Origin of the sequence: Altererythrobacter sp. CAU 1644 (assembly GCF_029623755.1) — a bacterium.
GTDB classification, from domain to species: Bacteria; Pseudomonadota; Alphaproteobacteria; order Sphingomonadales; family Sphingomonadaceae; genus Erythrobacter; species Erythrobacter arenosus.
Genome location: NZ_CP121106.1, coordinates 392,919 through 505,150, shown reverse-complemented (window position 1 = coordinate 505,150; position 112,232 = coordinate 392,919). Strand labels below are relative to the sequence as shown.

113 protein-coding genes, 3 tRNA genes and 1 riboswitch (2 of these 117 cut by a window edge) are annotated in these 112,232 nt (G+C 63.5%); of the genes, 58 read left to right on the top strand and 58 right to left on the bottom strand.

Features of this window, described 5'->3' with window-relative positions; translation table 11 throughout:
* From P7228_RS02625 to P7228_RS02595, 7 genes are all read left to right on the top strand, one after another.
* Positions 1-661 carry the 3' portion of a hypothetical protein gene (locus P7228_RS02625; RefSeq protein WP_278016670.1) on the top strand. The gene continues 344 nt to the left of window position 1, outside the view, so the window shows 661 of its 1,005 coding nt (coding positions 345-1,005); its start codon lies beyond the left edge, outside the window; the stop codon is at positions 659-661.
* 88 nt (positions 662-749) lie between these two features.
* Positions 750-825, top strand: a tRNA-Ala gene (locus P7228_RS02620).
* Between the two features lie 24 nt (positions 826-849).
* A riboswitch (cobalamin riboswitch) is annotated at positions 850-1,078 on the top strand.
* A 162-nt stretch (positions 1,079-1,240) separates the two neighbouring features.
* Complete coding sequence (locus tag P7228_RS02615) at positions 1,241-3,148, top strand: TonB-dependent receptor plug domain-containing protein (RefSeq protein ID WP_278016669.1); 1,908 nt, start codon at positions 1,241-1,243, stop codon at positions 3,146-3,148.
* Between the two features lie 40 nt (positions 3,149-3,188).
* A complete protein-coding gene (cgtA, locus tag P7228_RS02610; protein ID WP_278016668.1) occupies positions 3,189-4,262 on the top strand; it encodes an Obg family GTPase CgtA in 1,074 nt (357 codons plus the stop codon).
* 65 nt (positions 4,263-4,327) lie between these two features.
* The gene (gene proB / locus P7228_RS02605) at positions 4,328-5,443 is read left to right on the top strand and encodes a glutamate 5-kinase (protein WP_278016667.1); all 1,116 of its coding nucleotides are present in this window, start codon (positions 4,328-4,330) and stop codon (positions 5,441-5,443) included.
* A complete protein-coding gene (locus P7228_RS02600; RefSeq protein WP_278016666.1) occupies positions 5,440-6,378 on the top strand; it encodes an NAD-dependent epimerase/dehydratase family protein in 939 nt (312 codons plus the stop codon). The genes proB and P7228_RS02600 overlap by 4 nt, the downstream gene beginning before the upstream one ends.
* Positions 6,379-6,481: 103 nt before the next feature.
* The gene (locus P7228_RS02595) at positions 6,482-6,886 is read left to right on the top strand and encodes a hypothetical protein (protein WP_278016665.1); all 405 of its coding nucleotides are present in this window, start codon (positions 6,482-6,484) and stop codon (positions 6,884-6,886) included.
* A gap of 71 nt (positions 6,887-6,957) precedes the next feature.
* Here the strand turns inward: P7228_RS02595 and P7228_RS02590 are convergent, their stop codons facing one another.
* The 10 genes from P7228_RS02590 to P7228_RS02545 all read right to left on the bottom strand — a co-directional run bounded on the left by P7228_RS02590 (position 6,958) and on the right by P7228_RS02545 (position 16,426).
* Positions 6,958-7,737: a HupA family protein gene (locus tag P7228_RS02590; protein WP_278016664.1), complete on the bottom strand. Its 780-nt coding sequence runs from the start codon at positions 7,735-7,737 to the stop codon at positions 6,958-6,960.
* Positions 7,738-8,044: 307 nt separating this feature from the next.
* A complete protein-coding gene (locus P7228_RS02585) occupies positions 8,045-8,842 on the bottom strand; it encodes a phosphoadenylyl-sulfate reductase (RefSeq protein WP_278016663.1) in 798 nt (265 codons plus the stop codon).
* Complete coding sequence (locus P7228_RS02580; protein ID WP_278016662.1) at positions 8,823-9,302, bottom strand: DUF934 domain-containing protein; 480 nt, start codon at positions 9,300-9,302, stop codon at positions 8,823-8,825. Before P7228_RS02580 ends, P7228_RS02585 begins: the two co-directional genes overlap by 20 nt.
* A 38-nt stretch (positions 9,303-9,340) precedes the next feature.
* Positions 9,341-10,972 (bottom strand): nitrite/sulfite reductase, encoded by a 1,632-nt coding sequence (locus tag P7228_RS02575; protein WP_278016661.1) that lies wholly within the window; start codon positions 10,970-10,972, stop codon positions 9,341-9,343.
* Positions 10,972-11,268: a DUF2849 domain-containing protein gene (locus P7228_RS02570; protein WP_278016660.1), complete on the bottom strand. Its 297-nt coding sequence runs from the start codon at positions 11,266-11,268 to the stop codon at positions 10,972-10,974. The genes P7228_RS02575 and P7228_RS02570 overlap by 1 nt, the downstream gene beginning before the upstream one ends.
* Positions 11,265-12,044, bottom strand: a complete 780-nt coding sequence (gene cobA / locus P7228_RS02565) for a uroporphyrinogen-III C-methyltransferase (RefSeq protein WP_278016659.1) — start codon at positions 12,042-12,044, stop codon at positions 11,265-11,267. The genes P7228_RS02570 and cobA overlap by 4 nt, the downstream gene beginning before the upstream one ends.
* 97 nt (positions 12,045-12,141) lie before the next feature.
* Positions 12,142-13,209 (bottom strand): mechanosensitive ion channel family protein, encoded by a 1,068-nt coding sequence (locus P7228_RS02560; RefSeq protein WP_278016658.1) that lies wholly within the window; start codon positions 13,207-13,209, stop codon positions 12,142-12,144.
* Positions 13,206-14,423: a cystathionine beta-lyase gene (metC, locus tag P7228_RS02555; protein WP_278016657.1), complete on the bottom strand. Its 1,218-nt coding sequence runs from the start codon at positions 14,421-14,423 to the stop codon at positions 13,206-13,208. Before metC ends, P7228_RS02560 begins: the two co-directional genes overlap by 4 nt.
* A complete protein-coding gene (locus tag P7228_RS02550; RefSeq protein ID WP_278016656.1) occupies positions 14,420-15,265 on the bottom strand; it encodes a sulfurtransferase in 846 nt (281 codons plus the stop codon). The genes metC and P7228_RS02550 overlap by 4 nt, the downstream gene beginning before the upstream one ends.
* 66 nt (positions 15,266-15,331) lie before the next feature.
* A complete protein-coding gene (locus P7228_RS02545; RefSeq protein WP_278016655.1) occupies positions 15,332-16,426 on the bottom strand; it encodes a hypothetical protein in 1,095 nt (364 codons plus the stop codon).
* Between the two features lie 109 nt (positions 16,427-16,535).
* Between P7228_RS02545 and queF the strand changes: the two genes are divergently transcribed.
* Together queF and putP are read left to right on the top strand one after the other, a co-directional pair.
* Positions 16,536-16,994, top strand: coding sequence for a preQ(1) synthase (queF, locus tag P7228_RS02540; protein ID WP_278016654.1), 459 nt, complete (start codon positions 16,536-16,538; stop codon positions 16,992-16,994).
* A 72-nt stretch (positions 16,995-17,066) separates the two neighbouring features.
* Complete coding sequence (gene putP / locus P7228_RS02535) at positions 17,067-18,566, top strand: sodium/proline symporter PutP (protein WP_278016653.1); 1,500 nt, start codon at positions 17,067-17,069, stop codon at positions 18,564-18,566.
* On the opposite strand, the gene P7228_RS02530 is transcribed toward putP, so the two are convergent.
* Entirely contained in the window at positions 18,563-19,036 is a 474-nt protein-coding gene (locus P7228_RS02530) for an Lrp/AsnC family transcriptional regulator (protein ID WP_278016652.1), read from the bottom strand. The genes putP and P7228_RS02530 overlap by 4 nt on opposite strands.
* 118 nt (positions 19,037-19,154) lie before the next feature.
* Between P7228_RS02530 and putA the strand changes: the two genes are divergently transcribed.
* The gene (putA, locus tag P7228_RS02525; protein WP_278016651.1) at positions 19,155-22,691 is read left to right on the top strand and encodes a bifunctional proline dehydrogenase/L-glutamate gamma-semialdehyde dehydrogenase PutA; all 3,537 of its coding nucleotides are present in this window, start codon (positions 19,155-19,157) and stop codon (positions 22,689-22,691) included.
* 22 nt (positions 22,692-22,713) lie between these two features.
* Here the strand turns inward: putA and P7228_RS02520 are convergent.
* The 3 genes from P7228_RS02520 to P7228_RS02510 all read right to left on the bottom strand — a co-directional run bounded on the left by P7228_RS02520 (position 22,714) and on the right by P7228_RS02510 (position 25,097).
* A tRNA-Thr gene (locus P7228_RS02520) sits at positions 22,714-22,789 on the bottom strand.
* Positions 22,790-22,893: 104 nt separating this feature from the next.
* Positions 22,894-23,781: a hypothetical protein gene (locus P7228_RS02515; RefSeq protein WP_278016650.1), complete on the bottom strand. Its 888-nt coding sequence runs from the start codon at positions 23,779-23,781 to the stop codon at positions 22,894-22,896.
* Positions 23,778-25,097, bottom strand: coding sequence for a replication-associated recombination protein A (locus P7228_RS02510; protein WP_278016649.1), 1,320 nt, complete (start codon positions 25,095-25,097; stop codon positions 23,778-23,780). Before P7228_RS02510 ends, P7228_RS02515 begins: the two co-directional genes overlap by 4 nt.
* Positions 25,098-25,201: 104 nt before the next feature.
* Between P7228_RS02510 and P7228_RS02505 the strand changes: the two genes are divergently transcribed.
* The 3 genes from P7228_RS02505 to P7228_RS02495 all read left to right on the top strand — a co-directional run bounded on the left by P7228_RS02505 (position 25,202) and on the right by P7228_RS02495 (position 26,788).
* Positions 25,202-25,816 carry a PadR family transcriptional regulator gene (locus P7228_RS02505; protein WP_278016648.1) on the top strand — a complete coding sequence of 205 codons (615 nt, stop codon included), beginning with the start codon at positions 25,202-25,204 and terminating at the stop codon, positions 25,814-25,816.
* Between the two features lie 106 nt (positions 25,817-25,922).
* Positions 25,923-26,375, top strand: a complete 453-nt coding sequence (locus P7228_RS02500; protein ID WP_278016647.1) for a hypothetical protein — start codon at positions 25,923-25,925, stop codon at positions 26,373-26,375.
* Positions 26,372-26,788 carry a hypothetical protein gene (locus tag P7228_RS02495; protein WP_278016646.1) on the top strand — a complete coding sequence of 139 codons (417 nt, stop codon included), beginning with the start codon at positions 26,372-26,374 and terminating at the stop codon, positions 26,786-26,788. The genes P7228_RS02500 and P7228_RS02495 overlap by 4 nt, the downstream gene beginning before the upstream one ends.
* A gap of 6 nt (positions 26,789-26,794) precedes the next feature.
* On the opposite strand, the gene P7228_RS02490 is transcribed toward P7228_RS02495, so the two are convergent.
* Positions 26,795-27,994 carry a glycosyltransferase family 4 protein gene (locus tag P7228_RS02490; RefSeq protein ID WP_278016645.1) on the bottom strand — a complete coding sequence of 400 codons (1,200 nt, stop codon included), beginning with the start codon at positions 27,992-27,994 and terminating at the stop codon, positions 26,795-26,797.
* 186 nt (positions 27,995-28,180) lie between these two features.
* Between P7228_RS02490 and P7228_RS02485 the strand changes: the two genes are divergently transcribed.
* The 4 genes from P7228_RS02485 to P7228_RS02470 all read left to right on the top strand — a co-directional run bounded on the left by P7228_RS02485 (position 28,181) and on the right by P7228_RS02470 (position 32,569).
* Positions 28,181-29,338, top strand: a complete 1,158-nt coding sequence (locus P7228_RS02485) for a phosphoserine transaminase (RefSeq protein WP_278016644.1) — start codon at positions 28,181-28,183, stop codon at positions 29,336-29,338.
* A 90-nt stretch (positions 29,339-29,428) separates the two neighbouring features.
* Positions 29,429-31,015: a phosphoglycerate dehydrogenase gene (serA, locus tag P7228_RS02480; protein ID WP_278016643.1), complete on the top strand. Its 1,587-nt coding sequence runs from the start codon at positions 29,429-29,431 to the stop codon at positions 31,013-31,015.
* Positions 31,016-31,043: 28 nt separating this feature from the next.
* The gene (locus P7228_RS02475) at positions 31,044-32,162 is read left to right on the top strand and encodes an ATP phosphoribosyltransferase regulatory subunit (RefSeq protein ID WP_278016642.1); all 1,119 of its coding nucleotides are present in this window, start codon (positions 31,044-31,046) and stop codon (positions 32,160-32,162) included.
* Between the two features lie 17 nt (positions 32,163-32,179).
* Positions 32,180-32,569, top strand: coding sequence for a RidA family protein (locus P7228_RS02470; protein ID WP_278016641.1), 390 nt, complete (start codon positions 32,180-32,182; stop codon positions 32,567-32,569).
* 8 nt (positions 32,570-32,577) lie between these two features.
* On the opposite strand, the gene P7228_RS02465 is transcribed toward P7228_RS02470, so the two are convergent.
* Positions 32,578-33,075, bottom strand: a complete 498-nt coding sequence (locus tag P7228_RS02465; protein WP_278016640.1) for an RrF2 family transcriptional regulator — start codon at positions 33,073-33,075, stop codon at positions 32,578-32,580.
* A gap of 81 nt (positions 33,076-33,156) precedes the next feature.
* Between P7228_RS02465 and P7228_RS02460 the strand changes: the two genes are divergently transcribed.
* Entirely contained in the window at positions 33,157-34,083 is a 927-nt protein-coding gene (locus P7228_RS02460) for a hypothetical protein (protein WP_278016639.1), read from the top strand.
* A 905-nt stretch (positions 34,084-34,988) separates the two neighbouring features.
* Here P7228_RS02460 and P7228_RS02455 read toward each other — a convergent pair.
* Positions 34,989-35,243 (bottom strand): cold-shock protein, encoded by a 255-nt coding sequence (locus tag P7228_RS02455; protein ID WP_278016638.1) that lies wholly within the window; start codon positions 35,241-35,243, stop codon positions 34,989-34,991.
* 1,421 nt (positions 35,244-36,664) lie between these two features.
* On the opposite strand from P7228_RS02455, the gene P7228_RS02450 reads away from it, so the two are divergent.
* Positions 36,665-37,954: an adenylosuccinate synthase gene (locus P7228_RS02450; RefSeq protein ID WP_278016637.1), complete on the top strand. Its 1,290-nt coding sequence runs from the start codon at positions 36,665-36,667 to the stop codon at positions 37,952-37,954.
* Between the two features lie 83 nt (positions 37,955-38,037).
* Positions 38,038-38,607: a L,D-transpeptidase family protein gene (locus P7228_RS02445; protein WP_430732494.1), complete on the top strand. Its 570-nt coding sequence runs from the start codon at positions 38,038-38,040 to the stop codon at positions 38,605-38,607.
* Here P7228_RS02445 and P7228_RS02440 read toward each other — a convergent pair.
* Positions 38,604-38,978: a DUF6768 family protein gene (locus P7228_RS02440; protein ID WP_278016636.1), complete on the bottom strand. Its 375-nt coding sequence runs from the start codon at positions 38,976-38,978 to the stop codon at positions 38,604-38,606. The two genes, P7228_RS02445 and P7228_RS02440, sit on opposite strands and share 4 nt — an antisense overlap.
* A complete protein-coding gene (locus P7228_RS02435) occupies positions 38,975-39,535 on the bottom strand; it encodes an RNA polymerase sigma factor (protein ID WP_278016635.1) in 561 nt (186 codons plus the stop codon). Before P7228_RS02435 ends, P7228_RS02440 begins: the two co-directional genes overlap by 4 nt.
* 118 nt (positions 39,536-39,653) lie before the next feature.
* Here P7228_RS02435 and P7228_RS02430 point away from each other — a divergent pair, with 118 nt between their 5' ends.
* Positions 39,654-40,559, top strand: coding sequence for a hypothetical protein (locus P7228_RS02430; protein WP_278016634.1), 906 nt, complete (start codon positions 39,654-39,656; stop codon positions 40,557-40,559).
* Between the two features lie 47 nt (positions 40,560-40,606).
* Here P7228_RS02430 and P7228_RS02425 read toward each other — a convergent pair whose 3' ends face one another.
* Positions 40,607-41,500: an IS1595 family transposase gene (locus tag P7228_RS02425; RefSeq protein ID WP_278016633.1), complete on the bottom strand. Its 894-nt coding sequence runs from the start codon at positions 41,498-41,500 to the stop codon at positions 40,607-40,609.
* A gap of 111 nt (positions 41,501-41,611) precedes the next feature.
* On the opposite strand from P7228_RS02425, the gene P7228_RS02420 reads away from it, so the two are divergent.
* A complete protein-coding gene (locus P7228_RS02420; RefSeq protein WP_278016632.1) occupies positions 41,612-42,562 on the top strand; it encodes a helix-turn-helix domain-containing protein in 951 nt (316 codons plus the stop codon).
* On the opposite strand, the gene P7228_RS02415 is transcribed toward P7228_RS02420, so the two are convergent.
* From P7228_RS02415 to argH, 4 genes are read right to left on the bottom strand one after another with little or no spacing between them, the layout of a single operon-like run.
* On the bottom strand, positions 42,559-43,353 hold the full coding sequence (locus P7228_RS02415) for a precorrin-2 dehydrogenase/sirohydrochlorin ferrochelatase family protein (protein WP_278016631.1): 795 nt from the start codon (positions 43,351-43,353) through the stop codon (positions 42,559-42,561). The two genes, P7228_RS02420 and P7228_RS02415, sit on opposite strands and share 4 nt — an antisense overlap.
* Positions 43,350-44,612 (bottom strand): diaminopimelate decarboxylase, encoded by a 1,263-nt coding sequence (gene lysA, locus P7228_RS02410; RefSeq protein WP_278016630.1) that lies wholly within the window; start codon positions 44,610-44,612, stop codon positions 43,350-43,352. Before lysA ends, P7228_RS02415 begins: the two co-directional genes overlap by 4 nt.
* Positions 44,613-44,627: 15 nt before the next feature.
* Positions 44,628-44,864 (bottom strand): lipoprotein, encoded by a 237-nt coding sequence (locus P7228_RS02405; protein ID WP_278016629.1) that lies wholly within the window; start codon positions 44,862-44,864, stop codon positions 44,628-44,630.
* The gene (gene argH, locus P7228_RS02400) at positions 44,864-46,240 is read right to left on the bottom strand and encodes an argininosuccinate lyase (RefSeq protein WP_278017692.1); all 1,377 of its coding nucleotides are present in this window, start codon (positions 46,238-46,240) and stop codon (positions 44,864-44,866) included. Before argH ends, P7228_RS02405 begins: the two co-directional genes overlap by 1 nt.
* Positions 46,241-46,256: 16 nt before the next feature.
* On the opposite strand from argH, the gene P7228_RS02395 reads away from it, so the two are divergent.
* Positions 46,257-46,847 (top strand): TlpA family protein disulfide reductase, encoded by a 591-nt coding sequence (locus tag P7228_RS02395; protein WP_278016628.1) that lies wholly within the window; start codon positions 46,257-46,259, stop codon positions 46,845-46,847.
* Here the strand turns inward: P7228_RS02395 and P7228_RS02390 are convergent.
* Positions 46,769-48,007, bottom strand: a complete 1,239-nt coding sequence (locus tag P7228_RS02390) for an FAD-dependent oxidoreductase (RefSeq protein ID WP_347402862.1) — start codon at positions 48,005-48,007, stop codon at positions 46,769-46,771. The genes P7228_RS02395 and P7228_RS02390 overlap by 79 nt on opposite strands.
* Before the next feature lie 74 nt (positions 48,008-48,081).
* A tRNA-Val gene (locus P7228_RS02385) sits at positions 48,082-48,157 on the bottom strand.
* A 97-nt stretch (positions 48,158-48,254) separates the two neighbouring features.
* On the opposite strand from P7228_RS02385, the gene P7228_RS02380 reads away from it, so the two are divergent.
* Positions 48,255-49,241 carry an asparaginase gene (locus P7228_RS02380; protein ID WP_278016627.1) on the top strand — a complete coding sequence of 329 codons (987 nt, stop codon included), beginning with the start codon at positions 48,255-48,257 and terminating at the stop codon, positions 49,239-49,241.
* A gap of 4 nt (positions 49,242-49,245) precedes the next feature.
* On the opposite strand, the gene P7228_RS02375 is transcribed toward P7228_RS02380, so the two are convergent.
* From P7228_RS02375 to fmt, 3 genes are all read right to left on the bottom strand, one after another.
* Positions 49,246-50,358, bottom strand: coding sequence for a zinc-binding dehydrogenase (locus P7228_RS02375; protein ID WP_278016626.1), 1,113 nt, complete (start codon positions 50,356-50,358; stop codon positions 49,246-49,248).
* 77 nt (positions 50,359-50,435) lie between these two features.
* Positions 50,436-51,185 carry a tRNA pseudouridine(38-40) synthase TruA gene (truA, locus tag P7228_RS02370; RefSeq protein WP_278016625.1) on the bottom strand — a complete coding sequence of 250 codons (750 nt, stop codon included), beginning with the start codon at positions 51,183-51,185 and terminating at the stop codon, positions 50,436-50,438.
* Positions 51,182-52,087, bottom strand: coding sequence for a methionyl-tRNA formyltransferase (gene fmt / locus P7228_RS02365; protein WP_278016624.1), 906 nt, complete (start codon positions 52,085-52,087; stop codon positions 51,182-51,184). The genes truA and fmt overlap by 4 nt, the downstream gene beginning before the upstream one ends.
* Before the next feature lie 52 nt (positions 52,088-52,139).
* Here fmt and recR point away from each other — a divergent pair, with 52 nt between their 5' ends.
* Both recR and def read left to right on the top strand, forming a co-directional pair.
* Entirely contained in the window at positions 52,140-52,736 is a 597-nt protein-coding gene (recR, locus tag P7228_RS02360) for a recombination mediator RecR (RefSeq protein ID WP_278016623.1), read from the top strand.
* A gap of 32 nt (positions 52,737-52,768) precedes the next feature.
* Positions 52,769-53,335, top strand: coding sequence for a peptide deformylase (gene def / locus P7228_RS02355; protein WP_278016622.1), 567 nt, complete (start codon positions 52,769-52,771; stop codon positions 53,333-53,335).
* Positions 53,336-53,399: 64 nt separating this feature from the next.
* On the opposite strand, the gene P7228_RS02350 is transcribed toward def, so the two are convergent.
* A complete protein-coding gene (locus P7228_RS02350; protein ID WP_278016621.1) occupies positions 53,400-53,798 on the bottom strand; it encodes a four-helix bundle copper-binding protein in 399 nt (132 codons plus the stop codon).
* 106 nt (positions 53,799-53,904) lie between these two features.
* On the opposite strand from P7228_RS02350, the gene P7228_RS02345 reads away from it, so the two are divergent.
* Together P7228_RS02345 and P7228_RS02340 are read left to right on the top strand one after the other, a co-directional pair.
* Positions 53,905-55,266, top strand: coding sequence for a DNA recombination protein RmuC (locus P7228_RS02345; protein ID WP_278016620.1), 1,362 nt, complete (start codon positions 53,905-53,907; stop codon positions 55,264-55,266).
* 16 nt (positions 55,267-55,282) lie between these two features.
* Positions 55,283-55,999, top strand: coding sequence for a hypothetical protein (locus P7228_RS02340; protein ID WP_278016619.1), 717 nt, complete (start codon positions 55,283-55,285; stop codon positions 55,997-55,999).
* A gap of 32 nt (positions 56,000-56,031) precedes the next feature.
* Here the strand turns inward: P7228_RS02340 and P7228_RS02335 are convergent, their stop codons facing one another.
* The 8 genes from P7228_RS02335 to P7228_RS02300 all read right to left on the bottom strand — a co-directional run bounded on the left by P7228_RS02335 (position 56,032) and on the right by P7228_RS02300 (position 63,096).
* Positions 56,032-57,780 carry an amidohydrolase gene (locus P7228_RS02335; protein ID WP_278016618.1) on the bottom strand — a complete coding sequence of 583 codons (1,749 nt, stop codon included), beginning with the start codon at positions 57,778-57,780 and terminating at the stop codon, positions 56,032-56,034.
* A 36-nt stretch (positions 57,781-57,816) separates the two neighbouring features.
* Positions 57,817-58,641, bottom strand: coding sequence for a TrmH family RNA methyltransferase (locus P7228_RS02330; RefSeq protein WP_278016617.1), 825 nt, complete (start codon positions 58,639-58,641; stop codon positions 57,817-57,819).
* Positions 58,638-58,916 (bottom strand): HPr family phosphocarrier protein, encoded by a 279-nt coding sequence (locus P7228_RS02325; RefSeq protein WP_278016616.1) that lies wholly within the window; start codon positions 58,914-58,916, stop codon positions 58,638-58,640. The genes P7228_RS02330 and P7228_RS02325 overlap by 4 nt, the downstream gene beginning before the upstream one ends.
* Positions 58,913-59,332 carry a PTS sugar transporter subunit IIA gene (locus P7228_RS02320; protein ID WP_278016615.1) on the bottom strand — a complete coding sequence of 140 codons (420 nt, stop codon included), beginning with the start codon at positions 59,330-59,332 and terminating at the stop codon, positions 58,913-58,915. The genes P7228_RS02325 and P7228_RS02320 overlap by 4 nt, the downstream gene beginning before the upstream one ends.
* Positions 59,333-59,393: 61 nt before the next feature.
* Complete coding sequence (gene rapZ, locus P7228_RS02315; RefSeq protein WP_278016614.1) at positions 59,394-60,314, bottom strand: RNase adapter RapZ; 921 nt, start codon at positions 60,312-60,314, stop codon at positions 59,394-59,396.
* Positions 60,315-60,363: 49 nt separating this feature from the next.
* On the bottom strand, positions 60,364-60,789 hold the full coding sequence (locus tag P7228_RS02310) for an HPr kinase/phosphorylase (RefSeq protein ID WP_278016613.1): 426 nt from the start codon (positions 60,787-60,789) through the stop codon (positions 60,364-60,366).
* Positions 60,786-62,354 carry a sensor histidine kinase gene (locus P7228_RS02305; RefSeq protein ID WP_278016612.1) on the bottom strand — a complete coding sequence of 523 codons (1,569 nt, stop codon included), beginning with the start codon at positions 62,352-62,354 and terminating at the stop codon, positions 60,786-60,788. Before P7228_RS02305 ends, P7228_RS02310 begins: the two co-directional genes overlap by 4 nt.
* On the bottom strand, positions 62,347-63,096 hold the full coding sequence (locus P7228_RS02300) for a response regulator transcription factor (RefSeq protein ID WP_278016611.1): 750 nt from the start codon (positions 63,094-63,096) through the stop codon (positions 62,347-62,349). The genes P7228_RS02305 and P7228_RS02300 overlap by 8 nt, the downstream gene beginning before the upstream one ends.
* 232 nt (positions 63,097-63,328) lie before the next feature.
* On the opposite strand from P7228_RS02300, the gene P7228_RS02295 reads away from it, so the two are divergent.
* Both P7228_RS02295 and P7228_RS02290 read left to right on the top strand, forming a co-directional pair.
* Positions 63,329-64,948, top strand: a complete 1,620-nt coding sequence (locus P7228_RS02295) for a phosphoenolpyruvate carboxykinase (protein ID WP_278016610.1) — start codon at positions 63,329-63,331, stop codon at positions 64,946-64,948.
* Positions 64,949-65,058: 110 nt separating this feature from the next.
* A complete protein-coding gene (locus P7228_RS02290) occupies positions 65,059-65,592 on the top strand; it encodes a DUF937 domain-containing protein (protein ID WP_278016609.1) in 534 nt (177 codons plus the stop codon).
* A 15-nt stretch (positions 65,593-65,607) separates the two neighbouring features.
* Here P7228_RS02290 and P7228_RS02285 read toward each other — a convergent pair whose 3' ends face one another.
* From P7228_RS02285 to P7228_RS02275, 3 genes are all read right to left on the bottom strand, one after another.
* Entirely contained in the window at positions 65,608-67,119 is a 1,512-nt protein-coding gene (locus P7228_RS02285) for a CHAT domain-containing protein (RefSeq protein WP_278016608.1), read from the bottom strand.
* A 91-nt stretch (positions 67,120-67,210) separates the two neighbouring features.
* On the bottom strand, positions 67,211-69,070 hold the full coding sequence (locus tag P7228_RS02280; protein WP_278016607.1) for a DUF885 domain-containing protein: 1,860 nt from the start codon (positions 69,068-69,070) through the stop codon (positions 67,211-67,213).
* A 35-nt stretch (positions 69,071-69,105) separates the two neighbouring features.
* Positions 69,106-69,486 carry a DUF3597 domain-containing protein gene (locus P7228_RS02275; RefSeq protein WP_278016606.1) on the bottom strand — a complete coding sequence of 127 codons (381 nt, stop codon included), beginning with the start codon at positions 69,484-69,486 and terminating at the stop codon, positions 69,106-69,108.
* Positions 69,487-69,598: 112 nt separating this feature from the next.
* Here P7228_RS02275 and P7228_RS02270 point away from each other — a divergent pair, with 112 nt between their 5' ends.
* A complete protein-coding gene (locus P7228_RS02270; protein ID WP_278016605.1) occupies positions 69,599-69,799 on the top strand; it encodes a hypothetical protein in 201 nt (66 codons plus the stop codon).
* Here P7228_RS02270 and P7228_RS02265 read toward each other — a convergent pair.
* Positions 69,796-70,461, bottom strand: a complete 666-nt coding sequence (locus tag P7228_RS02265) for an energy transducer TonB (protein ID WP_278016604.1) — start codon at positions 70,459-70,461, stop codon at positions 69,796-69,798. The genes P7228_RS02270 and P7228_RS02265 overlap by 4 nt on opposite strands.
* Before the next feature lie 152 nt (positions 70,462-70,613).
* On the bottom strand, positions 70,614-71,270 hold the full coding sequence (locus tag P7228_RS02260; RefSeq protein WP_278016603.1) for an alpha/beta hydrolase: 657 nt from the start codon (positions 71,268-71,270) through the stop codon (positions 70,614-70,616).
* Positions 71,271-71,415: 145 nt separating this feature from the next.
* Here P7228_RS02260 and P7228_RS02255 point away from each other — a divergent pair, with 145 nt between their 5' ends.
* The 3 genes from P7228_RS02255 to P7228_RS02245 are packed head-to-tail and all read left to right on the top strand — an operon-like array spanning position 71,416 to position 73,867.
* Complete coding sequence (locus P7228_RS02255) at positions 71,416-72,462, top strand: cysteine desulfurase family protein (protein WP_278017690.1); 1,047 nt, start codon at positions 71,416-71,418, stop codon at positions 72,460-72,462.
* Positions 72,459-73,535, top strand: coding sequence for a cysteine desulfurase family protein (locus tag P7228_RS02250; protein ID WP_278016602.1), 1,077 nt, complete (start codon positions 72,459-72,461; stop codon positions 73,533-73,535). Before P7228_RS02255 ends, P7228_RS02250 begins: the two co-directional genes overlap by 4 nt.
* Positions 73,532-73,867: a 2Fe-2S iron-sulfur cluster-binding protein gene (locus P7228_RS02245; protein WP_430732493.1), complete on the top strand. Its 336-nt coding sequence runs from the start codon at positions 73,532-73,534 to the stop codon at positions 73,865-73,867. Before P7228_RS02250 ends, P7228_RS02245 begins: the two co-directional genes overlap by 4 nt.
* A 7-nt stretch (positions 73,868-73,874) precedes the next feature.
* On the opposite strand, the gene P7228_RS02240 is transcribed toward P7228_RS02245, so the two are convergent.
* The gene (locus P7228_RS02240) at positions 73,875-74,888 is read right to left on the bottom strand and encodes a DUF4349 domain-containing protein (protein ID WP_278016601.1); all 1,014 of its coding nucleotides are present in this window, start codon (positions 74,886-74,888) and stop codon (positions 73,875-73,877) included.
* Between the two features lie 190 nt (positions 74,889-75,078).
* On the opposite strand from P7228_RS02240, the gene P7228_RS02235 reads away from it, so the two are divergent.
* Both P7228_RS02235 and P7228_RS02230 read left to right on the top strand, forming a co-directional pair.
* A complete protein-coding gene (locus P7228_RS02235) occupies positions 75,079-77,148 on the top strand; it encodes an amidohydrolase family protein (RefSeq protein ID WP_278016600.1) in 2,070 nt (689 codons plus the stop codon).
* Between the two features lie 77 nt (positions 77,149-77,225).
* The gene (locus P7228_RS02230; protein WP_278016599.1) at positions 77,226-78,470 is read left to right on the top strand and encodes a lipase family protein; all 1,245 of its coding nucleotides are present in this window, start codon (positions 77,226-77,228) and stop codon (positions 78,468-78,470) included.
* 86 nt (positions 78,471-78,556) lie between these two features.
* Here P7228_RS02230 and P7228_RS02225 read toward each other — a convergent pair whose 3' ends face one another.
* A complete protein-coding gene (locus P7228_RS02225; protein ID WP_278016598.1) occupies positions 78,557-79,099 on the bottom strand; it encodes a type 1 glutamine amidotransferase domain-containing protein in 543 nt (180 codons plus the stop codon).
* 144 nt (positions 79,100-79,243) lie between these two features.
* On the opposite strand from P7228_RS02225, the gene P7228_RS02220 reads away from it, so the two are divergent.
* Both P7228_RS02220 and parC read left to right on the top strand, forming a co-directional pair.
* Positions 79,244-80,038 (top strand): ion transporter, encoded by a 795-nt coding sequence (locus tag P7228_RS02220; protein WP_278016597.1) that lies wholly within the window; start codon positions 79,244-79,246, stop codon positions 80,036-80,038.
* A 63-nt stretch (positions 80,039-80,101) separates the two neighbouring features.
* A complete protein-coding gene (parC, locus tag P7228_RS02215) occupies positions 80,102-82,402 on the top strand; it encodes a DNA topoisomerase IV subunit A (RefSeq protein WP_278016596.1) in 2,301 nt (766 codons plus the stop codon).
* Between the two features lie 72 nt (positions 82,403-82,474).
* Here the strand turns inward: parC and P7228_RS02210 are convergent, their stop codons facing one another.
* From P7228_RS02210 to P7228_RS02185, 6 genes are all read right to left on the bottom strand, one after another.
* A complete protein-coding gene (locus P7228_RS02210) occupies positions 82,475-82,999 on the bottom strand; it encodes a hypothetical protein (protein ID WP_278016595.1) in 525 nt (174 codons plus the stop codon).
* A gap of 222 nt (positions 83,000-83,221) precedes the next feature.
* A complete protein-coding gene (locus tag P7228_RS02205) occupies positions 83,222-84,415 on the bottom strand; it encodes a CCA tRNA nucleotidyltransferase (protein ID WP_278016594.1) in 1,194 nt (397 codons plus the stop codon).
* Positions 84,405-85,013 (bottom strand): CoA pyrophosphatase, encoded by a 609-nt coding sequence (locus tag P7228_RS02200; RefSeq protein WP_278016593.1) that lies wholly within the window; start codon positions 85,011-85,013, stop codon positions 84,405-84,407. The genes P7228_RS02205 and P7228_RS02200 overlap by 11 nt, the downstream gene beginning before the upstream one ends.
* Entirely contained in the window at positions 85,010-85,558 is a 549-nt protein-coding gene (locus P7228_RS02195) for a DUF1285 domain-containing protein (RefSeq protein WP_278016592.1), read from the bottom strand. Before P7228_RS02195 ends, P7228_RS02200 begins: the two co-directional genes overlap by 4 nt.
* 28 nt (positions 85,559-85,586) lie before the next feature.
* Positions 85,587-86,132 (bottom strand): GNAT family N-acetyltransferase, encoded by a 546-nt coding sequence (locus P7228_RS02190; protein WP_278016591.1) that lies wholly within the window; start codon positions 86,130-86,132, stop codon positions 85,587-85,589.
* A gap of 67 nt (positions 86,133-86,199) precedes the next feature.
* Positions 86,200-87,363: a PQQ-dependent sugar dehydrogenase gene (locus P7228_RS02185; RefSeq protein WP_347402850.1), complete on the bottom strand. Its 1,164-nt coding sequence runs from the start codon at positions 87,361-87,363 to the stop codon at positions 86,200-86,202.
* Here P7228_RS02185 and rnhB point away from each other — a divergent pair.
* The 3 genes from rnhB (at position 87,362) to P7228_RS02170 (ending at position 90,285) form a co-directional block, all read left to right on the top strand.
* Positions 87,362-87,985: a ribonuclease HII gene (gene rnhB, locus P7228_RS02180; RefSeq protein WP_278017687.1), complete on the top strand. Its 624-nt coding sequence runs from the start codon at positions 87,362-87,364 to the stop codon at positions 87,983-87,985. The genes P7228_RS02185 and rnhB overlap by 2 nt on opposite strands.
* Before the next feature lie 27 nt (positions 87,986-88,012).
* Positions 88,013-88,936, top strand: a complete 924-nt coding sequence (locus tag P7228_RS02175) for a calcium/sodium antiporter (RefSeq protein ID WP_278016590.1) — start codon at positions 88,013-88,015, stop codon at positions 88,934-88,936.
* Between the two features lie 224 nt (positions 88,937-89,160).
* Positions 89,161-90,285, top strand: a complete 1,125-nt coding sequence (locus P7228_RS02170; protein ID WP_278016589.1) for a site-specific DNA-methyltransferase — start codon at positions 89,161-89,163, stop codon at positions 90,283-90,285.
* 10 nt (positions 90,286-90,295) lie between these two features.
* Here the strand turns inward: P7228_RS02170 and P7228_RS02165 are convergent, their stop codons facing one another.
* On the bottom strand, positions 90,296-91,177 hold the full coding sequence (locus P7228_RS02165; protein WP_278016588.1) for a hypothetical protein: 882 nt from the start codon (positions 91,175-91,177) through the stop codon (positions 90,296-90,298).
* Between the two features lie 398 nt (positions 91,178-91,575).
* Between P7228_RS02165 and folP the strand changes: the two genes are divergently transcribed.
* The gene (gene folP / locus P7228_RS02160) at positions 91,576-92,691 is read left to right on the top strand and encodes a dihydropteroate synthase (RefSeq protein ID WP_278016587.1); all 1,116 of its coding nucleotides are present in this window, start codon (positions 91,576-91,578) and stop codon (positions 92,689-92,691) included.
* Here folP and P7228_RS02155 read toward each other — a convergent pair.
* Complete coding sequence (locus P7228_RS02155; RefSeq protein ID WP_278016586.1) at positions 92,688-93,095, bottom strand: hypothetical protein; 408 nt, start codon at positions 93,093-93,095, stop codon at positions 92,688-92,690. The two genes, folP and P7228_RS02155, sit on opposite strands and share 4 nt — an antisense overlap.
* Positions 93,096-93,111: 16 nt before the next feature.
* Positions 93,112-94,530, bottom strand: coding sequence for a sigma-54-dependent transcriptional regulator (locus P7228_RS02150; RefSeq protein ID WP_278016585.1), 1,419 nt, complete (start codon positions 94,528-94,530; stop codon positions 93,112-93,114).
* Between the two features lie 174 nt (positions 94,531-94,704).
* Between P7228_RS02150 and P7228_RS02145 the strand changes: the two genes are divergently transcribed.
* From P7228_RS02145 to P7228_RS02075, 15 genes are all read left to right on the top strand, one after another.
* Complete coding sequence (locus tag P7228_RS02145) at positions 94,705-94,827, top strand: aa3-type cytochrome c oxidase subunit IV (protein WP_278016584.1); 123 nt, start codon at positions 94,705-94,707, stop codon at positions 94,825-94,827.
* 13 nt (positions 94,828-94,840) lie between these two features.
* Positions 94,841-95,962, top strand: a complete 1,122-nt coding sequence (locus tag P7228_RS02140; RefSeq protein ID WP_278016583.1) for an NAD(P) transhydrogenase subunit alpha — start codon at positions 94,841-94,843, stop codon at positions 95,960-95,962.
* A 17-nt stretch (positions 95,963-95,979) separates the two neighbouring features.
* Positions 95,980-96,348: a hypothetical protein gene (locus P7228_RS02135; protein ID WP_278016582.1), complete on the top strand. Its 369-nt coding sequence runs from the start codon at positions 95,980-95,982 to the stop codon at positions 96,346-96,348.
* A gap of 19 nt (positions 96,349-96,367) precedes the next feature.
* Complete coding sequence (locus tag P7228_RS02130) at positions 96,368-96,652, top strand: NAD(P) transhydrogenase subunit alpha part 2 (protein WP_160607774.1); 285 nt, start codon at positions 96,368-96,370, stop codon at positions 96,650-96,652.
* Complete coding sequence (locus P7228_RS02125; RefSeq protein ID WP_278016581.1) at positions 96,652-98,127, top strand: NAD(P)(+) transhydrogenase (Re/Si-specific) subunit beta; 1,476 nt, start codon at positions 96,652-96,654, stop codon at positions 98,125-98,127. The genes P7228_RS02130 and P7228_RS02125 overlap by 1 nt, the downstream gene beginning before the upstream one ends.
* A gap of 62 nt (positions 98,128-98,189) precedes the next feature.
* Positions 98,190-99,389, top strand: coding sequence for a parallel beta-helix domain-containing protein (locus P7228_RS02120; protein WP_278016580.1), 1,200 nt, complete (start codon positions 98,190-98,192; stop codon positions 99,387-99,389).
* 2 nt (positions 99,390-99,391) lie between these two features.
* A complete protein-coding gene (locus tag P7228_RS02115) occupies positions 99,392-100,402 on the top strand; it encodes an SO2930 family diheme c-type cytochrome (protein WP_278016579.1) in 1,011 nt (336 codons plus the stop codon).
* Positions 100,399-101,361, top strand: coding sequence for an alpha/beta fold hydrolase (locus P7228_RS02110; RefSeq protein WP_278016578.1), 963 nt, complete (start codon positions 100,399-100,401; stop codon positions 101,359-101,361). The genes P7228_RS02115 and P7228_RS02110 overlap by 4 nt, the downstream gene beginning before the upstream one ends.
* 89 nt (positions 101,362-101,450) lie before the next feature.
* Positions 101,451-102,146 (top strand): aspartate/glutamate racemase family protein, encoded by a 696-nt coding sequence (locus P7228_RS02105; protein ID WP_278016577.1) that lies wholly within the window; start codon positions 101,451-101,453, stop codon positions 102,144-102,146.
* Positions 102,147-102,446: 300 nt separating this feature from the next.
* Positions 102,447-103,616: a deoxyguanosinetriphosphate triphosphohydrolase gene (locus tag P7228_RS02100; protein ID WP_278016576.1), complete on the top strand. Its 1,170-nt coding sequence runs from the start codon at positions 102,447-102,449 to the stop codon at positions 103,614-103,616.
* Positions 103,609-104,301, top strand: a complete 693-nt coding sequence (locus P7228_RS02095) for an NAD(P)H-binding protein (protein WP_278016575.1) — start codon at positions 103,609-103,611, stop codon at positions 104,299-104,301. Before P7228_RS02100 ends, P7228_RS02095 begins: the two co-directional genes overlap by 8 nt.
* A 48-nt stretch (positions 104,302-104,349) precedes the next feature.
* On the top strand, positions 104,350-105,339 hold the full coding sequence (locus P7228_RS02090; RefSeq protein WP_278016574.1) for a bile acid:sodium symporter family protein: 990 nt from the start codon (positions 104,350-104,352) through the stop codon (positions 105,337-105,339).
* Positions 105,336-105,788 (top strand): ABA4-like family protein, encoded by a 453-nt coding sequence (locus tag P7228_RS02085; RefSeq protein ID WP_278016573.1) that lies wholly within the window; start codon positions 105,336-105,338, stop codon positions 105,786-105,788. The genes P7228_RS02090 and P7228_RS02085 overlap by 4 nt, the downstream gene beginning before the upstream one ends.
* Before the next feature lie 86 nt (positions 105,789-105,874).
* Complete coding sequence (locus P7228_RS02080) at positions 105,875-107,431, top strand: long-chain-fatty-acid--CoA ligase (RefSeq protein WP_278016572.1); 1,557 nt, start codon at positions 105,875-105,877, stop codon at positions 107,429-107,431.
* A gap of 4 nt (positions 107,432-107,435) precedes the next feature.
* On the top strand, positions 107,436-108,041 hold the full coding sequence (locus P7228_RS02075) for a DUF938 domain-containing protein (protein ID WP_278016571.1): 606 nt from the start codon (positions 107,436-107,438) through the stop codon (positions 108,039-108,041).
* Positions 108,042-108,135: 94 nt separating this feature from the next.
* Here the strand turns inward: P7228_RS02075 and P7228_RS02070 are convergent, their stop codons facing one another.
* Together P7228_RS02070 and P7228_RS02065 are read right to left on the bottom strand one after the other, a co-directional pair.
* Entirely contained in the window at positions 108,136-108,267 is a 132-nt protein-coding gene (locus P7228_RS02070) for a hypothetical protein (protein WP_278016570.1), read from the bottom strand.
* Positions 108,268-108,333: 66 nt separating this feature from the next.
* Positions 108,334-109,209 carry a DMT family transporter gene (locus P7228_RS02065; RefSeq protein WP_278016569.1) on the bottom strand — a complete coding sequence of 292 codons (876 nt, stop codon included), beginning with the start codon at positions 109,207-109,209 and terminating at the stop codon, positions 108,334-108,336.
* Positions 109,210-109,327: 118 nt separating this feature from the next.
* On the opposite strand from P7228_RS02065, the gene P7228_RS02060 reads away from it, so the two are divergent.
* Positions 109,328-109,561, top strand: coding sequence for a hypothetical protein (locus P7228_RS02060; RefSeq protein WP_278016568.1), 234 nt, complete (start codon positions 109,328-109,330; stop codon positions 109,559-109,561).
* Between the two features lie 14 nt (positions 109,562-109,575).
* Here the strand turns inward: P7228_RS02060 and P7228_RS02055 are convergent, their stop codons facing one another.
* Positions 109,576-111,117, bottom strand: coding sequence for a TadA family conjugal transfer-associated ATPase (locus P7228_RS02055; RefSeq protein ID WP_278016567.1), 1,542 nt, complete (start codon positions 111,115-111,117; stop codon positions 109,576-109,578).
* A gap of 105 nt (positions 111,118-111,222) precedes the next feature.
* Positions 111,223-112,232: the 3' portion of a phosphatase PAP2 family protein gene (locus P7228_RS02050; RefSeq protein WP_278016566.1), read on the bottom strand. 40 nt of this gene lie beyond the right edge of the window; 1,010 of the gene's 1,050 nt are visible here — the last part of the coding sequence; the start codon falls outside the window, past its right edge; it ends in the stop codon at positions 111,223-111,225.

The following is a 112,232-nucleotide window of genomic DNA, read 5'->3' as shown; positions in this document are numbered from 1 at the left end:
TACGGCGTTGCAGAAGGAATTCCGCTCCAAGCATGGATCGGGCTACCGCGACGTGCAGGACGCCTACATGACGCAGGTCTACAACTACTTCGCGTTACCGCCCGCACTGGGCAATTTCTGCGATGTTGCCCTGGCGGTGAGCCACGACGCGGTACAGGTGGCCCCGGGCCAGCTTGGCACGTTCGCCGCGTCCGCACTCCCGCGGATGGAAGCGGTGTTCGAGAACTTCTTCCGTTCCTATGAGCAGTACCGGGTCAACCTGGCGGCATGGAATGCGCAATATGGCCCGCCGCAGACGGTCAGTACGGTTGCGACATATGGCGCCATGACAACACCCAGCTCGTCGACGATGGATGCCGGCTACGGCTCGACGGCGACTGCCCCGGCGATCCAGTCCTATTCCCCGCCGGCCAGCACCGCCACCGGGACGACCTATGGCCCGACTGCCAGCGCGCCGAGCAGCTCGACGACCGTCGTGACGCCGATCGATCTCGGGACCCAGCCGGCGATCAGGTACCAGTCCGGAACAGGCGCCGAAGGCGCGGCCGTTGCAGCCATTGACAATGCCGCCCCCGACGCGACCACCGGCTCCCAGCCGCAGTTCGTCTCCCAGCCGGTCGTCCAGGCACCAGCCAAACCAGACGGTGGCGGGCAGGACTGAGCCTGCAGTTTTGACTTGGCAGCGCGCCGGGCTTTTCGCTAAACGGCGCGCTCGCCGCGTCTCGACTGCGGCGTCGTGAAACCTGAACGGGGCCGTAGCTCAGATGGGAGAGCGCGTCGTTCGCAATGACGAGGTCAGGGGTTCGATCCCCCTCGGCTCCACCAGGTTAGCCATCAATATTGGTAATCTTCTTGTAAGCGGGATTCAGCCCCGCTAATCCCCCGCTCGCGAGCCGGTAACGGGAATGCGGTGCGGGTGAGGTTTCACCCAATTCCGCAGCTGTCCCTGCAACTGTAAGCGGCGAGCGCACGGATCACGCGACCATCTCGATGGCGCAGCCACTGGTTCGAACCGGGAAGGCGATCCGCGGCGCGACTACCCGCGAGCCAGGAGACCGACCGGAGCGCGTCGCTCTTGCCCGGCTCAGGGATTGGCCAGGCGCGGAACCTTTCGTCTGAGCGACGACCAGCGGTTGGACCGCTCTTGGGGAGGGGGGATGCGCGCGCCCGCAACCGGTTCTCCTCAAGGCCGCTCGGCGGCAGGTCCAGCCTTCGCTCCGGCGCGAAGGGTTTGAATATAATGCGAAAAATTACAACCGTGGCGAGTGCGCTTGCGCTCGTTCTACCATCTGTCGTCCTCGCGGAAGAGGCGCCGGACGACCGTATCATCGTCAGCAGCAGCCGCGCCGACGAGGGCATCGCGATCGAGGATTATACAGGTTCGGTCAGCGTCCTTTCCGCCGAAACGCTCGAGCAGCGGCAGGTGCGTGACCTGACCGATGTGTTGCGCGATGTTCCGGGGGTTGCCGTCGCAGGATCGCCCGGCCTGTCGCAATTGCGCCTGCGCGGTAGCGAGGCAAACCACGTCCTCCTGCTGGTCGATGGGATCGAAGCCGCCAGCCCCTTCTACGGTGAGGCCGATGCCGGGACCCTGCAGGCCGAGATCGCCTCGAGCGTCGAGATCCTGCGGGGGGCCCAAAGCGCGCTTTACGGGTCGGACGCCGTCGGCGGCGTGATCGCGTACCGCACTGCCAGCGGTTGCGAGGCACCGGGCGTTGCGGCCTATCTCGAAGGTGGGACCCGCTCGACGTTCAATGCCGCGGGACGCGCGGCGCTGTGCGGCGACGGAGGCGAGCTGGCGCTTCACGTCACGCTCGTGACCACCGATGGCGAGCCCAATGCACGCGGCGGCGTACGCGATATCGGGCGCGATGGGCTGACGCTGTCGGCCAAGGGTTCGACCGAGCTGGTACCCGGTCTCGAACTGCGGGCAGTGGGCCGCTACGTCAGTACCGAGGGTGACTTCAACAACCAGGATTTCGACCCGACCAGCGCGAGCTTTGGCCTGGTGATCGACAGCCCTGGCGTGACTTACGAGAACGAGTCCATCTATGCGCTCGTCGGCGCGCGGGCAGCGGTGCTGGACGGGCGCTGGACTCACGATATCTCGGGCCAGATCGCCGATGTGTCGCGGGATACATTTGCCGGAAATGCGCGCGATTCAGGCAATAAGGGCCAGCGGCTCAAGGCGTCCTATGTTTCCTCGCTCGGCTTCGGTGGGCCCGCCTTCGCGCATCGGCTGACATTCGCCGCCGATTGGGAGCGCGAGGAGTTTCGCAACACCGATCCATTCGGCTTTGCCTTCACCGGCGAACGCAACGCGCGCAACATCGGCCTGGTGGGCGAATACCAGGCAACCAGCGATCGCTTCGATTTTTCCGCCGCTATTCGGCGCGATCTCAACAACCGCTTTGCCGATGCGACGACGTTTCGCATCTCCGGCGGGGTCGAAGTAGTGCCAGGAACACGGCTGCGAGCGGCGGGCGGCTCCGGAATCAAGAACCCGGGCTTCTACGAACTCTACGGCTTCGTCGACGGGCGCTTTATCGGCAACCCGGACCTCAAGCCCGAAAAGTCGACCGGCTGGGAAGTGGGGATCGACCAGGCGTTCGGAGGGGACACGGCAAGATTGTCGGCGACCTATTTCGAAAGCGAACTCGAAGACGAGATCTTCACCTCGTTCCCCGCCCCGACTTTCGTCGCGACCCCGTCCAATCGAGACACGGTGTCGAAGCGGAAGGGGCTGGAACTTGCCGCACAAGCCCGGTTGGGACCGCAGGTCACGCTCGATGCGGCCTATACCTGGCTCGATGCCGAGGAGAACGGGGTCGAGGAAGTCCGTCGGCCGGGAAATATCGCATCGGCGTCGCTCAACTGGACGGCTCCCGGCGATGTGGCCAGCGCGACGCTGATAGTCCGGCACAATGGCGAGACCGACGATGTCGCCTTCACCGACCCGAGCTTCATCCCGGTGACCGAGCGGCTCGACGACTTCACTTTGGTGAACTTCGCGGCGGAAGCCAAATTGAGTGGCAATCTCCGTGTCTTCGGCCGGGTCGAGAACCTGTTCGACGAGACTTATGAGCAGGTCTTCAGCTTCGTATCGCCCGGGCGCACCGCCACGGTCGGCATTCGCGCGCAGTTCTAATCCTCTCGCCAAACGGTCAGGAAATGCATAGGGGGCACCCATGCATTTCCTCGACCAGGCCAAAATCTATCTGAAATCGGGCGCAGGCGGCCCGGGCGCGGTGAGTTTTCGCCGCGAGAAATACATCGAATATGGCGGGCCCGACGGCGGAAACGGCGGCAAGGGCGGCGATATCGTGTTCGAAGCGGTGGCTGGCCTCAACACGCTGATCGACTTCCGCTACACCCAACATTTCAAGGCCAAGCGCGGCGAACACGGACAGGGCAAGGACCGCACCGGCGCCAGCGCGCCCGATCTCGTGATCAAGGTCCCGGTCGGCACGCAGATCCTGTCGGAAGACAAGGAGGAAGTGCTCGCCGATTTCACCGAGGTCGGCCAGCGCGAAGTCTTCCTCGAAGGCGGATTGGGCGGCCGCGGCAATGCCAGCTACAAGAGTGCGACCAATCGCGCGCCGCGCCAGCACCAGCCGGGCATTCCGGGCGAGGAGATGTGGGTGTGGCTGCGGCTCAAGCTGCTCGCCGACGTCGGTCTCGTCGGCCTGCCCAATGCAGGCAAGTCGACCTTCATCAACCAGGTCTCGAACGCCAAGGCCAAGGTCGGCGCCTATGCCTTCACCACGCTCATTCCCAAGCTGGGCGTGGTTCGCCACAAGGGCCGTGAATTCGTGCTGGCCGACATCCCCGGACTGATCGAAGGGGCGGCAGAGGGTGCAGGGATCGGTGATCGCTTCCTGGGCCACATCGAGCGGTGCCGGGTGCTGATCCATCTGATCGATATATCGGGAACCGGCGAGCAGGACCCGGCCGAAGCCATGCGCGTGGTCGAAGAGGAGCTTGCCGCATACGGGGCGGGCCTCGAAGACAAGCCGCGGCTCGTCGCGCTCAACAAGCTCGATCTTGCCGACAAGGAACTGGCCGAGGGCTTTACCCAGGAACTCAAGGCAGCGGGTGCCCAAGAAGTCTTCCCGATTTCGGGTGCGACCGGCGAAGGGGTCGAAGCGCTGATGGATGCCGTGCTGCAATATCTGCCCGACCGGACCAATACCGAAACCAAGGGCAATGAGGTCGAGGATATCCATGGTGATGACGTCGACGATTGGTCGCCGCTCGACTGAGGCTTAGCCGCCGATAGAATTTCGTCATTCACGCCGGGCTGCGAATTTCGCTAAGGGAGGCAGCGATGCAGAGCCTTGCCGATCTCGTGAAATGTCGCCGCCTGGTGGTGAAGGTCGGCAGCGCCTTGCTGGTCGAGCGTGGGGAACCGCGCGAATATTGGCTCAGCATGCTGGCGCAGGATCTGTGGGCGCTGCGCCAGGAAGGGCCGGAGATCGTCGTGGTCAGCTCAGGCGCAATTGCGCTGGGCGCGGCCAAGCTGGGCCTGCCCGATGGCGGGCGCCGGAACCTTGCGGATGCGCAGGCGGCGGCGGCGGTCGGACAGATCGAGCTGGCGCGGCTGTGGTCGGGCGCCTTGGCCGAGTTCGACATGACCGCGGCACAGATGCTCGTGACGCTGGAGGATCTCGAGGATCGGCGGCGCTATCTCAACGCTTCGGCCACCTTGGCCCGGCTGATCGAGGCCGGTGCAATCCCCGTGGTGAACGAAAACGACAGCGTTGCGACCGAAGAGATCCGCTTCGGCGACAACGACCGGCTGGCGGCGCGCGTGGCGCAGGCCGCGGGCGCCGATGCGGTTTTGCTACTGTCCGATGTCGACGGGCTCTACGACCGCGATCCGCGCGAGCAGGACGCGGAGCTGGTCGAACGCGTCGATGGCATCACGCCCGAAGTGCTGGCGATGGCGAGCGGTGCCTCTTCCTCAGGTCTCGGTTCGGGCGGAATGCGCTCGAAACTGCATGCCGCGCAGATCGCCGAGCGGGCGGGAATAACGCTCGCGATCATCAACGGCACGCAGGAATCGCCGATCGCGAACGCGGTCGCCGCGGATCTGGGTACGGTGTTCCTGCCGCAACGCGCCGACGGCGCGCGCAAGGCCTGGCTCGGCGGGCGGATCGCGCCCAAAGGGACCGTCCGTGTCGACAAGGGTTGCGCCGAGGCGCTGAAGGGCGGGGCGAGCCTCCTCGCTGCGGGCGTGGTCGGCGTATCGGGAGCGTTTCAGCGCGGCGACCTCGTCAGCGTGATCGCCCTGTCGGGTGAGAAGCTGGCGCAAGGCCTCGCCGAATATGGCGCGGACGAGGTGCAGGCGATCGCCGGAAAACGCGCCGACGAGCAGGCCGAGCGGCTGGGCTATGCGCCGCGCTCGGCAGTGATCCACCGCGATCACATGGTGCTGCTGTGACCCTCGAGCAGCCGATCGCGATTACCGGCGGGACGGGCTTCGTCGGTCAGGCCGTGCTCGACGTTGCGGGCGAGAATGGCGTGATGATCGAAGCCTTGGCGCGGAAGCACAGCGATCGCCAGCACTCGCGGGTCGAATGGGTGCTGGGCGATCTTCACGACCAGAAAGCGCTCGACCGGCTGGCCGCGGGCGCAAGGGCAGTGATCCATATCGCCGGGCTGACCAACACACCCGACCCGGCGCAGTTCGCACGAGTCAATGTCGAGGGCACAGCCAATGTCATTGCCGCGGCGAAACGCGACGGGGTAAAGCGCTTTGTCTTCGTATCCTCGCTGTCGGCGCGCGAACCTCAGCTGTCACGCTATGGTGCATCGAAAGCCGAGGCCGAGGAACTGGTCAAGGCGAGCGGGCTCGACTGGACGATCGTGCGCCCGCCAGCGGTCTATGGCCCGCGCGATGTAGACATGTTCGAACTGTTCAGGACCGCAAAGTGGGGCGTGGTCCCGCTGCCCCCGCGAGGCGCGACATCGATCATACATGTCCACGATCTTGCCCGCCTCCTGTTGTCGCTCGTCGGGTCCTCGAACGGCGCCGCGACAGGACCGATGAGCAAGCAAACCTACGAGCCAGACGACGGGCGCGAGGGCGGCTGGAGCCACAAGGAACTGGCGCGTGCCATCGGCCAGGCGATGGGAAGTCGCGTTCTAGCACCCCATCTGCCCAAACCCGTCCTCGAAGGTGCGGCGCGGCTCGACCGCTTGTTCCGCCGTGGGGGCGCCAAGCTGACGGCGGACCGGGTCGGATACATGTGTCACCCCAATTGGGTCGCGCGGTCCGACAAGGCGGTGCCAACGTCGATCTGGGCGCCCCGGATCGAGGGCGAGGTCGGGTTGCGGCAGACCGCAGCGTGGTACCGCAAGGAAGGCTGGCTCTAGCCGCGCCGTTTACCTTTTGGTGGACTCTCCATAGTGTTGCCCCGGGATTGCGAATCGCGATGACGGCAATTGTCGGATCGGCGAATCACGAGAAGGGGAAATCATGAAGAAAATCATTGCAGTAGCTATTCTGGCAACTGTCGCAGCGTGTTCACAAGGCGAGCAAGCTGCGGAACCGGAAGCTACCGAGGCCGCGGCCGAACCTGCTGCCGAAGTCATGGCTGCCGACGGCGGAACGCCCTATGGCAATTTCAAGGTCACGCTCGCAGACGGGACGGTGCTGACGGAAGAAGTCCGCGCGGACGGGACTTACACCTCGATGTCGGGCGACGGCGAGACCCGCACCGGCACCTGGGTCCAGAAGCCCGGCGAATATTGCACGACTTCGAGCGAGGAAGGTGCGACCGAGCGCTGCCACAAGGAATCGGTCGATGCCAACGGCGTTTGGACTTCGGTCGATCCAGATGGAGAGACCGCGACCGTCGAACGGATTGCAACCATCGAGTGACCAGGCGAAGGGGGCGTTCTGTGGAGCGCCCTCTCCGGCTCGAATGCAGGTCCGTCGCCTGATTTCAGGTCCTAGGGCTTGGATGGATCCGGCCTGGCGAGCCAGACGCCCCAGGCATTATGCAGCGCGCCATCGCTTGGCCGCTCGAATGGGAAGGCCCATCTGCCGATCGTTTCCTGCGCATTCGGCCCGGTGAACAAGCCGGTGAAATAATTCGGACCTTCCAGCGTGGTATCGAATTTCCCCGCGTAGGATTGCGATCCGACCGAGAACACCGTTTCGGTAAAGAACAATGTTGCGAGCGGGAAATCTTCCCACTCGATGAGTTCGGGAGTGATCGAGCCTGAGAGCTTACCCGCCCCGAAGTCGAAATCGAGGCTGACTGACCCCGAGATTGCCGATGGAACAGTCCCGCCGATCAGCCCATCCTCGAGCCTGATGTCGCTGGTGCCGTAAATCGCGCCCGAATAAGTAGCTTTGCCCGCGGTCGGGACAGCACCATTGGGCGTAACCTGACCGAAAGCGGTGTAGCTGGCATCGTCCCAATAAGCTCCAGTTCCCTTTCCCCACAGCGCTACGTTGGAGTAGCTGTATTTCCTTTCGCCCTCGGCGTCAGGCACTGAAACAACGTGAAAGAAGCTATCGTCGTTCGCCGGTCCGAAGTTGAAGTATTTGGGCCCCCATTTGCTTGCCGGGTAGGAATCGCTCTCACGCAGCTGCTGGTTGGAAAGTTCGGATGTCGAAACGCTGTAGGTCTTTGACGAGGGGTCATAGGCGATCGAGAATTGCTGTTCCGCGTCACCGGCCGTCAGTGCGGTGATACTGGCCGATGTCGGATCGGCCAGTATCACCGACTGGTCCCCCAATGGTGGCGGGGGAGGTGGCGGTGGAGGCGGTGGCGGTGGAGGAGGAGGGGGCGCGACTACGTTTCCGCCAGAAGCAGAATTCACCGAGCCACTCGAGCCTCCGCAAGCCGCGAGGCCGACCGCAAGAATTACCAGGCCAATGGGATTGGCGATTTTCGAGACACGCATACTTTCCTCCTCGAATCTGGAGCAGGAAAGAATCCTCTGCCGTCCCGCGGCACTTGTCGCCGAAGGAACGCTGATCTTTTTGTGATGGTCACACGATCTTTATCGAATGACCGCGCTGGCGTTCCTAGAGGAAGGGCTCGTAGCCGGGCGGCAAGTCGCCGTCTTCGGTTAGCGGCGTGTGGATGCCGCATTCGGTCTTGTCCCAGCCTTTCCAGCGGCCCGAGCGCGGGTCTTCGCCGGGCGCGACCTTGTGGGTGCAGGGGCTGCAACCGATCGACGGAAAGCCCTTCTCCACCAGTGGGTGGCGCGGCAGGTCGTGCTGGATGAAATAGGCCTCGATCTGGCTGGCATCCCAGTCGATCAGCGGGTTGATCTTGAGGCGACCCTGTTCGTCCGACGTGTCGATCTCGAACCGCGGCAAGTTCGCGCGCGTCGATGACTGGAACGACTTGCGACCGGTAAAGCTGGCGTCGAAATCCGCCATCGCCTTGGCCAGCGGTCTGACCTTGCGCAGATCGCAGCAGCCGTCAGGATCGTAAGACCAGCGCAGGCCGGTTTCGTCCTGCGTGGCGAGATCGTTCGGCTCGGGCGTCAGGTCGCGCACATCGGTGAGGCCGAGGCGCTCGGCGATCAGGCGCCGGTACTCGAGCGTTTCGGGGAAATGCTTGCCGGTCTCGAGGAACAGGACCGGGATCGAGCGATCGACTTCGGCAAGGAGGTGCAGCAGAACCGCGCTCTCCGCCCCGAAGCTCGACACGGCCGCAATGTCACCCGCCAATCCGTCGCGGATCACCGCCTCGAGCATTTCCTGCGTCGAGGACCCGCGAAACATGCGGTTCAGCCGAACGGCATCGTGCTCGGAAAAGCGTGGACCGGTATCGATCCGGTCGATCGCCCTGAATTCAGTCACGAGCTTGTTCATGGCCTCCTCCTTGGTGGCGCAGCGCCCAGATCGGCGTGCCCGCGTCGGTGGTTGCCTGGTAGACATGCGGCCAGGTGTCGAATGCGGCCCTGGCATCGGCCTCGTTGAGCGGCTTGTCGGGCGCGAAGGCATCGAACCCGCAGCGACGCAGATTGTTGAGCTGATCGACCAGCACATCGCCCACCGCGCGCAATTCGCCAGCGTAGCCCGCTTCGCGCAAAATACGGGCGGCCGAATAGCCGCGTCCGTCGCCGAAATTGGGGAAATTCACCTCGACCAGCGCCAGCCGGTCAAGATGCGGCAAGAGGTCGCGGGCATCGTCACCCGGTTCGATGCGAACGGCATTGGCGTTCGACTGGTCGAGAAAGGAGTCGACCGTCACCGTGCCGTGGTCGGCCGGCTCGTCGTCACGAAAGCGGAACTGCACCTCGTCGGGGCTGCGGCCGAGATCGTCAGCCATGCGCGCCTCCCCTGGCGACCGGTGGCTTGGCCCAATCGTCACCCATAAAGCGCCTCCTTGAAGCTATCCATGCCGACCCGGCGATAGGTATCGAGGAAGCGTTCGCCGTCCTCGCGCTGCGCCAGATAGACCTCGGTCACTTTTTCGACCGCATCGACGATGCCGTCCTCGTCGAAGCCGGGGCCGGTGATCTTGGCGAGCGAAGTGTCCTGCGCCTCGCTGCCACCAAGCAGCAGCTGGTAGTTCTCGACGCCCTTCTTATCGACGCCGAGGATGCCGATGTGGCCCGCGTGGTGATGCCCGCAGGCATTGATGCAGCCCGAGATCTTGAGCTTGAGTTCGCCCAGCTCCTCGGTCCGGCCCTTCGCAGCGAACCGCTCCGCGATTTTTTGCGCAACCGGGATCGAACGCGCATTGGCGAGGCTGCAATAGTCGAGCCCCGGGCAGGCGATGATATCCTCGATCGTGTCGAGATTGGGCGCACCCAGGCCGGCCGCGTCGAGGCGGCTCCACAGCGCCTGCAGATCGGCGATCCTCAGATGCGGCAGGACGACATTCTGCGTGTGCATGACGCGCAATTCGTCGAAGCTGTATTCCCGGGCGAGTTCCGCCATCAGGTGCATCTGTTCGGCGCTGGCATCGCCTGGAATGCCGCCAACCGGCTTGAGGCTGATCACCGCGCTGACATAGGCGTCATGCTTGTGGCAGACGGTGTTGCGATCGACCCACAGCGCGAAGTCGGGGTCCGAACGGTCGACGGTCTTGGGGCCATCCTCGAACGCAGGATCGGTGAAGAAGGTCTTGATCCGTTCGAGCTCGGCCAGCGGCGGTTCGATGCCCTGGTCCAGCAGGTGCGCGAATTCCTTCTCGACCTGACGAGTGTATTCCTCCGCGCCCAGTTCGTGGACGAGGATCTTGATCCGCGCCTTGTACTTGTTGTCGCGCCGACCATAGCGGTTGTAGACGCGCAGGCACGCCTCGGCGTAGGTGATCAGCTGGTCGAGCGGCACGAACTCGCGAATGCAGGGCGCAATCATCGGGGTGCGGCCCATGCCGCCACCGACATAGAAGGCCGCGCCCAGTTCGCCCGCATCATTCTTGACGATCTGGACGCCGATATCGTGCAGTTTCATGGCCGCGCGATCGGTATCCGAGGCGATCACCGCGATCTTGAACTTGCGCGGCAAGTACATGAATTCCGGGTGGAAACTCGACCATTGGCGCAACAGTTCTGCATAGGGCCGCGGATCGAGCAGCTCGTCCGCGGTCGCACCTGCGAAATGGTCCGAACTGATGTTGCGGATGCAATTGCCGCTGGTCTGGATCGCGTGCATCTCGACCGAGGCGAGATCGGCCAGGATATCGCCAGCGTCCTCCAGCTTGATCCAGTTGTACTGGATATTCTGGCGCGTGGTGAAATGGCCGTAACCGCGATCGTACTTGTCGGCGATGTCGGCCAGCATATGCATCTGGCGCGAATTGAGCGTGCCATAGGGGATCGCGACGCGCAGCATGTAAGCGTGCAGCTGGAGGTAGAGGCCGTTCATCAGCCTCAGCGGCTTGAACTGGTCTTCCGACAGCTTGCCTTCGAGGCGGCGGCGTGCCTGGTCGCGAAACTCGGCGACGCGCGCATCGACCATTTCCTGGTCGTATTGGTCGTAAAGGTACATCAGATCACCCAGTCGCCGATGGTCGGATCGGCAGGCTTGAGGGTAAGGTCAGGGCGGACGGTTGGACCGAGCGCGCGCACGCGGTCCTTGATATGCGCGGGGCGAACGCCGTTGTCGTCGCGGGTGGCGTCGATCGCATAGGGGACGTTGACGCGGCGCGACGCCTCCTCGCGCTGGGCGATTTCCTCGGCGCGGTCGCCGACATCGACGGCGTTGTCGACGTGGAGCGACCAGCCTGCGCCATCCCACCAGACGACAGCGCCGGTCTTGAGGTCGTTGCCTGTCAGGATCCTCACAGGTCCGCCTCCAGCGCCAGACCGGCAAGGGCGAGGTCGCCGCCACTCAGGGGGTCATGGGATCGCGCAGCGACCTCGCCGATCATGATCAGGGCGGGACTGGTCACCCGTTCACGTGATACCAAGTCGGGGAGGCCCGCCAGCGGTGCGCGCAACACGCGCATCTCGGGGCGGGCGGCATTTTCGATCACGGCGACGGGCATGTCGGGGGCCAGCCCGTCTTCCATCAGCTTCTCGGCTATTTGCGGGGCGGTCTTCACGCCCATGTAGATCACGAGCGTGCGGCCCTTGCCGGCGAGGCCGGTCCAGTCCTGTTCGGACAGGCCCTTGCACTGGCCGGCGACGAAGCTGACGATGCTGGAGGCCTCGCGGTGGGTGAGCGCGATCTGCGCGGCGGCAGCAGCGCCGTTGGCGGCGGAAATGCCGGGGACGATCTCGACCGGCACACCGGCGGCGATGGCAGCTTCCGCTTCCTCGCCTCCGCGTCCGAAGATCAGCGGGTCGCCGCCCTTCAATCGCACGACGTCGCGCCCGGCCTTGGCCTCGCGCACGAGCAATGCGTTGATGTCCTGCTGCGGCAGCGTGTGTTTGGAGCGGCGCTTGGCGACCGAGATCAGCTCGGCATCGGTTCGGGCGAGCGCAAGGATCGCTGGATCGACCAAGCCGTCGTGCACGATGATCTGGGCCCGTTCGATCAGGCGGGCCGCTTTCAATGTCAGCAGGTCCGGGTCGCCCGGGCCCGCGCCGACGAGGTAGATGGTTCCGACATTTGCCATGCGGCGAATATCGGCTGCCGCCCTTCAACCCTCCAGCGAGAATGGATTGCAGATCGGGTAGTGATGCTTTTGAAAGAGCGCGTTCTAGACCTAGAAGCTATTTTTTAGAGCGTGCTTCTTCCCTCGCAGCGAGCGCTTCGATCAGCCGTTCGAACTGCTTGTTGTTGCGCAGATTGATATCGCGCTGAGGGAAGGGGATCTCGATATCATTCTCGGCGAATAGCCGCCACAGGTTCTTCAGGACTGCCGAGCGAATATTGCCGACGCCTTCTTCGGGATCATTGATCCAGACCTGCAGGATGAAGTTGACCGAGCTGTCGCCATATTCATGGAGCCAGGCAGTGGGCGGCGGCGACTTGAGCACCCGATTGCTCATCTTAGCTGCCTCCAGCATCAGGTCCTCAGCGACTTCGATATCGCAGGAATAGCTGACGCCGACCGGAATCTGCATCCGCACGTTCTTGGACGAATAGGACCAGTTCTCGACCTGGTTGACCATCAGGTTTTCGTTCGGAATCAGATACTCGCGCTGGTCGCGCGTGGTCACCGAAACCGCCCGGATGCCGATCTTGCGGATCTGGCCGAAGGTCTCGTTCCCCGACATGTCGGTCACCGCGATGACGTCGCCCGGCTTGATCGACTTGTCCATCAGCAGGATTATCCCGGCGATCAGGTTGCCGAAGGTCTTCTGCAGGCCGAAACCGATGGCAAGACCGAAGGCCCCGGAGAAGACGGCCAGCGCGGTAAGGTCGATTCCCAGCAAGTCGATGCCGACGAAGAAGGCCGCGCCCCAGATCGCGATCGTCAGCAGCTTTTCCGCGAGCAGCTGCTGCGTGCTGTCGAGCTTGGTCATGCGCCGCAGCGCCGACCGGCTTGCCCGCGTTACCAGCCAGGCAAAGCCGATGACGAGCAGGAAGATGGCGAAGACGATAAGCGCATCCCACAAGGAGACGCGCATGTCCCCCACGCTCAGCGCCATCGCATCGAGCGTGTCGACGACGCCTGCGGCAGTTTCGCTTTTCGACGCGACCGCTTCCTTGATCCCCTCGGACGCCGCGATTTCCTCTTTCTGCGGCGCCTCGGCTCCAAGACTCCAGGCCTGGCCGGGCTGCGGCGGCTCCGCAGTCGGTGTTGCTGCGCCTTCTGGGGTGGTCGGGACGGTCATGCTTCTCCCATCGCGGCAAATCCGCGGGCAAGGTCTTCGATCAGGTCTGCTGGATCTTCTAGCCCGATCGAAAGCCGGATGCCTAGGGCGTCTTCGGGATCGCAGCCATCCGGCGGCCATCGCATGGCGTCGCGGATGTGTGCCGGATCGAAGGGTATGGCGAGGCTTTCGAAACCGCCCCAGCTATAGCCAATCCCGAACAGCTCCAGCTTGTCGACGAAGCGCGCGCGCGCGGCATTGTCGGCACCCTTGAGAATGAAACTGAAGAGGCCGCAGCCCCCGGTGAAATCGCGTTGCCACAGGTCGTGACCCGGTGCGCCGGGGAGGAGCGGGCAGAGGACCTGCGCGACCTCCGGCCGGGCCGCGAGCCATTCGGCAATTGCCAGCGCGCTCCGAGTGGATTGCTCAAGGCGAACGCCCATGGTCCTGAGGCCGCGCAAGGCGAGGGAGGCATCGTCGGGCGAAACCACCTGCCCAAGTTGCTGGCTGGTCTGCCGCAGCCGGCGATAGAATTTATCGCCTGCACTGGCCGAACCCATCATCAGGTCGGAATGCCCGCCGACATGCTTGGTCAGGCTCATCACGCTGATGTCGCAGCCTTTTTCAAGTCCTGCAAAACCGAGCGAGGATGCCCAGGTGTTGTCGAGCAGGCTGACCGCGCCCTTGTCGCGCGCGATCCGGGCGAGCGCCGGAATGTCGCACACTTCCATCGTCAGGCTGCCCGGGCTTTCGAGCCATACCGCCTTGGTGCGTTCGCAGAACGCGGCTTCGTAGGCGTCGAGATCGAGCGGGTCGAAGAAACGGTGCTCGACCTCCCAGCGCTTGAGCAGGCCCTGCGCCATCATCCGCGACGGCTCGTAGGAATTGTCGCTAATGAGCAGCACGTCGCCCGGGCGCAGTACAGCCATCAGCGCGCCTGCGATCGCAGCGACCCCGCTGGGATATAGCGTGGTGCCGAATGCGCCGGGTTCAAGCTCGGTGATGGCCTCGGCGAGCGCCCATTGCGTCGGGGCGCCGCGGCGGCCGTAGTAGAAGCGGCCGTCCTCGTTCCGCGGCCCTTCCGCCTTGCGCGATGCCTCGTCGGGATAGAGATGGGTGCTGGCGCGATAGACGGGCGGGTTGACTACGCGTCCGCCGGTCCATTCCGGCTTGCGGCCCACTTCGACCAGCCGGGTCGCTGGCCTGTGCTGCTTGTCCCCATCTCCGCCGCTCACTGCGCTGCTCCCGTCGCCTTGGGCGTCGCAGGATCGCTGCCCCAGTCGCTCCAGCTGCCGTCATAGAGCGCGGTTTCGCTATGACCAAGCAGGTGGATCGCAAGCAGCAACACACAGGCAGTCACGCCGCTGCCGCAAGTGGCCGTGACCGGCCGCGCGGGATCGATACCGGCGGCGTCGAACAGCTCGCGCAATTGGTCGCGCGATCGGAAGGTGCCGTCCGCGTTGTAGAGCTGGGTGAACGGGAGGTTGCGCGACCCCGGGATGTGCCCGGTGGGGAGATTGTGGATCGTGTCCACGGTCTCGCCGCTGAAGCGACCGCCATCACGCGCATCGACCACCTGTTCGGCGCCGCTCTCGACATTGCCGAGCATATCGGATTTGAAGCGTATGCACGCGGGCGGCTGGAGCTCGAAGGGCGGGGCAGGCGCAATCGCCGGCTCGCCGCTCTCCAGTGCCCGCTCCTCCGCCTTCCATTTGGCCAGCCCGCCATCGAGCACTGCGACCTGCTGCATTCCGTGAACGTGCGCGAGATACCACGCGCGCGCCGCGGTTTTTACCGCGCTGTCATCGTAGAACACCACGCGGGTCGAGGGCGAAACGCCAAGAGAGGCGAGCCGCTCGGCCAATTGGTCGGGCCGCGGCAGGGCGGACGGAACCGGTGAAGTCGCATCGACCAGGCTGCCGATATCGAGGAAGCGTGCGCCGGGGATATGGCCGGCAAGATATTCGGCCCGTTCATCGCGACCCGCACCGGGCAGATGCTTGGTTGCATCCACGACGACCAGATCGGGCGCGCCCAGCGCCTCGGCAAGCCACTGCGTACTGACCAAAGTGTCCATCTGCTGCGGCGTAGACTGACCTCGCCTGCGCGTCGAGAGGCAACGGAAACTCCGGGGAAAATCCGGTCAGGCGAGCGCCTTGGCACGGACCCCGTCATAGCTCCCGGGCGGACCATCGAGCGAAAGCGGCTGGAAGCGGCTGCCCATGGGATCGCTTGGCACTCCGACGACGAAGGTGCGGGCGACCGGTTCGATCGCATCGCTTCCGACCCGGACGCGCACGAGCGGAACCACCGCCGGCAGCTTGCCATGCGCGAAGATCGACAATTCGCGCAGCGGAACCTGCAGCGTGCCGGTTATCGTGCGGCTCTGGTGCGGGCCGATGCGCTCGATCGTCTCAAGCAATTCGATCTGGCTGTCGGGCCCTGCCAACTGAGCGGTCTCCGACGCCTCGCGATTGGCGCTGGTGATGTCGGCATGCACGGCGAGGTCGCGCAACGCGCGGTCGCCGCGATTGGCGATATTGAGGTGATATTTCACCGACAGCATCATCATGCTGCGGCTCACCCGTTCGACCTCGAAGATCAGTTCGAAACGAGGCTTTTCCGTAGATGCTTGGAGCGAACCGGCGACAGGTTCGCCCACGATCGGCCGTTCGATCTGCGGTGGCGGTGCATCCGCACGGCGCCGCAGCAGGAAAATGCCGCTGCCTACGGCGACCAACAGAACCAGCGCCCCCAGCAGCCAGGGCCAGATCGGGCCGCCGTCGGCCTGGTCGGCGACTTCGGTGAGCGGCGCTGCAGGCTCCGCAGCGGTCGTCGGAATTGCGGCGGGGTTCTCACCCGTCGGCGGCAACGGCTGCGGCGCAGGAGGCTCGACCGGTGGGGGAATCTCGCGCAGGACCTCGCCTTGCGCCGGCTGTGTGGCGCGCGGGGTGGGAGTCGCGATCGGTTGAACGCGGGGCTGAGCGGCAGCCGCCGGTCGCGGCGTCGGGGTGGTCGTTGGTGCCGGTGTCGGCGCTGAGCTCGTGGCTCGAGGTGCCGGAGTCGGTCGGTCGGTCGGTATTGCGCGGGGACGCACGGGCACGACGCCGCTATCGTCGACCGGCCCCTCTACGTCGGGCGTCGGTGTCGATCCCGGCGGCAAATCGAAACTTTGCGCGGAGAGCGGCGTGGCGGCGAGCGAAATCGCAGCGAGGAAAAAGGCGAAGTGGGTACGCATGAAACAGGCTGAAACGGGTCTAAAACGATGTCGGCGCTGAATAGGCTCTGAATTCGGCGCGTCCAGCCGCTCTCTTGCGCTACGCGACGGATCGAGGCAACAGCGCGGCATGAGTGACACACCCCAAACCCTGCACCTGGGCCAGACCAGCGCGCCTCCCGCGTCTCCCGAGGAGGCGAAGCTGGATTACGTGCCCAATCCGCGCACGGGTACGCTGTATCTCGTGCGCTTTGCCGCGCCCGAGTTCACGTCTCTTTGCCCGGTGACAGGACAGCCCGATTTCGCGCATTTGGTGATCGACTATGCGCCGGGTGAGACGATCGTCGAGTCGAAGAGCCTCAAGCTGTTCCTCGGCGCGTTTCGCAATCACAGCGGTTTTCATGAGGATGTGACCGTCGGGATCGGCCAACGGTTGGCCGACGAGATGAAGCCCAGATGGCTGCGTATCGGCGGTTACTGGTACCCCCGAGGGGGGATTCCGATCGACGTCTTCTGGCAGACCGGTGCTGCCCCCGAAGGACTATGGGTACCCGATCAGGGTGTCGCACCCTATCGCGGGCGCGGTTAGGCACAGTCACACCGGGGGATTCAGACCCTGGGATACCTGTGACAAGCAGTCGCAACCGATTATGCATGCTGGATGGCAACCGGCACGCTGATTTCGCTCACGCTCTATTTTATCCTGATGCTCGCCATCGGGCTCTACGCCTGGCGAAAGTCGACGGCCGATAGCGAGGGATACTTGCTCGGCGGCAGGCAACTTTCTCCTGCTGTAGCGGCGCTGTCGGCGGGCGCATCGGACATGTCGGGCTGGCTGCTGCTCGGCTTGCCCGGAGCGCTCTATGCAGCGGGGCTGGTCGAAGCGTGGATCGGTATCGGCCTGTTCGTCGGCGCTCTGGTCAACTGGATCGTTGTCGCGCCGCGCCTGCGCGAACAAACCGTCAGCTATGGCAATGCGCTGACCATCCCCGAATTCCTTGCCAACCGCTTCCCTGACAAGGCGGTCACGCTGCGCCTCGCAAGCGCGGTGATCATCGTCACCTTCTTCGCGGTATATACGGCTGCCGGCCTGGTCGGCGGCGGCAAGTTGTTCGAAACCGCGTTCCCCGCGCTACTCGACAATCTCGGCGTCGGGATGAGCGACTACATGCTCGGCGTATGGATCACAGCAGGCGTGGTCCTGGCCTATACGATGGTGGGTGGGTTCCTGGCAGTGAGTCTGACCGACTTTGTCCAGGGCTGCATCATGGTCGTGGCGCTGGTACTGATGCCGCTGGTGGTGATGTTCGGTCCGGGCGGGGCCTCGGGTGCATCGATAGCGGCGGTGCCGCAGGCGGGTTTCCTCAGCCTGACCGAAGGACTGACCTTCATCGGGTTTCTTTCCGCGGTGACCTGGGGGCTTGGCTATTTCGGGCAGCCGCACATCATCGTGCGCTTCATGGCGATCCGCAGCGTCGCTGACGTGCCGACCGCGCGCAACATCGGCATGACCTGGATGGGCGTCGCCCTGCTCGGCGCGATCGGGGTGGGGATTGCGGGCCGCGCCTATGTCGAGCGCAATGGGCTGGTGGTCGAAGATCCGGAAACGATTTTCATCGTGCTGGCCGGCCTGCTGTTCCACCCGCTGGTGACCGGCTTCCTGCTGGCGGCGCTGCTAGCCGCGATCATGAGCACGATTTCATCGCAACTGCTGGTTGCTTCCAGTTCGCTGACCGAGGACTTCTATCGCCTGTTCTTCCGCAAGCAGGCGAGCGAGCGCGAGATGGTCAATGTCGGGCGGCTGTGCGTGCTGCTGGTGGCGCTGGGCGCGATTGCCATCGCTGCCGATCCTGACAGCGAGGTGCTGGGCTTGGTATCCAATGCCTGGGCCGGGTTTGGCGCGGCTTTCGGTCCCCTGATCATTCTCTCGCTCACCTGGAAGCGAATGACAGGAGCGGGGGCGGTTGCAGGGCTGGTGACCGGCGCGGCGGTGGTGATTCTCTGGATATCGCCCGGCCCTGACGGCAAGCCTCTGGGCGATCCCCGGATTTACGAGATCATTCCGGGCTTCGTCGCGGCATGGCTGGCGATCGTTCTCGTCAGTCGAGCGACGCAGGCTGCGGCGGGCGTGCAGCCCGATCAGGCCGAGGGCACAAGCTAACCGGTATCGTCGACCACTGTTTCCATGACCACGAAGCTTGATGTGCTGGCGACGTGCGGCAGGCTGGAGATCTTCTCGCCCAAGACTTCACGGTAGGCGGCGATATCCGAAGTCCTGACCTTGAGCAGGTAATCGAAATTTCCCGCGATCATGTGGCATTCCTCGACTTCCCGGATCCGGCTGACCCCCTGCCGAAATTCCGCCAGCGCCTTCTCGCGCGTGTCGCTGAGCTTTACCTCGGCAAAGGCGACATGCGCCTCGCCCAGCATGCGGAAATCGACAACTGCGCGGAAGCCGCGAATGCAGCCGCTCTGGATCAGCCGTTTCAATCGCAACTGGCACGGCGTCTTGGATAGCCCGACCCGCTGGGCAAGTTCGGTGACGGTAATCCGGCCGTCAACGCGCAATTCCTCGACGATACGCCGATCGATACGGTCGAAACGACTATCCAGTGCAAAATTGATAGACATATAGCACGCTCACGTGATCGATTTTGGCGCCAGGCGATCGAACCTTATGCATATTTAGCCGAAATGCCTAGAACGATCGCAGTAATATCGCGCATTGCCCCCTTCAAGGATTGCGCCGTTGACCGAGTCCGCTTCGCGCTTGCCGTTTGCTCGTTTCGCCCCACCGATCAGCGCGGCCACGCCGCTGCGTCGCGCCATCACCATCGCATACCGATTGCCCGAGCCCGAAGCGGTCCTGCCACTGATCGAGGCGGCGCGCCTGCCGCAGGATCTGCGCGAGGAGATTGCGCAGACCGCCCGGCGACTGGTGGAGCGCCTCCGCAAGAAGGGCCAGCGCGGCGGGGTCGAAGGCCTGGTCAAGGAGTACTCGCTGTCGAGCGAAGAAGGCGTCGCGCTGATGTGCCTCGCCGAAGCTTTGCTGCGCGTGCCCGACAATGCGACCCGCGATGCCCTGATTCGCGACAAGATCGCACGCGGCGACTGGCGTTCGCACCTTGGCGACGGCCGGTCGATCTTCGTCAACGCCGCGACCTGGGGCCTCGTCGTCTCGGGCAAGCTGGTGACCCCGGTGCAGGAGCAAGGGCTCGGCGCATCGCTCAATGCCTTGATCAAGCGGGCGGGCGAACCGGTGATCCGCAGCGGCGTGAACATGGCGATGGAGATGATGGGCGAGCAGTTCGTCACCGGTGAGACCATCGCCGAGGCGCTGAGGCGCGCCCGCAAGCAGGAAGAGCTGGGCTTCAGCTACAGCTACGACATGCTCGGCGAAGCGGCGATGACGATGCACGATGCAGAGCGGTACTATGCCGACTACGAACGCGCGATCCACGCCATCGGCAAGGCTGCGGCCGGGCGCGGCGTCTATGAAGGGCCAGGCATCTCGATCAAGCTCTCGGCACTCCACCCGCGCTACCAGCGGGCGCAGGCCGACCGCGTCATGGGCGAGCTGCTGCCCAAGGTGCGCGCGCTCGCGCTGATGTCGAAGGGCTATGACATCGGGTTCAACATTGATGCGGAAGAGGCAGACCGGCTCGAACTGTCGCTCGACATTCTCGAGGCCCTGGCGTTCGATCCCGAGCTTGCCGGTTGGCAGGGGCTGGGCTTCGTCGTGCAGGCCTATGGCAAGCGTTGCCCCTTCGTGATCGACTGGATCGTCGACCTTGCTCAGCGCTCGGGCCACCGGATCATGGTACGGCTGGTCAAGGGCGCCTATTGGGACAGCGAGGTCAAGCGCGCCCAGGTTGAGGGGCTGGCCGACTTTCCGGTTTACACGCGCAAGGTCCACACCGATGTCAGCTACATCGCCTGCGCCCGCAAGCTGCTCGCTGCACGGAGCCACGTGTTCCCGCAGTTCGCGACACACAATGCGCAGACGCTGGCGACCATCTATCACCTGGCAGGCGATGCTTTCGTCACCGGAGATTACGAATTCCAGTGCCTCCACGGCATGGGCGAAGCGCTCTATGAAGAGGTGGTCGGCGAGGACAAGCTCGACCGGCCGTGCCGTATTTATGCCCCGGTCGGGACGCATGAGACCTTGCTCGCCTATCTCGTGCGGCGCCTGCTCGAGAACGGCGCCAATTCTTCCTTCGTCAATCGCATCTGGGACGAGGACGTCTCGGTCGCGGATCTGGCGGTCGATCCGGTCGACGAAGCCGCGGCGATCGATCCGCCCGGGTCGACCCATCCTCTGATCAGGCTCCCGCGCAAGCTCTATCCGGGGCGCGAGAACTCGCGGGGGCTCGATCTGTCGAACGAAGCCGTGCTCGAAGACCTTTCGGCCAGCCTGCGCGAGAGCGCGGGCGTCGATTGGCGTGCGGGACCGACGTTCGGGGCCGGGGATGCAACTGAACCCGTGACCAATCCTGCCGATAATCGCGATGTGGTCGGCCATGTCACCTGGGCGACCGAGCAGCAGGCGCTGCAGGCAACGGAAACCGCACAGCAAGCCTTTGCCGACTGGGCTGCGACCCCGGTCGCCGACCGGGCAGCCTGCCTCGATCGCGCCGCCGACGCGCTCGAAGCGAAGATGGAGCTGCTGCTCGGCCTGATCATGCGCGAGGCGGGCAAGTCTGCCGCCAATGCCATTGCCGAGGTACGCGAGGCAGTCGATTTCCTGCGCTACTATGCCCAGCAGGCGCGCGAGGGGCTGTCGGGCGCCCAAGCAGTCGGCCCGATGGTCTGTATCAGCCCGTGGAACTTCCCGCTGGCGATCTTCACCGGCCAGGTTGCCGCTGCACTGGTGGCAGGCAACACGGTGCTGGCCAAGCCGGCGGAGGAGACGCCGCTGATCGCCGCGCAGGCAGTCGATATCCTCCACCAGGCGGGCGTGCCGCAGGAAGTGTTGCAGCTGGTCCCGGGCGCGGGCGCGATCGGCGCTGCGCTGGTCGGCGCGCCGCAGACCTGCGGGGTCATCTTCACCGGATCGACCGAGGTCGCCAAGCTGATCCAGGCGCAACTTGCCGAGCGCGTGCTGCCCGACGGGGCACCGATTCCGCTGATCGCCGAGACCGGCGGCCAGAACGCCATGGTGGTCGACAGTTCGGCCCTACCGGAACAGGTGGTGCGCGATGTCATTGCCAGCGCCTTCGACAGCGCGGGTCAGCGCTGTTCGGCACTGCGCATTCTGTGCGTCCAGCAGGATATTGCCGACGAGCTGATGGAGATGCTGCACGGGGCGCTCGCCGAATTGCGCGTCGGGCCGACGGACGAGCTGCGCATTGATGTCGGTCCGGTGATCACCGCCGAGGCACGCGATACGATCTGCGATCATGTCGAGCGCATGCGCGCGGCCGGGCACAAGGTCGAACAGCTCGAACTCGGCGACAATACAGCGCATGGCACCTTCGTCGCGCCGACGATTATCGAGATCAGCGATATCGGGCAACTTGGCCGGGAAGTGTTCGGACCGGTGCTGCATGTGCTGCGCTATCGCCGCCGCGACCTCGACGAGGTGCTGCGCCAGATCAACGCCACCGGCTATGGCCTCACATTCGGACTGCACAGCCGGATCGACGAGACAATCGCTGCGGTCACAGCCGCGGCCGAGGTCGGCAATATCTACGTCAACCGCAACGTCATCGGCGCGATCGTCGGCGTCCAGCCCTTCGGCGGGCGCGGGCTATCGGGCACCGGGCCCAAGGCCGGCGGGCCGCTCTATCTCGGGCGGCTGGTCAATGGCGCCGCGAGCCAGGCCCCGGCGCTGGGGCAGGCGGTGGAGCTGCCGGGGCCGGTCGGCGAACGGAACATCTACTCTGTCCACCCGCGTGGGCGAGTGCTGCTGCTGGCCGCGACGCGGCCCGGGCTCGAGGCGCAACTGGAGGCTGTCCGGGCGACCGGGAACACCCCGGTCCTGCCGGATGACGAGCTGACCCGGCGCATTGCCGAGGGACTTCTTGACGGAAATTGCGTCCAGGTCGAGTGGGTGTCCGACTGGACTACCGTAGCGCCCTTCGCGCAGGTGCTGGTCGAAGACGCTGGCACGGATATACGCGATCACCTGCGCCAGATCGCAGCAAAGGCGGGGCCGATCCCCATCGTGCAATTGGGCGGTGCGGAAAGGCCCTATCGGACCGACTGGCTGCTCGAAGAAGTCTCGGTCTCGATCGACACTACTGCGGCAGGCGGCAATGCCAGCCTGATGGCTGTCGCCTAGACTGTGCGGAGATCGAGGGAGATGGTGCCGGCTGCAGGAGTCGAACCCGCGACCTGATGATTACAAATCAACTGCTCTACCAACTGAGCTAAGCCGGCGTTGTTTTCTCGTCCTATCACTGCGTTATTTGAGGACGGGAATCAGGAAGCGGTCCCCTAGTGCAAAGTTTTCTCGCCCTCAAGTAGCGAAGCGGTAGGGCAAACTAATATGCGCCGAATGTCCAGCCCTCTGTGCGCGCAATCTCGCGGGTAAGCCCAGCCGGTCGCCAGCGCGCAGGATCGTGAGCGACGCGGCGTAGCCAGGCGGCAGTGATCAGTGCGTCGGAGGAATGATCGTCGAGCGGGCCTTCGCCGCGCACCGGCGGCACCTCCCAGGTGGCGAGCGCGATGTTCAGGTCCTCGAACGTCCTGATCTTGCTGCGATTGGCGCCGACTCCCGCCTCTTTCGCCGCGAGCGAAGTGTAGATTTCGACGATGGCCGAACCGGAATCGGGGAGCGGGTCGACCGGCCATACCGGCACTTGCCCGGCCAGACGGTGCAGCAATCGCATCCCGGTGAGCGAGCTCTTGCCGACCTGCGCCGCGCCGACGAGGTTGAAATTGCTCACGGGGCGGCACCCTTGCTGGCGCTGCGCTGCCTCGGCACGGCGAAAGCGCCCCTCGCGGGTCGCGGCACCGGCCAGGTGGAAATACTTGCCCTCATCATCCCTGCCATGGCGGAAGTGGCGTCGCGCTTCTGGATGGGTAACGAAACTCGACGCCTCGAGATGCGGATCGCAGGCACAGATATCGTCGATCAATCGCCACAGCGAGCGTGCATCCCGTGGGCTGTCGTCCCAACCCGGAAAGAAGGCGCCCGCATCGGCGAAGGGTAACGAAATGCCAAGGTCCATCCCGACCAGCGTGTCTTGAGGGAGGTCGAGCAGGATGGCGAGAACCTCCTCGCGTGCCCATCCGCGTGGCGGCGGTTCGACCAGCACCGGCGGGCCGCCATCGGCATGCGCCAGCCCCAGCGCGATCCCCTTGTGCCGCTCGCCCTTCGCGCCCGACCAGTCGATGGCGAGGAAATGGGTGAAGCGCGGCGATCTCACTGGCCGCGTTCGCGCCGCAGCTTGTCCCAATATTCGATGCGCTCTTTCACCTTGCGCTCAAACCCGCGTTCGACCGGGGTGTAATAGGTCTGCGGTTCCATGCCTTCAGGCCAGTAATTCGCGCCCGAGAAGCCTTCGTCGGCGTCGTGGTCGTAGGCGTAACCCTGGCCATAGCCGATCTCCTTCATCAGCTTGGTCGGTGCATTGAGGATGCTCTGCGGCGGCATCAGGCTGCCGGTTTCGCGGGCGGACTTGAACGCGGCCTTCTGCGCGGCATAGGCGGCGTTCGATTTGGGCGCGGTGGCGCAATAGAGGCAGGCCTGGACCACCGCCAGCTCGCCCTCGGGCGAACCGAGGAAATCGTAGGCGTCCTTCGCCGCGAGGCATTGCACCAGCGCATTGGGATCGGCGAGGCCGATATCCTCGCTCGCAAAGCGGACGAGGCGACGCAGCACGTAGAGCGGCTCTTCGCCGGCTGTCAGCATGCGCGCGAGGTAGTAGAGCGCGGCCTGCGGGTCGCTGCCGCGCAGGCTCTTATGGAGCGCGCTGATGAGGTTGTAGTGCCCTTCGCGGTCCTTGTCGTAGACCGCTACCCGGCGCTGGAGGAACTTGCCGAGCGCTGCGGGGTCGAGGGGTTCCGCGATCTGCGCGTTGTAGAGTGTTTCGGCCTGGTTGAGCAGGAAACGTCCGTCGCCATCGGCGCTGGCGACGAGGGCCGCGCGCGCTTCGCCGGTGAGGGGTAGGGCGCCTTCGAGAGCCTCGGCGCGGTCGAGCAGCTTGCCCAGCGCCTCGCTGTCGAGCCGTTCGAGGATCAGCACCTGCGCGCGGCTCAGCAGCGCGGCGTTGAGTTCGAAGCTGGGGTTCTCGGTGGTCGCACCGACCAGCGTCACCGTGCCGCGCTCGACAAACGGGAGAAATCCGTCCTGTTGCGCGCGGTTGAAGCGGTGGATCTCGTCCACGAACAGCAGGGTCTTTTGCCCCGCCTGGGCGGCGCGGTCGGCCTCGGCAAAGGCTTTCTTGAGATCGGCGACGCCCGAAAACACCGCGCTCACCGCGACGAAGCGCATTCCCACGGCATCGGCGAGCAGCCGCGCGATGGAGGTCTTGCCGGTGCCGGGCGGGCCCCACAGGATCATCGAAGAGAGGCGACCGGCGGCGACCATGCGCCCGATCGCACCTTCGGGGCCGGTCAGGTGCTCCTGCCCGATAATCTCGACCAGCGAACGCGGCCGCAGGCGATCGGCCAGCGGCGCATCCTCGCGCGGCTCGTCGTTCCGCGCGGGCGGGGGAGCGTCATCGGCAAACAGGTCGGCCATTGGTGGATCGATGTAAGGCGTTCGTCGGATAAATCCACACGGCACTTGCCAAGTTGCATCTAAGATATATCGTAGAGCTATCGAAGAATATCGGAGAATCGGCCATGCACTGGCACAAATATCGCAAGTTTCGCGGCAAGGACACGCTTCCCTTCATCGCCATGATGGCCGCCTCGAAAGGAGCCTGGGGCTCCGGATTCGGCAGCTCGTTCGACTGGGATAGCGACGATCGGGGCGGGCGTGGTCGGCGGCGGCGCAGGAGCCGCATGTTCGGCCAGGGCGAACTGCGCCTGGCCCTGCTCGCACTGATCCACGAGCAACCGCGGCACGGCTACGAGCTGATCAAGGCGATCGAAGAGCTGACGGGCGGCGAATATGCGCCCAGCCCGGGCGCGGTCTATCCCACGCTGCAATTGCTGCAGGACGAAGGGATGATCGCCGAGGCAGAGGCCGAAGGCCCGCGCAAACCATTCCAAGCGACCGTCGACGGCATCGCCGAACTGGAAGGCCGTGCCGACGAGGTCGAAGCGCTCTTGGAACGGCTCGCCGAACATGGCGAGCGGCAAGAGAATGTCCGCTCGCACGACCTCTTCCGCGCGATGGGCAATCTCGCCATGGTGCTCAAGCACCGGGCGCGGGCAGGGAAGCTCGACAAGGGCACGGTTGAAGAAATCGTCGATCTGGTGGACGAACTGGCGCGCAAGATCGAGCGGCTCTGACCGGCGCTAGGTCCTGAAAATATTAACGCGTTTGCTACGGCAGTCGCGTGGGGTGTATTCTCCCCACATCAAGCCCGGCCTTGACCGGGCGGTGGGGAGAGACACCATGAACCTGACACCGAATACCCCGTGGCACCTGTGGGTGGTGGGCGTCCTGTCGCTCATCTGGAATGGTTTCGGCGGCTGGGATTACACCCAGACCCAATTACAGAACCGCGAATACATCGCCTCGATGACCGAACCGATGGGAATCTCAGTCGATGAGGCGATCGCCTATTACACCGCGTTTCCGGCCTGGGCCGACGCGCTTTGGGCGCTCGGCGTCTGGGGTTCGGTGGCAGGATCGCTGCTGCTGCTCCTGCGCAATCGTTTCGCCTTTCACGCCTTTGTGCTGTCGCTGGTGGGGCTGATCGGCGGAATGTACTACCAGTTCGCCAACCCGATGCCGGGCCTGACCGATACCACGATACCGATGGTCTTCTCGCTCGTGATCTTCGCGATCATCGCCGCGTTGATCTATTACTCGAAGCGTATGACCGCTCGCGGAGTCTTGCGGTGAACGAACCGCACGTCCAGGTGCCGTGGCACCTGTGGGCGGTCGCGATCGTCGGCACGCTGTGGAACGGATTCGGCAGCTATATCTACACCATGGCGATGATCCGCGATCCGGCGACGCTGGCCACGGCGCCGCCTGAAATGGTGGCTGCGCTAGAGGCAGCGCCAGCCTGGTCCAACGGGGCCTGGGCACTAGGGGTCTGGGGTGGACTGGCCGGTTCGCTGCTGCTGCTCGTGCGTAGCAAGTGGGCGGTGACGGCTCTGGCCGTCTCGCTGGCAGGGCTGGTCGGCTCGACGATCTACGAGTTCGCGTGGGACGTGCCGGTCGACCGTGTCCAGCAGCTTTCGATCTGGGGCATCGCGCTGTTCCTGCTGTGGTACGCCTGGACCATGCGCAAGCGCGGGGTCCTGCGCTGATCCATATCAGGCGCGCTGGGCGGCGAGTTCCTCCTGGCGCTCCTGTTCCTGGAGCGCGCGGCGGTCTTCGACCAGCCGGGCATAGGTTTCCGCGACAACGCTGTTGATCGCGTCCCAGCTGTATTCACGCGACTTGGCTTCGCCCGCAGCGCCGTGGCGCGCACGCAGATCGTGATTGGTGCAATAGGGCTTGATCGCCTCGGCAAACTCAGCCGGCTTGCCAGGCGGGACAAGCCGCCCGGTCTCCCAGTCATCGACCAGGCTCGAGGCCCCGGTCGCCCCCGCAGCTACTACGGGGAGGCCGCTGGCCATCGCTTCAAGCGTGACATTGCCGAAGGTCTCGGTGATCGACGGGTTGAAGAAGATATCGCCGCTGGCGAGTGCCCGGCCGAGGTCGTGGCCCGTCTGGAAACCCGCGAAAATCCCGCCCGGCAGCGCCTTTTCGAACCAGCCGCGTGCGGGTCCGTCCCCGATCACCAGCACCTTGTGCGGTACCTGCAGTTTGCGCATCTCGACGATCGTGTCGGCGAAGACGTCGAGCCCCTTTTCCATCACCAGGCGACCGAGGAAGACGACGGCCACGTCATCATCGGCGAGGCCGAGCGAACGACGCCATTCCATGTCGCGCTTGGAAGGATGGAACATGGTCCGGTCGACCCCGCGCGACCACAGCGCGATATCGTCATGCATGTCCTGCGCGATCAGTTCGTCGATCATGCTCTGCGAGGGCGCGACGAGAGCATCGCAGCGATTGTAGAACCGCCGTAGGATCCACACCACGATCGGCTCGAGAAACGCCGCCTTGTAGTAACGCGGATAGGTCTCGAAGCGGGTGTGGACCGAGGCGAGGACGGGAATGTCATGGTCCTGCGCCCAGCGCAGCGCACGATGCGCGGTCGGATCGGGCGAGGAGAGGTGGACGATATTGGGTTTGAATTTCTCAAGGTCGCGTAGCGCCTTGGCATCGAGCCCGGTCGGCAGGCGGTACTCGCCGCGATTCTTCACCGGCATGCGAATATTGGGCACATTCACCAGGTCGCCGGTCGGCTCGAAATCGGGGTTCTCGACCTTGGGGGCATAGACCCGCAGCGCCGCGCCCTGCCGCAACAGGTACTCGGCCAGGCGGTTGAGTGCCTGGTTGGCCCCGTCGCGGGTGTAATTGTAGTTCCCGCTGAACAGGGCGATACGAAGATCTGCGACGTCCATAAGAGGCAGCGCATAAAGAAGCCTGTCACGAAAGGCGAGTGGTTGCGTGCATGGGAACTGTCTTTGCGCAGCACCCGTTGGTCGATGAATTCATATTCCCGATTGACTCTCGCACGCGCAACTTTAGTGCGGCCGACGGGCCACGCGGTCCCAACGCCGCGCGTGCTCTCTGCAAGGAGAGAATACATGACTGCTGAACCGACGCTCAAGCCTGAGCGCCCTTTCTTTTCGTCGGGGCCGACCGCCAAACACAAGGGCTGGTCTGCATCTAATCTCAAAACCGAATCGCTCGGACGCTCGCATCGTAGCGCCCTTGGCAAGTCGCGGCTGAAATACGCCATCGACCTGTCGAAGGAGATGCTCGGCGTGCCCGAGGATTACCTCGTCGGCATAATGCCTGCGTCGGACACGGGCGCGCTCGAATGCGCGATGTGGACGATGCTGCGCCCCGACCGCCCGGCAACCGTCGCGGCGTGGGAAAGCTTCGGCAATGTCTGGATCCAGGACGCGGTCAAGCAGCTCAAGCTGCCCAAGCTGACTACGCTCGACGCCGACTACGGCGAAATCCCCGATCTCGCGTCGATCCCGCAGGAAAACGATGTCGTCTTCACCTGGAACGGCACGACTTCGGGCGCGAAGATCCCGAACACGGACTGGCTTGCGCCGGGCCGCGAGGGCGTGACGATCAACGATGCCACCAGCGCCGTCTTCGCGATGGAGATGGACTGGGCCAAGCTCGATGCCACGACCTACAGCTGGCAGAAGGTGATGGGCTCGGAAGCCCAGCACGGCATGCTGATCCTCAGCCCCAAGGCTGTCGCCCGGATCGAGGATTACGATCCCGAATGGCCGCTGCCCAAGCTGTTCCGCCTCAAGAAAGGCGGCAAGATCAACCGTTCGATCTTCGAAGGCGCGACCATCAACACGCCTTCCATGCTGGCGACCGAGGACTATATCGATGCGCTCGAATGGGCGCAGGCGCTGGGCGGCCGCAAGGCCATGTTCGAACGCGCCAATGCCAACGCGGCTATCGTCAAGGACTGGATCGAGGCAACGCCGTGGCTGCGGAACATGGTCTCCGACCCGGCCAAGCGTACGAACACCGGTGTCTGCTTCGTGTTCCAGGGCGACTGGTACGACAGCCTGTCCGACGAGGATAAGGCGGGCGTGCCGAAGAAGATCGTCAAGCTCCTCGAAGACCGCGGGGTCGGCTACGACTTCAACGGCTATCGCGATGCCCCGCCGAGCTTGCGCATCTGGTGCGGCGGTACGGTCGAGCAGGAGGACCTCAAGCGTCTGCTGCCGTGGATCGAGTGGGCCTACGAGACCGTCAAGAACGGCTGATCCGGCTGGCGGCCTGCACCTGCGGGCCGCTGCCTTTCCCCCAATTACTCCCTGGCATTGATCCGGGAAAAACGACAGGACAATTCCGTCATGAGCAAACCCAAAGTCCTCATCTCCGACAAGATGGACCCCAATGCCGCGCGCATCTTCGAAGAGCGCGGCTGCGATGTCGACGTCATCACCGGCGAAACACCCGAAGAACTGGCCACGCGTATCGGCGAATACGATGGCCTCGCCATCCGCAGCTCGACCAAGGTCACGCCCGCCATCCTCGACGCGGCGACCAATCTCAAGGTGATCGGCCGTGCCGGGATCGGCGTCGATAACGTCGACATCCCCTATGCGTCGAGCAAGGGCGTGGTGGTGATGAACACGCCGTTCGGCAATTCGATCACCACTGCCGAGCACGCCATCGCGATGATCATGGCGCTCGCTCGCCAGATCCCCGAAGCCAATGCGCGCACGCAGGCGGGCGAATGGCCCAAGAGCGCCTTCATGGGGGTCGAAGTGACCGGCAAGACGCTGGGACTGATCGGCGCGGGCAACATCGGCTCGATCGTCGCCAGCCGTGCGCTTGGCCTGAAGATGAAGGTCGTGGCCTATGATCCCTTCCTCACGGAAGAGCGCGCGATCGAACTGGGCGTCGAGAAGGTGGATCTCGACACGCTGCTGAGCCGGGCCGACTTCGTCAGCCTGCACACGCCGCTGACCGATCAGACCCGCAATATCCTCAGCCGCGAGAGGCTCGAGAATGCCAAGCCGGGGATCCGCATCGTCAATTGCGCGCGCGGCGGACTGATCGACGAGGCGGCGCTCAAGGACCTGCTCGAAAGCGGCCAGGTCGCCGCCGCCGCGCTTGACGTGTTCGAGCAGGAACCGCCCGCATCCGACCACCCGCTGTTCAGTGCGCCCAATTTCATCTGCACGCCGCACCTGGGGGCAAGCACCACCGAGGCGCAGGTCAATGTCGCGCTGCAGGTGGCCGAGCAGATGGCGGATTACCTCGTCAACGGCGGCGTCACCAATGCGCTCAACATGCCTTCGCTGAGCGCCGAGGAAGCGCCCAAGCTCAAGCCCTACATGGGCCTGGCGGAGAAGCTCGGTTCGCTCGTCGGCCAGCTGGCGCATGGCAATCTCGAGAAGATCAGCATCGAGCGTGAAGGCCATGCGGCCGAGCTCAACGGCAAGCCGATCACTGGCGCCGTTCTGGCGGGCCTGATGAAGTGCTATTCGGACACGGTAAACATGGTCAACGCGCCCTATCTCGCGAAGGAGCGCGGCATGGAAGTGCGCGAAGTGCGCAACAGCCACGAGGGCGTCTACCACACGCTGGTGCGCGTGACGGTCGATACCAGCCAGGGGCCGCGTTCGGTCGCAGGTACGCTGTTCGGGAACTCCGCGCCGCGTCTGGTCGAGATCTTCGGCATCGGGATCGAAGCCGATCTCGACGGCCACATGCTCTACATCGTCAACGAGGACGCGCCGGGCTTCATCGGCCGGATCGGCTCGCTGCTGGGCGAGAACGGCATCAACATCGGCAACTTCAACCTCGGCCGTCGCGATGCCGGGGGCGAGGCGATCCTGCTGTTGAGCGTCGACCAGCCGATCAGCGCCGACGTGATCAAGCAGGCCTGCGCGCTCGAGGGCGTGAAGGTGGTCAAGGCGCTGGAGTTTTGAGGCCCGATCGGGCAAGCGCTCGTCTGACATGACCAAGCCCGACGATCTCTTGCCCGAAGGTCTCGAAGACCGCCTCCCTGCGCAGGCGGAGGCGATCGCGCGTGCGATGCACGCCTGCCTCGATGTGCTGGGATCGCATGGCTACGACCGGGTCCAGCCGCCGCTGGTCGAATTCGAACGCTCGCTGGCCGGGCGCATGGCCAGTGGCCCCGAGGGCGCCAAGCCGCGCCGGATGTTCCGCTTCGTCGACCCGGTCAGCCTGCGCACTCTGGCGCTGCGGAGCGACATCACGCCGCAGATCGGGCGCATTGCTGCGACCAGCATGGCCTCGGCGCCGCGTCCGTTACGCCTCGCCTATTGCGGCGAAACCGCGCTGATCCGCGCCGACCAGCTCGAGCCGGAGCGGGAACGCACCCAGCTCGGCGCCGAACTGATCGGGTCGGACTCGGTTGAGGCGGCGAGCGAGGTGGTGACGCTGGCAGTCGAGGCGCTGCATGCGGTGGGGCTCAAGGGGATTTCGGTCGATTTCACGCTGCCGGACCTGGTCGACGCATTGTCGGACAAGGCAATGCCGCTCGCCGACGACGCACGGGAGGCGGTGCGTCGCGAACTCGACATGAAGGACGCCGGCGGACTCAAGGCCGCCGGGGGCGAGGCCTATCTGCCGCTCCTCTATGCCGCCGGGCCGTTCGGGGAGGCGATTGCCAAGCTGACCGAGATCGACGCGGGCGGCGCGCTCTCGAGCCGCATCGCCGGCCTCAAGGCGGTGGCAGAGCGGATCGGCGACAAGGCGCGGATCACGCTCGACCCGACCGAGCGCCACGGTTTCGAATATCAGAGCTGGATCGGTTTCACCTTCTACGCCGAGGGTGCGCGCGGAGCGATCGGGCGCGGCGGTACCTACCGGATCAAGGGCAGCGAGGAGGCGGCGACCGGCTTCTCGCTGTTCGTCGACGCGCTGGCGGCGGCGGGAAGCGCAGCGCAGGCGCGCGACATGCTCTACCTGCCGCTCGACCACGACCGCGATGCCGCCGCTCGCCTGCGCGCCATCGGCTGGCGCACCCTGGCGCAGATCGGCGAGGGCGAGGACGCCCAGGCTCTGGGCTGCACGCACCGGCTCGAGGGCAGGGAGCCAGTCAAACTCTAACGAGGAAGGACCGTCGCATGGGTGAAAAGGTAGTACCGATCGCAATCGATCCCGACCCGCTGGCGCCCTATGCGATTTGTCCCGGGTGGAAGGTCGGCGACCTCGTCTTCCTTAGCGGACAGGCGGCGATCGCGGAGGACGGCACGATTGTCGGAGGGGACGATTTCGACCTTCAGCTGGGCCAGACAATGGCCAATATCGAACGGGTGCTGCAGGCAGCTGAGAGCGACATGTCGAAGGTCGTGAAGGTCACGATCTATCTGAAAGACATGGCGAATTTTCCCAAGATCGTCGACGCGCGCAAGAAGTACTTCACGCCGCCCTATCCGGCCGACACGATTGTCGAGGTGAGTTCCCTGGCGCTGCCCGAACTGCTGGTCGAGATCGACGTCATCGCGACGACCTAGGCCGAAACCTAACCCCGCGACCGCACATTCGCACCGATCCATTCGCCTGCCTTGGCGATCTTCTCCGGGCCAAGCTGCGCCGCCACGGCACCCGCCAGCGCAGCGAGGTTCACCTGCGCCAGGCTCGCACGATAGGCTTCCTCGGCGCGCCAGAAGCCGGCGGCGATATTGCACGGCACCTTGCATTCGGCAGGCTTGCTGCCGCACGGCCCGTTCTGGCGGATCTCGCTACAGCGGAACATCGGCTCGTCGCCGTCGACCGCCAGCAATATATCGAGCAGCGTGATCTCGGCAGGCGACCGGGCGAGGGCATAGAAGCCGCTCCGCCCGCGCCCGCCGCTGACGATCCCGGCGCGCGCCAACGCCTGCATCTGCTTGGCCATATAGGGCTCGGGCAAGTCGTGAAACTCGGCCAGCGCCGAGAGCGACAGCCCCTTGTCCGGCCACAGCGGCACCAGCAGCGCGCAGGCGTGGCCAGCCCATTCGACACCCTTATTAATCCGCATGACCGATCCGCATCGCCGATAATCCTCTTGCCCGATCTCCAATAAATGGATATTCGATATCCAGATATAGGAGATCATCTTATGTATGGCAAACCTGACGCGCTCGACCGGCTGGTGCAAGGGCTTCTGGCGCTGGTCGCCTTGTTCGCGGCCTATAACGGCGCCTTCATGCTCGTCGATCCGTTCGGCTGGTACGAGGCTGTCGGTACGGTCAAGGCGACGGGGCCCGCCAACGCGCATTTCATCAAGGATATTGGGCTGGCCTACCTCGGCTCCGCGCTGCTGATCGGATTTGCCGCCGCCAATCCCGGCCTGCGCTGGGGGAGCGCACTGGTCGGCACCCTGTGGCTCGGCGCGCATGGCGTGCTGCACATCTACGAAGTGCTCGCGGGGATCTGTGCACCCGACATCTTCTGGCGCGACGCCCCCGGTGTGCTCGGCCCTCCGCTGCTTGCACTCCTGGCCGTCGGCATCCAGCTCAAGCGGCAGCGGGTCTCTCCCGTCCCGCTGCCCAAGCGTACCTTCGTCAAGCTGATGAAGCGGATCGCGGGAGAGGGCGAACCCTATTACCAGGATCTCTCGGATGCGGGCGGCTTTGCGATCGAGAAGTTCCAGCACTTCATGGTGCTCTCGGGCCATTACTACCATGCACCCAAGGAGCTGGTGCATATGGCACGGCTCGGTTCGACCCGGGCCGAGGATTGCGGGCCCTGCGTCGAGATCGTGCGCGCATTCGCGCTGGCCGACCGGATGAGCGCGGACCGCTTACAGAACGCGCTTATGGGCCAGCCCGAAAGTTCCGAGGATGCGCTCGCCTACCACTTCGGCGAAGCCATTGCGGCAGGCGACATCGTCGGCGCGGCCGGGCTGGGCGAGGAGATCGAGGCGCAATATGGCCGGGCGGTGCGCACCGAACTGGCACTCGCCGCCGCCAGTGGACGGTTGTTCCCGGCGATCAAGCGCGGGCTGGGCTATGCCTCGGCCTGCACGATCCCGCGGGCCGACTAGGGAGGGTCGCCCGGGCGGCTGCTATTGGGTGGGAAGCGGACGTTCTTTGGTGGCTAGATGGTGCCCTCAAGAAGGGTCATCACCTCATCGAAATCCTCATGGACATTGACTTGTGCTCCCCCGGAGAAGTTGAGGACCGCGCCCCTTTCGCCTCTCCCGACAAACAGCACTTGCGCAATTCGGCACCACCCCCGAGCCATCGGTTCGGTGAAGCATTACAAACTTGGAATCTCGATTCATCGCAGTGCCTTCTGTTCGCATGGAAAAAAGCCCCCGCCGACGAGCGGCGAGGGCTGAAGTCGGAGACAAGAGGACATGTCGCCCCTTAATCTCTCGGGTCGCATTGTGGCAGATGCAGCCTGCATTCTTTTGTTGGTTGAAGAGAAAGGCTCAAGAACTACGCCCAAGTGGTTGATCACACGCGCTTGTATGACCTGACTGGCGACGATGCTCCGCCAAGGCGTCTGCAAGCTTGGAGTATGAATAGGGTCCGACACGATAATATATCGACGTTACGGCGATGATCCCATCCGGTAGCGAGGCTGGAGAACTTGGGCGGAGGGATCCGCCTTCACTTTCCCAGTTGCCGGTCCCGGGTTGATCGGGGGTTGCTGCGTATGGCGCGGCGCTCATGTCACTCTCCCATGCGAGCGGTGGGACGCTCGTCTCGGGGCCAGCCAACGTTGGAGAGACCGTTCGACTTGCGCCAATCGGAGATCCGCTTCGCGCGGCCTCCCAATATTGCGGTATTCTCCTTGCGCTCTTGGATTGATCCGGAGCTATCGACCTTCATGGCCGCGAGCTGGTGATCGAAGAGAAATTGATTCATCGGCATGACAACAGTTCCTGACCTGAGAATGTTAGCGTGAGCCGGGAGTGGTTAGCTCCCGGCCCTGTTGTCGGCGTTAGCCCTGCTGATTGCTGGCCTGCGCCTTCTGGCCCTGACCTTCACCCTGCTGATGCTGCAAGTTCACGGCAGACTTCTTGCCACCGTCGATTTCGCTGGTTTCATAACTGAAACGCTGATCGACCTTCGGCACCTGACCTTCCTGCTGGAGGTCCGACTTCTTGAACTTGAGTGCGTCGCCGCCCTTCTCAGGGGTGATCGAGCCAGTGCCCATGCTGCTGTCGTAGCTCTTGATCTTGCCGTAATGTGTCATTTGTCATTCCTTCGAGGGAGTGTGCAGCGCGCCAGAATTGGCCCGGCTGCGACTAAGAGGCGGAACTGAAGGAAAGGGCTTCCAATTGTGGGAGCGGTGACCGTCGATTGCGACTGGTAGCTGTACTAGAGATAGGTGTTACCGATGCCAATTACAATTGCTGCGTACTCAGTCACTGTGTCAGGTCTGGCAATGACGCTGAAAGTCATGCTCGTGTAAAAAAGCGCCAAAGCAAGAACAGCAATGCGTTGTTGGATGATCATATTGTTGCTTTCATGCGAGTGCAGCGCGCCAGTATTGGCACGGCTGCAACTAAGAGGCGGAACTGAGGGGAGAGGTGACTTGCAGGCTGCCTGAAGTCAAAAGCCGTCGATTGCGACTGGTAGCTGGTTTGGAAGTGGTTACGCCTGATCGTAGATACAAGTGAGCGAGGCCAATAAAGTGACCATCCCGTCGCAGTTTGCTTGCGGGATCATTGCCGCCCGATCTCTTTGAATTTCCGCACAATCTGACTGCTGTGGCGAGAACCACCGATTTACCGCGACGGCAGTGTCGCTCGATAGAAACCGTCGCGCTCAATAGTGGCGATAATCTCTGTTGGCTCGACCCCAAACCTTGGCCGACCACCGGCGATCACGACGGTGAGACCATCGGCCTTCCAGTATGAGCTCGGTTTCGGGAGTCTTGCACCGGTAATATCGTCGGTGATTACCGCTGCAGAGCCATCCGCTTCGTGGAATCGATAATATGACAAATTTCCGCCTCGCTTTCGACGACCTGTGGCGCCGCCTGCACCCTAACGACAACGGTTGAGCAAACGGGCTGCCAGAGATCGGAGATAGGCCGCTCAGCGCAGGATGGCCCTACATGGAAGCTAAACGGTTCGTGGCAGCGCTTGTTCCGCCAGGCCGAACGTCAGCAATTGGATCGCTAGCAGACCTCGGAACTTTCCTACACTCAGGAAGCCATGCCATCTTGAACTTCGCAGCGCGCTTCCGTGCGGCGCAGCACCGGCTCTTTCATCGCGTGAACGATGTCCTCAGCAAACCTCGCCGAATGGCGTGGTCCTGCTCGCCCCTGGGTCACACTCTGATCGTTTAACCTGACACATTGGGCGCCGCAGGGTCACAGTCTTGCGCGCAAGGTCACACTTTGCACCGCTACAGTCACACAAAGGGCTTTCTCCCATTGGACCGTGTTCCATGTGTTCCATCGGTTCAGGCTGGATGCGGTGAAACTGAACGCCGCGCGAAATCGGCGGCGAAACGGCATCGCTGCCAACGCTCGCTTGACTCAGCCACCCGCGCCGCACTAACCCGCGCGGCGCATTCGGAGCGAAAGACGCTCCTTCAGCTCAATCCCTTGGTCGAGTCCTGTCGAAGGACCATGAGGATCCCCCGGGCAGGGGGTAAGGTGTAAGCATGGCCAACGTAACCGTTATCGGCGCCCAGTGGGGCGATGAGGGCAAGGGCAAGATCGTCGACTGGCTCGCCAGCCGCGCCGATGCCGTCGTCCGCTTCCAGGGTGGCCACAATGCCGGCCACACGCTGGTGGTTGAGGGGACGACCTATAAGCTCTCGCTGCTGCCTTCAGGGATCGTCACCGGCACGCTGTCGATCATCGGAAATGGCGTGGTGCTCGACCCGTGGCACCTCAAGTCCGAAATCGAGAAGCTCGAAGGGCAGGGCGTCACCATCAATGACGACAATTTCGCGATTGCCGACAATTGCCCGCTGATCCTGCCGATCCACCGCGACCTCGACGGGCTGCGCGAAACGGCGGCAGGCTCGGGCAAGATCGGCACCACCGGGCGCGGCATCGGCCCGGCCTATGAAGACAAGGTCGGCCGCCGCGCAATCCGGGTGTGCGACCTCGCCCATCTCGACGCGCTCGAGCCGCAACTCGACCGGCTGTGCGCGCATCACGATGCGCTGCGCGCCGGTTTCAACGAACCGCCGGTCGACCGCGAGCGGCTGCTCAACGACCTGCGCGAGATTGCGCCTTTCGTGCTCCAGTTCGCGCAGCCGGTGTGGAAGCGGCTGAAAAAAGTGCGCAAGGCCGGGGCCAAGATCCTGTTCGAGGGCGCGCAGGGCGTGCTGCTCGATATCGATCACGGCACCTATCCCTTCGTCACCAGCTCGAACACGGTCAGCGGCACGGCGGCAAGCGGATCGGGGCTCGGCCCCAATGCGACCGGTTTCGTGCTGGGCATCGTCAAGGCCTACACCACCCGCGTGGGCAGCGGCCCGTTCCCGACCGAGCTCGACGATGATGTCGGCCAACGGCTGGGCGAGCGCGGCCATGAATTCGGCACCGTCACCGGGCGCCAGCGGCGCTGCGGCTGGTTCGATGCGGTGCTGGTGCGGCAAAGCTGCGCGATCAGCGGCGTGACCGGCATCGCGCTGACCAAGGTCGACGTGCTCGACGGGCTGGAGAAAGTGAAGATCTGCACCGGCTATCGCCTGAACGGCAAGATTCTCGACTACTTTCCCGCTCACGCCGCCGACCAAGCCGCGGTCGAGCCGATCTACGAGGAAATGGAAGGCTGGAGCGAGAGCACTGGCGGCGCGCGCAGCTGGGCCGACCTGCCGGCCAATGCGATCAAGTATATCCAGCGCGTGCAGGAATTGATCGAGACACCGGTGGCGCTGGTTTCGACCAGTCCCGAGCGCGACGACACCATCCTGGTCCGCGATCCCTTCATGGATTGATGCCGAGACGGCGCGGTCCCGCTTCGGGACTAGGCAATCGGCCGGAATTGCGATGTTGGAGATGCCGCGTTAGCTTGTCCGGCATGCGGAAGGTTTGGGGCTTCGGATGGATGGTCGTGGGCGCGCTGGGTCTCGCCGCCTGCGCCGTGCCCGAGCCTGAGCCAGTTCGCACTACGGCGACCGTCCCGGCCTATGTGCCTGACATGCGCCGCGCCGACCGGGTCATGCCGAGCGTTGCCGATTTCGTGCTGGTCGACAAGTCGGACCGGCTCCTGGTGCTCTACAGCGGCGGTCATGCCTTCAAGGCTTATCGCGACCTGCAGTTCGGCGATGCGCCGCTCGGTCACAAGCGCTTCGAGGGCGACGAGCGCACGCCGGAAGGGCGCTACACGATCGATACCCGCAATCCGCAGAGCGCCTATCACCTGTCCTTGCGGGTTTCCTATCCCAACGCGGCGGACCGCGCCTATGCGGCGCGCTATGGCCGCTCGCCGGGCGGGGACATTTTCATCCACGGCCAGCCCAACGGCCTGGCGAGCGACCTTAGAATGCGCGGCGATTGGACCGACGGCTGTATCGCGCTGAGCAATGCCGAGATCGAGGAGCTGTGGCGCCTCATTCCCGACGGCACGCCGATCGAGATCCGGCCCTAGGCCTTGTCCTCGGCCGCCAGCGCGACCTGCACCTGCAGCCGCTTGAGCTCACGCAGGATCGAGATCATGTTCATCCGGTTGTAGAACCACTCCTTGATGAAGCCCTGCATCATCAGGATTGCGAGCGTCACGAGACCCCACCAGATGTAATCATCGGTCGCAGAGGCGGTGAAGAACCGCCAGCCCGCATAGATCAGCACGAAACCCAGCACGAAAGCGACCGCGAAGATCAGTTTCGACCAGCCGCCCAGGGGGCCTGTCAGGACGTCGCCGATCTGGGTGAACATGCCGCGCCCTTCGTCGAGCGAGGCGAGGAAGGCGCGGTCGTCTTCGCTCAGCGCGTCCGAGATGCGTTCATCGATAGTGTTCATGGTTCTTCTCCTTCAATCTTGTCAGACAGCGCCGCCTTCAATTTGCGGCGCGCGTGAAACAGTCGCGTCTTGGCGGTACCTTCCGCCACCTCCTGCACCTCGGCGATCTCGCGCAGGGTCAGCCCCTCGACGAAGTGGAGGTGCGCGGCGAGCCGCTGTTCGGGCGGCAAGGTGGCAAAAGCCTCGCGCAACGCGAGCGCATCCTCCTGGCGCGGTGCGATCGACGGCACCTCCTCAAGAGCAGTGCCGCGTTCGCGCTGGCGGAGCCTAATCTGGTCGGCTCCCTTGCGCTGCAGGATGCCGAACACCCAAGGGGCGAACTTCGCCGGGTCTTTGAGCCGGGCAATTCCCTGCCACACCGCCACCCAGCAATCCTGCGCGAGTTGTTCGGCAAGCCCCGCATCGCCCGAATAGCGCCAGGCCGTACGCGCGAGGCGAGGGTGCCACCGCTTGTAAAGCCGCTCTGCCGCCGCCCGATCACCATTGCGTACCAGCAGCACGAGCAACTCGTCATAGAGCGGCCCACTGCCGGGCAAGGAGGGTCGCTTCTGCGTCATTGCCCCTTAGTCTGCCCGAAAGGGCAAATGGTTCAATTGCGCCGCGAACTTATTCGCAATCGGCATCGAATTCTTGGGGGATTATCCCTTTCCGACAAGTAAATCTAGGAGTTGAGTTTTGACGCGCCTGAAATACAGTGACGCAATGGAAAGCGGGGGAGCGCAAGTCCGGCTTCGGCTTGGGACGGATGAGCCGGTTGCGCTGTCCGATTTCGTTGGCAATTTTGTTGGCATAGGCAACCAGTTCGAGAAGTTCCTTGCGGCGGAACATCCCGATCTTAGGGCCGATACCGAGTTCTTCGTCCAAAAGGTCAGGGGCGGAAGCATAGAGGCGGATTTAGTGGCGTGGATTGTCGGTCCGCCCGCCGCCGGGGCAACGCTAGCCGCCGCCAAATGGGCTATCGAGCGCATAGACCAGGGGCAAATCTTAGCGGATTTCGTGCGGGGACTTGGTAAGCGGATAAACCCCTATTTCAAGAAAGGTGGCCGCTTCCCAAACGCGAGCAAAGCCGACCTATCGGACTTTCTAAAGACGACCAAGGCGATCAATCGCGATCCGAAGGGCAATGCAACGATTGAAGCCGCTGTATTTGAGGACGGCGAGCGAAAGGTTCGTGCGGAGTTCAAGTTTACGAGCGAAGATGCAAGGCGCGCAGAAACCGAAATCAAAGATCACATGCACGAACTCGACCAGAAATCGGACGAGAATCAGGAGCGCGTCCTGCTGCGGTTCGTGAGGCCAAGTGTCGAAGCGGGAAAACCGGGCAAGAAGGGCGGCGAACGAGGCATCATCGCAAGTATTGCCAAGCGTGCGCTGCCGATCCTTTATGCGTCTACACTTGCAGAAGAGCGCATGAAGTATGAGCTTATGCAGCTAGACGGCAACATATTCCGCGCTCATTTCGACGTTAGCGTCAACATTGAGATGAACGCCAAGGGAAGGCCCGTCGCCTATCGTGTTACGCACGTCCACAATGTGATAGAGGATGGTGACGACGACCTACTGGGACAAGATGATGACTGACAAATTCGACCGCCTCTTGAAGGCAATGGTAGAGGGTGAACCTCCCGCTACCGCACAAACGAAGTCATCAACTCCGCAAGCATCGTCTCAGGACGGTTCCGGCGATTGTGACGAAACTCAAACTCGCCCAGATACTTCGAAAGATGCTGGCGACTGACGTGGATATGCGTTCCGTTGATCGAACGCTTTAGCTGCGCCCAGAAGCCCTCGATACCGTTGACGGTCGCGCCCATGTTCTCGGGGCGGTAGCTGACATACTCACCCGCATCGTGATCGACCTGCTTGTGCCAATAGCCGTTGATCGCATCCATATCGTCATAGGCGCGGTGCTTGTCGGTGTGCAGTTCGGTGTGGGGCTTCACGTTCTTGACGATGTGCGGGAGTAGCGCGCTCTTGCGGCGGCTAGGAACGACGCGAGTAATGACCTCGCCGCCCTTCTGCCACATGCCGAACACGATGGTCTTGTTGCCCTTGTAGCCACGGCCCTTGCCGCGCACTGCGCCGCCAATGAACGTCTCATCGACCTGAACCGTCTTGAAGGGACCGCCAAGCGGCTCGTCACCGTCCACGATAGCCATATACTTGCGGATTTCGTGGCACATGCGCCAAGCTGTCTTGTAGGTCACGCCGATCTGACGCTCGACTTCCTTGGCGGCGACCCCGTTCCGCTTCGAGCAGAACAGGAACATCACGTAGAACCAGTCGCGCAGGCTTGTGCGGGTGCGATGGAAGGGCGTTCCGGCAGTCGGGTAGATCTGATGGCCGCAATGCTCGCAACCATACGAGCGGCGGTTCTTGATGCGGTAGAACTTCGCGTCCTTGCCACACTTTTCGCATTCGTGGCGCTCGCCAAAACGAACAAGCTTGAGGTGTTCCAAGCAGCTTTCTTCGGTCGGGAAACGGTCCTGAAACTGGCGGAGAGTGGGGGCTTTCGTGCTCATGAACAGTATATACACGAATGTTCTACGTGTCGCAAGGGGATAATAACGAATTCTTGACTTGAACCCTTTTTGTTCTAGCTTCGTTCGAAGAAAGTTTTCGGAGCCGATTCGATGCCCCAAGCCGATTTCTCCTATGATGCGCCGGGCGACGCCGCGGGCTTGCCAGTCAGCGTATCGGTGTTCGCCGACCGTCCTTATTTGCGCGACCAGGTCTGTGACGATCTGCGCAGCGCTGGTTTTCGCATTGGCAGGAACGGTTCGATTGCAGCGCTGCTCAAGGGCGATCCGGTGGCGCTCGGCGATGCCGTACTGCTCGATTGCCCGGACATCGATGCCGAGGGCATGGCGGCGCTGAGCCGGCTCGACATGCGGGTGGCACAGGCAGGATCGCAATTGATCGTTTCGACCTCGCTCGTCGCGCTCGACGACGTGTTTGCGTGTCTCGATCAGTCGCGCGCGCAGATCCTGGTGGATGCATCGCGCGCCGAGAGAATCGTCGCCGTGGGGCGGATTCTTGGCGCAGTCGGGGGCCATCGTTTGCGCGAAATGAGCAAGGAGGATCGCGTCGCCCTGCTCCACCTCTCGCAGCAGGTCGATGCGATCGCGCGCCAGCTCGACAATCTCTCGGACGGCGGCCCGGCCTTTGCCCTGTCCGATAACGATAGCGAATATCGCGGACCAGAGCACCATCGGCAGGGGGCAGGGCGCCCTCCGTTGCCCGATCCTTCGTTGGTGCGGCAGATGATCCGCCAGCGGCAGACCCGGGCCCAGTACTTCGATGCAGAGCTGTTCGCCGATCCGGCGTGGGACATGCTGCTCGACCTCACTGCGGCGCATGGCGAGCACAAGCGGGTCTCGGTGTCCTCACTGTGTATCGCGGCTGGCGTACCGCCAACCACGGCACTGCGCTGGATCAGGCAGATGGTCGAAACAGGCCTGTTTGATCGGGTCGAGGATGCGCGCGACCGGCGCCGCGCCTACATCTCGCTGAGCGAGCGCGCGGTCGATGCGATGGCGCGTTACTTCGCTGTTATTGCCGGTCCGGTGGCTGTTGCCGCCTAGCTCTCGTCGCGAAAACGAAGCACGACCGTCAGCCCGGCGGCTGTCATGCCGCCAGCTTCTGCCGGGGAGATCCGCGCGGCATCGGCGCGGGTACGCGCGAGGATAGCCTCCGGTATCTCGCCATCAAGCACGACGAAGTCCGCCTCGCCCAGCAACCGTGCCTGCCTGAGTGTCAGTTCCTCCGGGTCGGGGCTGCTTAGTTCTATCGTTTCCGCACGGCCCGGGGCCGTGGTGGATGCGCCGGAGAGCCACTCGTCGACGCGCCGGTGGGATTCGGCAGCGAATGGATCGAGCGCTCCGCCTTCGCGCAGCGCCTCATCCAAAGCTCGCCGCCGGTCGGCACCATCGGGAAAACGTGCGCGCAGCTTCTCGCGCCCGCCGAACAATGCCTTGGCCAGGTCGCCCAGCGACTGCGGCAGAACACGCTCGAGCCGCAACCGCAGATGCTTGGCCAGCCCGGCCGAGGCTCCGCCCGTGCCCACCGCGATCAGCACCGGCTCGCGATCGAGGATGCTGGGGGTGGTGAAATCGCAGAGCTCCGGCATGTCGACGACATTCACCAGCATCCCGGCGCAGCGCAAGTTGATCGCGGCGTTCTCGCACGCGCGCGAATCCTCGAAGGCGACGAATGCGATCCGCACGCCCTCGTCGATGGCGCGCTGCATATCGTCCTCAATCACGCCGCCGGCTCGCTCGACCAGCCGTCTCTTCGGTTCGGCAGCCTCGCCATTCCCCAGCACCAGGACCTTCTGTCCCTTGATCCGGTGGAACAGCGGCAGCGAATTGATCATGCCAGCCAGTCGGGGACGCGCTCTGCATCCATGATCGCGCCCGCGTCGATCCGGTCGGCAACGACGGCGTAGCGATCGCCATCCACCAGCGTCTCGGCCACAAAGCCGCGCGAGTTGTAGCTCGAAGCCATGGTCGCGCCATAGGCGCCCGCCGTCCGGAACACCGCAAGTTCGCCCGATTGCAACGCGTCGCATTCACGATCTTGCGCGAAGGTGTCGCCGGTTTCGCAGATCGGCCCGACAATATTGGCCGTCATGCGCTCGCCGCTGGGCGCGACCGCGTCGAAATCGTGCCACGCACCGTAGAGTGCCGGGCGGGCGAGGTCGTTCATCGCCGCATCGACGATGACGAAGGGCGGGCCGTTGCCGCCGCGCTTGACCCGCACCACGCGGGTCAGCAGCACGCCGGCATTACCTGCGATCACGCGGCCCGGTTCGAAGGTCAGATGCACGCCCCAGTCCCGGGTCACCCGGGCGACCATCGCGCCATATTCGGCCGGTGAAGGAAACTGCTCGCCCGCCTTGTAAGGCACGCCGAGCCCACCGCCGAGATCGACATGCGTCACCTCGTGTCCGGCCGCGCGCAAGTCGTCGACGAGTGCGCCGACCTTGGCGAATGCCGTCTCGAGCGGCTCGAGATCGCCCAACTGGCTACCGATGTGGACCGCCACGCCGCGCAGGTCGAGGCCATCCAGGGCGGCCAGTTCGTCATAGGCTTCGCGCGCGTGGACCAGCGGGATGCCGAACTTGTTCTCGGCCTTCCCGGTCGAGATCTTCTCGTGGGTCTTGGCATCGACGTCGGGATTGATTCGCAAGCAGGCGCGCGCGCGCTGGCCCAGCGACGCCGCAAGCTCTGCCAGCTCGCGACCTTCCTCGCGCGACTCGATGTTGAACTGGCCGATCCCTTCCGCCAGCCCGAGCTCGAGCTCGGCACGGGTCTTGCCGACGCCTGAGAACACGATCTTTTCGGGCGGCATCCCGGCGGCCAGCGCGCGGCGCAGCTCGCCGCCCGAGACCACGTCGGCGCCGAAGCCGGCGCGTTGCAGCACTTTGAGGACGGCCAGGTTGGGGTTGGACTTGACCGCGAAGGCGATCAGCTTGCTCGGGATATCTGCCAGCGCTTCCGTGAAGACCCGCGCGTGCCGCTCCAGCGTGGCGCGGGAATAGACATAGACCGGCGTTCCGACCTCCTCAGCGATCCGCGGGAGCGGCACATCTTCTGCATGCAGCACACCGTCACGAAGCGTGAAATGATCCATTGCTGTCTGCGCTTCCTATTCGGGCGGAAGGTCGAACGGGTCGTCGGCGCGTTCTTCCGAGCGGCGACGCAGTTCCACGCTGCGCTCGGGCGCGGCCAGGGCTTCGAGCTTCAGGAGTTCCTCGGCGTCAGGCGGCGTCTCCGCGCCATAGGGGGCGGGCGGCAGGCTCTGGCCGGCCTTCGGTTCGAGGTCGGTGCGTTGGCCGCAGGCGGCAATCGCCAGCGCAATCAACAATATGGCCGCTTTCCGCATCACTCGTCCTCGCTCAACTGGGCTTTTGCACGCGCCACCTGCATCCTTACCTGATCGGGCGCGGTGCCGCCATACGAAGCGCGTGAGGCTACCGAAGCATCGACCGACAGCGCCCGATAGACATGCTCGTCGATCCGGGCATCGATCTCCTGCAGTACCTCGAGTGGTAGCTGGTCGAGCGCCACGCCATCGGCCTCGGCCCGTTTTACAGCGGCGCCGGTGATGTGATGCGCCTCGCGAAACGGGATATCGGCCTCGCGCACCAGCCAGTCGGCCAGATCGGTGGCGGTGGCATAGCCAAGCTCGGCCGCCTGACGCATGCGCTCAGTGCGGAATTCGCTGTCGGCCACCATCCCGGTCATCGCGGCAATGCTGAGCGCGAGCAGGCCCGTCGCTTCGAATACCGGTGGCTTGTCGTCCTGCATATCCTTCGAATAGGCGAGCGGCAGGCCCTTCATGGTGATCATCAGCGCGGTCGCGCAGCCGATCACCCGCCCTGCGTGTCCGCGCACCAGTTCGGCGGCATCGGGGTTCTTCTTCTGCGGCATGATGCTGCTGCCGGTCGAAAGGCTGTCGGGCAGGCGGACGAAACCGAACGGCTGGCTCGCCCAGATGATGAATTCCTCTGCCAGCCGCGAGAGATGCAGCGCGCACTGGCTCGCTGCCATCAGGTAATCGAGCGCGAAATCGCGGTCGGACACGGCATCGAGGCTGTTGGCGGCCGGTCGGTCGAATCCGAGGGCGGTGGCGGTCGCTTCGCGGTCGATATCGAAGCCCGTGCCGGCCAGCGCGGCGGAGCCCAGCGGGCTCTCGTTCAGCCGCTTGCGCGCATCGGCAAAGCGCGAACGATCACGCCGGATCATCTCGTAATAGGCCATCAAGTGGTGGCCCAGTGTAACGGGCTGCGCCGTCTGCAAGTGGGTAAAGCCGGGCATGATGCTGGCGGCATGTTCGTCGGCGCGCGCGACCAGGGCTCGCTGCAACGCCACCAGCCCCGCATCGACCTCGTCGATCGCATTGCGCACCCACAGGCGGAAATCGGTCGCCACCTGGTCGTTGCGGCTGCGCGCGGTATGCAGGCGACCCGCCACAGGGCCAATCAATTCGGCGAGGCGGCTCTCGGTAGTCATGTGGATGTCTTCGAGGTCCCAGTCCTCAGGCACGCCGTCGCGGGCATACTCTTCGGCAACACGATCGAGCCCGTTGCCGATGGCCTCTGCATCTTCGTCCGAGACGATCCCTTGCGCACCGAGCATGGCGACATGCGCCTTCGATGCCGCGATATCCTGCCGCCACAAGGCCTTGTCGAAGGGAATCGAAGCATTGATTTCGCGCATGATCGCGCTAGGTCCCTCTGCGAACCTGCCCCCCCACATCTGGTTGGAGACGCCCGTGTCCTTACGGTTATCGCTCACAATACTCGCCTCGGCGCTGCTTCTGGCTGGCTGCGATAGAGAGCCGGACGATGCAGCGCAACAACAGGGCGAGTTGGCGAGCGACAAGCAGGGCTTGAGCGGGGAAATTGACCGCAGCTACGTTGGCGAGCTGATGCCGGCGGTCGAGGTGGTCGATCCGGCGGGCAAGACGCTCAATCTCGGCGCGCTTCAGGGCAAGCCGGTCCTGCTCAACCTGTGGGCGACCTGGTGCGCGCCCTGCGTGGTCGAGATGCCCATGCTCGACACGCTGGCGGATGAGATGGGCGACGAACTGCGGGTCATCACGGTCAGCCAGGACATGAAGGGTGCTGAACTGGTCGAACCCTTCTTCGCCGAACGGAATTTCCGCAATCTCGAACCTTGGTTGGATACCGAGAACAAGCTCGGCTTCGCGTTCGATGGGGTCTTGCCGGTCACCGTGCTCTACGATGCGGCCGGGCAGGAAGTGTTTCGCGTCGCGGGCGGTTATCACTGGGACAGCGAGGAAGCGCGCGTGGCGATCGAGGAGGCCATCTCAGAATATTCGGGCAGCTCAAGTCCCAGCTGAGCGAGGGGCCAGCCGAACAAACCTGACATCAATCGCGCCTGTAGCGCGGCGATTGGGCCAGTTCTTGAAAGGGGTGCCAGCACCCGATCGCGCAACAGCGGCCAAAGAGACGCTTCCGACTGGAACATCGGTGTGAAGGCAGCGGTCACGAACCGGTAGATTGCGACATGATCGCCCCGCCACGCTGACGCCAGCCTCAACCCCTCGTCAAGTGTGCGACCCTCCCGGAGTCCTAGTGCGAGACCCCAGGCATCGAGCAATGCCATGTTGGCCCCCTGTCCAAGTTGCGGACTGGCGGAGTGCCACGCATCGCCGATGCGGATCAGCCGCTTGCCTTGCACTCGCTTGGCTGTCCGATGGGCGTAGCGAGCAAAGGTGAGATCGTCGTGGCTGTCGATGCGGTCGAGCAGGAACTCCACTTGAGGCCACAGCGAAAGCACTTCCTCCTTCCATTGGTCCAAGGCGCTGGCGCGCCACTTCTCGTGATCAGCTCGGCGTAGGGACCAGAAGAATGCAACCTCGTCGGGATCATTAGCGCCCCTCGAACCGATCGGAAGCACACCGACCATCTGCGAAGCGCGGCGATAGCGTTGTTCAAGCAGGTTTCGGGCAAAGCTATCGTTCTCACCCACCGGGAGCGATGCCCAAAGGGCGCCGAATGGCAATAGCCCATGGTTCTTACCTGCCTCGATCTGCGTGCCCCAACCGCTCGCATCGACGACAAGGTCAAACGGGCGCGAGCGCGATCCGTCGGCAAATTCCAGGACCCGTCCAACAGTCGTGGAGTGACTGGATTTGACCTCATGTCCGGTAAGGATCGGCAACGCGACGATCTGGACTGCATCAAACAAGACTGAAAAAAGGCTCGCGCGATGGATACCCAATCCGAATGCATCCTTGATCCCAAGGCTTGAGTAGGGCGCATCGAGCGCGATGCGGCCATGCTCGTTGAGGCCGAACAGGGCGTCTATTCGTGCCCCGCGCTTTGCAACTTCATGGGCAACGCCGAGGCGGTGCAATACCGCCATGCCGGATGGTTGCAGCATCAACCCCGAACCAAGCGGTCGCGGTTCCGCAAAGCGCTCGAACAATGTTATTCGGTGTCCATCGCGGTGCAATGCGAGCGCGGCCGCGAGTCCAGCCGGACCGCAGCCCACTATTGCGATGTCGTAGGGAGCTTCGTGGATAGCTTCCTCCCGCTATTCGAAGCTCTTGCAACTACAGCGAACGGCGGTGGTGGGCGATGACAGGCTCGAACTGCCGACCCTCTCGGTGTAAACGAGATGCTCTACCAACTGAGCTAATCGCCCCGCGGCTCGCTTTGCAAGTGGGGGCTATCTAGCGTCGATTCGTTCAAAATCAATTGCTGATTGGCTTTGTGCCGATTGCAGCGCTATCGGCGCGTTGATGAATACCAGCAGGATCAGGGTTCTCGCCACGGGTGGCACGATTGCGGGCAGCGGAGGCTCGGCCTTTGGCAGCGGCTACAGCCCCGGACAGATCGCAGCGGAGGACATGCTGCGCGAGGTGAAGTCGCTCGGTATCGATGCTGAACTCGATGCCGTCGAGATCGCCAGTATCGGCTCGCAGGATATCGACTGGCCGGTGTGGGACCGGTTGCATGCCGAAGTCGTGCGGGCCCAGGCAGATGACGCGATTTGCGGGATCATCATCACCCACGGCACCGATACGGCGGAGGAAACCGCGCTGCTGCTGGACCAGACGCTCGAACCCGGCAAGCCGGTGATCCTGGTCGGCGCGATGCGACCGGCTGACGCGGTGGGCAGCGATGGCATGCGCAATTTCGCCAATGCGGTGCGTGTCGCGAGCGATCCGGCTTCGCGCGATCGCGGCGTGCTGGTGGTGATGGGCGATACGATCTTCGCCGCACGGGACGTGCGCAAGGCGGCGACGAGCAATATCGACGCGTTCAAGGGATTTCCGCGCGGGCCGCTGGGACGGGTGACGCCGAGCACGCTCGATTGGTTCGGTCCGGCGGCCAGAACAGGCGAAAAGGCCCGGTTTGCGTGGCCCGAAAAGCTGCCACGCGTAGCAATCCTGATCGCCGGAGCGGGGATGGACGCTCAGCCGGTCGAGGCGCTGCTCGGAATTGGCTGCCAGGGCATCGTGCTCGCCGGGATGGGGCAGGGCAATGCGCCGCGCTGTGTCCTCGATGCGCTGCAGCAGGCGGCGGCTGCGGGCGTGCCCGTGGTGCGCTCGAGCCGGGTCGACGAAGGCCTGGTCGACCGCAATGTCGAGGTCGATGACGATGCGCGCGGTTTCATCGCCGCGCGTTCGCTTGGCCCGGCCAAGTCGCGGATCCTGCTGATGCTGCTGCTGGCCAGCGGAATCACCGATCCCGCCGCGATCCAGCAGGCGTTCGACAAGCCCTAGGCGATCAGCTCCAGGGCGTGACGAGGTACTTTTCGCCGGTCTTCATCGCGCGATAATCGGTCACCGCGTCCTTTGTCAGCATCTCTTCGAGATTGACCCGCTTCTTGTAGCTGCTGGCGAAAGTGGTCGTGAGGTTTTCAAGCACGCGCTGGCGCATCCGCATCACCGTTTCCATCCCCGCCGACTGCAGGAAGGGGAAGAGCAGCCAACCCGACAGCGTCCACCCGAAACCATAGCTTGGCGTCAGGATCGTCGGGCCGAAATCGAGCCGGCCATAGATGAACATGCGCTTCTGCTGGTTCGAACCATACCGCGAATATTCGGTCATCTTGCTGACCGCGACCTGCTCCATCGCCTTGAACACATTGTCGACCGCCTGTCCGCCGCCGATCGGGTCAAACCCATAGAATGCGTCGGTCGCGTCTATCGCGTCGCGGAGTTGCGCCATGAAATCATCGTCGGACGAGTTGACGACATGTTTCGCGCCGAGCCCCTTGAGCAGTTCCACATGCTCGGCCTTGCGGACGATATTGACCAATTCGAAACCGTCCTCCTGGCAGATCTTGACCAGCATCTGGCCGAGGTTTGAGGCCCCTGCGGTGTGGACGATCGCTTTGGCGCCATCCATCCTGGCATTCTCGACAAAGCCAAGCGCGGTCATCGGGTTGACGAAGGAGCTTGCCCCGTCCTCGGCGCTGTGATCGCCCAGCGGCAGGCACATGGCAGCATCGGCGATGGCGTATTGGCTGAAAGCGTTGCCCGGTACGCAGGCAACGCGCTGGCCCATCAGCGATTTGGCGTAGTCACTGTCACCGGTCGCGACGACGGTGCCCGCGCCCTCGTTTCCGGCTGGCAGTTTCTGCCCATGGCGCGCCTTCGAGCCGGTGTTGAATGGCTCGGGCATGTTGGCGACATATTTGCCGGGCGAATATTCGGCGTTCTCGAGATCGGCCGCACCAGTCAGGATCGCGAGATCGGACGGGTTGATTGGCGCCGCTTCCATCTTGACCAGCACCTGGTTTCCGGTGGGGTCGGGGAAGGTGACTTCCTCGATTTCAACTGTGAGCGTCCCGTTGCTTTCGAGCGTGGTGAATAGCTGCTTGCCGGTGGTGCTCATGTCGATTCCTCCAAAGAACTCAGTTTCAGTCAGCAACGTTACGCGCGGTGCGATGCGATGGCTAGGGTGACGTTAGGTCAGGCATCGGCGGGATAGATGGCCTCGACGAAATAGAGACCGTGCGGTGGTGCATTGAGCCCGAGCGCCTGCCGGTCCTTTGCCTCCAGCGCCTTGGCTAACTGATCCTCGCGCCACCGGCCCATGCCGACGAGCGCAAGGCAGCCGACCATGCTGCGGACCTGGTGGTGGAGAAAGCTGCGAGCTGCCGCGTGGATGCGGACCTCCTCGCCGTCCCGTTCGACGTCGAGCCGGTCGAGCGTCTTCACAGGGTCCTTTGCCTGGCACTGGACCGAACGAAAAGTGGTGAAGTCGTGCAGCCCGACCAGCGCCTGCGCCGCGCGGTGCATCGCCTTCTCGTCAAGTTCGGGAGCAACCTGCCAGGCGCGATGGAGATCTAGCGTTAGCGGCGCGCGGCGATTGGCGATGCGATAGACATAGCTGCGCCCGATGCAGGAAAAGCGCGCGTGCCAGTCATCGGCTACGGTTTCGCAATGGGTGATGGCGATCAGATCGGGCCGCAAGTGCGCATTGAGCGCTTCCATTAGGCGGAACGGCGTAATGTCTTTCTCAAGATCGAAATGGCTGCGCATCGCGAGCGCATGGACCCCGGTGTCGGTGCGCCCTGCGCTGTGCAGCGTGACAGTCTCGCCGGTGACGCGCTCGGCGGCTTCCTCGATCGCCTGCTGCACACTCGGGCCGGTCGTCTGGCGCTGCAGGCCGACGAAAGGCGTCCCGTCGAATTCAATCGTGAGCGCGAAACGGGTCATGGCAGGATGGTGCCCTTTGCAACCGGACGACCGCGCAGGAAATCGGCCCGATCCATCGCCGGCTTGCCCGCGCGCTGGAGGCGCAGCGGCCGGATCGCGCCCGATCCGCAAGCCACGGCAAGATCGTCGTCAAGTACTTCGCCCGGCACGCCCGAACCCTCGAACATCTCCGCACGGAGCAGCTTCACGCGCTCCCCGTCGATCTCGCACCACGCGCCAGGGAAGGGGGCGAGGCCATGCATCTGCCGCACCAGTTCCTCGGCCGGCCGTGACCAGTCGATCCGCGCCTCGGCCTTGTCGATCTTTGGAGCATAGGTGGCCTCCGCATCGTCCTGCGCGACCGGGTGGAGCATCGCGAGGTCGATCAGCGTGCCGACCATCAGTTGCGCGCCCAGCTCGGCCAGTTCCTCGGTCAGTTCGCCCGTGGTCTTGTCCTCGATCGGGGTCCGCACCGTCGCCAGCATCGGCCCGGTGTCGAGCCCCGCCTCCATCTGCATGATGGTGACGCCGGTGGTTGGGTCGCCCGCCATCACCGCACGATGGATCGGCGCGGCCCCGCGCCAGCGCGGCAGGATCGAGGCATGGATGTTGAGGCAGCCGTGTTTGGGCGCGTCGAGAATGGCGTGGGGCAGAATCAGGCCGTAGGCCGCGACCACCGCCACATCGGCGTCGAGCGCGGCAAAGCGTTGCTGCTCCTCGGCAGACTTGAGCGAGGTCGGGTTGCGGACCTCGATTCCAAGTCGCTCGGCCGTCTTGTGGACCGGCGAGGGCTGAAGCTTCTTGCCCCGACCCGCCGGCCGCGGCGGCTGGGTATAGACGCAGACGATCTCATGCGCCGCGTCATGCAGCGCTTCGAGCGCCGGCACCGCAAATTCGGGCGTTCCCATGAAGATTATGCGCATGACGTTGCCTGTGGCCTTTCTTGGTCGCGCTCAGGCCCCTATCTGTCACCCCATGGCATCGCAAGAGATCGAAGCATTGGCGAGCGCTTTGGCGCGGTTGCCCGGGTTGGGGCCACGCTCGGCGCGGCGCGCGGTGCTGTGGCTGGTCAAGAACCGCGAGCAGGCGCTTCCCGCGCTGTTGACTGCACTCGGTGCCGTTCGCGATACGCTGGTGGAATGCGACACTTGCGGCAATGTCGACACGAAGAACCCGTGCGGCATTTGCGCCGACCCGCGCCGCGACAGGAAATCGCTCTGTGTGGTCGAGGATGTCGCCGATTTGTGGGCGCTCGACCGCTCGCGCTTGTTCTCGGGCCGTTACCATGTGCTTGGCGGCAAGCTGTCGGCGCTCGATGGGGTGGGGCCGGAAGACCTCAACATCGCCAGCCTGCTCGGCCGGGTGGAAGAAGGCGGGATCGACGAGGTCGTCCTCGCGATGAACGCCACGCTCGAGGGGCAGACCACCGCGCATTACCTCGCCGAACGGCTCGAGGCCTTCCCGCTGCGCATTACCCAGCTGGCCCACGGCCTGCCGGTCGGCGGCGAACTCGATTACCTCGACGAAGGCACGCTGGCGCAGGCCTTGCGCGCGCGGCGACCGGTGGATTGAAAAGACCGCACGACGCGACTATCTGCGTCTCCATGGCTATTCGTGAAATCCTGGAAGTGCCGGATCCCCGGCTCAAGGTCGTGTCCGAACCCGTGACCGTGTTCGATGACGAGTTGAAAACCCTCGTCGAGGACATGTTCGAAACGATGTATGACGCGCCCGGCATCGGCCTGGCGGCGATCCAGGTGGGCGTGCCCAAGCGCGTGCTGGTGATCGACCTGCAGCCCGAGGATCCGGATGCCGAGCCCGAAGTGTGCAATCATGGCGGGCATGAACACACCCACCAGCCGCTCAAGAAGGAACCGCGCGTATTCGTGAACCCCGTGATCGTCGATCCGGCGGAGGAACTCGCGACCTATCAGGAAGGCTGCCTCTCGGTCCCCGAAATCTTTGCCGATGTCGATCGCCCCGCGACCTGCACGGTGCGCTACCAGGATCTCGATGGGAAAGAACACGAGGAGCAGATGGAAGGCCTGATGGCCACCTGCATCCAGCACGAGATGGACCACCTTGAAGGCATCCTGTTCATCGACCATCTCTCACGCCTGAAGCGCCAGATGGCGTTGAAAAAGCTCGAGAAGCTACGCAAGGCAGCCTGACCGCCCATCCGACGAAAAAGCCCCGCCACTGGCGGGGCTTTTCATTCCGGGCAGGATGGCAGGATCAAGCGGCCTGCATCATGCCGTTAAGTGCCTTGAGACAGTCGTCGGCACACTCGCGGCACATGCGTGCGCAACGACGGCAATGATCGTTGTCATGCTTCGCGCACTCGTCAATGCAGGCCTCGCAAGCTGCGATACAGGCGCGCAGTTGCGCCTCGATCACTGCGACATTCCCGGCGGTGCGGCGCGTGGCGATGCGATAGGTGGCCGTGCAGACGTCGGCGCAATCCGAACAGGCGCGAATGCAATCGCTCATGTCGCCTTCTTCGGCGCTGCAGGCATCGGCGCAAGAATTGCAGATGGCGGCGCAATACATCGCGTGCCTCACAGCCTCGCCTAGCTGCTCGTTGTAGTCGGCCCCAACTTGCGGGTGCTCCTTGATCATCTCTTTGATAGACATGGAAAAAATCTCCTTTCGTCAAATAGAGCGAACGGCGCGGGGGATAGTTCCGAAACGGCGCCAATGCCCACTTGGCGGACCTCATTGTTCCAGCTATGTTCTGCAGATGGACCCGATGTTGATGGCATTATTGGCGCTTGCTCTAGGGCTCGCGATTGGTGGAGTGTTCGGCTGGTTTATCGGCTCGCGCCCCGTGGCCGAGCTCAGGTCGCGGCTGAAGGAATCGGAAGGGGAGGCCGAGGAGCGCGAAGCCGAGTTCAAGACTGCGATCAAGGAACTGGGCGAGGCGCAGATTGAACTCGCCACGCTTAAGGCGAATGCCTCAAACTTCGACAAGCAGATGGCCTTGATGCGCGAGGCGCGCGAAGAGATGCTCGCGCAGTTCAAGGCGGTTGGCGGCGAGGTGCTTTCGCGTAGCCAGGAGGAATTCCTCAAGCGCGCCGATGAACGCTTCAAGCAGTCGGAGGAAGTGGGCGAGGCCAAGATCAAGGCGCTGCTCAATCCCGTCGGCGAACGACTGAAGAAGTACGAAGAACAGGTCGAATCGCTCGAAAAACAGCGGGTCGATGCTTTCGGCCAGCTTCACGGGCTTATCCAGTCGATGCGCGAGGGGCAGGAAGAGGTGCGGCGCGAGGCGCAACGGCTCGGCAATTCGCTGACCAATGCGCCCAAGGCGCGCGGGCGCTGGGGCGAGCGCGCTCTACAGAACCTGCTCGAACAGTGCGGGCTGGCCGAACACACCGATTTTCACCTCGAACATTCGATCGATACCGAAGATGGGCGCTTGCGCCCCGATGCGATCGTCAATGTGCCGGGCCAGAAGAAGCTGGTGATCGACTCCAAGGTCTCGCTCAACGCCTATCAGGCCGCGTTCGAGGCCGATGACGAGAGCGAGCGCAAGCGGCATCTCGACCTCCATGCCAAGTCGATGCGCAACCATGTCCAGACGCTCGGTGCCAAGAGCTACCAGAGCCAGTTCGACGATGCGCCCGACTATGTCGTGATGTTCGTACCCGGCGAGCATTTCGTGGCTGCGGCACTCGAACACGATCCCGAACTGTGGGACTTCGCATTCGAGAAGAAAGTGCTGCTGGCGACCCCGACCAACCTCGTCGCGATCGCGCGCACCGTTGCGCAGGTGTGGCGGCAGGACGGCCTTGCTCGCGAAGCGCAAGAGATCGGCCGGATGGGCGCGGAGCTGTACGACAGGCTGCGCGTATCGGCGGAGCATTTGAAGCGCGTCGGGGGCGGGCTCGAGAGTGCGGTCAACAATTACAACAAGTTCGTCGGCAGCTTCGAGCGCAACGTGCTGTCATCGGGCAAGCGCCTCGCCGAGAAAGGCATCGAGATCGGCAAGCGCGAGATCGAGGAAGTGCCGCTGGTCGAATCCGCGCCACGCTACACCTCGGGCGATGCCGATATGACGGAACAACTGATCGAACCCCCTGTTGAAGCCGAGAACGAATGAGTTTTCGGGAGCTCTGATGAGAATTTCGCTGGTAGTTTCGATCATCGCCTGTCTCGGGCTGGCCGCCTGCGAGCGGGGCAAGCCCCCGTCCGAGCAACTGCGCGACTCGGTCGAGCAGACGATTGAGGGTGTTGCCAAGACGACCGTTTCGGACGGGCTTGAGGCGGGCCCGTTTGCTCCGCGCGACGAATGTTCGAAGCTGTCCGGCGCGAATGAATTTCGTAATGCGCTCGGTCTGATCATCGCCAAGCGCGATGCCGACGGGTTGATGGCGCTGACCGATCCGCAGGTGAAGCTCGATTTCGGCGGGGGCTTCGGTCACGCGACCTTGCGCGAGCGGCTGGACGATCCCCAGTACCGGCTCTGGGAAGAGCTTGGTGCCCTGCTCGATCTGGGCTGCGCAACCAATGCCGAGGGCGACCTGATCCTGCCGTGGTATTTCGCGCAGGACATGAAGGTCGACGATGCCTTTGGCGCGATGCTCGCCCTGGGGAACAAGGTTCCGGTGAGAAGGGTAGCGGCTGACGATGGCGAGGTGGTCGAACATGTCGCGTGGGACACGGTCGACCTTGTCGAAGGCTACTCCGACGAGCCGTTCCTCAAGGTGCGCACACGCGTAGGGCGCGAAGGCTTTGTCGCGCGCGAGCAGCTTCGCTCGTTGGTCGATTACCGCCTGATCGCGCGCAAGGGTGAAGGCGGCTGGATGATCGAGGTCTTCATCGCCGGCGATTGACCATTGCCGAGGGGGCCTGCGACTGGGTGTCGCTATCGCTCGAAGGCGACCTTGCCTGCGACCACGGTCATCACAATGCGTCCCTGGAGGATGGCGCCGGGATCCGACGCGGCGAGCACAAAGGGATCGATATCCATCACGGTAAGGTCGGCCCAGCGTCCCTGCGCGATAATGCCCGTCTCCCGCTCCCTGAACGCGGCATAGGCCGACCACGAGGTATAGGCCCGGATCGCCTCTTCGATGGTTAGGTTTTCATCGGGATACCACCCGCCCTGCGGCTGCAGATTCTTGTCGCGGCGTGTGACCGCGGCGTGGAGCCCGTAGAAGATGCTGTGGTCGGAGCCCGGATTATCCGCGTTGAATGTCAGCTGCGCACCGTTCTCGCGCAGCGTGCGCCAGGCATAGGCCCCGCGAATACGGTCCGGCCCAAGCCGGTCCTCGGCCCAGGTCTTGTCCTCAACCGCATGCGGCGGCTCCATCGATGCGATCACGCCCAGTTGCGCAAAGCGGGGCATGTCGGCGGGCGACACGACTTGCGCATGCTCGATGCGGTGGCGATTGGCGCGCGTAGCGGGATCCTGCTCGAACACGGTCTGGAGAATGTCGAGCGCCTCGCGATTGCCCGCATCGCCGATCGCATGGATCCCGACCTGGAAACCGGCGCGCATTGCGGCCGCATTGAGATCGCGATCGAAGCCGTAGCCGTCGCCGCTCACGCCGCGGTGGCCGGGCGTGTCCGAATAGTCGTCAAGCAGGCGTGCGCCGCGTGAGCCGAGCGCGCCGTCGTAATAGGCCTTGACCGACCGCGTCACCAGCATGCTGTCGGCGTCCGCATCCGGCCCGCGAGCGATCCAGCGCTGCATCAGGTCTTCGTCACGCAGCGACAGCATGGCGTAGACCCTGATCGGGAGATCTCCGCTGGCTTCGAGCTGTTCGAAGGCGCGCATCGCCCTCGCATCGGCCCCGGCCTCGTGCACGGTTACATAGCCGTCCTCTGCCATGCGCTGCAGGCCGATCGCTGCGTGGCGGCGCATCGTTGCCTCCGATGGCGCCGGCATGATCTCGTCGATCAGCGTGGTGGCGCGATTGAGGAACAACCCGTTGGGTTGGCCGTCAGCCCCGAGCCGCATCTCGCCGCCAGTCGGGACTTCGCTCAAGGCTGTAATGGCACCCACATCGAGTGCCGCCTGGTTGGTCCAAACGGCGAATCCATGCAGGCTGCGGAGCGCGACAGGATGGTCTGGTACCGCAGCGCTCAGCAGCTGTTTGTCGGGATAATTGTTGGCCCAGGCACCTTCATCCCAGCCTGCGCCAAGGATCCATTGACCCTTGGGTACGGACTTCGCGCGCTCTGAGACCAGCGCGACCGCCTCTGCCTCGGTCGCGACATCGGTCAGGTCGACCGCGTCGAGCTTCGCCCCCAGTTCGACGACATGCGAATGCGAATCGACCAGGCCGGGGAGCACCGTCGCTCCGGCCAGATCGACCACCCGCGTCTCGTCGCTCCGCAGCGCCAGCGCCTCTCTCGAGGTGCCGACGAAGGCGATCGCGCCATCGTCGATCGCGACGGCCTCGGCATCCGGATACCAGCCTGCTTCATTGCGAGGAGCATTGGGCGCCGGCGTCCCGTCACGACCCGGCTCGGCCCAGTCGAGGGTATAGACGCGGGCGTTGACCAGGATGAGATCGGCGGTCGGGGCTTTCGCGTTCTCGAGGGAAGTTGACGCGCAGCCTGCCAAGAGCAAGGACCCGATTGCACCCAACATCGACCTGTACATCATGATCTTCCCTCCGCCCTGCGCTGCGGGTCGCGGCGCTCACTCCTCGCTTGTGTCTAGCCTTTCCAGCACTTCGTAGGCCAGCACTGCGCCTGCCACGGCTGCATTCAGCGAATCCGCGCGCCCTTTCATCGGCATGGTGACGCGCAGGTCGCATTCGGCCTCATACGGTTCGGGCAAGCCTTGCGATTCATTTCCGACCAGAATGAAACACGGCGCCGCGTAAGGTGCATCGCGATAGGGTACGGATTCGCGGAGGCTCGCTGCGACCAGTTGACCTGCCCCGCTGCGCAGCCAGGGCAGAAATTCCTCCCACCGCGCCCGGGCCACACGCTGAGTGAATATCGCGCCCATGCTTGCCCGGACGGCCTCGACACTGAAAGGGTCGGCGCAATCTTCAATCAGGATAAGGCCGCCCGCGCCCACTGCATCGCCGGTGCGCAGCATGGTTCCCAGATTGCCGGGATCTCGCAGTTCCTGCGCGACCAACCAGATCGGGCTCGAGCTGCGGTCGAGACCGGCCAGCGATGTGTCGAGTTCCGCAAACGCGCCTGCCACCGCCTGCGGGTTTGACTTGCCGGTGATCTTGGCAAGAATGTCGGGACTGGTCTCGATAATGTCGCCGCCCCTCGCGGCAACTTCGCGCTCAAGCTCATCGAGCAGCGGGTGAGCATCGCGGCCCTTGGCCATCACCAGAGTCTCCGGCACGTGGCCGCTTTCGCGCGCATCGGTCAGCAGGCGCAGTCCTTCGGCAAGGAACTTGCCTGCCGCCTTACGGTGCTTCTTCTCGCGCAGCGAGCGCAGGAATTTCACGGTCGGATTGGAAAAACCGGTGATCTCGCGCCGGTGCGAGGGCGGGGTCACTCTTCGCCGAACCCGTCGTCGATCAGCGCGACGAGTTCTCCCAGAACGCTTTCGGCATTGTCGCCCGAAACGATCACCTCGATATCGTCGCCCTTGGCCGCGCCGAGCATCATCAGGCCGAGGATCGATCCGCCAGCCGCTTCATTGCTGCCCTTGGCAACGCGCACCTGGGTGGATTCTGGCAGGGCGCTGACCGCGCCGACGAACTTGGCGCTTGCCCGAGCATGGAGACCGCGCTGGTTGACGATGGTTACCGAACGACGCAGCTCGCTCAAGCCTTCGCCCTCCGTTCATCATCGCCAAGGAACTCGCTGGCGACCGTGATGTAATTGCGACCGGCATGCTGCGCTGCCTCGACCGCGTCGAGCACGCCCATGGTTTTGCGCGCCCCGGCCAAGCGGATCAGCATCGGCAGATTGATCCCGGCAATGACCTCGACCTTGCCGGTATCGAGCAATGAGATTGCGAGGTTGGACGGAGTGCCACCGAACAGGTCGGTCAGGATGACGACGCCGTTGCCGCTGTCGACCTCCGTAATCGCCTTGGCGATTTCGTTGCGGCGCCGTTCCATGTCGTCATGGGGGCCGATACATACCGTCGCAACCGCTTCCTGCGGGCCAACGACATGCTCCATCGCGTGGACGAATTCTTCGGCGAGACGGCCGTGGGTGACCAGGATCATTCCGATCATGTGATATGCCAGGTCCGTTACTTGCTGCCTTGCGACGCCATGAATTTACACCTGGGTTGTATCAACGCTTCTTCCCTTCGATCTCGTCGGTCGCGCGCGATCCCAAATTGCGGTGGCGGACAGTGGGCGAAAATCCTGCGTCGCGCAAGCCTTGCGCCATGCGTTCGGCAGTAAAGACAGAACGATGTCTGCCTCCTGTACAGCCGAAGGCGATATGGACATAGCTCTTGCCCTGCGCATCGTAGAGCGGAAGCAATGTCAGCAGCAGCTTGCGAATCTGTTCGAAGCTCGTGGCGAAGCCCGGATCCTTCTCGATATGCTGGCCGACCGGCTCGTCGAGGCCGGTCAGTTCGCGCAGTTCCTCGACCCAGTGCGGATTGTCGAGAAAGCGCATGTCGAAGACCAGGTCGGCGAGCGGTGGCATGCCGCGCGCGAAGCCGAAACTCGAGACGGTCACGGTCATGGGGCGGTCGTCGCGGTCCTCGAACAACTCGCGGATGTGCTGCTGTAGCTGGTTGGTCGAAAACTGGCTGGTATCGATCACCATGTCTGCCCAGCGGCGCATTGGTTCGAGCAATTCGCGCTCTGCCCGGATACCTTCCTCGAGCGGGCGATCCTCTGCCATCGGATGCGGGCGGCGGGTTTCGTTGTAGCGCCGCTCGAGCTCCCCTCCGGCGCAGTCGATGAACAAGGTGGATACCGAGAGGTCGTTCCGCTCGGCCAGTTCCTTCACAAGGTCGATAATCTTGGCCGGGACGAAGCCGCGCGTACGCGAATCGAAGCCAATCGCCAGTGTCCCGTGCTGTCCGTCGGGACGCGAGAGCAGGCGCTTCAACAGCCGCACGGGGAAGTTGTCGATCGTCTCCCAGCCCAGATCCTCGATCACTTGCAACGCGGTCGACTTCCCGGCGCCGGACAGGCCGGTAACAAGCAGGATTCGCTGTTGTGCGTTATCGGTGGCTGACGGGTCGCTTTCGGTCATTGCCTGCCTTCTTGCGCCCTTTTCGGGCTATGGGAAGGGCCATTCGTGGCTATATCCCGTAGCGAGACAGCGCCCACTCCGCCCGCAACGCGGCTGCCCGCGAGGTGCCGTCGAACGGCAGTACCGGCAAGCTGATGCCCAGTAGTTCGCGCAAAGCGAGGTCATCCGGCAGCCGCTCGGGCGGAAAGTCGAGATTCAGGATCAAAGAGGCGGGCGCCGAAGTCGTCTCGAATTCGAATATCCCCACTCCGCGGATCTCGAACTTGTTGGAGATCCGGGGTGGCGGGTGCACGACCAGCACGCCATCCTCTAGCTGGAGCGAGACGCCGTCATCTCCGATCAGGGCGGCACCGCGGTCGATCAATTCGAGAGCAAGCGTCGATTTGCCGCTGCCGGGGCGTCCTTCGATAAGGAGCGCCCTCCCGCCGATCGCGACTGCGGTCGCCTGGAGCAGTCGTGACTCTGCCTCGCTCATCGAGCCGCCGGCAGCTCGAGCCGCAAGCAAGCCCCGGTTCCCCCATCGGCGCGGCTGTGCGCGGTGAGCGTACCGTCATGCGCCTCGGCAATGGCGCGGGCGATGGCGAGACCGAGGCCGGAGTGATTGCCGAAATCTTCGGCTTCCGGCCTGATCGAGTGAAACCTCTGGAAGACCTTTTCGCGCGAATCCTCGGGAATGCCCGGTCCATGATCGCAGACGGTCAGCGTTACGCGGTCGCCCTCGGTACGAACCTCGATTTCGACCGAGGCATCGAGGGGAGAGAAAGAGATCGCATTGTCGAGCAGGTTCTCGATCACGCGCTCGAGCCGGGCGGGTACGCCGGTCACCATCGCGCTGCGACCGTAGGTGTGCAGGATTACGCGGTGGTCCTGGTTCTCCGCGCGCGCCTCGCGTGAGCCGATGATGTGCTCGACAAGCCTGGCTAGGTCGAGCCGTTCGCGCACCGCGCGCGACATTTCCGCGTCGATCCTGCTCGCGTCCGAAATTTCGCTGACGAGCCGGTCGATCCGGCGCACGTCGTGGGTAGCGATGTCGGTCAGCTGTCGCCGCACATCCGGGTCCTCGACTCGCGGCAAAGACTCGATCGCGCTGCGGAGCGAGGCAAGCGGGTTCTTGATCTCATGTGCGACATCTGCGGCGAAACTGTCGACCGCGTCGATCCGCTGGCGCAAGGCGTCGGTCATATCTGAAACGGCGCGAGCCAATAGTCCGATCTCGTCGCGGCGTTGCGGCAGCCGAGGAACCTCGACCGAGCGCTCGCGCCCCTGCCGCACCCGTAGCGCGGCCCCGGCGAGCAACCTGAGCGGAGCGACGATCGTGCGGGCCAGGAAAAGTGAGAGCAGGATCGAGGCACCCAGCGCGAGCAGTACCGCAATGCCCAGCGTCGAGCGCGCTTCGCGCACATTCTCGGTAATGTCGACAGCGTTGCGCGTCGTGAGCAATGTCGCACCATTGAGCCCGACTGGTGCGGCCGCATTGATGACCGGCGTGCCGTCGGGCGCATCGCGCAACTGGATCTGCGAGAGGCCCTCTTCGCGCGCACGTTTCAGTTCGGGCCAGGCGTCGGCCGAGGGATCTTCCGGCTCGACATAATCCTGGATCGGATCGGCGCCGACGATGGTATCGACCGCACGGTCGAGCATCTGCGCGAAATCTTCCGAGAAATCGTCATCCTTGACGTCGTTGAACTGGAACGATGGTTCGGCGAGGGCGAAGCTGTCGGCCCACAGCCGCCCTTCGGCATCGTACATTCGCACGCGCATGCGCTGTTCGCGACCGATCTGCACGACCAGCGCTTCCTGCCGTTCGCGGGTCGCCCCGGCGAGTGCTTCGGCGGTGATCTGCGCCTCAATGCGGGCAAGCGAATAGCGCTCTGCGAGGAGCTGCTTGCGGTAGGAATCGAGGTAGAAGATGCCGCCGCCAAGCAAGGCCAGCGGCAGGATGTTGACGACCAGGATGCGCGAGGTCAGCGACAGCCGCCCGGCCCAGCCGAGCGAGTCGAGCCCGCGGTCCAGCCTCGTGCGCGCCAGCGTATCAGCCATCCGAGAAGCTGTAGCCTGCCCCGTAGAGCGTTTCGATTGCGGAGAAGGTCGGATCGACCTGCCGGAATTTCCGCCGCATGCGCTTGATATGGCTGTCGACCGTCCGGTCGTCGACGAAGATGTCGTCGGGATAGGCTGCATCCATCAGCTGGTTGCGGCTCTTGATGACTCCGGGGCGCGTCGCCAGCGCCTCAAGGATCAGGAATTCGGTTACGGTCAGCGAAACCTGGGCATCGTCCCAGGTCACCTGATGCCGCGCAGGGTCCATGAACAGACGACCACGGGTCAGCGCGGGGTTGGCTGGTTCGACGTCGGCACTGTCGCCGACGAGCGCGCGGGTCGGGTCCGACCGGCGTAGGATCGCCTTGATGCGCGCCAGCAGCAGCCGCAGGCTGAACGGCTTGGCAATGTAATCGTCGGCCCCCAGCTCCAGGCCAGCTTCCTCATCCTGTTCATCGTCCTTGCTGGTCAGGAATATGACGGGGAGGGCGGAATGCTCTCGCAAGCGGCGCAACAATTCCATGCCGTCCATCTTCGGCATCTTGATGTCGAACACCGCAAGATCGGGCGGGTTGTCGAGCAGCGCCTTGAGGGCGGTTTCCCCGTCCGAATAGACGCGCGTCACGAATCCTTCGGCCTGCAATGCGATCGAAACGGTGGTGAGGATATTGCGGTCATCATCGACCAGCGCGATGACCATATCGTCGCGCGGCTTAGATTCCGAAATGTCCATCTCGCTCATCCACGCAGCCTTTTTGCAGTTTGAGAGCAGGGGATTAGCGGCATCGGCGCAGGGAAACAACGCACCGCCTCAATCGGGGCAAATGTTCCGGCTTGAGACGCTGACTCGGTTTGACCTTGCGGCGTCGTCGCTCTAGAGGAAAACCGAAGATTGCGCATTCGTATGCAGTCGTGCTCGCGAATCGCATGACAGGGTCAATCCAGGCCGTTCCTGAAAATCGCAGGAGAATTGCGTGTCCACTCCGCTTGCCCGCCCCCTTTCCAGCCAGGGCATTGAAACAAAAGCCAATATCAAGCCAAACCTAGGCACCGCGGCGCTCGTCGAAGAAGCGCTGAAGCGAGGCGAAGGCCAGCTAACCAAAGACGGGGCCTTGTTAGTCGACACTGGCAAGTTCACCGGCCGCAGCGTGAAAGACAAGTATGTCGTCCGCGACGCAACGACCGAAGAGACGATCAACTGGGGCGCAATCAATCAGCCGATGGACCAGGCCCACTGGGATGTCCTCAAAGCCGATTTCCTCGCCCATTTGAATGGGCAGGACGAGCTTTTCGTCGCCGACCTGTTCGGCGGCAGCCAGCCCGAGTACCGGGTCAACGTCCGCGTCATAAACCAGCTCGCGTGGCACAATCTTTTCATCCGCACTCTGCTCGTGCGCCCCTCGGCTGACGAACTGGCGGACTTCACCCCCGAATATACCATTATCAACCTGCCCAGCTTCAAGGCTGACCCAGAACGCCACGGCTGCCGCAGCGACACGGTGATCGCGGTCAACTTCACCGAGAAGCTCATCCTGATCGGCAACACCGAATATTCAGGCGAGATGAAAAAGGGCGTATTCGGCCTGCTCAATTTCCTGCTTCCCGCGCAGGGCGTGATGCCGATGCACTGCTCTGCCAATATCGGCGCCGACGGCAAGAGTGCGATCTTCTTCGGCCTCTCGGGTACGGGCAAGACCACACTCAGCGCCGATGCCAGCCGCACGCTGATCGGCGATGACGAGCACGGTTGGTCCGACCAGGCGGTGTTCAATTTTGAAGGCGGTTGCTACGCCAAGATGATCAACCTTTCGGCCGAAGGCGAGCCGGAAATCTACGCCACCACCAAGATGTTCGGCACGATCCTCGAAAACGTGACGATGGATCCGGCGACGCGCGAACTCGACTTCACCGACGGCAGCAAGACGGAGAACACCCGCGGCGCCTATCCGATCGAGTATATTCCCAACACTTCGGAAAAGAACCTCGGCCCCGCGCCGTCCAACGTGATCATGCTGACCGCCGACGCTTTCGGTGTTCTGCCCCCGATTGCGCGCCTCACGCCAGACCAGGCAATGTATTACTTCCTCAGCGGCTATACCGCCAAGGTAGCCGGCACCGAGATCGGTGTGACCGAGCCCGAGGCGACCTTCAGCACCTGTTTCGGCGCCGCATTCATGCCGCGCCACCCGTCGGTTTATGGCAATCTGCTGAAGGAGCGGATCGCGAAGGGCGATGTGCAGTGTTGGCTGTTCAATACCGGTTGGACCGGCGGCAAGTATGGGGTTGGCAGTCGCATGCCGATCAAGGCGACGCGCGGCCTGCTCAACGCCGTGCTCGACGGCAAGATCGATGACGTGGAATTCCGCGAGGATCCGAATTTCGGTTTCGATGTGCCGGTCAGTGTTCCGGCGCTCGCCGAAGCGGGGATCGACCAGAAACTTCTCGACCCGCGTTCGACCTGGGATGACAAGGACGAATACGACCGCACGGCGAACAAGCTGGTGCGGTTGTTCATCGACAACTTCGCCCAGTTCGAAAGCCATGTCGACCAGGGCGTGCGCGATGCTGCTCCGACCGCGCCGGTCGCCGCATGACAAGAGTTTACACCAACTAGGAGAGGGGGCCTCGTTCCTTGGTGGAACGGGGCCTTTTTCTTTTCTAGGCTGCTGCCACTGCAAGATCAGACCCCCAGAAGGAGATACCCATGAGCCTGGCCCAAATGCTGCAACAATCCGGCGCGATCGAAGCGATGGCGCGCGAACTCAATATCGACGAGCAGACCGCGCGCATGGGGGCGGGTGCCCTGCTGCCGGCGATCGTTGCAGGCATGGGGCGCAGCGCGACCGGAGGGGCTGGCAGTTCCGATCCGCTCGGCGGGCTGGGCGGCCTGGCCGGGGCAGTGCTCGGCGGAGCAGGCGGGGGCGGTCTTGGCGGCGGATTGCTCGATGCCGTGCTTGGTCAATCGCCGACGCCGGTCAATCAGGGCAACGACATTCTCGGCAATATCTTCGGCAGCAAGGACGTCAGCCGATCGGTTGCGGGCGAGGTTGCTGCAATGACCGGGATCGACGAGGGTCTGCTCAAGAAGATGCTGCCGATCCTGGCGATGGCCGCTGCCGGCTACATGGCCAAGCAGGCGACCGGCGGCGGCGGAGGTGCGCAAGCCGGTGGCAACCCGATGGGCGGGGCGCTCGGCGGAATTCTCGGTTCGATCGTTTCCGGAATGGCGCGACGCTGATCGGCTAATTTCTCGTCAGGTCTGTGGTGAATTGCGGCGGATCTGACGGCTCGGCTTTCCGAAGATGGTGAAGCTGGCCCACATCTTGGGATCGTTCATGAAGGGTTGCCTGCCCCTGTCATCGACATGGCGCAGCGTCTGGAGCTGTGCCTTCTGCATGGCGAATTCAGGAGCGTAGCCAGCCTTCATCTGACGCATGAAGTTGGTCATCAGCACCTTGGTGGCGGAATCGCTGACATTCCAGAGGCTGCCCGCGACCTGGCCGGCTCCCGCTCTAGTCCAGGTGCGCGCGATCCCGAAACCGCCCCCTTCAAGCGTGCGGCCCAGCGCGGTCTGGCAGGCGCTCAGCACCACCAGCGGATGGTTGTCGTCCCAGCCGGGGAAGTTCTCCTGGCGAATATGGCCAGCGTAGTAATGTCCGCCCGACATTGCGACATAGCCGCGAGTGAGCGGGTTACGCGGATGCGATACGGCATGTGACGCAATGTAGACCAGGCCGGTGTCGCGGCGCGATTCTATCGCTCGGACGAGGTTCCTGCGAGTGGCCTCCTCGCCGATCATCAACCTGTTGCCAGGCGCGTCGAGCATTTGCGCTACCGCTTGGGCTTCAGCGCGGGCACCGGGTAGCTTTGCCCAGTTCCACGAAGTGTCGCCGCTAAGGTCGGGATCGCCGACAATCACTGCCTTGTCGATCTCGACCTGCCCGAAATCATAGGTCGGCTCCTCGTTCGACAGAGCCGGGATATCGGGCAGCAGGACGAACGACCAATTCTCTGCGGCGTAACCATTGGCGAGCGGTAGCGCAGCGTAGGGTGCTGTGCCCGTGTCGAGCGCCGGAATGATCAGCAGGCGCCCAGAGCGCGATCCGAGTGCGTCGCGGACCACGCCGGGCAAAAGAAGTTCAGCTGTTTCCGCCAGCGTCCTGCGTCGCTCCTCGACGGCTTCAGGAGAGCGATCCGCCGCTTCAGCTGCGCGGATTTCCTGCTCGGTCGGCAGCGGTTCTCCACGAGGCGCGCGGCTGCGGCTCATGGCGAGGCGCCTGACACCGAGCCCCTTTGTCATGGCGGTAAGGCCGTCATAAGGCATATCGGATACGCCGCTGACCGTCCCGCCATCAGGCCCGATCAGCCAGGCCCGCAAATGTCCGGCCGCATCAAGGTTGTGGATCAGTACGTAAGTCGGGATCGAGCCCCGAGACATGGCGGCGAGATTCGCCTTTGCGTTTTCGAGCGCGCTCTCGGCGCTCTCGCGCGGCAGTTCGGCTTCGACCTCGAGGACCTCGCCTGTCACTTCCTTGCTGGCCAGCACTTGCTGCAGCACGACGATCCGCGAGATCGCGCTGACGAGCTGGTCTTGCATCGCGGGATCGATCTCGGTCGGCATCGCGACCGGCGGCGGCGCCTCCGGAAGCTCCGCGAAGTGAACAATCGGAGCTTCGGGCGCGGTATCAGACACCGGTGCGGTCGCGGTGTCCCCGCAGCCAGCCAACAGCAGCGCTGCCGGTATCGCGATGGCAAGCTTGATCATCTCGGTCCCCTTCGTCACGAACCGGCCTGCAACCCGCATCGGGCGTCAGGATGCGTCACGAAGGGGAGCAGGTCAAACCTGCTCGGCTTTTTCAGCCAGATGCCTGGGCAATATAGCGATCGACGTTCTTGGCGAGGACATCCATCGGCACGTTGCCGCCCAGGATTACCGCGTCGTTGAAGGCCTTGAAATCGTAGGCGCTGCCGAGTTCCGTTTCGGCCCGTGAACGTTGGCGCACGATTTCGCTGTGGCCGAGCTTGTAGCCGGTCGCCTGACCGGGCCAGCTGCAATAGCGATCGACTTCGCTGAACACTTCGACGGGCTTAGAGCCATTGCGCTCGATGAAGAAGTTGCGCGCCTGTTCGCGGCTCCAGCCCTTGGTGTGGAGCCCTGTATCGACCACCATTCGGCACGCGCGGAAGGCGAGGCTCTGCAGATATCCCAAGCGGCCGACCTTGAACTCGTCATAAGCCCCAAGCTCGTCCGCGAGCTGTTCGCCATAGAGCGCCCAGCCTTCGCTGAACGGGTTGAAGGCAAGGATCGATCGGATTAGCGGGAGCCGGTTGGAGAATTCGCCCTCCCACACGTGGCCGGGGATCGTCTCGTGATAGGTTAGGTCGGCAAGGTCGTATTTGCGATGGCGATCGGTGGTGTGCAGGTTGATCCAGAAGCGACCGGGGATCGTGCCATCCTTGCTGCCGGAGCCGCCATAGGCGCCGGGCGCGCCCTGTTCCTCGGCCGGAGGAATGCGCTTAACCTCCAAATTGGGATCAACCAGCGTGTTGAAGGCGCGCGGCATCTGTGCCTTGATCCAGGCAATGCGGTCCTGGATGAAATCCATGATCTGGGCGCGGCCCTCGTCATTGTCGGGCCATTTGTAGCGCGGATCATCGCCGAGGGCCTGCATCCGGTCGCCCACGGTCCCCTTGGTGTATCCGATCTCGTTGAGGATGGGGTCCATCCTCGCATGCAACGCTTCGAGTTCCTCCAGGCCTTGCCTGTGAACTTCATCTGGGCTCATCGTGGTGGTGGTGCTTGATCGCAGCGCCCAGGCATAGAATTCTTCGCCATTGGGGCGAGCGTAAATGCCTGGATCTGAGCTGGCGACGGCGCGCTCCGCCTCGAGCTCAGCAAGCTGCCGCGAGAACGCTTCGGCGATTGGCCCGCTTTCCAGTGAAGCTGCGCGGTTGGCATGGCTTTCGGGCATGCCCGCTTCAGACAGCTTTGCCCGCAGAGGAGCCGCGAACAGCTCGCCCTTGCCTGCGCTGGCGATAGTCTGCTTCATCTGCTTGATCGCCATGTCGATCAGGAAATCGGGCGGCGTTACGCCCATTCCCCGCGCCGACTGCATGCGCCCCAGCTCTCCTGCAAGGGCGGCGGGAATCTGTTCCATCCGTTCGATGTAGGCGTCGGCGTCGTCACCATCGCCAACCGGCTGCGTCGAGGACATGAACCGGGGCAGGTCGATATAGCTGCCGACGTTCTGGATCACGACATAGGGTGCCGTCCGCCAGCTCCCCACCGGCACATCGCCATAGGGCAAGGCCAGCCCCTGCAGCGCGATGTCGTAGGCACTTTCGACGACTTCGAGATTGGTGATGGTCTCGGCGTTCAGGCCTTCGCGCGGATAGCGCCGAACCAGTTCGAGATCGGCGCGCAACTGCGTGGCCAGGGCGTCCTGCCCGGCTTGCGACTGGTCCGACATCTTGCCGCGCAGCTTGGCATATTGGCCTACATCCACGCCGAGGCCGGTGGCGCGCTCGGGTTGGTGTTCGAGGAGATTGTAGGCCACCACCTCGAGCAATCGATCGGCGCCGATCCGGTTTGCTTCGGCCAGGGCGCCTGGCCGAACGCGATCGACCGCGCTGCAGCCGGACAGGGTGAGCGCGGTCGTAGCGCCGAGTCCGGCAAGGACGCGGCGACGGGTTGTTTCGAAGCTGTTTGAAGTCATGCGCAGGGGTGTAGCCGCCCGCGCATGACAGTCAATCAGTCAAGGAATTCGGCCGGAACTTTGCCCCCATTCTTGGCGAGTTCCTGCATGGTCTGCTTGTGCAGCCAGATATTGTCCTCGGCGCTGCCCGAATAGTCGGTGCGACCGAGTTCCTGCGCGAGTTCCTTGCGGTTCTCGTAGGATGAATCGACCCCGATCAGCTTCATCAGGTCGACGATCGAGGTGCGCCAGTTGAGCCGGTCAGCACCATCCATCGCGTCGAGACGTGCCTCGACATCGACTTCGCTGATTGCCTGGGAAGTGCTGTCCGGATCCCAGCCCCGGCCTCCACCGCTCGACGGAGCAGTCGTGGTTGCGGGTGCTTCCTCCTTCTTCTCACCGAAAATGGCTCGCTTGATTGAGCTGAAAATTCCCATCCGTATTTCTCCTAGAAAAAGGGGTCACTGCCCGAAGAACGTGCGGTAAGGGAGGGATGTTCCGCCGATGTTACAAAACTCTACGATTCGAGAGTGCTGAAGGGGACTGGACGTGAACCTAATCCTGTCGATCATGATGCTCGCGGCGCTCGCGCTGCTGATTGGCGCGTTCTTCCTGTGGCGCAGGACGGGGGAGGCCAAGCGGCCCCTGCTGATGGTGCTGCTGTCGGTTATCGCGCTGGTCAATGTCGCGATCTGGACACTGCCCGATGCGAGCGGGGAATCCCCGCTCGCCAAAGTCGAGGCAGATTAGTCCGGCAGGTGCCAGCGAATTGCGTTCGAATAGGAGCCCGGCGTCGGCTGGCCGTCTCCGCCGGTGGCGGGCTTGAATTTCGCGCGCTTGATGACTAGGGCGCAGGTCGCTTCGTCGAGCGCTGCATGCCCGCTCGACTGGGTGATCTGGCAGTTCTCGACCGTGCCGTTTGCCGCAATATCGAGCCGGAACTTCGCCGTGCCGTACAGCTCTTCGCGCACCCAGCGGCTCTTGTAGTCGGCGTCCGTTACCCAGCGTGACGGGTTGTTCCGCGGGATCGCGGCGATGGGCGAGACCGATGGCTTCACGGGCGGCCCGAGGTCGGGAACCGGGGGAAGCACCTTGAGGATGACCTCATCGCTCAGCGGCGGCAGCTTGGTGGTCGTGTCGACCAGGTTGGGCTGTTGTGGCAAGTCGAGAGGCCTGGGCGGCGTATAGATCGGCGCTTCGTTCTGCTCGGCCTTCGGTTGAGCCGGCTCGTGCGGTGGGGGCGGCGGCGGGTCTTTGTATTCGGTCGTCGGCAATGGGCCGCTGAATATTTCCTTCGTGACATCGGTGGCGAGCCCGAAGACCAGCAATCCAGCCAGACCGGCATGGACGATTACGACGCCAGCCAATCCGGCGCTCTGATCGCGAAGACTACGTCTATCTGCATAGGCCATGTTGGGTTCCTCTCTCCATGTAGTCATCCGGCATCACGGACGACTCATGCGCAATGTTACAACATCACATTTCAGAGTCAAGGCGAGTTAGCTCGCTGCGTGTCGATGCACGCTGGAAATTCAGTAGCTTGGGGAGCCTACGTCGGGGCCGATTACTTGATCGGGCAATCCGGCGAGAGGCGGAAATCGAGGTAATTGTCGACCGAGCCCATCAGGTCCTCGATCTCATTTTCGAAGAAGTGATTGGCCCGCGGAATTTCCTCGTGATGGATCGTGATGTGCTTCTGCGTGCGCAGCTTGTCGACCAGCTTCTGCACTGCACCCGGCTGCACGACGGTGTCCGCCGCACCCTGGATGAAAATGCCGCTGGCCGGGCAAGGGGCGAGGAAGCTGAAGTCGTACATGTTCGCCGGAGGTGCGACCGAGATGAAGCCCCGCACTTCGGGGCGGCGCATCAAGAGCTGCATGCCGATCAGCGCGCCGAAGCTGTAGCCAGCGACCCAGGTCGTCTGCGCTTCGGGGTGGATCGACTGCACCCAGTCGAGCGCCGAAGCGGCGTCCGAAAGCTCACCGACGCCGTTGTCGAAGCTGCCCTGGCTGCGGCCGACGCCGCGGAAATTGAAGCGCAGCGTCGCAAAGCCGCGGTCGGCAAAGGTCTTGTACATCCGCTGGACGATGCGATCGTTCATCGTGCCGCCGCCTTCGGGGTGCGGATGGAGGATCATCGCGACCGGCGCGCGCGGGCGCGGCGGCGGGGAGAAACGACCTTCGAGACGGCCTTCGGGGCCGGGAAAGATGACTGAGGGCATCGGGAACCTTGCAGAATATGGCCAAATCGCGCGTGGCCTGCTGGCGAACGCGAAGTCGCGGGCTATATAGGGAGTGGTGTAAAAATCGCAATAATTTCGAACATCTCCCGCCAAGCATCGACAGGCCAGCCTCATCTCCGAACGCATCTATCTCGACCACGCCGCCACTTCACCGCTGCGCCCGGAGGCGCGCGAGGCGATGGAGCGTGGCTTTCGCATCTGGGCAAATCCGTCGAGCCCGCATGCCGAAGGACGCAAGGCCCGCGCCGCGCTCGAGGACGCGCGCGAGCGGATCAAGGCGGCGCTGGGTTGGGACGGCGAGCTGATCTTCACGAGCGGTGCGAGCGAGGCGGCTGCATTGGCATTGGGTCATGCCAATGCGGGAGCGCGATTAGTGAGCGCGGTCGAGCATGACGCTGTCCTGAAAGCTGCCCCTGATGCAGAACGATTGCCGGTGCTTGCAGATGGTGCGCTCGACCTGGAAGTGCAGCGCGAGGCGGTCCAACGCGAGAATCCGCTTGTCGCCGTGCAGCACGTCAATTCGGAAACGGGCAACCGGCAGGATCTGACAAGGATCTGCGAAATCGTGCGCGAGGCTGGCGGTCTCTTGCTCGCCGATTGCGCGCAGAGTGCCGGTAAGATGCCGCTACCGCCCTGCGACATGGCGGTGATCTCAGCGCACAAGTTCGGTGGACCAATCGGTTTGGGCGCTTTGTTGGTCCGGGACTTCGCGATGCTCAAGCCAACCGGAGGGCATGAGCGCGGCTACCGGCGCGGGACCGAGAACCTGCCCGGAGCGCTTGGCATGGTTGCCGCGCTCGAGGCGGCAAGCACTCCCTATGTGTCCCCCGAAGTGCTGGAACCATTGGAGCAGCTATCAGAACAAGTGCGTGCGGGGGGTGGCAACTGGCTGGCCGACCGGCTCGCTGACCCCACACCGTACATTTGCGCAATCGCGATGCCCAATATGTCTGCCACCGCGCAGGTCATGCGCTTCGACATGGCAGGCATCGCCGTGAGCCAGGGAAGCGCCTGTTCCTCGGGCACGATGAAGACCAGCCATGTGCTTGAAGCGATGCTGGTCGAGCCCGAGGTCGCTGCGAACTCAATCCGCGTCAGCTTCGGGTGGAACACGACGCGCGCCGAGGTGGAACGCTTCGCCGAGGTGTGGTTAGAACTGGCGAAGGCATGATCTATCTCGATTACCAGGCCACTACTCCGCTCGCGCCCCAAGCGCGCGATGCCATGCTGCGTTGGCTCGATGGGCCGGAAGGGACCGGCTTCGGAAATCCGCATAGCGCGCACCGCATGGGGCGACAGGCGCGGGCCGCGATCGAACTTGCGCGCGACCGGGTCGCTGCGCTGTTCCCCGCTGGTGGACAGGTGATTTTCACCGGCAGCGCGACCGAGGCGATCAACCTCGCCATTCGCGGCTCGGGCAAGGGTGGCAGTGTGTCGGTCAGCGCGATCGAGCATGCCGCTGTACTCGATACCGCCGAGGCGCTGGGCCAAAAGCATGAGTTGAACGTCGCCGCAGACGGCCAGTGCAACACCAATCAGGACGTGCCCAATGACACACGCCTGATCGCGGTCATGCAGGTCAATAACGAGATTGGCGTGGTGCAACCAACGGTCGAGTGGCACCGCAAGGCCAAAGCATCGAATGCGCTGTACCTGTGCGATGCCGTGCAGGCCTATGGCAAGATCGAGGTGACCGGGGCGGACATGATCGCTGTCAGCGCGCACAAGCTGCACGGGCCGAAGGGTGTCGGCGCGCTGTGGGTCCGCGACGGGGTCAGGCTCGATGAAGTGCAGACCGGCGGCGGGCAGGAAGGCGGCCTGCGATCCGGCACGCTTTCGCCCGCGCTGATCGCGGGTTTCGGCGCCGCGGCGAATGTCGCGAAGGAGCGCATGGCCGAGGATGCTGCGCATGTCGAAGCGCTGTGGAACCGCGCACGCGAACTCTTTGCCGACTGGACACTCAACGGCAGCGAGGACGCGCGCTGGCACGGCAATCTCAATATTCGCCGCGATGGCCTCGACGTGAATCGGCTGATGTCCGATTGCCGCGATGTGATGTTCAGTGCAGGTAGTGCCTGCGCCAGCGGATCGGGTCGCCCGAGTCACGTGCTCAAGGCAATCGGGCTTTCGGACGCCCAAGCAAAAAGCTCTATCCGCCTCGGCTTCGGGCGCTACACCTCGCTCGAAGACATCGAGCAAGCCGCGCGGCAAATCAACGTGGCGGCAAAGGAGCAGGGGCTGTGACGATCACCATTCGCTTCATCGACACGCATGGCGATGTGACCGAAGCGCAGGCCGAGCCGGGCGACAACCTGCTGCGCGCAGCGCAGGCAGTGGGGATGCCGCTCGAGGGAACCTGCGAAGGGCAGATGGCCTGTTCAACCTGCCATGTGATCGTCGACGGCGAATGGTTCGACAGATTGCCGGAAGCGGTCGAGGAAGAAGAGGACATGCTCGATTTCGCGGCGGGCGTGCGGCGCACCAGCCGGCTCTCGTGCCAGATCGAGCTGACGGCGGAGATGGACGGGCTGACCGTCACCATCCCCGCCGAGAGCTACGACATGCGGCGGATGTAGCCGGGGCCTATTCCGCAGGCTTCTCTTCGCTTTTTTCCTCGGGCTTCCAGCCACCGAAATCCATGCCGCCATTGCGCCGCCACAGCCGCGCCGCTCCCCAGACCACCAGCCCCAGGGGCACCAGGATCGTTGCGGCGAGGATGATGAAGGCGATCATCGTGCCCAGGATCTTCCCGATCGAGCCCCAGGCATCGCGGATCGGGTCGATGAACCCGCCGGAGGTTGGCGTGCCCGATTCATAGGTGATCTGCATCTGGCTGAAGGCCACGCGATTGCGCATTTCGCGCAGCCAGCTTTGCGCCTGGTCGATCTCTTCATTGACCTGCGCCACGCCGCGTTCGGCCTGCACCAATTCGGGCACGGTCCCCTTCCGCGTGCGCAGGACCTCCATCAGCCGGTCGCGCAGCAGGGTGCGGGCGCGGAGGCGTGCTTCAGTGTCGACGATGGCCTTGGACAGGTCCTCGCCGTCGATCGAGGAGGAAATGAGCTCGCCATCGACCTTGCCAGACGCGTTCTCCAGTTCCTTCGAGAATCGCCGCGCTTCGCTGGCAATGACGGCCAGTTGCAGATTGCCATAGGAATAATCGCCGTCCTGCTCGGCCTGGCGCATCGAAATGATGCGGCACTTGCTCCGGCCCAGCGCTTCGCACAGGTCGGCGTGGCGTTCCTGCAGCGGCTTGATCGCGGTCGCGGGCAGGCGGAAACCGAGGGCATAGCGATAGGCCACCTGCGGCTCGCCGACGGGAGTCTCGAACGAGGGGATTTCGCTGGAAGGGGCAGCCTGGGATTCAGCGACCGGCCTGGGGGAATCGGCCATGGCTGGAGCAGGAGGCGGCGGCGGCGCGACCGGCGCGGGAGCCAGGTCGTAGCTGACCGACTCGTTGAAGCCATAATCCGTCGTTGATGCTTCTTCGGCATCGACCGTCGTCACACGCTCGACGCTTTCCTGCCGGTCCGCCTGATCACAGGAGGCAAGGGCGAAGGCGATCGTGATACAGAGGATGGTCAGGGGGGCGCGCATATCGAATCTCCTCTCCAGAGCTGATCTGCCACAATTTCGCCACATTTCATGAACGGCAGATGAATGATACAACGTATCATGACAGGACTGCCGCGACTAACGATTGCGATTGACTCCGCCAGCTTCTGCTCGAAGAACGCGGTATCGAACTGAAATTCGGCGCGGAATCACCGCGTAGGGAGAGGGACTAATGCGCTCACTGATTATCGCTGCACTTCTGATGGCATCCGCCCCTTCGGCGCTGATCGCGCATGATGGCGAGGCCAAGTCCGAGGCTTCGAAACCGGTCCCCAAGGAAGAGCTGCTGCAGGCGCCGGCAGGGGCCGACCACTATGTGGTGGTTTCGGAAACCGGCAAACATGGCGATCAGTGGCGCTGGCGGCTTGATGACGGGCGGATCGCCTATCGCTGGTCGCAGGAACTGCGCGGCTGGATCACCGAGATGGACCAGGTCGATACACTGTCGGCGGACGGCGAGATCATCGGCACCAAGGTGCGCGGCGTGACCATGTCTGGCGATGCCGCCGAAGAGTTTCGCGTCGAGAACGGGCGCGCTACGTGGAAGACGACAACCGACAAGGGCGAAGCGACATCCGGCGGCTGGTATATCCCGGCAGGCGGTGTCGGCCTGGCGACCGCACCCAGGGTGGAGGCGCTCTACGCAGCAGGCGACAGGGGCCTCAAGTTCCTGCCGAGCGGCACCGGCAAGCTGACGCTCGATCGCAAGATTCAGGTCGAAGGCCCGGATGGCCCCAAGACTGTCCAGCTCGCCTTTGTTCGCGGCCTGCTGCCTTCGCCTTCACCGGTCTGGCTCGACGAGAACGGCAAATTCTTCGCCAACATCAGCTACATCTCGCTGGTGCCTGCTGGCTATGAGGGTGCGCTCAAGACTCTGCGCGAAGCGCAGGAAGCCGCCACGGCCGCCGAGGTGCAATCGATCGCCAAACGCTTCCTCGATCCCGCCGCGAGAGCGCCAGTGCTGTTCGACAACGTCCAGTTGTTCGATGCCGACAAGGGCGAATTCGTGGAGGGTCGCGCGGTGCTGGCCCAGGATGGCAAGATCGTCGCGATCGGAGCTTCAGGGTCGATCGACGCGCCGGCCGGAACGCGAACGATTGATGGCAGCGGCAAGACGCTGGTCCCCGGGATCTGGGACAGCCACCTCCACATCGGTGACGACTGGGACGTGCTGGCCAATATGGCGAACGGCATCACCAGCTTCCGCAGCCCGGGCACGACCATGGCGCGTGCCATCGATGCGACCGCGCGCCGCGCGAGCGGTGAACTGCTGATGGGAGAGCCCTTCATCTCGGTGATCGTCGACAAGAAGGACCCGCTTTCTGCGCAGGGTGCCGAAGTCGTCAGCAGCGAGGAAGAGACGATCGCGGTCGTGCGGCAGATCAAGGATGCCGGGCTGTGGGGGGTCAAGTTCTACACTTCGATGAATCCCGACTGGATTGCCCCTGCCGCGACCGAGGCACACCGTCTGGGCCTGCATGTTCACGGCCATGTTCCCGCGACGATGAAGCCGAGCGAAGCGGTTGCGGCCGGCTATGACGAGCTGACCCATCTCAATTTCGTCGTCATGGAATCGATGCCCAAGGAGGTGATCGACAAATCCAACACGCGGATGCGGATGGAAGGGCCGGCGCGCTTCTTCAAGGATGTCGACCTCGATGGCCCGGTGATGGCGGGCTTCGTGGCGGAACTGGCGCGTCGTCAGACCCTGGTTGATCCCACCATCGTGATCTTCGAGGGTATGCTGGGCCAGGACGGCGAGGCGCCGACTCCGGCCTATGCCCCCTACATGGGGATCGTTTCCCCGGTGCTCGAACGCGCGGCCTTCGTGACCGGCGGTTACCCCCTGGTCGAAGGCAGCACGCGCGAGGACTATCGCAAGAGCTATGAGAAGATGGTCGCGCTGGTCGGCAAGCTGCACCAGGCAGGTGTTCCCATCGTCGCCGGTACCGACGGCTGGGGTATCGAACTGGTGCGCGAACTGGAAATCTATCAGCAGGCCGGCATGTCGAATGCCGAAGCCCTCCAAACCGCGACGATTATTCCCGCAAATGTTGTTGGGGTGGGTGATCGCACCGGCTCGATCGCGGTGGGCAAGGAAGCCGACATGGTGCTGGTCGATGGCGACGTTGCGACCGAGCTCGGCGCCCTGCGGCGGGTCGTGACGGTCGTGAGCGACGGCTATGTCATGGATGGTGACGAATTGCGCGAGGCAGCCGGCTTCACCGGCATGCCCAAATAGGCTGGCGGGGATTTGCCTTCAGGTCGGGGGTGAGGATAGGTTCGCTTTCCTGAAGCGTCACACGGGGAAGTGAGCGAATGAGCCATCGCGTAATTGTCTTGCTCGCAGCCATGCTGCTGGGGCTCGCGGGGTGCCAGTCGGTCCCGCAGGGCAACCCTGACGATGGCTGGAATTCGGCGACGCTCGGGGATGGGGGAACGCCGGAGTTCTACTCCTATTCGGGAGCACTACCGGATGATCCGGGCCTCCTGCTCCGACAGGAGGAATTGGGTGAGCGCCAATCGATCCCTGGCGCGGCGCGCAATCTGCGCCTGCTCTACAGCTCGACCGATGGGTTGGACGGCCAAGGGATAGTGGCCGTGTCGGGCGCGCTCTTCCTGCCCGAAGGGGAGCCGCCAGAGGGCGGTTGGCCCCTGATGGCCTGGACTCACGGAACCGTCGGCATCGCGGATATCTGCGCGCCCTCGTGGGATGGTCGCCAGCAGCAGGACATGGACTATCTCGCTTTCTGGCTGGGCCAGGGTTTCGCGGTGGTCGCCTCCGATTACCAGGGGCTGGGGACGCCCGGTACGCATCCTTACCTCGCGACCCGGCCCGAGGCCTACAGCAATCTCGATGCGGTACGCGCGGTGCGGAGCGCCGGATTCCCGGTGGCGGACAAGGTCGTCCTCATCGGACAATCGCAGGGCGCCGGGGCAGCGGTAGCAACTGCATCGTATGCGTCGTCCTATGCCCCTGAGATCGATATTCGCGGCGTCGTCGCGACCGGCGTCCCCTATTTCTCGCCCGAAGGACTCGTCGCGCTCAACGAGAGCCGCCCGCCCGATCAGCCCGATCCGCTGCTAGGCTATAATTTCCTCGCGATGACGCTGGCCGAGCAGATCGTTCCCGGTTTCGTCATGCGCGAACACATCGCCGAAGATGCATGGCCCATTGCACGGCTGGTGACCGACACCTGTTACAAGGACATCAAGGCGCGGGTTGAGGCCGAAGGGCTGACCTACAATCGCGCTTTCAACCAGCCGGTTACAGACGTTCTCTCTGCTGCTTTCGGGCAGATGGGCTTTCCCGACCTGGCCATTCGCGCCCCGATTTTCCTCGGTACAGGGGGGAGGGACCGCGACACGCCCGCACGCATGCAGGCGGCCTTCATGCGCGATGCCTGCACCGCAGGATCGACCGTCGAGGCGCATCTCTATCCCGAACTGGACCATCGGCAGGTCGTGCCCGGATCGACCGGGGACTCGCTACCTTTCGTCCAGGCTGCGTTCGGGGGACAGAAGATCGAAGGCAATTGCCAGGCGCCACCCTTCGCCGATTGAGCACCACAAGATAGCAAAACCCCGCCGCATTGCTGCGACGGGGTCCTCGCTGTGAACCGGTGGCTCCCGGTCCAAGGGGAAACGGGTCAGGCGTTCTCGGGAACTTGCACCTCGTTGAGCGCGCCGATCAGCGCCTCCGAGAAGGCAGGGATGTCGTTGGGGTTGCGGCTGGTGATGAGGTTGCCGTCGCACGCCACCTCGCGGTCGACGACAGCCGCGCCGGCATTCTTCAGGTCGGTGCGGATCGAAGGCCAGCCGGTGACGGTGCGGCCCTCAATGATATTGGCTTCGGCAAGCAGCCAGGGCGCGTGGCAGATCGCCGCGATCGGCTTGCCCGCCTTGTCGAACTCGCGGACGATATCGATCACGCGGTCGTTCATGCGCAGGATATCGGGGTTGATCTGTCCGCCGGGCAGCAGCAGGCCGTCATAGTCGCTGCTCGAAACCTCTTCGACGGTGATGTCGACCTTGACGCTGTCGCCCCAGTCCTTGTCCTTCCAGCCCTTGATCTCGCCGTCCTCCAGGCTGGCGACGGTGGTCGCGATGCCAGCTTCTTCGAGATTGCTCTTGGGCTTCATCAGCTCCGATTGTTCGAAGCCGTCGGTCGCGATAATCAGCACGCGGGGCATAGTCTAACTCCTTGTATCAGTGTTACTCCTTCAATGGCTCAGGGCGGGGTGGAGTTCCGGGCTGACAGGCGAGTTGTGGCCGTGGTAAGGCAAGGCGAGCCGGCGCTTCATGTCGGCGTTTTTTTGATCCTGGAGTGTCATCGAATGAGCCTGCGAGAGCGCGTTACGGCCCTTGTTGAATCGCGCCGGTTTGAACGCTTCATCATCGCGGTGATCGTGCTCAACGCGATCGGTCTGGGGCTAGAGACCTGGCCGGAAGCGATGGCTCGGTTCGGTGGTACGATCGTGGCGCTCGATCGGCTCGCGCTGGCAATCTTCGTGGTCGAGCTGGCGCTCAAGCTGTTCGCCTGGCGGGCGAATTTCTTCCGCAACGGGTGGAACCTGTTCGATCTCGCCATCGTCAGCGTGGCATTGATCCCTGCGAGCCAGCAATTCGCCGTGCTGCGTGCGCTGCGCGTGTTGCGCGCGCTCCGGCTGGTGTCGGCGGTGCCGAGCATGCGCCGGGTGATCGTGGGCCTGTTCAGCGCGATCCCCAGCATCGGGACCGTGATCGTGATGTTGCTGCTGCTGTTCTACATCAGCGCCGTCATGGCGACGAAGCTGTTCGGCGCGGCCTTTCCCGAATGGTTCGGGACGATCGGTGCCTCGCTCTACTCGCTGTTCCAGATCATGACGCTGGAAAGCTGGTCGATGGGCATCGTGCGACCGGTGATGGAGGAATTCCCGCTAGCGTGGGCGTTCTTCGTCCCATTCATCCTGATCACCAGTTTCATCGTGCTCAACCTGTTCATCGGCGTTATCGTGAACGCCATGTCCGAAGCGACCGATAAAGAGGCGCACAGCGAGCGCGAGGAAATCCTGCACCAGTTGCACCTGTTGCGCGAGGATGTGTCGGCACTCCGCTCACATCGGGCCAAAGCGGCGGAAAAACCGGACTGAAAGGCGTTTCCCTGTGGATAGCCGCTCCCCGCGGGGCGCGCGGCTTGCTAAGCGAATTGGTCTATGTCCGACACGACTGAACTGACCGATCCAGATCCCTTCGACGCGATCGTCGATGCGCCGTTCGATTCCGCGCTCGAAGAACGCTATCTCGTCTATGCCTTGTCGACGATCACGGCGCGCTCGCTGCCCGATCTGCGCGACGGGTTGAAGCCGGTCCATCGCCGCCTGTTGTGGGCTATGCGCCAGCTCAAGCTCAACCCTAACGATGCCTTCAAGAAGAGCGCGCGTGTCGTCGGTGACGTGATCGGCAAGTATCACCCGCATGGCGACCAGTCGGTCTATGACGCCATGGTCCGGCTCGCGCAGGATTTCTCGCTGCGTTACCCGCTGGTCGACGGGCAGGGGAACTTCGGCAATATCGACGGCGATAACGCCGCCGCCTACCGCTACACCGAAGCGCGGCTGACCAAGACTGCGCTGCAGCTGATGGCCGGCCTTGACGAAGGTACGGTCGACTTCATCCCGACTTACAATGGCGAGGAAGTCGAGCCGGACATATTCCCCGGCCTGTTTCCTAACCTGCTGGCCAATGGCGCGAGCGGGATCGCTGTCGGCATGGCGACGAATATCCCGAGCCACAACGTCGCCGAGATTATCGATGCGACGCTCGAACTGATCGACAATCCGCATGTCGAGCATGCGCGGCTGATGGAGCTGTTCCAGGGGCCGGACTTTGCGACCGGCGGGCAGATTGTCGACAGCGCGCAGACCATTGCCGACGCCTATGAAACCGGTCGCGGCTCGTTCAGGGTCCGCGGTGTGTTCCACGCGGCCGAGGCCGACAAGAAGGAAGACCAGGACGCGGGGATCGAGCGGCTCGGCAGCGGCCAGTGGCAACTGGTCATCTCCGAGATTCCATACCAGGTCCAGAAGGGCAAGCTGATCGAGCAGATCGCACAGGCGATCGCCGACAAGAAGCTGCCGATCCTCGACGACGTTCGCGACGAGAGCGACGAGCAGATCCGCATCGTACTGGTTCCGCGCAGCCGCAATGTCGATCCCGAGCTGCTCAAGGAATCGGTTTTCAAGCTGACCGACATGGAAACCCGCTTCGGGCTCAACCTCAACGTGCTCGACGCCAGCCGCACGCCGATGGTGATGGGGCTGAAGGAGCTGTTGCAGAACTGGGTCGTCAGCCAGATCGACATCCTCCAGCGCCGCAGCCAGCACCGGCTCGACCAGATTGCGCGCCGGCTGGAACTGGTCGACGGCTATATCATCGCCTTCCTCAACCTCGACCGCGTGATCGAGATCATCCGCTACGAGGATGATCCCAAGGCAGTGATGATGGAGGAGTTCAAGCTCACCGACCGCCAGGCCGAGGCGATCCTCAATATGCGGCTGCGCTCGCTGCGCAAGCTTGAGGAAATGCAGCTTCGGCAGGAGAAGGACGAGTTGCTCGCCGAGAAGGACGAGCTCGAGAAGCTGCTGGCCTCGCCCGCGCGCCAGCGTACGCGGCTGAAACGCGACCTTAACGCCCTGCGCAAGGAATATGGCGAGGATACCTTCCTCGGCAAGCGGCGCACCCGGATCGAGGAAGCCGCTCCGGCAGTCGAATTCAGCATGGATGCGATGATCGAAAAGGCGCCGGTGACCGTGATCCTGTCGAAGAAGGGCTGGATCCGCGCGGCCAGCGGTCATGTCCCGCTCGACCAGGAATTCAAATACAAGGAAGGCGACGAGCTGGCCTTCATCGCCCATGCCCAGACCACCGACAAGGTGCTGATCGCGGCGGAGAACGGGCGTTTCTACACGCTCGGTGCAGACAAGCTGCCCGGCGCGCGCGGCTTCGGCGAGCCGGTCCAGTCGATGATCGATCTCGAGCCGGAAACGCGCGTCGCAGGGATGGTGGTGCACAAGCCCAGGGCGCGGTTGCTGCTCGCCGCGACCAACGGCAAGGGCTTCGTCGCCGAAACCGACGAACTGCTCGCTGAAACGCGCAAGGGCCGTCAGGTGGTGAACCTCAAGGGCGATGTGAAGCTGGTGGTCGTCCGCCAGATCGCCGAAGGGCACGATCACGTCGCCTGCGTCGGAGAAAACCGCAAGCTGGTGGTGTTCAACCTCGAGGAAGTGCCGGTGCTCGGCCGCGGGCAAGGCGTGATGTTGCAGCGCTATCGCGACGGCGGCCTTTCCGATGCGAAGACCTTCGTGCTGACGGAAGGCCTCAGCTGGCAGATGGGCGGCAAGGGTGACCGCACAAGGACCGAGAACGACATCTGGCAGTGGAAGGTTGCGCGCGGCGCGGCCGGGCGCCTGCCGCCGCAGGGCTTCCCCAAGGACAACAAGTTCTCGGGCGAATAGCGCGTCCCAAACAGAAAGGGCCGCGAGCGCATTATGCGCCCACAGCCCTCGGTATTCTCAATAAGCTATCGCTTACTGTGCGGCTGCTGCCTTGGCGGCGGCAACGGTTTCGGCGAGCTGTTCCGCGGTGAACAGCACGATCAGCTTGCCTTCGCCGTCGATCGCGAAATGCTCCTTCTTGAGCGCGACCGGGCCAAGCTCGTTTTCGAGCACGATGTTGTCGCCTTCGAGGTCGACTTCGCTCAGCACGCCAGCGGCATCGCCGGCAGCGCCGGTAACTGCAGCGCCGACCAGCAGGGCGGCATCGCGCTTGGCAGCGGCAGCGGCGAGCTGCTCGTCCATCATGCCGTCGAGCTGGACCTTGGTGACCGTGATGGTCAGGCCGGTTTCGCTTTCACCGAAGGATTCGACACCCAGCGGAACCTTGTGCTTGCCGGTGTCGAGGACTGCCTGGCCGTTGGCCACGCTTTCGATGGTGCCGACCGGATTTCCTTCCGGACCGGTCACGGTAGCACCCGCCTGCACGTCGGCGGCGCTAGCTGCAATCGGGGTCGCCGCGAGGGCGGTGGCCAGGATGGCAAGCTTCGCAAACTTCATGAACTCTCTCCGTAATCTCAACTTCAATTGCACTGCACCGCCATGACCTCACGCGGTTCAGACCAAAAAACTCGATTGTGTGTGGCGGAATGGAAGAGGTCAGCAATCCACCGGCAAGGGCGCGCATGGCCCTCAGGCTGCGCGCCATAACCGCAATTGCAGCGGCGTGACAACCTCGGCGCTTATAAGTGTCCCAGCCTGAAGCCTCGATTAAGAAACCCGTCAGCGCTTTGCCAGTTCCGCCTCGAGCAGTTCGGCCACGCGTTCCTCGCTCGGGAAACCCTCGTCGATCCAGCGTGCTTCGACCGTGCGCATGATGCGGGCGACTTCGGGGCCGGCGCTCACGCCGCGGGCGACAATCACGCCGCCCTTCAATGGGAACTGCGGGATATTCCACCCATCGAGGAAGCGAGCGTCGCCGCCCTGCAGCAGGATGCGATCGACGGCGCATTCGCGCCCCTCGCGATAGGCCAGCGCCTTCGGTTCGCGGCTGTCATCTTCGTTACGCTCCGCCGCACAGGTGAGCCGCGCGCGCTGGGCCTTCGAGAGACGCAGCCGTGCCGCCACTTCGCCCGCCACTTCGGGCATCGGAGGCAGGAGCGCGGCCAGCCGTCGAATCGAATCGGGGGCAAAGCCCTGCTCGATCTCGGCCGAGATCAACGCCGAAAGGCTCCCGACAAACGTCTTGCAGGTTTCCGGCAGCACGACCTCGAGCACGCCCCGTTCGCGCATGCGCGAAACCGTCTCTGACGGGTTCGGCAGGCCGAGAATGGCGAGGAGTTCGCTCGCCACCCGCTCGCGGCTGAGGCCCTTGAGCGTCTGCGCGAGTTCGGCACATGCCTCTTCCGCCTCCTGGTCGAGATCGGCGCCGAAGCGCGCCTGGAAGCGGTAGTAGCGCAGGATCCGCAGGTGATCCTCGCGGATGCGCTCGCGTGCGTCGCCGATGAAGCGCACTCTCCGCGCGCGCAGGTCATCAAGCCCGCCGAAATAGTCGAAAATCTCGAGCGTTGCGGGATGGGCGTAGAGCGCGTTGATGGTGAAGTCGCGCCGTGCAGCGTCTTCCTGCCAGTCATTGGCAAAGGCGATGGTGGCACGCCGCCCGTCGGTCGATACGTCGTGCCGCAGGGTCGTGATCTCGACCGGCCCATCATCAAGGATGGCGGTCACGGTGCCGTGATCGATCCCGGTCGGGACGGTGCGGATGCCCGACTCGCGGCAACGGTCGATCACAGCGTCGGGCAGCAGCGTGGTCGCGCAATCGACATCCGCCACCGGCAGGTCCAGCAAGGTGTCGCGGATCGCTCCGCCAACCCAGCGGATATCGTCCTGCCCCAGCGCCCGCGAGAGCGCGGCCAGGCCTTCCCGTTTCGGCCAGTCGGCCGCCGCCAGCGCTGCAGGGTCGATTTCAGCCCCCATCGAACAGCCCCTCATGCGCGATGCGTTGCGACAGGTTCCACAGGATCGCCGCAGTCACGCCCCAGATTCGATATCCCTGATAGTCCATTTCGAGATATTTGCGCATCTCCCCGCGCCAGTACGCCTCCTGCTCGGTCCAGCTGTCCGGCCTCAGCAGTAACGACAGCGGCGCCTCGAACCATGATTCGACTTCCTGCGGGTGGGCGATGAGTGGCAGATCGGGCGGAATGACGCCCAGGACCGGGGTCACGTTGAATCCTGTCCCCGTCTGGTATCGATCGGTAGTGCCGATCACCCGGACATGGCCTGGATCGAGATCGATTTCCTCATGTGCCTCGCGCAGGGCGGCCTGAATCGCATCCTCGCCCGGATCGACCTTGCCACCGGGCAAGGCGACCTGCCCCGGATGGTCCCGCATGTCGCGCGGGCGCTGGGTCAGGATAACCCCCGGGTCATCGCGTTCGGTTACTGCGATCAAGACCGCTGCATCCGCATTGCGATCGGCCAAGGCAAAACGTTCGTCGGTAATCAGGTTGCCGACGGGCTTCTGGTGCCCCTCTTCGAGGAGGGCCGAGAGGCGGTCGAACAAGGGGCTCATGCGGGGAGGAGGGAGAAGGTTGCGCCCCGGCTCTCGACCGTCCAGTCCTCGCCCTCTGCCAGCGCGATCTCGGCCAGCTGCTGGTAGGTGCTACGATTGAGCCGCGCTTCGCAGCCGCGCCTCACATGGAGATAGATCGCGGGAGTGTCGGCATCGCCCGCAGCGCGCAGTGTATGGTCGGGGCTGGCGACGACGAGATCGTCGGTGTTGAGGCGGAACGCCAACCCTTCTTCCCGGCGCGCGCAATCGGTCGCGATGAAAGCAGCATCCTCGACTTCGATCGACAGTTTCTCGAACGGGGTCACCAGCCAGTGCTGCCCGGCATCGTCGCGCGTCAGCAGGCCGGAAAAGGCGCGCACCATCGCCTCGCGCGTGATCGGCGAGCCCTGGTGAAACCACGTTCCGTCGGCAGCGATGCGCATCTCGCTGTCGCCTTCGCGCTCGGGCGTCCAGTTCTCCACCGGCGGGAGCTTGCGCGCGGCAACCTGCTCGGCGATTTGGCCCAGCGTCAGTTCGGCGAGATAGGGTGGGGGCTCGTAAGGCATTGCGGATCATTGCCCTGCCAGAGAGTGGTTAATTCGCCAACCCTGTCCGTTCACCGGAATTCCACGGACCGAGCATCCCCTCGTCAGGCAGCACGGCGGGATTGACGCAGCGGACCAGCAGGCGGCTCGGATCGTTGGGCCCTGGGCAATGCCACCCGCCGGTGCTCTCGGCGCTGAAGCCGAAGAACCTGCCGTAATATTCGGGATCGCCGATCATCACCTGCGGCAGGGGCGGCGCTGCGTCCACGGTCTGGTCGATCGCGTCGAGGCTCGCGAGCATCAACGCCTTGCCGAAACCGGCGTTCTGGTGTTCGGGCACGACCGCAACCGGGCCGACCATCAGCAGCGGGTGCGCGCGGCCCTCCGGATCGGTCAGGGCAACCGGCCACACCTGGATGGTGCCGACCAGCAGGTCCTCGTCGTCGAGCGCGGCAAAGCTCAGACCCTCGAGCCACGCCGTTCCCTCGCGGATGCGATAGGCGGTGCGCGCGTGCCGCCCCGGCCCGAAGGCACGGTCGAGCAATTGCTCGACCATCTCGGGCGGCACATTGGCAAGAGGGATCAGACTGGGCATTGCGGCGCGCGCTTAGGGCGCGCTGCGGGCGCTGTCGATCAATTTGCGCTTGGGCTGCGCTAAAGGCTTATTTCGCGGTCAGCCGCAGCAGCCTGCCGCCTTCGCCATCTTCGAGCACCCACAGGGCGCCATCCGGCCCTTCGAAGACCGAGCGGATGCGCTTGTCCAAGTCGTAGCGCGCGGCTTCCTTGGCACTCTCTCCGTCGATCTCGACCCGGACGAGCGCATTGCTCGAAAGCCCGGCAATGAAGGCATCGCCCTTGAACATCGGGAACATGTCGCCGCGATAGAAATGCATGTCGCCCGGCGCGATAACCGGCGTCCACCAGATCGCCGGCTTGCCGAAGCCGTCGTCGGCGCTGTGATCCTCGATCGGATCGCCATTGTAATGCTCGCCGTAGGAGCGCGTCGGCCAGCCGTAATTGGTACCGACCTTGACGAGGTTGAGCTCGTCGCCGCCAGCCGGACCATGCTCTACGTCCCACAGCCGACCCTGGGCATCCCAATCCATGCCCAGGATATTGCGGTGGCCGTAGGTCCAGATTTCCTCGCAGGTGCAGTCGCGGGTGGCGAAGGGATTACCCTCGGCCGCAGTGCCATCGAGATTGAGCCGCACGATCGATCCCAGCGTGTTCGACATATCCTGCGCCGGGGTCAGCTTCTGGCGGTCGCCACTCGCGACGAACAGATATTTGCCGTCTTCGGAGAACAGCAGGCGGTGCGAATAATGCCCACGCCCGGTGGTCTTGGGCGCCTGCCGCCAGATCACCTGCCAGTCGCGGATTTCGCAGGTCTGGTGATCTTCGCACAGCAGCTTGCCGCGACCTACCGCCGCGCCGCGCGTGTCGCCTTCGCCGGCCTCTGCATAGCTCAGATAGATCGTGCGGCCGGACAGCGGCTGGCTCGCCTCGCTGGCGAGGAAGGCGACATCGCCCATCCCGCCCTGGCCGCCGTAATCGACTTCGGGAACGCCGGTGAAGAAGATCGCCTTGCCGTTGGCGACATCGTGACCCACCACCTTGCCGCTCTTCTCGGTGATCACGATCACGTCGAGCCCGGGGACGAAGGTGCCCGCCCATGGCCGGTCGTAGCTGCCGACTTCCTCGATCGCGAAGCCCGCGAAATCGGATGCCGATGCCGTGTCGCTGTCCACACCTGCAGAGGCTGTGCAGCTTGTCGCCAGCAGGGCGGCGGGGAATAGAAGGGCGGAAGGCTTTGCGATCATGTTCATGTTGTCAGGAACTCCCGGGGATCAAATCTGTGCCGAACGGTTCATCGTCGGCGTCGACGAGGCTGGTCGTGGCCCTTTGGCGGGGCCGGTAGTGGCGGCGGCCGTAGTCATTGGCCCTTCATGCCCCGAAGGGCTCGATGATTCCAAGCGTCTTTCCGCCAAACGCCGTGCAAGGCTCGATGAACAAATCCGCGCGACCTGCGCCTGGGCGGTCGGAATTATCGAACCGCCCGAGATCGATCGTATCAATATTCTCGCCGCGACGATGCAGGCGATGAGCGACGCGGTGGGCCGGCTGATCGAGGCGATGGAAGCACGAGACTGCGAAGTGCTGATCGACGGCAACCTCACACCGCATGGCCGCTGCCGGGACTGGCGCTGGACCGCGCGCGCCATCGTCGGCGGAGATGGTCTAGAGCCCGCCATATCGGCCGCGTCGATCGTGGCGAAGGAATGGCGCGACCGGCTAATGCTGGCGGCGGCGCAGGATCACCCGCAATATGGCTGGGACCGAAACAAGGGTTATGGAACTGCCGAGCATATGGAAGCGTTGCGTCTGCATGGGCCTACCCCGCTTCATCGACACAGCTTTGCGCCGGTCGCGCAAATGGCGCTGCTTTAACGGCCGTTGATCCCCATATAATGCATCATGATTGAAGCCATTCTCTTGAGCATCGCCGGGCTTGTCGGCCTGGCGATCGGCGGCGAGTTCCTCGTCCGAGGCGCAGTCGGCATTGCCAAGCGGCTGGGGGTGTCGAACCTCGTCACCGGGCTGGTGATCGTCGGCGCGGCCACCTCGATGCCCGAGATGGTCGCCAGCGTAGAAGCCGCGCTGATGGGGTCGCCCGAACTGGCCTGGGGCAATGTGGTCGGGTCGAACCTCGCCAATACTCTGCTGATCCTCGGCGTTGCCGCACTGGTGATGCCTATCGCGCTGACCGGCATGGGCCGGCGCGACGCGATCGTGGCGCTGGCAGCGACCGCGCTGCTGTGGCTGATTACCGGGTTGCAACTCGGCTCGATCTGGGTCGGGGCGGGGCTGCTGTTCGGCATCGTCGCCTATATCTACTGGCGCTACAACCATCCGCGCGTGACCGACGAGCCGGAGGAGGAAACGCCCGCGCTCGCCATTCACTGGGCGATCGCCTGCTTTGCGGTCGGCGTAGTCCTGCTGGTCGCGGGCGGCAATTTCCTCGTCACCGGCGCCATCGACATGGCCCGCTACTTCAATGTCAGCGAGACGGTGATCGGCCTGACCGTGGTCGCGGTCGGCACGTCTCTGCCCGAGCTGGCCGCCTCGGTCGCCGCAGCATTGCGCGGCAAGCCGGGGCTGGCGCTCGGCAATGTGCTCGGCTCGAACATCTACAACATCCTGCTGATCGGCGGGGTGACGATGTCGGTCGCACCGGTCCCTGTGCCCGACAGCCTGCTGACCTACCAGATGGTGCTGCTGTTCGCCTCGGCCGTGGCCTTGCTCGTGCTGCTCTCGACCGCCCGCCAGATCGGGCGCGTCGCAGGATCCGCGCTGGTGATGATCTTCGCGGTCAACACCGCCTACGCATTTGCCGGCTGAAACTTTTCTCGCCTTCGTCAAGGGGTGAGTCCTCCCAGCCACACCCCATCATCTCGAGTCTGGTGAATCCAAGCAGACTCAACATCTTGTGCCAGACTCTTTTTGTTCCGTCATAGCTAACGAGGCGTTAACCATAACCGTCTATCGCTTAGGACTTGACGCGGAGTCCCGATGGACTCACCCTGTGGATAACTCGCTTGGACAGCGAAGAAGAGGGGTGAATAATGGGGGTCTTGGAGACCACGAAAACGCGCGCTGCGCGTGTCGAGAATGCTGTCGAACTGCCTCTCGGGCGGATTCTCGACGGCGATTGTGTCGAGGCGATGCGCAAGCTGCCCGACGGCAGTGTCGACTGCGTGTTCGCCGACCCGCCCTACAACCTCCAGCTCGGCGGCGATCTCAACCGGCCCGATGGCAGCGCGGTCGATGCCGTGACCGACCACTGGGACCAGTTCGACAGCTTCAAGGTCTATGACGATTTTACCCGCGCCTGGCTGACCGAGGCGCGCCGCGTGCTCAAGCCCGACGGCGCGCTGTGGGTGATCGGCAGCTATCACAATATCTATCGCGTCGGTGCGATCCTGCAGGATCTGGGCTTCTGGATCCTCAACGATATCGTCTGGCGCAAGACCAACCCGATGCCCAATTTCAAGGGCACGCGCTTTACCAATGCACATGAGACGCTGCTGTGGGCGTCGATGGGCGAGAAGGCAAAATACCACTTCAACTATCGCGCGATGAAGACGCTCAATGACGAGCTGCAGATGCGAAGCGACTGGGTCCTGCCAATCTGTTCGGGCGGCGAACGGTTGAAGGAAGGCGGCACCAAGGTCCACCCGACGCAAAAGCCCGAGGCGCTGCTCTACCGCGTGCTGCTGGCCACGACCGAGAAGGGCGACGTCGTGCTCGACCCCTTCTTCGGCACCGGCACAACCGGCGCGGTGGCCAAGCGGCTGGGGCGCGAATGGATCGGTTGCGAGCGCGAGAACGTCTATCGCGATGCTGCCTACGCGCGCATCGCCAAGGAACTGCCGCTCGACGAGAGCGCGCTCGAGACGATGCAGAGCAAGAAGAATGCGCCCAAGGTCGCTTTCGGTGCGCTGGTCGAGAACGGCTATCTCAAGCCGGGCACGGAAGTGTTCGACAAGAAGCGCCGCTGGGTCGCGACGGTCCGCGCCGACGGGTCACTGGCGGTCGGCAAGCAGACGGGCAGTATCCACGGGCTTGGCAAGGACTTGCAGGGCGCGCCGAGCTGCAACGGCTGGACCTTCTGGCATTATGAAGTCGATGGTGACGTGAAGCCGATCGACGCGGCGCGGCAGCTGTATTTGCTCGCTACCGAGGATTGAGGTTTGGTAATCATGGATAGGATCTCGTTGCGGCACGCGATTGCTGAGAGCGAATATTACGGTCAGTGAACTGGCGAGTCACTTCAGACGCAACGAATTGAGCCTTCATGACAATGTGACCAATTTCCTTCCTTGTCGGCAATTGTCCTGAGTACCGGCTTTGCACAAAGTCCGGAAAATCAGAAACTACCGATTCAACGCGATCCGCGTCAAAATTTGGTTCAAGATTACCAAGCTTTTTGGCAGCTTTTGTGAGGTTGTGACCGAAATTGGTTCGTAGTGATTCTTCGTCGTGACCATTGGCTGCAAGACCTGCCTTCAGCGCCAGTTCTGTTCCTAGCAATGCGCCTTGAAGGGTCCCGCGATAGTCGAAGGCAGCGGTTGCGGTCGCAGCAGCAGATTCGAGCTGAACATGCGCACGATAAATCAATTCTTTTGCATAGTCGTTGACCGGTCTGGTGTGACCAAATTCCATGTAGCCATACCCAAAATCGAGTAAGTCAAGGCACTGGTCTTCAAACGTTGCCAAGGCGTTAGAATCTGAAGCGACCCATCGTTTTTGATCATCTGAAAAATCAAGAAGTTTCCAAAAATCAACCTCCGGACTTCCAAGAATGTAAGGGACGTAAAGACTGGCAAACAGATCTCTATACATAAAGAGTCCTAGATGAACGCCACCCTCTTGCATATCGACAGGCCTGAAAAGTCGCTGGTTTGCCCTGTGAACGCGTTTGACGATTTCCGGGCTCATTTTTCCGGTCAACGGTACTCCTTCAACACCCAAATCCTGAAGGATGCGGATCACATTCTTGAATGCGCGTTGTTTTGGTTCTTCGCCTGCCAACAGGCCTTCATCGTCGGCTTTGATTGCGAGAAGCACCAACTCGTCCATTGTGGGCCGCATCTGCGCCTCTGACTGCGCACCACAGCAATGCTTGAACTTCTGCTTGTTGCCACAATTGCACGGGCGGTTTCGCTGCTCAATCATCTTTGTCCATTAGCAAATGTGAAAAACGATCCCAGCTTTCGATGGGATGACGCGGGTTAAAGGATCGAAATCGCTTTCTGTCAGCGATCCCAGCGTTCAGCCTCCGGCTGTGCTTCGCAACCGCTGGGAGGACGCAAGCACCCTGTCCTACAGCCCCCTCTCAGAATACACCCGTGGAATGATCGCTCAGCGCTCTTCCATTCCCGCCTCTGAACCGCGACACACGGCAGCGAGTTTTTCTTCGCATTGGACCGTGTTCCATGTGTTCCATCCATTCAGCTTCAGATCGGAAAACCTGAAGAATGACTGATCGCATCTACATCCGCCCAATCGGTCTTGCGGCCTCTCCGCAAGCTGAAGAGGGTAAGGCGATCCGGCTCGCGGGCGGGATGGTCTATGCCAGCCGATTTGCGGTGATCCTGCGGCAGGGCGGCGGAGTGACCGAGCGCTGGCTGTGCGATACTCAAAGCATCGATGATGTGCTGGCGAAACTGCCCGAGAGCGTGAGCGGCGAAGCCGCGGCGCAGTGGGCGAACCTGCAACTCACGCACCCGGCGCTTACCTGCGGGAGCCGCACGATCCGGCTCGACCAGCCGCAGGTGATAGGCATCCTCAACGTCACCCCCGACAGCTTCAGCGACGGGGGCGAATTCCTCGACAAGCCCGAGGCCGGCCGGGCGCATGCCAGCGCCATGCTCGAAGCCGGTGCGGCGATCATCGACATCGGCGGCGAGAGCACCCGGCCGGGTGCCCCGGCGACCTGGGAAGGCGACGAGAAGGACCGCGTGCTGCCCGCGGTCGAATACTGCTCCGGCATGGGCGCGGCGATCAGCATCGACACCCGCCGCGCAGGCGTGCTCGAGGCGGCGCTGGAAGCAGGCGCGCATATGGCCAACGACGTTTCGGCGCTGCGGCACGATCCGCGCTCGGTCGAGATCGCGGCGCGCGCCGGATGCCCGGTGGTGCTGATGCATGCGCCGGGCAAGGGCGACGATCTCCATGCCGATGCCGACTACGACAATGTCGTGTTCGACGTGTTCGACTGGCTCAAGGCCGCGCGCGACGAGGCGGTGTCGAAGGGGATTTCGCGCTCGAAGATCGTGCTCGACCCGGGGCTCGGCTTCGGCAAGTCGCTGGCCGAGAACCTCGCGCTGTTAAATGCGCTGCCGTTGTTCCATGCCTTGGGCCAGCCGCTGCTGCTGGGCGGCAGCCGCAAGCGGATGATCGGGGCGCTCTCGAACGAGGCCGAGGTGGACCGGCGGATTGGCGGCAGCCTGGCGGTCGCGATTGCCGGGATGAATGCCGGGGTCCAGCTGCTACGGGTCCACGATGTGTTCGAGACGGTGCAGGCGCGCAATGTGTGGCGCGGCATGCGCGACGCGGCGCTGACCGATTTCAGCGAGATGCCGGCCGACTAGCGCGTGATGCGCTGCATCAATTGGCCGATCGTGTCGGTGACCCAGTGCTCGTCGACATCGGTCCAGTCGGCGATGATCGGATCGCCCGGCGTCGCCTTGAATTCGCTACGCTCGATATTGCCGACGATCATCGCGACCTGGCCTTGATCCAGCGCGGCGTTGAGGCCGACGATGCGCTTGCCGTGCACCTTGATGACGAAGCGCTTGATGTTCTGCTCGCCGCCTTCCTCGTTGATCTCGATGTCGGTGCGGTCTTCGACCGAATCCTTGATCATCTGGACCAGCTTGGCGAGCTTGGGCGCTTCGTCGCGCGTCCAGCGGAAACGCTCGAAGTTTTCCGCGTCAACCTTGTTGGACAGCTGGTCGCACGCGGCGCGAAAACTGTCGTGAGTCAAATCGTTCATCGGGGGATCTTTGCGGTCATGCGGCGTTGTCGATGCCGAGGTCGCTCAGTTTGCGATAGAGCGTCGAGCGGCCGATCCCGAGTCGGCGCGCCACTTCGGTCATGCGTCCGCGATAGTGGCCGATGGCGAGGCGGATGACGTCGGCCTCGATCTCCTCGAGCGGGCGCAGATTGCCGTCTTCGGTATAAAGCATCACCCCGACGCCTTCGTGCATCGGGTTGGTCGCTTCCTGCGGCTCGCCGAGCAGTTCGCTCAGTTGCGGGAAGCTCTCCCCGGTCAGGGTTTCCCCGTCGCAATAGACCGCGGCCCGGAACAGCACCGACTGGAGCTGGCGGACATTGCCCGGCCAGTCGTAGGCGGCCAGCAGCGCGAGCGCGCTGTCGCTGATCGAAAGGTGGCGCAGGCCCGGCTGTTCGCCAATGCGGGCGAGGAAGTGGCGGGTCAGCGCGGAGATGTCGCCGGTGCGCTCACGCAGTGGCGGCAGCTTGATCGTGGTCGCGCCAAGGGCTGAGAGCAGCTCGCGGTCGAACTTGCCGCTGGCTTCGAGCTGGTCGAGCTCGAAATTGCTCGCGGTGAGCAGGCGAACGTCGATCCGGAAGCCGTGGCTCGCGCCGAGCGGGCGGACGATGCCGGTCTTGATCAGTTCGAGCAATTGCGCCTGCAGGCTCTCGGTCAACCGGTCGATCTCGTCGAGCACCAGCGTGCCGCCATCGCAATGCTGGAAGGCACCGATCTGGCGGTCGAAGGCTCCGGCAAAGGCGTTTGGTTCGTGGCCGAACAGGACGGATTCGATCGAATTGCTCGGCACGCCGCCGATGTTGATGATGCGGAACGGTGCCTTGGCCCGCGGGCTGGCTGCATGCATCGCGCGCATCAGCATTTCCTTGCCGGTGCCGTTTTCGCCCTCGATCAGGATATGGCCGTGGCCGCGCGCCGCCTTGGCCGCCTGGGCCAGCGCGGTGCGGAACTTGGGTGCGGTCCCGATCATCGCGTCGAAATCGAGCGCGGCATGCATCTTCTCGGTCAGCGGCTGGAGCTCGTCCTGCGGCGAGGCGCGTTCGGTCGAGGCGCGCAGCGCTTCCATCAGGCGATCGGGAGCGACCGGCTTGATCAGGTAGTCCGTCGCGCCGGCCCGCATGGCCTCGACCGCGAGCAGCGGCGAGGCGCTGGTGGTCAGCATCAGGATCGGCAGGGCAGGGCGGCGCGCCTTGAGTTCCTCGATCAGCGCGCAGGCATCATCGCCCGGCACCCATTGATCGAGGATGATCGCGGAAAGCTGCATGCCTTCACGCGTCCCGAGCATCGCGATCGCGGTTTCCGAATCGGCAGCGACGATGGTTCGCCAACCCTCACGGGCGGCGAGCGCCGAGATAAGCCGGCTTTGCGCCGGTTCATCGTCGATCAGCATCAAAAGGCGCTGGTCTGTCGTCGCCATCTATCCCGAACCGTCCCGTTGTGAAACGAGGCAAGATTTACCGGCGAGGAGTAAAGACCCGATTAAGGCTGTTCGAAATCCATCGCAATTCAGGCCCGGATGGTCACTTGAGAAACCCGCAGTTGCGCGATAGACCACGCAAAAGCACTGGTTTGACAGGGATTGGGAATACACATGGCTTCGCAGGATATGAAATCGGCGGAAAAAACCTATGGCGGCTTCATCAGCTGGCTGAAATGGTCCGTTCCGATTATCGCGATCATCACCTTGATCGTCATCATGCTCATCGCTGAATAAGCGACTGATAATCTTGAAGATTGCTGTCTTGAAGGAACGCGCTGCGGATGAGCGGCGCGTTGCCGCGACTCCCGAAACGGTGAAGAAGTTCATCGCCCTCGGCGCGCAAGTTTCCGTCGAGGAAGGGGCCGGAACAGGCGCCTCGATCATGGATGCGGCCTATCGCGAGGCGGGTGCAGAATTGGCGACCACATCCAAGGCGGTCGAGGGCGCCGATATCGTCCTTGGCATCCAGGCGCCTGACGTCATGACGCTATCGGGGGCAAAGCCGGGCGCATGGGTCGCCGCGCTGTTCGATCCCTTCGCGCAGAAGGAGCGGGTCGAGGCCTATGCCAATGCGGGGTTCGAGGCATTGAGCATGGAATTCATGCCGCGGATCACCCGCGCGCAGAGCATGGATGTGCTCTCCAGCCAGTCGAACCTAGCCGGGTACAAGGCCGTCCTTGCGGCAGCCAATGAGTATGGCCGCGCCTTTCCGATGATGATGACCGCAGCCGGCACGGTGCAGGCCGCGCGCGTCTTCGTGATGGGTGTCGGCGTCGCCGGCCTCCAGGCGATTGCCACGGCCAAGCGGCTCGGCGCGCAGGTCAGCGCCACCGACGTGCGCAGCGCGACCAAGGAGCAGATTCAGTCATTGGGCGCCAAGCCGATCTTCGTCGAGAGCGTCGAGGGAATCGAGGGCGAAGGTTCGGGCGGCTACGCCACCGAAATGAGCGAGGAGTACCAGAAGGCTCAGGCAGAGCTGGTCTCCAGCCACATTGCCAAGCAGGACATCGTCATCACCACCGCGCTTATCCCCGGCCGCGCCGCGCCGCGGCTGATCAGCGACGCGCAGATCGCGACCATGAAGCCAGGTAGCGTCATCTTCGACCTCGCCGTGGCGCAAGGCGGCAATGTGGAGGGCTCGCAGGCCGACCAGGTGGTCGAGAAGCACGGCGTGAAGATCATCGGCTATGCCAACACGCCCGGCCATCTCGCTGCGGACGCCTCGGCGCTGTTCGCGCGCAACCACTACAACTTCCTCTCCGCCTTCTGGGACAAGGAAGCAGGCAAGCCGGTCCTCGACGAGGAGATCGGTGATGCCGTGCGGCTGACCAAGGGCGGTGAGATCGTCAACGAGAGGCTGAATGGGTGAGGCTGGGCGCAGGCAGCTTGCTGATGCTGTTGTCCCTCGGTGCGTGCTCGGCCAACGCGCATGATTCCAAGCTCCGAACGGAGATCGAAGCTGCATATTGGATCGTCAGCGATGGATGCGCCTACAGCACCGACGAAGCTGCGCTATCGCCCTGGCGGAAAGGCAAGGCGCGCTACCATCACCTCAAGGTCCAGGCTAACGGATTGCCGCGCGGTAGACTGTTTGCCTCGGTGGAGGCCCAGGTGAACGAATTGCTTTCCAGGATGGACATCGACTGTCCGGAAACCGACTCTGCCGAGGCGCTGGCAAAGCTCGACGAGAACGGGCGGGCTTTGGATACACACCTCAATTCCATCGAGCGCTTGCTGAAAGAGCGGCCGAGCTGATGCAACACGAAGGGTAATCATGGACTTCATTTCGATCCTCTCGATCTTCGTGCTGGCGTGTTTCGTCGGCTATTACGTAGTCTGGTCGGTCACGCCCGCGCTGCACACGCCGCTGATGGCGGTGACCAATGCGATCTCTTCGGTGATTATCGTCGGCGCGCTGATCGCGGCAGCCGAGGCCGGTAGTCCGCTTGCCAAGTGGCTCGGGCTGGCGGGCGTGGTGCTGGCGAGCGTCAACATCTTCGGCGGGTTCGCGGTAACCGAGCGCATGCTGGCGATGTACAAGAAGAAGGAGAAGAAGTGATGTTCTCCCTTCTTGCCGCAGGTGCCGAGGTCGGCACTGTCAATCCCTGGGTTGCGGTCGCCTATCTCGTAGCCGGCGTGCTGTTCATCCTCGCGCTGCGCGGGCTTTCGAGCCCGGCTACCAGCCGCGCGGGCAATCGCTTCGGCATGCTCGGCATGCTGATCGCGGTGGTGACGACGCTGGTGACGCATGACATTGCCAATATCGTCGAGATCGGCGTGGCGATCTTTATCGGCGGCGCGTTCGGCCTGGTGGTCGCCCGCCGCATCGCGATGACACAGATGCCCGAACTGGTCGCGGCGTTCCACTCGCTGGTGGGCCTTGCTGCGGTATTGGTGGGCTGGGCGGCCTATCTCAACCCGGGTGCATTCGGCCTGCTGGTCCCGATGGACACAATCGGCACGGACTACAGTCTACCGATGCAGATCAGCGCCGTTTCCAAGATCGAAATGGGGCTCGGCATCGCCATTGGTGCGATTACCTTCTCGGGCTCGGTGATCGCCTTCGCCAAACTGTCGGGCAAGATGAGCGGCGCGCCGATCCTGCTGCCGATGCGGCATGTGATCAACCTCGGCACCCTGGTCGCGATCATCGTGCTGACTGCGCTGTTCGCAATGGCAACGGGACCGGAGGAGACTTTCCCGCTGATCGTCGGCCTGACCGTGCTCGCCTTCGCAATCGGCTTCCTGTTGATCATCCCGATCGGCGGGGCGGACATGCCGGTCGTGGTGTCGATGCTCAATTCTTACTCGGGTTGGGCCGCGGCGGCGATGGGCTTCACGCTCGGCAACACCGCGATGATCATCACCGGCGCGCTGGTCGGCTCGTCGGGCGCGATCCTGAGCTACATCATGTGCCGCGCGATGAATCGCAGCTTTATCTCGGTTATCGCGGGCGGCTTCGGTGCCGAGGACGGCGCGCAGGGCGGGGGCGGGGGCGAGCAGCGCCCCTACAAGAGCGGCAGCGCGGAAGATGCCGCCTTCATGCTCGAACAGGCCGAGAAGGTTATCGTCATCCCCGGCTACGGCATGGCGGTGGCGCAGGCGCAGCATGCCCTGCGCGAGATGACCGACATCCTCGAGGAGAAGGGCGTCGACGTGAAGTTCGCCATCCACCCGGTGGCGGGCCGCATGCCCGGGCACATGAACGTGCTGCTGGCCGAGGCGAACGTCTCCTATGACAAGGTGTTCGAGCTGGAGGACATCAACAGCGAGTTCGCCCAGGCCGACGTCGCCTTCATCATCGGCGCCAACGACGTGGTCAATCCGGCTGCCAAGACTGACAAGTCCTCACCGATCTACGGCATGCCGGTGTTCGACGTCGACAAGGCCAAGCAGGTGTTCTTCATCAAGCGCAGCATGGGCGGGGTGGGCTATGCCGGCGTCGACAACGACGTGTTCTACATGGACCAGACGATGATGCTGCTCAGCGATGCCAAGAAGATGGTCGAGGAAATCGTCAAATCGCTCGATTGAGGTCGTTGCCAGATCGGCAATTGACTTACATCTCTGTCAGTAGCAGCATGAAACCCATGAGGATGCTGACAACAGCGGCCACGATTGCCGCACTCGCCGCCAGCGCATCTGCCCTGGCCGAAACACACAATGTCGCCCCCGGAGAAGGCGCGCAGGAACGGCTGCAGGAAGCGCTGATCCTTGCCGAACCGGGCGACGAGATCGTGTTGGGCGCAGGCCGTTTCACGCTGACTGACGGGCTCAGCCTCGATGTTGATGGCGTGACCGTTCGCGGTGCAGGAATGGACGCCAGCGTGCTCGATTTCACTGCGCAGCAGGACGCGGGCGAGGGCCTGCTCGTGACGTCCGACAACGTCACCTTGCGCGATTTCGGGATCGACAATCCCAAGGGCGACGGGATCAAGTCCAAGGGCGCCGACAACATCGTCTATCACAAGATCCGGGTGACCTGGACCGCCGGGCCGAGGAGCTCGAACGGAGCCTACGCGATCTACCCGGTCGAAAGCACCGGCGTGCTGGTCGACAGCGTGGTCGTGTCGGGCGCGTCCGACGCGGGGATCTATGTCGGGCAGAGCAAGGACATCACTGTCCGCAACTCAATAGCGCAATACAATGTCGCCGGAATCGAGATCGAGAACAGCCGCAACGCGGTGGTGGAAAGCAACCTCGCGATCCACAACACCGGCGGGATCCTGGTGTTCGACCTGCCCGGGCTGCCGGTGATGGGCGGCGGCGACGTGGTCGTGCGTAACAACCTCGTCGCCACCAACGACGTCGACAACTTCGCCCCTCCCGGCAATATCGTCGGCGGGGTCAGGCGCGGCACGGGCATTCTGGTGATGGCGAATGACAATGTCCTGATCGAGGGCAATGTCCTGTCGGACAACGACACCGCGCAGGTGATGGTCGTGTCCTATACCCAGAGCTACGATGACGAGCGTTACAACCCCTATCCGCGCGGCGTGGTGGTGGGCCAAAACCATTATGTTCGCGGTGGCGCAAGGCCCGACCTGGCCGGGTCGGACATGCTGATCGCGGCCTTTGGCGGGGCGCTGCCCGCGGTCATGTGGGACGGTCTGGGCGATGGCGCCACGCCAGCGCTGCTGGTGGTCGAGGGCACGCCCGGCTGGTCGCTCAACCTGCCCCAGCTGGGCGCGAGCGATGCCGATGCGCAGCCGGGGCCGCTCGAGGTACCGCTCGGCGACAATTCCGGCGCGGCCAAGGTCACGGGTGCCCCGGAGGCGTTGTCGCAGCGGATCTGAGGATGAAGAAAGACTGGTTCCTCTTGCTGGCAGGCCTGACCTTGCTGGGCGCGGTGTCGGTGCGCGCGACCGTCCCTCACACGGTCAACGATGCCGCGATCATGGAGGATCGCTTGCCGCGGACGCTGTCGGAGTTCGGTTTCTTCACCGATCCGGCAAAGCAGGCGCCAAGTCCGCGCGTGGTTCCCTATCGCCTCAATACCCCGCTGTTCTCGGACGGAGCGGAAAAGCTGCGCTTCGCCTATGTTCCCGTCGGCCAGCAGGCCACCGCGAATGGCGAGGGCCTGATCGACTTCCCGGTCGGGAGCGCGCTGATCAAGACCTTCGCCTTTGGTGACGGAGAAGATCGGCGCCTCATCGAAACGCGCGTGCTGCTGCGCCGCGCCGACGGCTGGGTCGCCTTGCCCTATCAGTGGAATGACGAGCAGACCGAGGCAAAGCTGGTGGTTGCCGGTGCGCGCCTACCGGTAACGACCCCGTGGGGCGAAACGATCAGCTACCGCGTACCCAACAAGAACCAGTGCAAGGAATGTCACGGGCTCGACGGGCAGGTTGTCCTGATCGGGCCCAAGGCGCGCAACCTGTCGTCGGAGTGGCTCGATCAATACGTAGCGCTAGGCATGCTCGACCAGGCGCCCGAACTCGCGACGCGCCTGCCGCTGTGGGAAGAGCGTAGCGAGACCCCGACCGAGGCTGCGGCGCGCGGCTATCTCGATGTCAATTGTGCGCACTGCCACAGGCCCGGTGCAACCGCTTCGAACTCGGGCCTCGACCTGCGCTGGGAACAGGACGATCCGCACGCCATCGGCATCTTCAAGCGGCCCGTTGCTGCGGGACGCGGTGCTGGCGGGCATGAGTTCAGCATCGTCCCGGGTGAACCGGATAATTCGATCCTCGCCTACCGCATGGGCTCGCTCGAACCCGGCGTCGCCATGCCCGAGATGGGCAAGGGCACGATCGACAAGGATGGTGTCGAAATCGTGCGGCGCTGGATCGCGGAGATGAAGCGATGAAGCGGCTGGGCAAGATCCTTGGCGTGATCGCTGCGATCTTGCTGGTGGCTTTCCTCATTTTCCGAGTGCCGGACACCGACCCGGCCGAGATGCGCGACAAGTATGGTGGCGCGCCCTCGCAATTCGTGCGTGTCGCGACCGGTGCCGTGATCCATCTGCGCGACGAGGGGCCGCAGGACGGCCTGCCGATAGTCCTGCTCCACGGATCGAATGCGGATCTTCACACCTGGCAGCCCTGGGCTGAAGCATTGAAAGGGGATTATCGCGTCATCCGTTTCGACCAGGTGGGGCATGGCCTGACCGGCAGCGATCCGCAGGGCGATTACACGATCGAGGGCTATGTCGCGGATATCGACGCCATTGCCGAACGCCTTGGGCTCGACCGCTTTGTCCTCGCCGGCAACTCGATGGGCGGGAGCCACACCGTCGCTTATGCGATGGCGCATCCCGAGCGGTTGCTTGGCATGGTGCTGGTCGATCCCGGCGGTGCGCCGATCAACCGCGATGGCGGGGGAAACCTGGCATTCAAACTGGCCGCGATGCCCGGTGTCGGCAGTTTCATGAGCCAGTTTCTGCCTCGCTCGCTGGTCGAGCGAAGCCTTTCCCAAAGCGTGTCGAACCAGGCTGTCGTCACCCCGGAGGCGGTCGATCGTTACTGGGAACTGGCGCGCTATCCCGGCAATCGGGAGGCGACCCGGATCCGCTTCAATCGCGGGTGGAAGGCATTCGATGCGGGCGATATCGGGGCAATAGGCGTGCCGACGCTGATCTTGTGGGGCACCGAAGATCGCCTCATTCCGGTCGAGGCGGGCCGCTGGTTCGACAAACATCTCCCCAACAGCACGCTCATCGAATACGAGGGGATCGGCCATTTGCCGCAGGAAGAAGCCGCCGATCGCAGCGCGCGCGATCTGCGGAACTGGCTCGCTACCGCGCCGTTAAGCAACGAACAGCAATAAATCAGGCGATTTTCCGGAGCCTATGGACGCTGTCGGGCCCGCCCCGCTAGGCTGGCTGTGGGGAGTGAGTGAAGGAAGAGGGAACGGCGTTGCGCAAATTGGGCATGATCGGGGGTATGAGCTGGGTCTCGACCGCCATGTACTACGACAACATCAATCGGATCGTTCAGCGGAATTCGGGTCCGATGGCGAGCGCACCGCTGCTCATCGAAAGCCTCGACTTCCAGCAACTGTACGGCCTGCGCGAGGACAACGACTGGGATCGCGCAGCGCGGGTTCTGGTCGACAGCGCAAAGCGGCTCGAACAGGCCGGTGCGGAAGGACTGATCATCTGTGCCAACTCGATGCACCGCGCCTACGACGAGGTCGCCGGTGCCATCGATATTCCGATCATCCACATCGCCGACTGCGTCGGCCAGGCGATGAAGGATGCCGAGTGCAAGAGCGCCGCTCTCATCGGGACCCGCAATGTCATGACCGAAAGCTTCTACCGGCAACGGTTGGTGGCGCATGGTGTGGACTTGCTCCCTCCCGACATGACCAATGTCGAAGCGGTCGACCGGATCATCTACGAAGAACTGATGGTGGGCAAGGCGACGCGCGATGCAGAACGCACGCTCCGCACCATTATTACCCGCAAGGAGCAGGAAGGAGCGCAGGCGATCGTCCTTGCCTGTACCGAGCTCGACATGGTCGTGGATGTCGACGCCAATATTCTGCCGATTTTCGACTCGACCCGCATTCATTGCCGGGTGGCCGCGGACTGGATTCTCGGGCGGGCCTGAAACAACAATTGTTTCAATTTGGCGCAGGTCGTCCCCAGTCGGCAACAACTTGTCGATTTTTTACAAGTCCGGCTTCACTTTCGACAGAAGTGATGTAGTGAACTTTCAAGCGCAGAGTGGTTTCAACAGTAACCAACCCCTGCGACGCAGAGAACGCTCTGGCCTTTCGGGTCGCATGCCGTTTGGCCATCAGAGCCGCCCAATCCCACAGGGAGGGCGGCTCTTTTTCTGCCAGCAATCAAGTAGATCGATGTTTCCCGATTGTTCCCGTTGTCGTGCACCGGGCGGTCCCCTAATCGCATGAAGGTGACGAACAGGGCCCCCTACGCAGCAGATCCCGCCAATTCGCGCGGACGTGAGTTCGATCAGGACAGGGGCGGGGCACGTGGGCCACGGAGCGAATTCCAGCGCGACCGCGACCGGATCATCCATTCGATGAGCTTCCGTCGATTGCGCTCGAAGACCCAGGTCTTCATCGCTCCCGATGGCGATCACTATCGCACCAGGCTCACCCATAGCCTCGAAGTCGCGCAAATCGGCCGGGTCATCGCGCGGGCGCTCGGCCTGGATGAAGACCTGACCGAAGCCCTGTGCCTGTCGCACGACCTGGGCCATCCGCCGTTCGGCCATGCGGGCGAATCGGCCTTGTGCGAAGCTATGCAGCGCCACGGGGGGTTCGATCACAATGCGCAGACGCTGCGCACGGTCATGCGGCTCGAAAGCCCATACCCCAAACATGACGGGCTCAACCTGAGCTGGGACCTGCTCGAAGGGATTGCCAAGCACAATGGGCCCATCGCGGCGCCGAACTGGGCGATGGCCGAACTCGACGAGGCCTATGCACTCGACCTCTATCAATGGCCCTCGCTCGAGGCACAGGTGGCAGCGGTGGCGGATGACATCGCCTACGACAATCACGACATCGACGATGGGCTTCGCGCCGGTTTTCTCGACCTCGAAGACCTGCTGACCTTCGATTTCCTCGCAGACCAGTGGCGGGCCGTCGAAAAACGCTTTCCTAATGTCCCCCGCGATCGCCAGTTGCGCGAACTGGTGCGCGACCAGATCGGCCTGATGGTGAACGACGTGATCGAGCACACCAAGGTTCAGGTCGATGGGATAGGATCGGTGGCGGAAGTCCGTGACGCGGGCCGACAGCTAGGCGGATTTTCTCCCGCGCTCGCAGTCCAGGAACGCGGTTTGAAGAAGTTCATGTACGAGAAGCTCTATTACCATCCCGAACAGGTCGGCACCGCAGAGCGCGCCCGCGACGTCGTTGCGCGCCTGTTCGCGGCCTATTCGCAGGACGCCACCTTGCTGCCCCAGGAATGGCAGGATCGGCTGCCGGAGCATGACCCGGCGCGCAGCCGGATCATCGCCGATTTCATCGCCGGGATGAGCGACCGGTTCGCGATGGACAGTTGTGCGGTGATCTACGGCGAATATCCCAAGGGGCTGACCAATGTCTGAGCGGGTGCGTGTCGCGCTGGTCGGTTCGACCGGATTGATCGGCCGCTCGATCATCGAGGAGGCCAATGCCAGCGACCAGATCCAGCTGATCGCGATCTCGCGTCGCGAAATCCGTGTGCCTGACGGGGTGAAGATGGAAATGATCCTCGCCGATCCATCGGAGTGGGACGAGGTGCTGAAAACCGTTCGGCCGATCTCCCTCATCAACGCGCTTGGCACGACCTGGAAGCGCGCGGGGAAGGATGAAGAGGCCTTTCGTGCGGTCGATTACGACCTCGTGCTGGAGACGGCTCGCAACGCAGTGGCTGCCGGTTGCGAGCGCATGGTCACCATCAGCTCGGTCGGCGCGAGCCTGCAGTCGAAGAACTTCTACCTGCGGGTGAAGGGCGAGGTTGAGCGCGATCTCGCCAAGGTCGGCATGAAGCGCCTCGATATCCTGCGCCCCGGCCTGCTCAAGGGATCGCGGCAGAGCGACTTCCGGGTGGGAGAAGGTTTGGCCAAGATCGCCAGCCCGCTGATCGACCCGCTGCTGCGCGGTACCAAGAGCGCCTATCGCTCGATCGACGCCAGGATGGTGGCGCAGGGCGCGCTCGAGCTCTCGCTGCGCAAGGCGGCGGGCAAGTTCCCGCACGACAACGACGGTATCCGCCGCGCCGCGCGCGACTGGAACAACCGCACCAGCTAGGCACGACCCGGGCGCTAGGCTAGGCAATGCCCCGAAGGGGAGGGGCATTTGATCCGCCAAGCGACGAACCTGTTCGCATTCTGGACCGTCTTGGGTTCCGCCTGGGCGTGGTTCGTGCCGCCGCACTTTCTGTGGGTGGTCGACGGGACCTTCCAGCCCTTTGGCCAATCGCTGGTGAGCGTTCTGCTGGGCGTCATCATGCTCGGCATGGGATTGACGTTGAGTCCGCAGGACTTTCGCAGGGTCCTCACGATGCCACGCGCCGTTGCGGCTGGCGTGGGCCTGCAATTCACCGTGATGCCGATGGCAGGCGTAGGCTTCGCGACGATCTTCGGACTCGAGACCGGGCTGGCTGTAGGGCTGATCCTTGTCGCATGTTGTCCCGGAGGGACCGCGTCGAATGTCGTGACCTATCTGGCGCGCGCAAACCTGGCGCTTTCGGTAACGATGACCCTGGCATCGACTATGATTGCGATCATTGCCACCCCGCTGCTCACCGGCTGGCTCGCCGGTGTGTTCGTCGAGATCGATCGGTGGGCACTGTTCAGGGGCATGGTGACGGTCGTGTTGCTACCCGTGATCGCCGGAGTACTACTCAACCGGCTATTTCCGACTACGACAGCGCGCATCGCGACTATCTCACCATTAGCATCGGTTATCGGCGTGGTGCTGATCGTCGGCGGAATCATCGCTCAATCCAAGACGCTGATCATCGAACATGCCGGCGTGCTGCTGGTGGCGCTGTTCCTGCTGCATGCGACGGGCTTTGCGCTGGGCTATCTGATCACGCGGTGGTTGGGGTTCGCCGAAGCGGAGGCGCGAACCTGTTCGATCGAGGTCGGGATGCAGAACAGCGGGCTGGGATCAACACTGGCATCGGCGCCGAGCTTTGGCGCGCAGTTCGCCACGCCGATGCAGGCGGCGCTGGCGCCTGTGCCGAGCGCAGTATCGGCGCTCTATCATGTGGTTATCGGCAGCTTGCTTGCGGCGCTGTGGCGCAGGTTCGGCGGATCTAGCGAGACAGGAGAGAACGAATGAGCTGGGATGCGATATTCGGTGCGGTGAACCTCATCGCCATGCTTTGTTGGGTGGTCCTGATCATTCTCCCGAGGAAGCCGTTCGTATTGGCATCGCTGCTTTACCTCGGGGTCGGCCTGATGTGTTTCGTCTATGCGGCGGGGTTGATCGGGATCGTTACCGGGGTCGTGGATCCCGTTGGCGGAGAGGTGCAGGGGAACTTCAGCTCGATCGAAGGAGTGCGGGCGATATTCGCCAGCGATGGCGGGATCACCGTGGGCTGGACGCACTATCTCGCCTTCGATCTTTTCGTGGGCATCTGGATCGCGCGCGATGCCGACGCCAAGGAGTTCTCGCGGATTGTCCAGGCACCCATCCTGCTGGCGACTTTCATAGCTGGCCCATTGGGGCTGTTCCTGTGGCTTTTGGTGCGCGAACGCCGCGCCCGCGCGCTGGGTCGCTGGACCTAGCTTATCGCGCCTACCGGCTTGGCTGGCGGTGGGGCAAGAATCTTGTCATAACTCACGCTGAGGAACGGGAAGATTGCGGAGAGGCCATGAAGGGCGATCACAGATACATCACCTTTGACGAAATCCTGCGCTTCTGGGCCGCCGAACGGCCCAATGGTGCGGCCCTGGAACAGGACGGCCGGATTACCGATTTTGGCGAGCTTGAAGAGCTCTCGCGCCGGATAATTGCACTGTTTCGATCGAGAGGCGTGGCCAAGGGTGACCGGATCGCGTGGTTCGGCAAGAACTCCGATCTCTATTGCATGCTCTACATGGCGGCTGCGCGCTACGGCGTCGTCATGGTGCCGATCGGCTGGCGCCTCGCTCCTCCGGAAGTCGCCTACATCTTGCAGGATACCGGGGCGAAGCTCGTGTTCTGCGGCGAGGAGTTTCTCGAGACTGCGACGAAAGTGGCGAACGTGGTGCCTGCATCTCCGGAAGTGATCCACGCAGAGCAAGCCCGTTCGCTTGTCGCTTCCTGCGACCCGGCCGAATTCGAACCTGCCGGAGAGGACGATCCGGTGCTGCAGCTCTACACCTCGGGCACGACCGGCAATCCCAAGGGGGCGGTGCTTACCAATGCGAACCTGCTTGGCCTGCGCAACCATGCGCTCGAAGCGGATCTGCCGTGGAACTACTTCGAGCCGAGCGACTGCATGCTGGTTGCCATGCCCTGCGCGCATATCGGGGGCACCGGCCTCATCAATATCTCGATTGCCGGCGGCATTCGCGCGCTGGTGCAGGCCGAGTTCACGCCGGTCGGGGTGCTTGAGGCGATCGAGAATGGCGCGACCCACATGTTCATCGTACCGGCCGCATTGCAGATGGTGGTGCAACATCCACGAGCGCCGGAAACCGATTTTAGCCATCTCAAATATTTGATGTACGGTGCGGCTCCGATGCCGCTTGAGCTGCTCAAGGAATCGGTGCGCACCATGCCCAACGCCGGTTTCCTTCAGGCTTATGGGATGACCGAGACCTCGGGCACGATTTCCATCCTCCCACCCGAAGACCACGAACTGGCCGGAAATGACCGTATGCGATCCGCCGGGAAGGCGGTGCCAGGAGTGGAAATCCAGGTTCGGGGACCGGAGAACACCGAACTGCCGCGGGGCGAAATCGGCGAGGTATGCATTCACTCGCCGTCCAATACCCCCGGCTATTGGAAGCTACCGCAGGCAACCGCGCAGACGATCGATGAGGGCGGCTGGCTGCATACTGGCGATGCCGCCTTCATGGACGACGACGGCTACATCTACATCCAGGACCGCATCAAGGACATGATCATCTCCGGCGGCGAGAACGTCTATCCCGCCGAGGTCGAAAGCGCGATTTATGGCCACCCAGCAGTGGCAGAGGTCGCGGTGATCGGGGTTCCCAGCGAGCGATGGGGCGAAGAGGTCAAGGCCTGCGTGGTCGCCAAGCCCGGCACCGAATGCGATCCGGGCGATATCATCGCCTGGACGCGCGAACGCATCGCGCCATTCAAGGTGCCCAAGTCGATCGATGTCATCCCCGAGATGCCGCGCAATCCGTCGGGCAAGATCCTGCGCCGCGAACTGCGCAAGCCCTATTGGGAAGGGCAGGAGCGGCAGGTCAGCTAGTCACATGCCCAGCAGTGCCAAGAGAGAAGCGCCTGCAGCGGCGCGCAATCGCGTGCCGATTGGTGACGTATTGGCCGAGCAGCTGCCCGCGCGCGGCCTCGTGTTGGAGGTAGCGAGCGGCACTGGCGAACATGCGCTCTATCTTGCCGGACGTTTTCCCTCGCTCGATTGGCAGCCGAGCGATCCCGATCCCGGCGCGCTGTCCTCAATCGCGGCGTGGCGCGAAGATCAACAGGGAGCGAATCTGCGCGAGCCGATCATGCTCGATGCGATAAGCAAGGATTGGCCAGTCTCATCTTGTGATGCGGTGCTCTGCTGTAACATGGTTCATATCAGCCCCTGGGAAGCCACCGAGGGATTGTTTGCCGGGGCGGCGCGGGTTTTGGAGGGCACGGCGCCGCTGATACTCTACGGGCCCTACCTGGAAGACGACGTCGAAACCGTACCGAGCAACCTCGCTTTCGACGCCGGGCTGAGGGCGCGTAACCCAGCTTGGGGATTGCGCCGCCTGGCTGATATCGACGCGCTGGCTGCGCGCCACAGATTCGAGCGTTCGGCGAGGATTTCAATGCCTGCGAACAACTTAATCCTGGTCTTCCGCAAGGGGTGACACCTGACCCCGGAAAAGAGAAAGCCCGCCATTACTGACGGGCTCTCGATTAACCCTCAAGCGCGACCTCGAAGGCTCGGTTTTGAGATCTTGCTCAGGTGGCTTCGTCGACGTCGTTGGCGACGGACTCAAGGTCCTGACCTGCACCGCGAACGGTGTTGCATGCGGCTGCCGACATAGTCATCGCGGTGAGCGCGGCGGCGATCATGATCTTGCGGACGTTCATTAGTTCTCTCCTTGCGGACGATTTTGGCGTTCGAACAGTGTTAACGTCCTAGAACCGTGGCGGTTCCTAACCATTTGCAAGATTGGCGCGGGGGCCCAGCGCCAGTCGGTGTTCGCGCCAGGCAATCAACAACCCGGCACCAATGATCAGCGGCGCGCCGATCCAGGTGATGGCCGGTGGCAGACGGTCGAACACAGCCCACCCGAGCAATGTCGCCCAGACCAGCGAGGAATAATCCATCACAATGACGCTTGCGACCTGCCCGAAACGCAGCGCCGCCGTGAGCAGGATTTGTCCTACAAGGCCGACGAGCCCGATGGCGCCCAGCAAGGCCCATTGCTCCGGCGATTTGGCGGTCCAGAACCAGGGCAGGACCAATGTCAGCAAGGGGGTCGTAAAGAGGGCGAAATAGAAGACGATGGTGATCGAATCCTCGGTCTGCGCAAGATCGCGAATGTAGATGGAGATGATCGCGATGGTGAATGCGCTGGCGAGCGCGACCGCCGCCCCGAACAGCGGAACATGCCCGTCGCCCGGCTGGGCAATGATGATGACGCCCAGAAAACCGAGCGTGACGGCGCTCCAGCGCCACAGCCCAACCCGCTCGCGCAGCACTATGGCGGACAGGATTACGGCCCAGATTGCGGAGGTAAAACCGAATGTCGTGGCCTCGGCGAGGGGGAGGAGGGTCACTGCTCCGAAATTGAGAGACATGGCGACGATCCCGATCGCGGCTCGGACACCGTGCTGGGGAAGGCGCTGCGTCGACAGCTTCTTCAATGATCTCTGTAACCACAGGAAGAGAGGGATAAGCGCAATGGTGGGCAACTGCCGCCAGAACAGTATCTCAGGCAGGGCAAGCCCGCTTTCCGAGGCAAGCTTGACGAGGGCCAGCAGCAGCGCGAGCAGCGCAGCAGCCACCAGCCGGAGAGACAGTGCCATAAGAGGGCGTTGGCGGGCAGGAGCGCTCACCGCCGTGCCGTAGCCTGTGTGTCAAAAGCTGCAAAGGGCGCTATTGTGCGTTGCGATCCGCTTCCCCATTTGCGTGGGCGCAATGACAATGCCCGAATTTCTCACGTTTGCCAGCGATGCCGACATTTTGGCGCTGTGGGGTGCCGGATTCCTGTTGGCCGCGTTCCTGGCGCTTTATGCCGAAAAGCGCCGCAACCGGCGCGATCCGTTTGAACGCATCCGCAGGGTCGGCTGGATCCCGTGGACCAGCATCTTCATCGGTTGCATGATTATCGGTGGCGGTATGCTGGCGCTCGCCCTGCCAAGGGTGATTGCCGGCTAGGCCGACCCGGTGCCTTAGAGGCACGCCTCCAGATACGCCTGATCGAAGCCGAATTGCCGCGCCTTTTCCAGCGTGTAGGGGCGCAGGCCCTGGCTGCGGAATTCGCCCAGGATCTTGCCGTCCTCGCTCTCGTCGAGATACTCGAACTTGAACAGTTCCTGCGTCACGATCACGTCGCCTTCCATCCCGATCACTTCCGTGATGTTGGTTGTGCGGCGCGAACCGTCGCGAAGGCGCTTGACCTGCACGATCAGGTCGACCGATTCCGCGATCTGGCGTGAAATGGCTTCCTTCGGAATCTTGATGTCGCCCATCAGGATCATGTTTTCCATACGGCCCAGGCACTCGCGCGGCGAGTTGGCGTGGAGCGTACACATGGAGCCGTCGTGGCCCGTGTTCATGGCGGCGAGAAGGTCGAAACATTCCGCGCCACGAATTTCGCCCAGGATGATGCGGTCAGGACGCATACGCAGGGCGTTCTTGACGAGGTCGCCGATGGTGATGGCGCCCTGGCCTTCAAGGTTCGGCGGACGCGTTTCGAGCGGCAGCCAGTGCGGCTGCTGCAGCCGAAGTTCGGCCGCGTCTTCGATGGTCAGCACGCGTTCGCCCGGGTCGATCATCTTCGACAGGGCGTTGAGCATGGTCGTCTTACCCGAACCGGTACCGCCCGAGATGACGATGTTCATGCGGCAAGCGCCCGCGATCTTGAGCGCGGTACACATTTTCTCGCTCATCGAGCCGAATTCCTTGAGCATGTCCAAGGTGATCGGTTTCTCGGAGAACTTACGAATGGAGATCGCGGTGCCGCGCAGCGAAAGCGGCGGCACGATCACGTTGACACGCGAACCATCCTTCAAGCGGGCGTCGGCGAGCGGCGTGGTCTGGTCGACGCGGCGGCCGACCTGGTTCACGATGCGCTGTGCGATCTGGAACAGGTGTTGTTCGTCGCGGAACTTGATCGGCGCGATGACCAGCTTGCCCTTCTTTTCGACATAGGTCTGGTCGGGGCCGTTGACCATGATATCCGAGATATCCGGGTCGTTGAGCAATTCCTCGAGCGGGCCGAAGCCAAGCAACTCGTCAATCAGCACCTTCTCGAGCGCGAATTGTTCGCGGCGGTTGAGCGTGACCTTGAGCTCGGCCAGAACTTCCATGATGATCGGGCGGAATTCTTCCGACAGCTCTTCCTTCGAAAGGCTGGCGGCCGCTTCGGGATCGACGCGTTCGAGCAGACGCGGCAGCACCTGCTCCTTGATCTTGTGGACGCTGGCCTCGAACCCGCCGACCTCGGAATGACCGGAATGATCGGCATTCATGCGATCGGTCAGGCGCGCCATCGCGTCGTCTTGCGACTTGTTGCCACCGCCGCTCGGGGCGGGCGAAGGCACCGGCGCGGCGTTTTCGTCATCGGGAAGCGGCGGGAACTGTTCGCCGCCCTGGGCGCCCTTGTCGGCAGAAGCGCCTGAGCCGCCCGTCATGGGCCTGGCCACACCGAAGGAGGGACGTGCGCCGGGCTTCATTCCCCCCGGTCCGTTCTTCCTGCCAAATGCCGTCATTCCAAGCCCCCTAGGACGAAACTTTCTTCAAGCTCGGCTTTGTCGCTCTATGGCGAACAGCGCCTCTCGAAGGTTGGTGAATAAATCGGAAAGCTTATTTTTTTCCTAAGCCAGCGCTGTCTCTTCAGAGGTCGGTACGAGACCCGGTTCACGCGCCTTTGACGAGGTGTTGCCCTCCTCGGCGACGATGTAGGGAACCGCCTTGCCCATCGCCCACCAGACGCCGCCAACCAGCACGATCGAAACGTAACCGTCGATGGCGTAGTGATAGCCAAGGTGCACGGAGGCGATCTGGATCAGGAAGGCGAAAATCCCGAAGAACCAACCTGCCAGCTTGGACACCCTGCGGATGCCGAGGAAGAAGAGGAAGGCGAGCGCGACATGCATCGACGGCATCGCTGAGATGCCGCGGCCAAGGCCGTAGTTCTTCGTTTCGTACCAGTTCAGGATTTCCTGCTGCACCTCCAGGACGTCGACCGGATAGATGTCATTGGCGGCGTACAGATATCTCATCTGTTCGCTGAAGTAGGTGCTGCCGAAAACCGGCTCGAGGAAGCACGGCCCCACCGATGCGAAGCCGACGGCCATAGCCATGCCGCCGATGGTCCACATCACGAAATAGGAGAACAGGTAGCGATAGCGCAGCCGGCGATCCTCGACGAGGAAAGCGAAGTACATCGAACCGAAATAGATCAGCAGAAACCACGCGTGGTACAGCTTGGCGAGAATCGAGGTGATGATCGGGAAACCGAGGATTGGCTGCAGGATCCGCCACGGATCGTCGCCGTGGAGCGCGCGATCCCATTCGATGAACCGGGCGTCCCAGCCATAGTCGTTGATCAGCGGGATGCTGCTTTTGATCAGCGAGAAGCTCGGCATGTAGAAGGCGAGCGCCACGATCGGCGGAAGCCCGATCACGATACCCTTCCACAGCCGCGTCGCCTCGGGCGAGCCGATCAGAAACTTGGTGGGTTCGGTCGGGCGGTAGCGGATCAGCAGATAACTTGCGGCGGCGCAGATGTAAGAGATGATAGCCAGAATGTAGAAATTCAGGCTTGGAAGATAGGCGTAGAACGGAATGTCCGGACCGCCGATGCTGGCGACGTAGCGATTGA

Coding starts and splice junctions, on each gene's coding strand:
- P7228_RS02450 (WP_278016637.1), top strand. CDS start 36,665: ATGGCCAACGTAACCGTTATCGGCGCCCAGTGGGGCGATGAGGGCAAG.
- serA (WP_278016643.1), top strand. CDS start 29,429: ATGAGCAAACCCAAAGTCCTCATCTCCGACAAGATGGACCCCAATGCC.
- P7228_RS02530 (WP_278016652.1), bottom strand. CDS start 19,036: ATGTCTATCAATTTTGCACTGGATAGTCGTTTCGACCGTATCGATCGG.
- P7228_RS02205 (WP_278016594.1), bottom strand. CDS start 84,415: ATGGGGGCTGAAATCGACCCTGCAGCGCTGGCGGCGGCCGACTGGCCG.
- rapZ (WP_278016614.1), bottom strand. CDS start 60,314: ATGACCGAAAGCGACCCGTCAGCCACCGATAACGCACAACAGCGAATC.
- P7228_RS02350 (WP_278016621.1), bottom strand. CDS start 53,798: ATGTCTATCAAAGAGATGATCAAGGAGCACCCGCAAGTTGGGGCCGAC.
- P7228_RS02560 (WP_278016658.1), bottom strand. CDS start 13,209: ATGACCGTCCCGACCACCCCAGAAGGCGCAGCAACACCGACTGCGGAG.
- argH (WP_278017692.1), bottom strand. CDS start 46,240: ATGTGGGGGGGCAGGTTCGCAGAGGGACCTAGCGCGATCATGCGCGAA.
- P7228_RS02465 (WP_278016640.1), bottom strand. CDS start 33,075: ATGCGGATTAATAAGGGTGTCGAATGGGCTGGCCACGCCTGCGCGCTG.
- proB (WP_278016667.1), top strand. CDS start 4,328: ATGCAGAGCCTTGCCGATCTCGTGAAATGTCGCCGCCTGGTGGTGAAG.
- cobA (WP_278016659.1), bottom strand. CDS start 12,044: ATGGCAAATGTCGGAACCATCTACCTCGTCGGCGCGGGCCCGGGCGAC.
- P7228_RS02230 (WP_278016599.1), top strand. CDS start 77,226: ATGAGCCATCGCGTAATTGTCTTGCTCGCAGCCATGCTGCTGGGGCTC.
- P7228_RS02455 (WP_278016638.1), bottom strand. CDS start 35,243: ATGACACATTACGGCAAGATCAAGAGCTACGACAGCAGCATGGGCACT.
- P7228_RS02345 (WP_278016620.1), top strand. CDS start 53,905: ATGGACCCGATGTTGATGGCATTATTGGCGCTTGCTCTAGGGCTCGCG.
- P7228_RS02550 (WP_278016656.1), bottom strand. CDS start 15,265: ATGGACACTTTGGTCAGTACGCAGTGGCTTGCCGAGGCGCTGGGCGCG.
- P7228_RS02415 (WP_278016631.1), bottom strand. CDS start 43,353: ATGATCAATTCGCTGCCGCTGTTCCACCGGATCAAGGGACAGAAGGTC.
- truA (WP_278016625.1), bottom strand. CDS start 51,185: ATGACCCGTTTCGCGCTCACGATTGAATTCGACGGGACGCCTTTCGTC.
- P7228_RS02075 (WP_278016571.1), top strand. CDS start 107,436: ATGCCCAGCAGTGCCAAGAGAGAAGCGCCTGCAGCGGCGCGCAATCGC.
- P7228_RS02285 (WP_278016608.1), bottom strand. CDS start 67,119: ATGATCAAGCTTGCCATCGCGATACCGGCAGCGCTGCTGTTGGCTGGC.
- queF (WP_278016654.1), top strand. CDS start 16,536: ATGAGTGACACACCCCAAACCCTGCACCTGGGCCAGACCAGCGCGCCT.
- P7228_RS02155 (WP_278016586.1), bottom strand. CDS start 93,095: ATGAACGATTTGACTCACGACAGTTTTCGCGCCGCGTGCGACCAGCTG.
- P7228_RS02195 (WP_278016592.1), bottom strand. CDS start 85,558: ATGCCTTACGAGCCCCCACCCTATCTCGCCGAACTGACGCTGGGCCAA.
- P7228_RS02505 (WP_278016648.1), top strand. CDS start 25,202: ATGCACTGGCACAAATATCGCAAGTTTCGCGGCAAGGACACGCTTCCC.
- P7228_RS02260 (WP_278016603.1), bottom strand. CDS start 71,270: ATGCCCTCAGTCATCTTTCCCGGCCCCGAAGGCCGTCTCGAAGGTCGT.
- P7228_RS02340 (WP_278016619.1), top strand. CDS start 55,283: ATGAGAATTTCGCTGGTAGTTTCGATCATCGCCTGTCTCGGGCTGGCC.
- P7228_RS02485 (WP_278016644.1), top strand. CDS start 28,181: ATGACTGCTGAACCGACGCTCAAGCCTGAGCGCCCTTTCTTTTCGTCG.
- P7228_RS02510 (WP_278016649.1), bottom strand. CDS start 25,097: ATGGCCGACCTGTTTGCCGATGACGCTCCCCCGCCCGCGCGGAACGAC.
- P7228_RS02185 (WP_347402850.1), bottom strand. CDS start 87,363: ATGAACATGATCGCAAAGCCTTCCGCCCTTCTATTCCCCGCCGCCCTG.
- P7228_RS02460 (WP_278016639.1), top strand. CDS start 33,157: ATGTATGGCAAACCTGACGCGCTCGACCGGCTGGTGCAAGGGCTTCTG.
- P7228_RS02120 (WP_278016580.1), top strand. CDS start 98,190: ATGCTGACAACAGCGGCCACGATTGCCGCACTCGCCGCCAGCGCATCT.
- P7228_RS02405 (WP_278016629.1), bottom strand. CDS start 44,864: ATGCGGAAAGCGGCCATATTGTTGATTGCGCTGGCGATTGCCGCCTGC.
- putP (WP_278016653.1), top strand. CDS start 17,067: ATGGCAACCGGCACGCTGATTTCGCTCACGCTCTATTTTATCCTGATG.
- P7228_RS02210 (WP_278016595.1), bottom strand. CDS start 82,999: ATGAAGTTTGCGAAGCTTGCCATCCTGGCCACCGCCCTCGCGGCGACC.
- P7228_RS02060 (WP_278016568.1), top strand. CDS start 109,328: ATGCCCGAATTTCTCACGTTTGCCAGCGATGCCGACATTTTGGCGCTG.
- P7228_RS02470 (WP_278016641.1), top strand. CDS start 32,180: ATGGGTGAAAAGGTAGTACCGATCGCAATCGATCCCGACCCGCTGGCG.
- P7228_RS02055 (WP_278016567.1), bottom strand. CDS start 111,117: ATGACGGCATTTGGCAGGAAGAACGGACCGGGGGGAATGAAGCCCGGC.
- P7228_RS02170 (WP_278016589.1), top strand. CDS start 89,161: ATGGGGGTCTTGGAGACCACGAAAACGCGCGCTGCGCGTGTCGAGAAT.
- P7228_RS02545 (WP_278016655.1), bottom strand. CDS start 16,426: ATGCGTACCCACTTCGCCTTTTTCCTCGCTGCGATTTCGCTCGCCGCC.
- P7228_RS02190 (WP_278016591.1), bottom strand. CDS start 86,132: ATGCCCAGTCTGATCCCTCTTGCCAATGTGCCGCCCGAGATGGTCGAG.
- P7228_RS02300 (WP_278016611.1), bottom strand. CDS start 63,096: ATGAGCGAGATGGACATTTCGGAATCTAAGCCGCGCGACGATATGGTC.
- P7228_RS02280 (WP_278016607.1), bottom strand. CDS start 69,070: ATGACTTCAAACAGCTTCGAAACAACCCGTCGCCGCGTCCTTGCCGGA.
- P7228_RS02175 (WP_278016590.1), top strand. CDS start 88,013: ATGATTGAAGCCATTCTCTTGAGCATCGCCGGGCTTGTCGGCCTGGCG.
- P7228_RS02200 (WP_278016593.1), bottom strand. CDS start 85,013: ATGAGCCCCTTGTTCGACCGCCTCTCGGCCCTCCTCGAAGAGGGGCAC.
- P7228_RS02310 (WP_278016613.1), bottom strand. CDS start 60,789: ATGAGCGAGGCAGAGTCACGACTGCTCCAGGCGACCGCAGTCGCGATC.
- P7228_RS02425 (WP_278016633.1), bottom strand. CDS start 41,500: ATGAGCACGAAAGCCCCCACTCTCCGCCAGTTTCAGGACCGTTTCCCG.
- P7228_RS02615 (WP_278016669.1), top strand. CDS start 1,241: ATGCGAAAAATTACAACCGTGGCGAGTGCGCTTGCGCTCGTTCTACCA.
- P7228_RS02235 (WP_278016600.1), top strand. CDS start 75,079: ATGCGCTCACTGATTATCGCTGCACTTCTGATGGCATCCGCCCCTTCG.
- P7228_RS02420 (WP_278016632.1), top strand. CDS start 41,612: ATGCCCCAAGCCGATTTCTCCTATGATGCGCCGGGCGACGCCGCGGGC.
- P7228_RS02165 (WP_278016588.1), bottom strand. CDS start 91,177: ATGGACGAGTTGGTGCTTCTCGCAATCAAAGCCGACGATGAAGGCCTG.
- P7228_RS02440 (WP_278016636.1), bottom strand. CDS start 38,978: ATGAACACTATCGATGAACGCATCTCGGACGCGCTGAGCGAAGACGAC.
- recR (WP_278016623.1), top strand. CDS start 52,140: ATGGCATCGCAAGAGATCGAAGCATTGGCGAGCGCTTTGGCGCGGTTG.
- fmt (WP_278016624.1), bottom strand. CDS start 52,087: ATGCGCATAATCTTCATGGGAACGCCCGAATTTGCGGTGCCGGCGCTC.
- P7228_RS02335 (WP_278016618.1), bottom strand. CDS start 57,780: ATGATGTACAGGTCGATGTTGGGTGCAATCGGGTCCTTGCTCTTGGCA.
- P7228_RS02445 (WP_430732494.1), top strand. CDS start 38,038: ATGCGGAAGGTTTGGGGCTTCGGATGGATGGTCGTGGGCGCGCTGGGT.
- P7228_RS02375 (WP_278016626.1), bottom strand. CDS start 50,358: ATGAGCACCACCGGCAAGCAGCTATTCACCACGCTCGAAAGCAACGGG.
- P7228_RS02095 (WP_278016575.1), top strand. CDS start 103,609: ATGTCTGAGCGGGTGCGTGTCGCGCTGGTCGGTTCGACCGGATTGATC.
- P7228_RS02115 (WP_278016579.1), top strand. CDS start 99,392: ATGAAGAAAGACTGGTTCCTCTTGCTGGCAGGCCTGACCTTGCTGGGC.
- P7228_RS02110 (WP_278016578.1), top strand. CDS start 100,399: ATGAAGCGGCTGGGCAAGATCCTTGGCGTGATCGCTGCGATCTTGCTG.
- folP (WP_278016587.1), top strand. CDS start 91,576: ATGACTGATCGCATCTACATCCGCCCAATCGGTCTTGCGGCCTCTCCG.
- P7228_RS02275 (WP_278016606.1), bottom strand. CDS start 69,486: ATGGGAATTTTCAGCTCAATCAAGCGAGCCATTTTCGGTGAGAAGAAG.
- P7228_RS02290 (WP_278016609.1), top strand. CDS start 65,059: ATGAGCCTGGCCCAAATGCTGCAACAATCCGGCGCGATCGAAGCGATG.
- P7228_RS02265 (WP_278016604.1), bottom strand. CDS start 70,461: ATGGCCTATGCAGATAGACGTAGTCTTCGCGATCAGAGCGCCGGATTG.
- P7228_RS02305 (WP_278016612.1), bottom strand. CDS start 62,354: ATGGCTGATACGCTGGCGCGCACGAGGCTGGACCGCGGGCTCGACTCG.
- P7228_RS02145 (WP_278016584.1), top strand. CDS start 94,705: ATGGCTTCGCAGGATATGAAATCGGCGGAAAAAACCTATGGCGGCTTC.
- P7228_RS02100 (WP_278016576.1), top strand. CDS start 102,447: ATGAAGGTGACGAACAGGGCCCCCTACGCAGCAGATCCCGCCAATTCG.
- P7228_RS02225 (WP_278016598.1), bottom strand. CDS start 79,099: ATGCCCCGCGTGCTGATTATCGCGACCGACGGCTTCGAACAATCGGAG.
- cgtA (WP_278016668.1), top strand. CDS start 3,189: ATGCATTTCCTCGACCAGGCCAAAATCTATCTGAAATCGGGCGCAGGC.
- lysA (WP_278016630.1), bottom strand. CDS start 44,612: ATGGATCATTTCACGCTTCGTGACGGTGTGCTGCATGCAGAAGATGTG.
- P7228_RS02580 (WP_278016662.1), bottom strand. CDS start 9,302: ATGGCTGACGATCTCGGCCGCAGCCCCGACGAGGTGCAGTTCCGCTTT.
- P7228_RS02435 (WP_278016635.1), bottom strand. CDS start 39,535: ATGACGCAGAAGCGACCCTCCTTGCCCGGCAGTGGGCCGCTCTATGAC.
- P7228_RS02125 (WP_278016581.1), top strand. CDS start 96,652: ATGTTCTCCCTTCTTGCCGCAGGTGCCGAGGTCGGCACTGTCAATCCC.
- P7228_RS02070 (WP_278016570.1), bottom strand. CDS start 108,267: ATGAACGTCCGCAAGATCATGATCGCCGCCGCGCTCACCGCGATGACT.
- P7228_RS02240 (WP_278016601.1), bottom strand. CDS start 74,888: ATGCGCGCCCCCCTGACCATCCTCTGTATCACGATCGCCTTCGCCCTT.
- P7228_RS02080 (WP_278016572.1), top strand. CDS start 105,875: ATGAAGGGCGATCACAGATACATCACCTTTGACGAAATCCTGCGCTTC.
- P7228_RS02490 (WP_278016645.1), bottom strand. CDS start 27,994: ATGGACGTCGCAGATCTTCGTATCGCCCTGTTCAGCGGGAACTACAAT.
- P7228_RS02150 (WP_278016585.1), bottom strand. CDS start 94,530: ATGGCGACGACAGACCAGCGCCTTTTGATGCTGATCGACGATGAACCG.
- rnhB (WP_278017687.1), top strand. CDS start 87,362: ATGTTGTCAGGAACTCCCGGGGATCAAATCTGTGCCGAACGGTTCATC.
- def (WP_278016622.1), top strand. CDS start 52,769: ATGGCTATTCGTGAAATCCTGGAAGTGCCGGATCCCCGGCTCAAGGTC.
- P7228_RS02130 (WP_160607774.1), top strand. CDS start 96,368: ATGGACTTCATTTCGATCCTCTCGATCTTCGTGCTGGCGTGTTTCGTC.
- P7228_RS02320 (WP_278016615.1), bottom strand. CDS start 59,332: ATGATCGGAATGATCCTGGTCACCCACGGCCGTCTCGCCGAAGAATTC.
- P7228_RS02595 (WP_278016665.1), top strand. CDS start 6,482: ATGAAGAAAATCATTGCAGTAGCTATTCTGGCAACTGTCGCAGCGTGT.
- P7228_RS02250 (WP_278016602.1), top strand. CDS start 72,459: ATGATCTATCTCGATTACCAGGCCACTACTCCGCTCGCGCCCCAAGCG.
- P7228_RS02575 (WP_278016661.1), bottom strand. CDS start 10,972: ATGTACCTTTACGACCAATACGACCAGGAAATGGTCGATGCGCGCGTC.
- P7228_RS02380 (WP_278016627.1), top strand. CDS start 48,255: ATGAATACCAGCAGGATCAGGGTTCTCGCCACGGGTGGCACGATTGCG.
- P7228_RS02475 (WP_278016642.1), top strand. CDS start 31,044: ATGACCAAGCCCGACGATCTCTTGCCCGAAGGTCTCGAAGACCGCCTC.
- parC (WP_278016596.1), top strand. CDS start 80,102: ATGTCCGACACGACTGAACTGACCGATCCAGATCCCTTCGACGCGATC.
- P7228_RS02085 (WP_278016573.1), top strand. CDS start 105,336: ATGAGCTGGGATGCGATATTCGGTGCGGTGAACCTCATCGCCATGCTT.
- P7228_RS02585 (WP_278016663.1), bottom strand. CDS start 8,842: ATGAACAAGCTCGTGACTGAATTCAGGGCGATCGACCGGATCGATACC.
- P7228_RS02065 (WP_278016569.1), bottom strand. CDS start 109,209: ATGGCACTGTCTCTCCGGCTGGTGGCTGCTGCGCTGCTCGCGCTGCTG.
- P7228_RS02220 (WP_278016597.1), top strand. CDS start 79,244: ATGAGCCTGCGAGAGCGCGTTACGGCCCTTGTTGAATCGCGCCGGTTT.
- P7228_RS02500 (WP_278016647.1), top strand. CDS start 25,923: ATGAACCTGACACCGAATACCCCGTGGCACCTGTGGGTGGTGGGCGTC.